The organism is Filimonas effusa, assembly GCF_004118675.1.
Taxonomy (GTDB): domain Bacteria; phylum Bacteroidota; class Bacteroidia; order Chitinophagales; family Chitinophagaceae; genus Filimonas; species Filimonas effusa.
Genome location: NZ_SDHZ01000001.1, coordinates 2,305,752 through 2,421,094 on the forward strand (window position 1 = coordinate 2,305,752; position 115,343 = coordinate 2,421,094).

87 protein-coding genes and 1 tRNA gene (2 of these 88 cut by a window edge) are annotated in these 115,343 nt (G+C 46.2%); 20 read left to right on the top strand and 68 right to left on the bottom strand.

The window, feature by feature from the left end; translation table 11 throughout:
* The 23 genes from ESB13_RS08540 to ESB13_RS08650 all read right to left on the bottom strand — a co-directional run.
* Positions 1–761, bottom strand: the 5' portion of a protein-coding gene (locus tag ESB13_RS08540; RefSeq protein WP_129002576.1) for an efflux RND transporter periplasmic adaptor subunit. 385 nt of this gene lie to the left of the window's left edge; the window shows 761 of its 1,146 coding nt (coding positions 1–761); the start codon lies at positions 759–761; its stop codon lies off the left edge, out of view.
* A gap of 36 nt (positions 762–797) precedes the next feature.
* On the bottom strand, positions 798–5,222 hold the full coding sequence (locus tag ESB13_RS08545; protein ID WP_129002577.1) for a CusA/CzcA family heavy metal efflux RND transporter: 4,425 nt from the start codon (positions 5,220–5,222) through the stop codon (positions 798–800).
* Positions 5,223–5,384: 162 nt separating this feature from the next.
* A complete protein-coding gene (locus ESB13_RS08550; RefSeq protein WP_129002578.1) occupies positions 5,385–5,765 on the bottom strand; it encodes a hypothetical protein in 381 nt (126 codons plus the stop codon).
* Positions 5,766–5,840: 75 nt separating this feature from the next.
* A complete protein-coding gene (locus ESB13_RS08555; protein WP_129002579.1) occupies positions 5,841–7,475 on the bottom strand; it encodes a glycoside hydrolase family 43 protein in 1,635 nt (544 codons plus the stop codon).
* Positions 7,476–7,569: 94 nt separating this feature from the next.
* Positions 7,570–9,501, bottom strand: coding sequence for a glycoside hydrolase family 127 protein (locus tag ESB13_RS08560; protein WP_129002580.1), 1,932 nt, complete (start codon positions 9,499–9,501; stop codon positions 7,570–7,572).
* A gap of 10 nt (positions 9,502–9,511) precedes the next feature.
* Entirely contained in the window at positions 9,512–11,806 is a 2,295-nt protein-coding gene (locus tag ESB13_RS08565) for a heparinase II/III domain-containing protein (protein WP_129002581.1), read from the bottom strand.
* Between the two features lie 4 nt (positions 11,807–11,810).
* On the bottom strand, positions 11,811–13,766 hold the full coding sequence (locus ESB13_RS08570) for an alpha/beta fold hydrolase (RefSeq protein WP_129002582.1): 1,956 nt from the start codon (positions 13,764–13,766) through the stop codon (positions 11,811–11,813).
* Positions 13,767–13,846: 80 nt separating this feature from the next.
* The gene (gene fucP, locus ESB13_RS08575; protein ID WP_129002583.1) at positions 13,847–15,073 is read right to left on the bottom strand and encodes an L-fucose:H+ symporter permease; all 1,227 of its coding nucleotides are present in this window, start codon (positions 15,071–15,073) and stop codon (positions 13,847–13,849) included.
* 5 nt (positions 15,074–15,078) lie between these two features.
* On the bottom strand, positions 15,079–17,391 hold the full coding sequence (locus tag ESB13_RS08580) for a hypothetical protein (RefSeq protein ID WP_129002584.1): 2,313 nt from the start codon (positions 17,389–17,391) through the stop codon (positions 15,079–15,081).
* Positions 17,392–17,427: 36 nt separating this feature from the next.
* Positions 17,428–19,326 carry a glycoside hydrolase family 97 protein gene (locus tag ESB13_RS08585; RefSeq protein WP_129002585.1) on the bottom strand — a complete coding sequence of 633 codons (1,899 nt, stop codon included), beginning with the start codon at positions 19,324–19,326 and terminating at the stop codon, positions 17,428–17,430.
* 49 nt (positions 19,327–19,375) lie between these two features.
* Positions 19,376–20,566, bottom strand: coding sequence for a glycoside hydrolase family 88 protein (locus ESB13_RS08590; protein WP_246022474.1), 1,191 nt, complete (start codon positions 20,564–20,566; stop codon positions 19,376–19,378).
* Between the two features lie 22 nt (positions 20,567–20,588).
* The gene (locus tag ESB13_RS08595; RefSeq protein WP_129002586.1) at positions 20,589–21,848 is read right to left on the bottom strand and encodes an alginate lyase family protein; all 1,260 of its coding nucleotides are present in this window, start codon (positions 21,846–21,848) and stop codon (positions 20,589–20,591) included.
* 27 nt (positions 21,849–21,875) lie between these two features.
* A complete protein-coding gene (locus tag ESB13_RS08600; protein ID WP_164974140.1) occupies positions 21,876–23,294 on the bottom strand; it encodes an Ig-like domain-containing protein in 1,419 nt (472 codons plus the stop codon).
* Positions 23,295–23,333: 39 nt separating this feature from the next.
* A complete protein-coding gene (locus ESB13_RS08605; protein ID WP_129002588.1) occupies positions 23,334–25,070 on the bottom strand; it encodes a RagB/SusD family nutrient uptake outer membrane protein in 1,737 nt (578 codons plus the stop codon).
* 9 nt (positions 25,071–25,079) lie between these two features.
* On the bottom strand, positions 25,080–28,313 hold the full coding sequence (locus ESB13_RS08610) for a SusC/RagA family TonB-linked outer membrane protein (RefSeq protein WP_129002589.1): 3,234 nt from the start codon (positions 28,311–28,313) through the stop codon (positions 25,080–25,082).
* A gap of 476 nt (positions 28,314–28,789) precedes the next feature.
* Positions 28,790–33,028: a two-component regulator propeller domain-containing protein gene (locus ESB13_RS08615; protein WP_129002590.1), complete on the bottom strand. Its 4,239-nt coding sequence runs from the start codon at positions 33,026–33,028 to the stop codon at positions 28,790–28,792.
* Between the two features lie 265 nt (positions 33,029–33,293).
* Positions 33,294–34,004: a hypothetical protein gene (locus tag ESB13_RS08620; RefSeq protein ID WP_129002591.1), complete on the bottom strand. Its 711-nt coding sequence runs from the start codon at positions 34,002–34,004 to the stop codon at positions 33,294–33,296.
* A gap of 45 nt (positions 34,005–34,049) precedes the next feature.
* Positions 34,050–34,754: a hypothetical protein gene (locus ESB13_RS08625; protein ID WP_129002592.1), complete on the bottom strand. Its 705-nt coding sequence runs from the start codon at positions 34,752–34,754 to the stop codon at positions 34,050–34,052.
* 165 nt (positions 34,755–34,919) lie between these two features.
* Positions 34,920–36,077, bottom strand: coding sequence for a lactaldehyde reductase (gene fucO, locus ESB13_RS08630; protein WP_129002593.1), 1,158 nt, complete (start codon positions 36,075–36,077; stop codon positions 34,920–34,922).
* Positions 36,078–36,122: 45 nt separating this feature from the next.
* Complete coding sequence (rhaD, locus tag ESB13_RS08635) at positions 36,123–36,932, bottom strand: rhamnulose-1-phosphate aldolase (protein WP_129002594.1); 810 nt, start codon at positions 36,930–36,932, stop codon at positions 36,123–36,125.
* 36 nt (positions 36,933–36,968) lie between these two features.
* Positions 36,969–38,000 (bottom strand): L-rhamnose/proton symporter RhaT, encoded by a 1,032-nt coding sequence (gene rhaT, locus ESB13_RS08640; RefSeq protein ID WP_129002595.1) that lies wholly within the window; start codon positions 37,998–38,000, stop codon positions 36,969–36,971.
* A 9-nt stretch (positions 38,001–38,009) separates the two neighbouring features.
* The gene (locus tag ESB13_RS08645) at positions 38,010–39,266 is read right to left on the bottom strand and encodes an L-rhamnose isomerase (protein WP_129002596.1); all 1,257 of its coding nucleotides are present in this window, start codon (positions 39,264–39,266) and stop codon (positions 38,010–38,012) included.
* Positions 39,267–39,299: 33 nt separating this feature from the next.
* On the bottom strand, positions 39,300–40,787 hold the full coding sequence (locus tag ESB13_RS08650; RefSeq protein WP_129002597.1) for a rhamnulokinase: 1,488 nt from the start codon (positions 40,785–40,787) through the stop codon (positions 39,300–39,302).
* Positions 40,788–40,981: 194 nt separating this feature from the next.
* On the opposite strand from ESB13_RS08650, the gene ESB13_RS08655 reads away from it, so the two are divergent.
* Positions 40,982–41,899, top strand: a complete 918-nt coding sequence (locus ESB13_RS08655; protein ID WP_129002598.1) for a helix-turn-helix transcriptional regulator — start codon at positions 40,982–40,984, stop codon at positions 41,897–41,899.
* Between the two features lie 303 nt (positions 41,900–42,202).
* On the opposite strand, the gene ESB13_RS08660 is transcribed toward ESB13_RS08655, so the two are convergent.
* On the bottom strand, positions 42,203–44,614 hold the full coding sequence (locus ESB13_RS08660; RefSeq protein WP_129002599.1) for a glycoside hydrolase family 35 protein: 2,412 nt from the start codon (positions 44,612–44,614) through the stop codon (positions 42,203–42,205).
* A 186-nt stretch (positions 44,615–44,800) separates the two neighbouring features.
* On the opposite strand from ESB13_RS08660, the gene ESB13_RS08665 reads away from it, so the two are divergent.
* Positions 44,801–45,358 carry a DNA-3-methyladenine glycosylase I gene (locus tag ESB13_RS08665; protein WP_129002600.1) on the top strand — a complete coding sequence of 186 codons (558 nt, stop codon included), beginning with the start codon at positions 44,801–44,803 and terminating at the stop codon, positions 45,356–45,358.
* Positions 45,359–45,378: 20 nt separating this feature from the next.
* Here ESB13_RS08665 and ESB13_RS08670 read toward each other — a convergent pair whose 3' ends face one another.
* From ESB13_RS08670 to ESB13_RS08725, 12 genes are all read right to left on the bottom strand, one after another.
* Positions 45,379–48,375 (bottom strand): alpha/beta fold hydrolase, encoded by a 2,997-nt coding sequence (locus tag ESB13_RS08670; protein ID WP_129002601.1) that lies wholly within the window; start codon positions 48,373–48,375, stop codon positions 45,379–45,381.
* A gap of 68 nt (positions 48,376–48,443) precedes the next feature.
* A complete protein-coding gene (locus tag ESB13_RS08675) occupies positions 48,444–49,856 on the bottom strand; it encodes a RagB/SusD family nutrient uptake outer membrane protein (RefSeq protein WP_129002602.1) in 1,413 nt (470 codons plus the stop codon).
* Between the two features lie 11 nt (positions 49,857–49,867).
* Complete coding sequence (locus ESB13_RS08680; protein ID WP_129002603.1) at positions 49,868–53,527, bottom strand: SusC/RagA family TonB-linked outer membrane protein; 3,660 nt, start codon at positions 53,525–53,527, stop codon at positions 49,868–49,870.
* 37 nt (positions 53,528–53,564) lie between these two features.
* Positions 53,565–54,578, bottom strand: coding sequence for a FecR family protein (locus ESB13_RS08685; protein ID WP_129002604.1), 1,014 nt, complete (start codon positions 54,576–54,578; stop codon positions 53,565–53,567).
* A gap of 174 nt (positions 54,579–54,752) precedes the next feature.
* Complete coding sequence (locus tag ESB13_RS08690) at positions 54,753–55,349, bottom strand: RNA polymerase sigma factor (RefSeq protein ID WP_164974141.1); 597 nt, start codon at positions 55,347–55,349, stop codon at positions 54,753–54,755.
* 165 nt (positions 55,350–55,514) lie between these two features.
* Complete coding sequence (locus ESB13_RS08695; RefSeq protein ID WP_129002606.1) at positions 55,515–55,826, bottom strand: L-rhamnose mutarotase; 312 nt, start codon at positions 55,824–55,826, stop codon at positions 55,515–55,517.
* A 12-nt stretch (positions 55,827–55,838) separates the two neighbouring features.
* Complete coding sequence (locus ESB13_RS08700) at positions 55,839–57,893, bottom strand: DUF2264 domain-containing protein (protein ID WP_220399579.1); 2,055 nt, start codon at positions 57,891–57,893, stop codon at positions 55,839–55,841.
* Between the two features lie 47 nt (positions 57,894–57,940).
* Positions 57,941–58,915: a glycoside hydrolase family 16 protein gene (locus tag ESB13_RS08705; RefSeq protein ID WP_129002607.1), complete on the bottom strand. Its 975-nt coding sequence runs from the start codon at positions 58,913–58,915 to the stop codon at positions 57,941–57,943.
* Between the two features lie 10 nt (positions 58,916–58,925).
* Entirely contained in the window at positions 58,926–60,110 is a 1,185-nt protein-coding gene (locus tag ESB13_RS08710) for a glycoside hydrolase family 88/105 protein (RefSeq protein WP_220399580.1), read from the bottom strand.
* 2 nt (positions 60,111–60,112) lie between these two features.
* Positions 60,113–61,453: a BNR repeat-containing protein gene (locus tag ESB13_RS08715; protein WP_129002608.1), complete on the bottom strand. Its 1,341-nt coding sequence runs from the start codon at positions 61,451–61,453 to the stop codon at positions 60,113–60,115.
* Between the two features lie 18 nt (positions 61,454–61,471).
* A complete protein-coding gene (locus ESB13_RS08720; RefSeq protein ID WP_129002609.1) occupies positions 61,472–65,644 on the bottom strand; it encodes a two-component regulator propeller domain-containing protein in 4,173 nt (1,390 codons plus the stop codon).
* A 40-nt stretch (positions 65,645–65,684) separates the two neighbouring features.
* On the bottom strand, positions 65,685–66,740 hold the full coding sequence (locus tag ESB13_RS08725; RefSeq protein ID WP_246022476.1) for a glycoside hydrolase family 43 protein: 1,056 nt from the start codon (positions 66,738–66,740) through the stop codon (positions 65,685–65,687).
* A gap of 464 nt (positions 66,741–67,204) precedes the next feature.
* On the opposite strand from ESB13_RS08725, the gene ESB13_RS08730 reads away from it, so the two are divergent.
* Complete coding sequence (locus ESB13_RS08730; RefSeq protein WP_129002610.1) at positions 67,205–68,239, top strand: LacI family DNA-binding transcriptional regulator; 1,035 nt, start codon at positions 67,205–67,207, stop codon at positions 68,237–68,239.
* On the opposite strand, the gene uxuA is transcribed toward ESB13_RS08730, so the two are convergent.
* Both uxuA and ESB13_RS08740 read right to left on the bottom strand, forming a co-directional pair.
* Positions 68,236–69,417, bottom strand: a complete 1,182-nt coding sequence (uxuA, locus tag ESB13_RS08735) for a mannonate dehydratase (protein ID WP_129002611.1) — start codon at positions 69,415–69,417, stop codon at positions 68,236–68,238. The genes ESB13_RS08730 and uxuA overlap by 4 nt on opposite strands.
* A 31-nt stretch (positions 69,418–69,448) precedes the next feature.
* Complete coding sequence (locus ESB13_RS08740) at positions 69,449–70,291, bottom strand: SDR family oxidoreductase (RefSeq protein WP_129002612.1); 843 nt, start codon at positions 70,289–70,291, stop codon at positions 69,449–69,451.
* A 145-nt stretch (positions 70,292–70,436) separates the two neighbouring features.
* Between ESB13_RS08740 and ESB13_RS08745 the strand changes: the two genes are divergently transcribed.
* The 7 genes from ESB13_RS08745 to ESB13_RS08775 all read left to right on the top strand — a co-directional run bounded on the left by ESB13_RS08745 (position 70,437) and on the right by ESB13_RS08775 (position 77,701).
* Entirely contained in the window at positions 70,437–70,922 is a 486-nt protein-coding gene (locus ESB13_RS08745) for a VOC family protein (RefSeq protein ID WP_220399581.1), read from the top strand.
* Between the two features lie 39 nt (positions 70,923–70,961).
* The gene (locus ESB13_RS08750) at positions 70,962–71,843 is read left to right on the top strand and encodes a helix-turn-helix domain-containing protein (protein WP_129002613.1); all 882 of its coding nucleotides are present in this window, start codon (positions 70,962–70,964) and stop codon (positions 71,841–71,843) included.
* A gap of 92 nt (positions 71,844–71,935) precedes the next feature.
* A complete protein-coding gene (locus ESB13_RS08755; protein ID WP_220399582.1) occupies positions 71,936–73,102 on the top strand; it encodes an NAD(P)-dependent alcohol dehydrogenase in 1,167 nt (388 codons plus the stop codon).
* A 14-nt stretch (positions 73,103–73,116) separates the two neighbouring features.
* Positions 73,117–73,620: a (R)-mandelonitrile lyase gene (locus ESB13_RS08760; RefSeq protein WP_220399583.1), complete on the top strand. Its 504-nt coding sequence runs from the start codon at positions 73,117–73,119 to the stop codon at positions 73,618–73,620.
* A gap of 295 nt (positions 73,621–73,915) precedes the next feature.
* Positions 73,916–73,990, top strand: a tRNA-Val gene (locus tag ESB13_RS08765).
* An 813-nt stretch (positions 73,991–74,803) separates the two neighbouring features.
* Positions 74,804–75,445: a super-infection exclusion protein B gene (locus ESB13_RS08770; protein ID WP_129002615.1), complete on the top strand. Its 642-nt coding sequence runs from the start codon at positions 74,804–74,806 to the stop codon at positions 75,443–75,445.
* A gap of 183 nt (positions 75,446–75,628) precedes the next feature.
* Positions 75,629–77,701: an ATP-binding protein gene (locus ESB13_RS08775; RefSeq protein WP_129002616.1), complete on the top strand. Its 2,073-nt coding sequence runs from the start codon at positions 75,629–75,631 to the stop codon at positions 77,699–77,701.
* A gap of 77 nt (positions 77,702–77,778) precedes the next feature.
* Here the strand turns inward: ESB13_RS08775 and ESB13_RS08780 are convergent, their stop codons facing one another.
* From ESB13_RS08780 to ESB13_RS08790, 3 genes are read right to left on the bottom strand one after another with little or no spacing between them, the layout of a single operon-like run.
* A complete protein-coding gene (locus ESB13_RS08780) occupies positions 77,779–78,156 on the bottom strand; it encodes a DUF6941 family protein (protein WP_129002617.1) in 378 nt (125 codons plus the stop codon).
* Entirely contained in the window at positions 78,153–78,581 is a 429-nt protein-coding gene (locus ESB13_RS08785) for a hypothetical protein (RefSeq protein ID WP_129002618.1), read from the bottom strand. Before ESB13_RS08785 ends, ESB13_RS08780 begins: the two co-directional genes overlap by 4 nt.
* The gene (locus tag ESB13_RS08790) at positions 78,562–78,984 is read right to left on the bottom strand and encodes a hypothetical protein (protein WP_164974142.1); all 423 of its coding nucleotides are present in this window, start codon (positions 78,982–78,984) and stop codon (positions 78,562–78,564) included. The genes ESB13_RS08785 and ESB13_RS08790 overlap by 20 nt, the downstream gene beginning before the upstream one ends.
* A gap of 418 nt (positions 78,985–79,402) precedes the next feature.
* Here ESB13_RS08790 and ESB13_RS08795 point away from each other — a divergent pair, with 418 nt between their 5' ends.
* From ESB13_RS08795 to ESB13_RS08805, 3 genes are read left to right on the top strand one after another with little or no spacing between them, the layout of a single operon-like run.
* Complete coding sequence (locus tag ESB13_RS08795) at positions 79,403–80,077, top strand: hypothetical protein (protein WP_129002620.1); 675 nt, start codon at positions 79,403–79,405, stop codon at positions 80,075–80,077.
* A 25-nt stretch (positions 80,078–80,102) separates the two neighbouring features.
* Positions 80,103–80,873 carry a hypothetical protein gene (locus tag ESB13_RS08800; protein ID WP_129002621.1) on the top strand — a complete coding sequence of 257 codons (771 nt, stop codon included), beginning with the start codon at positions 80,103–80,105 and terminating at the stop codon, positions 80,871–80,873.
* Positions 80,874–80,914: 41 nt separating this feature from the next.
* Positions 80,915–81,799 (top strand): DUF5677 domain-containing protein, encoded by an 885-nt coding sequence (locus ESB13_RS08805; RefSeq protein WP_129002622.1) that lies wholly within the window; start codon positions 80,915–80,917, stop codon positions 81,797–81,799.
* A 56-nt stretch (positions 81,800–81,855) separates the two neighbouring features.
* On the opposite strand, the gene ESB13_RS24275 is transcribed toward ESB13_RS08805, so the two are convergent.
* From ESB13_RS24275 to ESB13_RS08825, 4 genes are all read right to left on the bottom strand, one after another.
* Positions 81,856–82,074 carry a tyrosine-type recombinase/integrase gene (locus ESB13_RS24275; RefSeq protein WP_164974143.1) on the bottom strand — a complete coding sequence of 73 codons (219 nt, stop codon included), beginning with the start codon at positions 82,072–82,074 and terminating at the stop codon, positions 81,856–81,858.
* Positions 81,987–83,039, bottom strand: coding sequence for a phage integrase SAM-like domain-containing protein (locus ESB13_RS08815; RefSeq protein WP_129002623.1), 1,053 nt, complete (start codon positions 83,037–83,039; stop codon positions 81,987–81,989). Before ESB13_RS08815 ends, ESB13_RS24275 begins: the two co-directional genes overlap by 88 nt.
* Positions 83,040–83,651: 612 nt before the next feature.
* A complete protein-coding gene (locus tag ESB13_RS08820) occupies positions 83,652–85,214 on the bottom strand; it encodes a glycoside hydrolase family 43 protein (RefSeq protein ID WP_246022507.1) in 1,563 nt (520 codons plus the stop codon).
* Positions 85,215–85,275: 61 nt separating this feature from the next.
* Positions 85,276–86,745 (bottom strand): family 43 glycosylhydrolase, encoded by a 1,470-nt coding sequence (locus ESB13_RS08825; protein ID WP_220399585.1) that lies wholly within the window; start codon positions 86,743–86,745, stop codon positions 85,276–85,278.
* Positions 86,746–86,849: 104 nt separating this feature from the next.
* On the opposite strand from ESB13_RS08825, the gene ESB13_RS23755 reads away from it, so the two are divergent.
* A complete protein-coding gene (locus ESB13_RS23755) occupies positions 86,850–87,068 on the top strand; it encodes a PfkB family carbohydrate kinase (protein WP_281275052.1) in 219 nt (72 codons plus the stop codon).
* 94 nt (positions 87,069–87,162) lie between these two features.
* Here the strand turns inward: ESB13_RS23755 and ESB13_RS08835 are convergent, their stop codons facing one another.
* Positions 87,163–88,374 carry a glycoside hydrolase gene (locus ESB13_RS08835; RefSeq protein WP_129002625.1) on the bottom strand — a complete coding sequence of 404 codons (1,212 nt, stop codon included), beginning with the start codon at positions 88,372–88,374 and terminating at the stop codon, positions 87,163–87,165.
* A gap of 415 nt (positions 88,375–88,789) precedes the next feature.
* Positions 88,790–90,904 (bottom strand): trypsin-like peptidase domain-containing protein, encoded by a 2,115-nt coding sequence (locus ESB13_RS08840; protein WP_129002626.1) that lies wholly within the window; start codon positions 90,902–90,904, stop codon positions 88,790–88,792.
* Positions 90,905–91,196: 292 nt separating this feature from the next.
* Between ESB13_RS08840 and ESB13_RS08845 the strand changes: the two genes are divergently transcribed.
* Positions 91,197–92,717 (top strand): glycosyltransferase family protein, encoded by a 1,521-nt coding sequence (locus ESB13_RS08845; RefSeq protein WP_129002627.1) that lies wholly within the window; start codon positions 91,197–91,199, stop codon positions 92,715–92,717.
* Here the strand turns inward: ESB13_RS08845 and ESB13_RS08850 are convergent.
* The 3 genes from ESB13_RS08850 to ESB13_RS08860 all read right to left on the bottom strand — a co-directional run bounded on the left by ESB13_RS08850 (position 92,714) and on the right by ESB13_RS08860 (position 94,286).
* Positions 92,714–93,160 carry a hypothetical protein gene (locus tag ESB13_RS08850; RefSeq protein WP_129002628.1) on the bottom strand — a complete coding sequence of 149 codons (447 nt, stop codon included), beginning with the start codon at positions 93,158–93,160 and terminating at the stop codon, positions 92,714–92,716. The two genes, ESB13_RS08845 and ESB13_RS08850, sit on opposite strands and share 4 nt — an antisense overlap.
* A 122-nt stretch (positions 93,161–93,282) precedes the next feature.
* Complete coding sequence (locus ESB13_RS08855; RefSeq protein WP_129002629.1) at positions 93,283–93,720, bottom strand: hypothetical protein; 438 nt, start codon at positions 93,718–93,720, stop codon at positions 93,283–93,285.
* A gap of 59 nt (positions 93,721–93,779) precedes the next feature.
* Positions 93,780–94,286 (bottom strand): dihydrofolate reductase family protein, encoded by a 507-nt coding sequence (locus tag ESB13_RS08860; protein ID WP_129002630.1) that lies wholly within the window; start codon positions 94,284–94,286, stop codon positions 93,780–93,782.
* An 83-nt stretch (positions 94,287–94,369) separates the two neighbouring features.
* On the opposite strand from ESB13_RS08860, the gene ESB13_RS08865 reads away from it, so the two are divergent.
* Both ESB13_RS08865 and ESB13_RS08870 read left to right on the top strand, forming a co-directional pair.
* Complete coding sequence (locus ESB13_RS08865; protein WP_129002631.1) at positions 94,370–94,723, top strand: winged helix-turn-helix transcriptional regulator; 354 nt, start codon at positions 94,370–94,372, stop codon at positions 94,721–94,723.
* A 151-nt stretch (positions 94,724–94,874) separates the two neighbouring features.
* Complete coding sequence (locus tag ESB13_RS08870; RefSeq protein WP_129002632.1) at positions 94,875–95,372, top strand: hypothetical protein; 498 nt, start codon at positions 94,875–94,877, stop codon at positions 95,370–95,372.
* A 318-nt stretch (positions 95,373–95,690) separates the two neighbouring features.
* On the opposite strand, the gene ESB13_RS08875 is transcribed toward ESB13_RS08870, so the two are convergent.
* The 3 genes from ESB13_RS08875 to ESB13_RS08885 are packed head-to-tail and all read right to left on the bottom strand — an operon-like array spanning position 95,691 to position 98,675.
* Positions 95,691–96,446 (bottom strand): LytR/AlgR family response regulator transcription factor, encoded by a 756-nt coding sequence (locus ESB13_RS08875; RefSeq protein WP_129002633.1) that lies wholly within the window; start codon positions 96,444–96,446, stop codon positions 95,691–95,693.
* Positions 96,443–98,254 (bottom strand): tetratricopeptide repeat-containing sensor histidine kinase, encoded by a 1,812-nt coding sequence (locus tag ESB13_RS08880; protein ID WP_129002634.1) that lies wholly within the window; start codon positions 98,252–98,254, stop codon positions 96,443–96,445. The genes ESB13_RS08875 and ESB13_RS08880 overlap by 4 nt, the downstream gene beginning before the upstream one ends.
* Positions 98,255–98,261: 7 nt before the next feature.
* Positions 98,262–98,675 carry a hypothetical protein gene (locus ESB13_RS08885; protein ID WP_129002635.1) on the bottom strand — a complete coding sequence of 138 codons (414 nt, stop codon included), beginning with the start codon at positions 98,673–98,675 and terminating at the stop codon, positions 98,262–98,264.
* A 220-nt stretch (positions 98,676–98,895) separates the two neighbouring features.
* On the opposite strand from ESB13_RS08885, the gene ESB13_RS08890 reads away from it, so the two are divergent.
* The 3 genes from ESB13_RS08890 (at position 98,896) to ESB13_RS08900 (ending at position 101,535) form a co-directional block, all read left to right on the top strand.
* Entirely contained in the window at positions 98,896–99,516 is a 621-nt protein-coding gene (locus ESB13_RS08890; RefSeq protein WP_129002636.1) for a hypothetical protein, read from the top strand.
* Between the two features lie 59 nt (positions 99,517–99,575).
* Positions 99,576–100,655, top strand: coding sequence for a hypothetical protein (locus ESB13_RS08895; RefSeq protein WP_129002637.1), 1,080 nt, complete (start codon positions 99,576–99,578; stop codon positions 100,653–100,655).
* 190 nt (positions 100,656–100,845) lie between these two features.
* Entirely contained in the window at positions 100,846–101,535 is a 690-nt protein-coding gene (locus ESB13_RS08900; RefSeq protein WP_129002638.1) for a DinB family protein, read from the top strand.
* Here ESB13_RS08900 and ESB13_RS08905 read toward each other — a convergent pair.
* The 15 genes from ESB13_RS08905 to ESB13_RS08975 all read right to left on the bottom strand — a co-directional run.
* A complete protein-coding gene (locus tag ESB13_RS08905) occupies positions 101,522–101,734 on the bottom strand; it encodes a hypothetical protein (protein ID WP_129002639.1) in 213 nt (70 codons plus the stop codon). The two genes, ESB13_RS08900 and ESB13_RS08905, sit on opposite strands and share 14 nt — an antisense overlap.
* 28 nt (positions 101,735–101,762) lie before the next feature.
* Positions 101,763–102,491, bottom strand: a complete 729-nt coding sequence (locus ESB13_RS08910; protein WP_129002640.1) for a siderophore-interacting protein — start codon at positions 102,489–102,491, stop codon at positions 101,763–101,765.
* A 125-nt stretch (positions 102,492–102,616) separates the two neighbouring features.
* Positions 102,617–103,477, bottom strand: coding sequence for a helix-turn-helix domain-containing protein (locus ESB13_RS08915; protein WP_129002641.1), 861 nt, complete (start codon positions 103,475–103,477; stop codon positions 102,617–102,619).
* Positions 103,478–103,557: 80 nt separating this feature from the next.
* On the bottom strand, positions 103,558–104,100 hold the full coding sequence (locus ESB13_RS08920; RefSeq protein ID WP_129002642.1) for a cysteine hydrolase family protein: 543 nt from the start codon (positions 104,098–104,100) through the stop codon (positions 103,558–103,560).
* A 258-nt stretch (positions 104,101–104,358) separates the two neighbouring features.
* Entirely contained in the window at positions 104,359–105,036 is a 678-nt protein-coding gene (locus ESB13_RS08925; protein WP_129002643.1) for a hypothetical protein, read from the bottom strand.
* Between the two features lie 104 nt (positions 105,037–105,140).
* The gene (locus ESB13_RS08930) at positions 105,141–105,737 is read right to left on the bottom strand and encodes a hypothetical protein (protein ID WP_129002644.1); all 597 of its coding nucleotides are present in this window, start codon (positions 105,735–105,737) and stop codon (positions 105,141–105,143) included.
* Entirely contained in the window at positions 105,734–106,279 is a 546-nt protein-coding gene (locus ESB13_RS08935) for an RNA polymerase sigma factor (RefSeq protein ID WP_129002645.1), read from the bottom strand. The genes ESB13_RS08930 and ESB13_RS08935 overlap by 4 nt, the downstream gene beginning before the upstream one ends.
* On the bottom strand, positions 106,279–107,115 hold the full coding sequence (locus ESB13_RS08940) for a hypothetical protein (protein ID WP_129002646.1): 837 nt from the start codon (positions 107,113–107,115) through the stop codon (positions 106,279–106,281). Before ESB13_RS08940 ends, ESB13_RS08935 begins: the two co-directional genes overlap by 1 nt.
* A 2-nt stretch (positions 107,116–107,117) precedes the next feature.
* A complete protein-coding gene (locus tag ESB13_RS08945; protein WP_129002647.1) occupies positions 107,118–107,900 on the bottom strand; it encodes a hypothetical protein in 783 nt (260 codons plus the stop codon).
* 9 nt (positions 107,901–107,909) lie between these two features.
* Positions 107,910–108,371, bottom strand: coding sequence for a hypothetical protein (locus ESB13_RS08950; RefSeq protein WP_129002648.1), 462 nt, complete (start codon positions 108,369–108,371; stop codon positions 107,910–107,912).
* A gap of 176 nt (positions 108,372–108,547) precedes the next feature.
* A complete protein-coding gene (locus tag ESB13_RS08955; RefSeq protein ID WP_129002649.1) occupies positions 108,548–109,696 on the bottom strand; it encodes a TlpA disulfide reductase family protein in 1,149 nt (382 codons plus the stop codon).
* Between the two features lie 14 nt (positions 109,697–109,710).
* Positions 109,711–111,228 carry a PKD-like family lipoprotein gene (locus tag ESB13_RS08960; protein ID WP_129002650.1) on the bottom strand — a complete coding sequence of 506 codons (1,518 nt, stop codon included), beginning with the start codon at positions 111,226–111,228 and terminating at the stop codon, positions 109,711–109,713.
* 11 nt (positions 111,229–111,239) lie between these two features.
* On the bottom strand, positions 111,240–111,950 hold the full coding sequence (locus ESB13_RS08965) for a DUF4843 domain-containing protein (RefSeq protein WP_129002651.1): 711 nt from the start codon (positions 111,948–111,950) through the stop codon (positions 111,240–111,242).
* A gap of 11 nt (positions 111,951–111,961) precedes the next feature.
* Entirely contained in the window at positions 111,962–113,461 is a 1,500-nt protein-coding gene (locus ESB13_RS08970) for a RagB/SusD family nutrient uptake outer membrane protein (RefSeq protein WP_129002652.1), read from the bottom strand.
* 16 nt (positions 113,462–113,477) lie between these two features.
* Positions 113,478–115,343 carry the 3' portion of a SusC/RagA family TonB-linked outer membrane protein gene (locus ESB13_RS08975; RefSeq protein ID WP_164974145.1) on the bottom strand. Its footprint extends 1,764 nt past the window's final position, so 1,866 of the gene's 3,630 nt are visible here — the last part of the coding sequence; the start codon falls outside the window, past its right edge — the gene reads right to left on this strand; it ends in the stop codon at positions 113,478–113,480.

Genomic DNA, 115,343 nt, shown 5'->3' on the forward strand with positions numbered 1-115,343 from the left:
TTGGTATAGGCAGTTACCTTCTGTCCTACTGATAAGCTGTTCAGATCTTTTTCAAAGACGTTCAGCGACAAATGAATATCGCCGGGGTCAACCAGTTCGAACAACATATCGGTTGGCGCAGTGTATTTGCCGACGTTTACATTCACCTTTGAGACAAAGCCGTTAATGGGCGATTTGATATGAACCGTACGGGTAAGGCTGCCCGCGTCGAGTTTATGCGCATCTATGCCAATCATTTCGAGCTTCATACCAAGTGCATTCATGAGGATGCGCTGCTTTTCCATTTCGGCTTTGGCCTGCTGCAAGACCTTGTCGCTGCTGGCTTTGCTGGCGTTCAGATCTTTCTGGCGGCTATGTTCCAGTACTGCCAGTTCGTACAATTCCTTTGCTGTAAGATAATCCTGTTGCAGCTGGATAAACTGCATGTCTTCCATTTCGGCAAGGACCTGTCCTTTTTTAACAGGCATACCGGGCAACAAGGTTGTAGACTTCAGGTAGCCGCCCAGAGGAAAACTAAGGCTTACGGTGCTTTGCGGCGGCACGTCTATTTTACCCTGTACCCTAAGCAAACCGCTTATTTTTTCCATCAGCGGTTTACCTGTTTCGATTCCAACACTTTTCAATTGCTGCGGTGTAAAAGATACAGATGTAACATCTTCCGTACTGCCGGCTTTAGCCGTTTCCTTTTCTGCTTCTTTTTTGCCACCACCACAGGCTGTGAGCATTATCAAACCTAATAAACCTGCTATATATTGTTTCATTACTATTTTATTTTGAGTGTTATTCCGGATGTGCTATTACAGGTTATACAATTTCATCAGTTGAATGAGTGCCTGGTTAAAACTGTTCAAAGCCGATACATAATCGTTTTTGATGCTGATGGCCTGGTTTACCAGGATCACCCTTTGGAGGTAGTCTATTTCACCGCCCTGGAACTGGTCATCGGCAGTAGAGATGATGACGTTAGCGTTCTTCAATCCCTGTGTTTCGTAATAATCGAGGCTTTGGCGGAACTTTTCCAGCTGCGTGTTTGCAGTAACGATATCCGCCTGTAATTTCTGAGAGAGGTAAGCATCCTGTTTCCGGCTTTTCTCCCAGTTGATCCTGGCTGCTGCTGCGCGGGCCTGTTGTGATTTAAAGAACAATGGGATACTTATTCCTGCACTCCAATAGCCAAACCTGTCGCCACCGGAATAATTTACCTCCTGGCCATTGACCACCTGTGTACCGATAAGGCTTTGGTTATTATATCCCAGCATAAAATCGGGCAGCAGTTTTGCTTTTTCCGTTTTCCACTGGGCTTCTGCGGCCTGCTGCCTGTAGCGTGACCATTCGAGCAAGGGAAGTGTATCGACCTGGGTAGTTCCGGGCTGCATGAGCATGGCATCGAGCCTTGGCGTGGCAACCGAGGGGTGGTATAATACAGAATCCTGCAGGAACACATTCAGTTGTACGAGCGTAACATCCATATCCCTGTTTAGCATAGCCAGCTGATTGGTGATCTGCTGTCGCTGGGCTTCGGCTGCTGTTTTTTCCATGATGTTTGCCGCACCGTCTTTAAAGCGCAGCAGTGATTTGCTTTCGTACAGGCGGTAAAGGCTATCGGCATACAGGAGGAGCTTTCTTCTTTCTTCGAGGGAGATATACTCGAAGAAGAGCGACCGCACGTTGAAACGCAGTTCCTGTTCCGTTAACCTTGTTTCAGCATTTGCAGCCAGGTAGTCGGCTTTCAGCGCTTTCTGCTGGCTGGCATATACTGATGGAAAGCTAAAGGATTGGTTGATACCGAAACGCGTATCGTTGTTACTACTGTTGAACTTACCATAGTCGGCACTAAAAACCGTTTTGGGCAGATCATAGGCAGTACGCTGCATTTTTGCGGAAGCGGCTTCATTGAGACGAGCTCCCTGCAATTGCAGGTTCCTTTGTGAAGCCAGTTGTAAAGCCTGTTCCAGTGTTAACGGCCGGGCTGTGACGGGTGTATGTACGCCTGTAGCGGACGGATTGGCGGTCATAGATTGCGCCGTTAGTTCTCCTGTACTTAAAGCCATGAGGAAAGGCAGGATGATCACCGCGGCAGAGGCTGGCGTGTGCTTCTTTTTACGTGATCTTTTGCCATCGAAAAGCAGGTAAAGAGCGGGGAGTACGAACAACGTGAGTAAAGTAGCCGAGATCAATCCACCTATTACAACTGTCGCCAGCGGGCGTTGCACTTCGGCGCCAGCGCCATTGCTAAGGGCCATAGGCAGGAAGCCCAGCGATGCTACTGCTGCGGTCATGAGTACCGGCCTCAACCTGTTGCGGGTGCCCATTTTCACAAGCAGCAGCGGGTCCTCGACCCAGCCTTCTTTTTTAATCCTGTTGAATTCGGAGATCAAGACGATGCCATTGAGCACCGCTACGCCAAATAAGGCGATAAAACCAACACCTGCGGAAATACTGAAAGGCATGCCGCGCAGCGCCAGTGCAAACACACCGCCGATAGCAGAGAGCGGGATGGCGGTATAGATGAGTGCCCCTTCTTTCACGGAAGAGAATGCAAAGTATAACATGATAAAGATGAGTAATAAAGCAACAGGCACTGCGATGCTAAGTCTTGACTTGGCCTGCTGCAGGTTTTCGAAAGCGCCACCATATGTAATGGTATAACCCGGGTCCATTTTCAGTTTTGCATTCACTTTCTGCTGCAATTCTTCGACAATGGATTGAACGTCGCGGCCGCGTATATTGAAGCCTACCGTGATCCTGCGGCGTGTATTTTCGCGCTGGATCTGGTTGGGGCCTTCTACTTCGCTGATCGTTGCCACCTGGTATAAGGGGATCTGGACACCTGAAGGAGTAGAGATCTGCAGGTTTTGAACATCGTTGATGTTCTTACGGCCTTCATCACCTACCCTTACCACGAGGTCGAAGCTTTTTTCTCCTTCATAGACCTTACCGGCGGCGGCGCCTGCAAAGGCCGCGTTAATGGTACGGTTCACATCGTCGATGTTAAGGCCGTATTTCGCAATTTCATCGCGGTTAAATTCGATCACGATCTGGGGCATACCTGTCACCTTTTCGACATACCAGTCGGCAGCGCCTTCTACCGTTCGGGCGATGGCTCCGAGCTGGTTTGCGTAGGTTGCCAGTTTATCGAGGTCTTCGCCGAAGATCTTGCAGACAACATCCTGTTTGGCGCCCGTCATCAATTCATTGAAGCGCATTTGAACGGGATACTGAAAGCTGGTGGTGACACCGGGCAAAACATCTTGTGCGGTTGCCGCCATTTTATCGGCCAGTTCGGAAAAAGACTTTGCGCTGGTCCATTCCTTTTTATCTTTCAGGACAATGATCATATCACCTGCTTCGACGGGCATGGGATCGGTAGGAATTTCGGAGCTACCTATACGGCTAACGACGTTTATAACTTCGGGATAGGATGCTTTTATTTTATCGGCGATACGGTTCACCTGGTCGATGGTGGTGCTGAGGTTGGTACCTACGAGCAGCCTGGTTTCCACGGCGAAGTCACCTTCTTCGAGTTGCGGGATGAATTCACCTCCCATACGCGTGAAGAGGAAAACCGCCAGGCCAAATAAAGCAAAGGCCAATACCACCATCGTTCTTCTTATTTTCAAAGCGCGTGTAAGTATCTTCTGGTACCATTCTTCGATACGCAGCATTACCCTATCGGAGATATTGGGCTTATGCGAGATCTTTTTATTGATGAGCAGGGAGCTGATCATCGGCACATAAGTAAGCGACAAGATGAAAGCCCCCAGGATAGCAAATGCTACTGTTTGCGCCATGGGTTTGAACATTTTGCCTTCTATGCCCGATAAAGAAAGAATGGGCAGATAAACGATCAGGATAATGATTTGGCCAAAGACGGCCGCATTCATCATACGGGAAGCGGAGCCTGCCACCTCGCTGTTCATTTCCTGTTGCGTGATGAGATGTTTTTTCGCATACCGTTCGGAGTGGGCGATATGATGGAGGATGGCTTCCACGATGATCACGGCGCCATCGACAATCAAGCCGAAGTCAAGTGCGCCAAGGCTCATGAGGTTACCACTTACACCAAACGTATTCATCATTGCGATGGCGAACAGCATGGATAAAGGGATCACGGATGCCACTATAAAGCCGGCCCTGAAATTACCGAGGAACAATACCAAGACCAGTACCACGATAAGCGCGCCTTCGAGCAGGTTATGTTCTACCGTACCGATGGCGTTATTCACCATTTTCGTTCTATCGAGGAAAGGCACGATCTCAAGGCCTTCGGGAAGCGTTTTTTCAATGTCGGCGATCTTTGCTTTCACATCCTTGACGACCTGGGACGAGTTCCCCCCTTTGAGCATCATAACGATACCACCGGCCACTTCGCCTTGTCCCGCCATAGTTAAGGCACCATACCTGATAGCTGAACCCAGCCGTACATCGGCGATATGACTGATGAGAACAGGGGTACCATCGCTGTTATTCTTTACAACGATCTTCAGTATATCCGGGATAGATTTGGTAAGACCCACGCTGCGGATATATAATACAGAGGGCCCTTTTTCGATATAGGCTCCGCCTGTGTTCTGGTTATTGCGGTTCAATGCGGTAAACACATCACTGATGGTGAGGTTGAGGGCTTTGAGCCTGGCGGGGTTCACGGCGACCTCGTATTGTTTGAGGTTACCACCGAAGGTAGCTACATCGGCCACGCCGGGCGTGCCCAGCAACTGGCGGCGTACCTGCCAATCCTGTATGGTACGCAGATGGGCCAGAGAATACTTTTGCTGGTATCCTTTTTTAGGCTTTAACACATATTGATAGATCTCACCGAGGCCCGTTGTTACGGGCGCCAACTGGGGTGTATTTGCATTTTCATTGATATCGACCTGGGACAGGCGTTCCATGACCTGTTGCCGTGCCCAGTAGACATCGGCTTTATCGTCGAACACAACGGAGATAAGTGAAAGGCCGAAACGGGAAAGGCTGCGGCTTTCTTTGAGACCGGGGATATTACTGATGGCCTGTTCAATGGGAAAAGTGATTAACCTTTCCACATCCTCCGCACCGAGGGATGGCGCTGTTGTGATGATCTGCACCTGGTTATTGGTGATATCGGGAACAGCGTCGACAGGTAACTGAGCAACCTGGCAGGCACCATATATTATCCATAAAAGGATAAAGATGCCAACTACCAGTTTGTTCTTCACTGAGAATTGAATGATCTTATTCAGCATGCTATTTCATGGGGTGATACATCAGAAAAGCCTGTATGCCTGGGATGCAGTGCTGTGGATACACTATTTTATTTGCCGCATTACTGTTGACAGAACAGCGGGCATACAGGAATAACAGGGCATACCATACCTCGGGGCAGGTTGCCTTTATAACACGGTGTATTAAGCCTTGGGCGGGCGGAACAATGTTTCGAGTGTGGGATTATAGTACAACTGCGGTTTCTCGGGACCGTAGCCGAGTTTTACATGCCATTCGTGAGCGACGGCGACAAATACCTTATTAAAAGGTACGTAGAGGAAGTATGGGGGCTGAACTTCCGTTCTTTTGAAGGGCAGCTGCATATCGTGTTCATCATCGTTATCGTCGAGATCCTCGCCCCAATAATGCATAGAGAGGAAAGCTACAAAAGAAACCTGCGGGTCTCTTTGCTTATGGTCGACGTAGTGACTGAACAGGAAAGGGCTTTTCAACAACACCTGGTACATGGAGGTGGAGTCGAGCATTAAGAAAAACAATACTATGTGAAGAATAGCCCTTTTCACGGGGCAAAACTATAAAAAACCATTTTCACCAGCAAACCTGTTGATCATTTCACAATATAACCCTGGCTGGCGGTGTTATTTTTCTATCCTAAACCAATCGATATCGGCGTACCCTCCTATACGGACGGAGGGATCTGCGGTGCAGAACAGGCCTAGTTTTGCGCCGATCCATTTATCGGGTTGGGCTTTACAGGGAATGCCTATGGGCTGAAAGTGCTGTCCGTCTTCGCTGAAAGAAAACGAATATGCTGCATCGGGGGCGGTCATGGTTACGCGCAGGCAGAGTTCAGGATTGTCAATGAGTTTCTCTGCCACGATGGTTTCGGATGTGCCTTCACCTGCGTTTTTACAAAGCACCTGGCTGAGTTTATATCCTTTTTCATCTTTAGAGATAGACAGATAAGCGTAGTCGTTACCCATGACCAGCAGGCCTGCTTTTTTTGTTTGCCAGACCTCCCATTCGACTGTGAATTTCATTTTTACAGTAGCAGTGAAGGCGGGTGCGGGGAGTTTTTGCAGGAGCAGGTTGGGAACCGGCCAGAGGTTTTTAGCTGCTGCGGGTGCAGGAAATGCAAACAGGCGCAGGAAGCCGGTATTAAGCAGCATGGCGCTCCAGCGGATCTGCGGGTTGGCATGCCACTGCCATTGCAGTCCCGGGCGAGTATCGTTGAATTCATCGGATTCGGCGGGTGTTTGGATGGCAGCAGTTTTAGCGGCAGCGGGCTTTTTATGCAATAGTACAGGTTCGCCTTTTCCATCGCCATCGGGATCGTTGCCTATAACGGGCCAGTTGTCTTTCCAGGTTACGGGCTGGAGATGTACTACACGTCCGTATGCGGCTTTGTCCTGGAAGTGGATAAACCATGATTCACCGGCGGGTGTTTGTATCATAGCACCCTGATGCGGTCCGTTTATGGCAGTGCTACCCTGATCCATTACCACCTTTCTTTCATAGGGGCCATAGATATCCCGGCTCCGCAATGCCAGCTGCCAGCCGGCGGTAACGCCTCCAGCTGGAGGGAGCAGGTAATAATAACCGTTCCTTTTGAAGAATTTAGGCCCTTCTACGGTGTGATCGAGGTTGTGGCCATCGTAGACATGCCGTCCTTCATCGATGACCTTATTGCCTTCGGGGTTTAGCCGGTAAACGGTGAGCAGGCTGTTCACTCCTGCCCTGCTGCCGGCCCAGGCCACGGCGAGATAGGCTTTACCATCGTCGTCCCAGAAAGCGCTGGGGTCGATGATGCCTTTCCCGGGTAAGACCAGTTCCGGTTCAGACCATTTGCCGGCAGGGTCTTTAGCAGTGATGCGATAGATGCCGTAATCGGGATCGGGGTAGTAGATGTAAAACTCGTTGTTATGATACTGGAAAGCGGGCGCCCATACGCCGTTACCATGCTGCGGCTGATCGTAGATCGCTACGGGCAATTGCCTGGTGAGCGCATGGTTGATGAGCTTCCAGTTCACGAGGTCTTTTGAATGGAGAATGGGAAGACCGGGCATACAGTTGAAGCTGGAGGCGGTCATGTAATAGTCGTCTCCTACTCTTATTACATCGGGATCGGAATAATCGGCGTGCAGGATGGGGTTCTTATAATAGCCATTGCCCTGATCGGCTACCCAGACTTTGGAGACATACTCCTGCGCATGGGTTGCAGCAGCAGACAGGATGCATAATATTGAAAGTATGGTGATCGTTACCTTATTCATATTGTAAAACATCTTTAGTATTATCAGCCTTTTGTGCGATAACGTCACTATTGCGACTGGTCCCGGAATTAGTATCGTTGTGCATTAAAAAGGATCATTGTAAGTTCCAATACACGATATATCGTTCGCGGTGGATATCATATAAAGGACTTAGTATAACGCCTTCCTTCACTGTTTTAAATGCCAGGGGCTTACCGTGTATAGGCACAACCTGGCTATCGAGTTGTTGTTTGCTGAGTTGCAACGTGGTGGTTAAACCTGCTGGTACGTGGTAGTTATACGTGTAATAATCATTGTATAAGCCGGGGTCAGAAAAAGTACCGCGTGCGGGTAAACTATCTGTGCCCATTCTTCCTGCCAATACAATCGGTCCGTAAGCTATTGCGGCCAGGGATGTATTGTCATTTGCGGGGATGAGCTGCAATGACATGGGGAAACAGGCTTCGATACGATCGCCAGCTTTCCATTTCCTGCGCAAAGAGATATAGGTTCCTTTATCCTGTTTCAATTTTATGGGAGTGCCATTCAATTTAATCCAGGCGCCGTTTGCGGACCATTCGGGATATCTTATTCTGACAGAGAGCTCTTCTGCAGCAGCTTCAGTGATTGTAAATAAAGTGCGGCCATTTTCGGGGAAAGCGGTTTGTTGCTGGAGTTTCAGGCCTTTTTCCTTCCAGTTCAGTTCTGAAGAGATGAAGAGGTTTATGAGCACTGCATCGTTGGTATGGTAATAAATGGCTTCGTTGTATTTCACCTGGTTTTCGAAACCACTGCCTACACAGCACCAGAAGGAGCTATCGGGTGTGCTGTAGACCTTATAAGCACCGGGGAGCATAGGCAGGAAATAGGCAACCATACCTGAAGCGGGGTCCTGTTGCCCGATGATATGATTAAACAATGCTTTCTCGTAATAGGCTGCATACCTGGGATCGGCGGTATGCGTGAAGAGCCTGTTGCTTAATTTGAGCATGTTGTAAACATTACAGCCTTCACCGGTGTAGCCGGAGAGGTGTGCTGAGATGTTACCTGGTTGAAAGAACTTTTCTTTATCGCTGTTACTGCCGGTGGCAAAGGAGTGGTGATCGATCACCGTTTGCCAGAAAAATGCGGCGATGCTATCGCCCTGGCCTTTCCCTTGTATTTCATAATCACGCGTTAAACCAAGCAGTTTGGGGATATAGGTATTGGCGTGTTTTTTATCGAGCACATCTTGCTTCTCTCTTAAAGGGTCGAGGGCTTCGTTATGATAGAAGAAAGCTGCGAGCCATTGGTGATGCGGGTTAGCCGTGATGGCATAGAGGTGATAAAATGATTCGCTGATACCACCAAATTCGTTTCGTAACATCAATGTACGTTGCTCTGGTATTACGGGTTGCAGCTTATTGTAAGCCCATTGCGCCATTTTAGCAGCTATATCGAGCGCCTGTTTATTTCCCGTGTACAGGTACTGATCGATTAAGCCTGATAGCAGTTTGTGCAGCGTGTACCAGGGCGCCCAGACCTTTTTTCCCTGCAGGTTCCTGTTGATCAGTTCCTGTGGAAATGCGGAGAGGTAACCGTCCTGGTTCAATACGGACTGTACCTGTGCCAGGCCTGACACCAGGCTGTCGGCTTTCAAACGGAAGACATCATCGCCTGTGGCACCGTATGCCAATGCAAGTGCGGAGAGGATATGACCGGTGGTATGGCCGCGCAGTTCGCAATCGAGCGACTCCCAGCCTGCCAGCTTTTTTGTTTCGAAATAACCGCCTTCGTTACCTGAATAGATACCGGCATTGGTGCGGAAGCTATGGAGCAATCTTTTTGTATCGATCGACAAAAGCCAATTCACGGCGCGTTGCCTGTTTTGCAGGCAGCGGCCATCGAGCAGTTTTACCTGGTTAAGATTGAAGCAGGATACAGCGGGCGATAGTTTATCGGCAACAGCCACTAAGCCCGCATGCTGACCAGCATAGTGAGACTGGGCGTTCAGGCAAAGCGGCGCCAGTAAAGCCAGTGTGAGCTTTATTTTATTCCAAAGAATCATGACAATATGTTTATGGTGCTATACGGATATTTAGTTCATTGCCTGAGAATACCGGTTCCTGTTTTTTATGATTCAAATTAAACGTAACCGGTTTCTTGCCGAGATATAGAGATGCATTGATGAGTGGCTGTCCCTGCAGGATAAGATCCAGGTTATTTTGCTTTATTGAAGCGATCATAAACAGTTTGGACAATGTATTAAAAACTGTTCTGCCATTATTGCGCAGGAAGCTTCCGTATGCAACAAAGTAACCGGTGATATTACCCGGGGTTGGTTGTTTGATGCCTTCCGGATAAGTGATAGCGGAGAGATAGGCATCGGTTTCCCAGTTGTTAAAACTGTTGATGCTGTTGAGGTGCATGATGCGGCCATCGGCCAGCAGGTTGAGGTAAAGCTCTGTAACCATCCCGTTTTGTGTGATACGCAGGCCATTCATTGTTTCGCTGTGCAGTCTTTCGATCTGCGGCAGGTTGTTATCGTTCACCGAGTCTTTCAGGATGATGGCGGTAATGAATTTTGTTTGTTTTACCTCTTCGGGATATTCTACCTGATAGTGAATTTCCGTGGGGTTTTGCGGATCGCGGGCTTTTGGCGCCGTGATCTCTTTCAGTTTCATTTTTTCGGGGAAGTCGTGATCATAACCAGTTTGCACAAGCGTTTCCGGGAAAAGCGGCCGAACCAATATGGAAGCGTTGTTTTGAACGATGCTGATATCCCCTGCTATTTTTTTTGAGGTTCCACCGGGATGAAGCAGCCAGGAGAAGCTACTGGATTGAAGTGCTTTTACATCGTCGATGATAACGATGACCTTACCGATCCAGATGAAGTGGCGAAAGTTGCGGGTAAAGTAAGCGGCAGTAGGCCCTGTTGCGTTTGCCATCAGGTATTTGATATGCCCTCCATCCATGAGTTCCGTTAGTTCGCCACGAAGTGGTGATCCGTTGTACTGTTGTTCTTTGGGTTGTGCTTTACCATTTGCCAGCACTACGTTATGGGCTTCGCTCTGGAAAAAGTAAGCAGGATATTCCTTTGTATTGTAAGAGCTGTTGCCGGCATCTTTTATAAGCGCTTCGCCTTTGTGATAAAGAATATAAGAGTTGGCATCGGCATGGGAGTGATTCCAGGTGTAGCCGCTTTTAACAGCAAGCAGGGTTGCGTCTTTTTCCCAGGAGTTGCGCATCATAGCCCAATCCATATCGTGATAGAGGGCGCTGGTGGGCAGGGATGGCAGTGAGGGGGTGTTTACCATTTCGGGTTCATAAACCAGGCCCAGGGGCATATTGGGGAATAATCCTTCGCGGTGCTGGTTGTTGTGTACCTGGCTTATATACCATAACATATTGGGGTTCCTGTAACCTAGCGCATAGAGTAGTTTTACCGGACGTTCGGCAGAAACGGTACGATGTGTATCGCCAAAATCGAGTGACCATATTTCGCCGTTACGCGGATAGGAAGCATGCATAAACCAGTTGGCATAGTTTTCCAGCTCTTTGATGAGCGGTTGTGGTTTACCGGGCAGTGCATTGGTATATGCCAGTTTAAAAAAGAGGAATTCGGAGAAGCCGAACTGGGCATAGTTAAAGCTTTCGTACATACCGCCATCCCTGTCCATTGTTTTTGGTTTGAACTGCAGTTCATCGCCGTTAAAGCGATACCATTCTTCCATGGAGCGGGCAACCGTTGCGGCCCACTCTGCCGCCTGTTTTTCTTCGGTCATGATGGCGAGGGAGGCGATGCCTGCCATACCTACGCAGGCACTCCACCAGTTATGTCCCATAGAGTTAAGGGTATGGATGCGTGTATCGGGCCAAACCCAATCGCCCAGTGCTGGTTTGATGCCCATACGCGTTAGTCCTTCTACGATCTTTTTCTTTTCATCGGCTGAAAGTCTGTCATAGATGGCATCGTAGCCTATGGCCACCGTCCAGCAGTTCTCCGCTGTTTTGAGATCGGAGTTCCAGGCTGGCTGGCGGCGCATCATTTCTTCATTACTCCATGTTGACATGGAACATAACCTGAGCAATACCTCTTTGACCTTGGCGGCATATTTTGTTTCGTGTGTGACCAGGTAAGCGAGCGAGAGGTAATCAATTTTTGCTCTGGCATCGCCTTTTACCAGAAGCTCATTGGCTTCACTGAGAATACTATTCCAATTTGTTGCGATAAACGAATCGTTTTTTATGCGTTGCTGCAGCAGGCTCACCTTTTCTTTTGTGAAAAAGAGATAGGGATGCTGCTGCGCCTGCAATTGGAGCATTGTTATTAAGGCGATCGTTACCAGGCCGTATTTCAGTGTATGTTTCATCGCATCATTTTTTTATACCGGAAAGGAATTCGTTGAGCTTCGTGTTAAAGCCGGCGGCGTTTTCGAGGTTGCTGACGTGGCCGGAAGCGGGCACTACTCCGGAACGGGTTACTTTAATAAGCGTTTCTATTTTGCGGGGTTTTGCTTTGTTGTAATCATATTCACCTGTAAGCACCATTACGGGCACTGTTATTTTCAGTTGCTGTAATAACGGTATTACATCGTAGCCCAGCAGGTAGCGGGGTTCTATGTGTGTTGGCTGCCAGGCGTTCCATTTATAGATCATGTTCCAGACGGGTTTGCGAAGGACCGCAACGGGTGTGTCGTTATGGGTGGTAAGCCCGTTAAACCATTCTTTTTTATTCTGGAAAATACCTTTTTCCATGTAGGCATTGTTACGGGCATACTGTTCTTCGAGCTTTTCGGGAGACCAGGGAACAGAAGGCCCATCGTGGCTGTAGAGGTCGCCACTGGCCAGCGTTACAGACAACAGGCGATGCTGATAGAGGGCGAGGAAATCGGTAGCAATAAAACCGCCCATGGAGAGACCGACCAGGTGCGCCTTGGTGATATGCAGTGCATCCATTAAAGCGGCGAGATCATCGGCATGTCTGTTATCAGAGAATTCTATGGGCATGGAAGATTTGCCATAGCCGCGTACATCGTATCGTATTACGCGGTATTTTTTTGCGAACTGATAGAACTGCGGCTCCCATTCATGGAGGTCAAATGAGTGGCCGTGCACGAAGATGAGAGGTTGGCCTTTGCCGAGTTCTTCATAAAAGAGCCTGCCTTGTTTTACGGGGATGTAACCTCTTTTTACTTCGGGGTGCTGTGTTTCTGTTATTGCGTCGCGTACGAGCAGTGGCAGCACGGGGCTTGCGTAGAAGCTGTTGAAGCCATTACGCGGGTTGCTGATCCTTGCCAGGAAGAAGCCGTAGGTATTGGTTTTTCTATCAATCCAGGGGTAGGCTCCTGCCCAGGAGGGGCTGCTTATAAGCAGCGCGTTACCTTTATCGCCGGTTTCTTCGCGCCAGAGGCCAAGTCCGTAGAGATCTTTCCGGTCTTCGGCTCTTGCGTTGGAGACAAATTCGCCGGGAGAAACAAGCGCATTACCTATGGCATCGGCTTCGAGTGTGGCCACTGTTATTTCGGAGAGTATTCTTTTGCCCTGGAAGACGCCCTTGTTGCTGATGAGGCTGAGGAAGCGGGTATAATCGTCGAGCGTAGTTACGGCGCCGCCGCCGAGCATGGGGCTATGGCCGCCGTTGATAGTGTCGACGGGGGTAAAGCATGTTGCTTTCAGGCCGAGCGGGATGGCTATTTTTTCGCGGAAGATGGTTTCCCAGTCCTTACCTGTAGCCAGTTCGGCCATACGTCCTGCCACCTGCATGCTTAAGCCACCGTATTCGAATTTTGTTCCGGGGGTGGTATCGGCGGGTAAGGGAATGATATGTGATACCGATTCGGCGAGCGACTGGTAGTTGTCGACGTGTTTATCATTAGGCTGATAGGCGGGATAGCCGGCGGTATGGGAAAGCAATTGCTTTAGGGTGGCGCTGCCTTTCACCTGATCGAAGCCGGGGATCCATTTGGATACCTTATCGTCCCAATTGAGGCGGCCTTCATCGACGAGGGTGGCTATGGTTGCGGCTGCCAGCCATTTGCCTGCAGAAGCAATGTGAACGATAGTATTGGGGGTATAGGTTCCGAAGTAAGACTTATAAACAGGTTTGTTGTTGCGAACCACTACTATGGCTGCGCCGTTGTAGTAACCACTATCGACCCAACCGCGGATACGTTGCTCCAATACGGAGAAGTCGTATTTCCTGTTGTATTGCAATGGAGCAGACAGTTGGGCTGCAGACTCGCTGCAGGCTGCAGACAGCAGCAGCGGGATGCAAGCGCTATGTATGCTGCGCTTAAACCAGTTCGATAAATTATTTACTTTTTTCACCATTGTTGTTTCAATTTCCAGTTGTTTAAAGTGTGTAGCGTGTACACTACTTTACAGATACGTTTGTGAACGTACAATACCTATTATTTCACCTTGTAAAATTTTGCTGCGAAGAGGAATATTACAAAGTAACAGATGATGGGAAGATAGTAGGCTTTTGCGATATCGTGATTGGCAACAGTACCCATGATCATGGGAAAGAAAGCGCCTCCGACCACGCCCATAGAGATAAAGGAAGAGGCCTGCTGGGTGTGTTTCCCGAGGTTTTTCAGTCCCAGGCTAAAGATGGTGGGGAACATGATGCTGAAAAAGAAATTGATGGAGAAAAGGGCACCATAAGAGAACCATCCCCATGCCTGTGCTACGATGATACATGCGATGATGCTTCCCGTGGCAAAAGCGGCGAGCAGTTTATTGGGTGCAATGAAGCGCATGAGGTATGTACCGATGAACCTGCCGGCGGCCATCATAGCCATGAAGAGCACCATGAAGTTGGCAGCTTTTTCGTCGGTGAACCCCATTTTTTCGTGGCCATAGTTGATGAAGTAGCTCCAGGTGCCTGCCTGTGCGGCTACGTTGAAAAGCTGTGCCAGCACTGCCCAAACGAAGTGGCGGTGCTGGAAGAGTTTTTTACCGGGTTTGGTATCGACGTTGACTGCATCGGCGGAAGCTGTGGCTGCATGCGGATTTGTAAGGGCCGGTATTTTTACGAAGGCGAATGCCAGCGCTACGAGTGCGATACATATACCTATGGAGCAATAAAGTGATTTTACAGAATCGAGGATATCGCCGCCGGCGGCGTGTGTGCCGCTCCCGAATAAAAAGTAGGAGCCTATAGCGGGGCCAATGATGGCGCCTACCGCGTTAAAAGATTGTGCGAAGTTAACGCGTTGGTCGCTGGCGCGCTGATCGCCGAGAGAGGCGGCGAAGGGATGCGCTACTGTTTCGAGGGTAGCCATGCCGCATCCGAGAATAAACAACGCCAGCCGGAAATAGGAGAATGAGGCGGCCTGGGCTGCAGGCACAAAGAGGAAGGTGCCCAGGGCAAATAACGTAAGACCTAAAAGCACGCCCATTTTATATCCATATTTTTTCATAAACAAACCTGCGGGAATGCTCATGACGAAATAAGCTCCGAAGACGGAAAGCTGGATAAGGCCAGACTGGGATTTAGATACTTTGAGGACATTCTGAAAGTGTTTATTCAATACATCGCTCATAGAGTGGGCTATACCCCAGAACATAAAGAGCGAGGTAACGAAGATGAAAACAATTATGAAACGCTTTTCGGTGAATTTAACCTTGTCCATCTGTGTTATTTATACAGCACGAGTGTAGTGCCTGGTTTTATGATAAGGGAATTGGTTGTTATTCTTTTTTTACGATCGGACAGGTTTGCTGCATTCTTAAAGAGTGCCGGGATCTTAAGGGTATATTCTTTTTTGCTGTTATTCATGAGCACCAGATAGCGATCGTATTGGAGCTTATAGATGGAGGCTCTTCCTGCTGCGGGATGTTCCTGTCCATTCTTATAGTTGGCATCGGCAGGGATCTTTGCTACCGGGAGGACGAGGCCTTCATGGGCTGAGCGGGTGGTATCCGGGTAACGGGGGCCGCCGTTACCGAATCCGAAATTGGTATAGTTGGGGATGGTATAATAATTACCATTGGGCTCAAATTCCTGGTGTTCATATACGGTGGCTATTCTATCGAAGCCGGGCTGGATAAGGTGTACCCTTCCTAACTTATTGATGCCATGCCGTGCGCGCCAGTAGAGGGATGCATAGAAATATTCATCGCCATTCTTAACAGCCACTACCCCATCTTCTTCATCGGAGAAGACAAAATCGGGCTGGCGTTTTGCCATCGGCATTTGAATGTTTTGCTTTGCGCTGTTCAAAACCTTTTCATAATCGCCCGGAACGGTTAGTAAAGCTGCTATTACCCTAAAGTTTTTGCTATCGATATTGGACTTATAGTTTTTGAAGAACTGGTTATCCTCTAACTGCTGGCGGGCGAATGCGAGTAACGCAGGATGTTCTGTAGCTACAGCAACCTGGAAGGGATTACCATCCCATGATGGTCGCTGCAGGTAGGTGATATCACCCGGATAGTGCGTATCGCGCCAGCCTACGATTACCTGGAGGCGCATAACGCTGAAGCCATCGGCATCAGTAGCGGGGTAACGGAAGATCATACGGGCGAGCGCCATTTTTTCGACCTGTTCTTTTATCTTAAGATCGCCGGGTAGCCCGGGAGCTGGTCTTGTTGCGTCGTAGATCTCTGCTATCCAGTCGAGGACCTCGCCGTAGTTGCCTACGTATCCGAGTTCTTTAGTAAGCGCTTTAGCGGTGAGTTGCCAGTAGTTGTTGCCGGCGGAGCGCGTGGGTTTTCCGCTGGCATCGTCACTGCCGAGCCATGGCTGCATGCCCATGGATTCGTAGAGGTAACGCAGCACATCCTTTTCAGGAGCGGCCTTCGCGGCGTTCAGTTGCTGCAGGCCTTTATTCGCGTAATAGATTCCATACAGGTCATTGATCATAGATTGGTTGGTGTACATTCTTCGATGCATGGCATGCCAGTCGCGGCAGGCTACCAGCATTTGGGCGTAGGCTTCTTTGCGGGTAATTGATTGCAGACCAGGATAAGTTATTTGCTGCTGCAGTTTTGTATCAAGTGGTTTATTGAGTAACCAGATGACCTGGCCGGTGATGCCAAGGCCAAACCAGTCGGGGTTCCAGGTAGCGGGATCTTCCTGCGCCAATGCGGGGTTATGCATGTAGGCAACATAAATACTATCGAGGCCAGCGAGGATTTTATCTTCTACCAGTTTATTATGGAATGCGGATGTCCATTGAATATGCCATGCTTTTGCGAGGAACTGCATCTGCACCTGGCTGAGTGGTTTTGGCTGGCGGAGCAGGCCTGCGATGGTAGTATCTATTTTTGCTTTGACCTGGGCTATAAAGTCGCCTGCTTCCGGCGGCGCTTTTTGCGGTGCGGGCATTCTTCCCTGTTTTTCTGAAGGGTTGGGAACAAAACTACTATTGGAATGGATGTAGATATTATAGATACCCCTGGTTGGTTCGGTCATGGGGTATTGATAGCGTTCGAAGGTGCTGCCATAGCCCCAGATGCGGCCAGAGCTGCGGATCTCGAGCTGAACAGTTTGCTTACCCTGTGTAAGGTTGAAGGGCAAGGGTGAGGTTTTATAATAGAAGCATCCGTTCTTGAAAGGAGCATCTGTACTGAGGTCGAACAATTCGATATCGCCCAGGTGACGGTATCCTACCTGTTTGCCTTCACAGATGAGGTTAAGCAGATTTTGGGTAACGTCGTTGCCTGAAAGGCGGACGGTGATATAGTTCTGGTTAACGGGATCGACCTTTACTGTAAATTTTACGGAGCCGCCCTGCCAGTTGCCCGTATCGATTGGCAGCAGGATACGGGCAGGTTCATTCAATAAGCCTGCAATGATCTGTGACTTATTGCTGGTAAAGGCATGCGCTTTTTCAGAAGCATCGCTGCCGAATACAAGGTGATCGGTCAAGGGAGTTCCCTTCTGTGCGAAGCAGTTGGCTGCGAGCAGTAGCAGGCTAAGAAAACCCAGTTTTTTAATTGCAATCATTTTATCGTATTTGCATTTATGGTATGTTATTTATAATTACTGTGGTGTAATCCAGATAGCCTGTCCACCTGCGGCTTTGAGCAGGACGTCTTTTTTTGATCTGCTATCGATGGTCCATTTCCGGATACCGACCTTTGTTTTCGTGGGGGCATTCTCATCGTCTTCGAAACAGGTAGCGGTATATTTTTTTCCTGGCTGCAGGAAACCGAATGAGAGCTGGATGGTTCTTGCGGTATCGTTGTTGAGCGTACCTACGAACCAGTTGCTGCCGCTTCTGCGGGCCATGGTAATGTAAGCGCCGGGACTACCCTGCAGTGCTTTCGATTCATCCCAACTGGCGGGAATATTATCCCAGAAAGCCAGTTCGGGTTCATTTTCGCTCATAGCTGGTTTATCGTACCAGAACAACGTTTGAATGGGGCTATAGTAAACAGCGGCCATTGCCAGCTGGTGTGCGTGTGTTGTTTTGATCCTTTTATCGTAATAGCAAATGGTATAATCGGCGGCGCCGGCTATGAATCGGGTAAACGGAAGGATGGTATTATGTGTAGCCGAGGGCATTTCTTCGTTGCCTCTAATGCCTTCTGCGGTCATGAGGTTGGGCCAGGTGCGTTGTTCGCCTGTAGGGCGCCAATCGTCGTGCACGTTCACCATTATTTCGTTTTGCGCTGCCAGCTTAAATTCATTTTGGATCCAGGTAGTCCATCTGTGCGAGCCAGGTATTACGAAACCAAACTTCACACCTTTCACGCCCCAATTTTTATATACGGCAAACAAAGAATCGGACTGGGCATATAATGCCTGTAAATTAACGTAAAGCCATACACCAATGCCTTTTTCGTTTCCATATTTAATGATTGCGGGAAGATCGAAATCGGGGATAGCCACTTTAGTAGCGTCGGCGTCGAAAGAGAAGGCATTGCCGTACCATTTCCAATCGAACAGGATGTACTGCATGTTGTGTTTTGCTGCGAAATCGATATTTTCAAAAGCATCTTTGGTGGTTTGCGTCATTACCCTGATAATCTTTCCGGGTTTGATCCAACCGGTGTTTTTGATGGCGGGGGGTGCATTCAGGTTCAGCAGTACAAAGTTATTATTTACGAGGTCTGCGGCCTTTTCTGCGACCATGATAACACGCCATGGCGTTGCTATGGGGGAGATAAGATCGGCAGGTGTATAGATGGCCGTTTGGATAGTATTGGGTTTGCCAGCGGCAAGAGTGAATTTGGTGCGTGCGTAATCGATCATTGCCGCTTCTGCGAGGCAAACCTGCCAGCCGTTCTGCAATTCCATTGTAAGCGGGCGCTCGGCCTGTTGCGGCCATTGCTGCAAAGGCAGTAACTGATAAGCGCCCTGTGCCCAGCCGGTAAACCATGCCTTGGTATTTTGCGGCATTGCAAATTCGGTATTCTCCGCGGTTACGCGATAGTAGGTGCCTTTTTCATTCTCGGGGAAGAAATAGCGGAAGGCGACGGCTTCGTTAAATACTTTTACTTCGATATCGATCTTATAGATGGGGTTATCCTCTTTTACGAAGTGAACTATTAAAGCGTTGTAGTGGTCACGGATGTTTTTATTTTCGCCGTAAACGGGTTGCCATGTTGTATCTTTTGAGAAATGGCTGACGCCTGTAAATTCCAGGTTTTCGCACCATTTTGCATGGCGGTCTATTTTGAGGGCCATGGCCTGTTCACTTAATAAGTTATCCAGTTGCAAGTCTAAAGCAGACTCCAGGACGATGGGGGTATTTTTGTATGCAACGGAGTAGTACATGGCTTTGGTGCTATCGGTTAATTTCTTTTGATAGAAAGAAAAGACCAGTTGTTTATCCGGTGACACCAGCTGCTGTCTTGTATTTTCTATTACCGGCTGGGCTTTTACTTTAACAGTCTGCAGCGCCAGTATTGTAATTGCCAAGATAATTGTTTTCATATCATACCTGTTTTCGCCTTATGGCCGTTCTATTCTGTTTTATTTATTCTTAGTTGTTTCGTTTTTTCCAGCGCAGCAAGGCTTCGAGGTAATAGTAATCGGCGTAGATGATAGATGCATCTATTTCACCGCCATTGGGTTTATGGCCGGTGCTATGCAGGAGGAAAGCATTATTCCGTTCCCTGCTTTGATAAGCTGCTGCTGACAAGCTTGCCAGCATTTGCTCTGCTTTACTTTTATACATGCGGGCTTTGGGCGGGTCTTTTATATAGGAGGATAGTTCCAACAAAGCGGAGGCTGTTACTGCGGCTGCAGATGCATCGCGTGGTGCGTTGGGGATAGCGGGATCGTTAAAGTCCCAGAAAGGAATTAAATCATCCGGCAGTTGTTGCAGGTAGACATCGGTTACCTTTTGCGCAAAGTTAAGAAAGACGGGGTCTTTTGTTTCCCTATAGACCATGGTAAAGCCATAGATGGCCCAGCTTTGTCCGCGCGCCCACATGCTGTTATCGGCATATCCCTGGTGGGTAACGGCTTTCAGTTTTTTTCCGGTGAGCGTATCATAGAGTACTACATGATAAGATGTATAGTCGGGTCTGAAATGATTTTTCATGGTGGTGGTGGCGTGTGAGACAGCGATATCGTAGAGTTTTCGCTGACCACCATTTCTGGCGGCCCAGAAAAGCAATTCGAGGTTCATCATGTTATCCATGATGGTGTTGTGCCGGGGCCAATCCATACCTGGTACGGCTCTTGGCCATGACAGGATGGTACCAACTGACGGGTTAAAGAGGGTAGCCAGGGAATCGGCTGCTGCAAGCAATACGGATCTATAACTGCTGTCGCCTGTTAACCTGTAGCCATTGCCAATGCTGCAATAGAGCTGGAAGCCAAGGTCGTGATCGATCACCGGTTCCTTTGTTAACGGTATGAGTACATTGCCTGAAGCTATTGCTGCGTTTTTCCATTTTGCCTCTCCCGAGTATTCGTAGAGATACCAGCAGATACCTGTCCAGAAGCCGCTTGTCCAATCTTTGTAGTTCACCAGTTTCCATGCCTGCTGTCCGTTGGCAATACTTCTTGGGATGCTATCGGGCGCGGGCAGAGTGGCCAGTGTTTTTGTGGCCTGTTGTTTACAATAAGCGAGGGCATCGTTTTTGGCAGGCGCTGCGCATGCTGCTGCCAGGAGAACCGGCAGCAGCGTGATGAACAGCTTTTTCTTCATTATGGTCTTACTCATGAAACTTTAGTTTTTTCTATACCTACTTCGAATACATCAACGTACCGAAGCCCAGCTGATCGAAGCCACCGCTATTGGGGCCGTAGTTGCCGCCGCCGCCTTCGGGCCTTACGGCTTCTGCGAACTTCTGGCTCCAGGTGGCTTTTATGCCTTTGACCTTTGTATAATGGTTATAGATCAATTCCCATGACGGACGAATGGTACCCCGTTGTGCGGCGGAAACAGTGGTATGCTCCGGCGTGAGGGATACCGGGTCGCAGTTTTTATAGGGCGTAAACGGAACTGTTGTTGTGAGGTCGACGTTGTACTTGGCTGTGTATTCGGCAAGCGCCAGGACCTTGTTATTATCGTAGGCGAACAGGTCGACACCTATATTATAGGCCATCTGGCAAAAAGAGCCATAGAGAGAAATATTCAGCGTGGCATGTCCCTGATCGCGGCCTGATTCCTGTCCCTGCCCGAGTTTATCGCCGTTCACGTCGAAGACCTGGATCACTGCGTTATTAATGTTGCCGGTGCCAGCGCCTTTTTTGAAATAGTTGATAGCGTAGTTGATCTTAGACTGGTCGTCGCAAAGGATGCCGATCGCGAGGACGGTGTTCATGTTTGCGATATCCCAGTTGGTCCAGTAGTGTGAACTACAGGTACCACCATGCGTTTCGAGGAAGTTCAGCGCCAAGGGATAAAAGATATTGAGCATCCATTTTTTAAACTTATCGAAGTCGGCTGCGGCCCATCCGGAGTAACCTCTCAATATTTCTGCCGCGTTCGCAAACTGGTAGCCGTAGAGCCCTGATGCGAGCCAGCGATTGGAGTCGCCGTTGATGCTGGTGCAGGTTGCGGCCCAGGCGTTGAGGATGGCGATTGCTTTATTGGCGAAGGCCACATCGCCTGAGAGCTTCCACCTGAGGGCGAGCTGGTATGCCGCAGCGGCATCGCGATAGGCTGCGCCGTAGTTATCGGGATCGGGCTCTTCGCGGGAGCCGCCGCCACGGATGAGTTTTACTACGGGGGCAAAGGCATATGAGGCGTTTGCATAACTGCTGGCTGCAAGTATGGCCCAGCCTTCTTTCCAGGGGGATGCGCCAGCGTCGACCTTTGCTTTCACGAAGGTGAAGTCGGCGTTGGTATGCAGCATACAGGGGTGTTCGAGTTTGAGATTAGAAAGCGTATCTACGCTATCCTCTTCCCATGAGCCGAAGTCGAATTTATGTTTAGTGCATGCGGAGGCCAGCAAGAGCAACAGTGCACCACTGCATAGCGTTTTAAGCAAGAGATTCATTTTAAAATATTTTAACGGTAACAGATCTTATCGGTTGATGTATTCGTTGAGTGCCGCCAGTGAAGGGAATGATTTCACCCAGTATACCTGGTAGATATAGCCTCCGTTTGCGATATCGGTTGCAGACAATACAAAGTCGGCGATTTTCAACTGGAAGGTTGTTAGATTAGTAACACTTGCAGCCGACAACTTTATGGCGCTGGCGCCAAATGTGCCTGCTGAGAGATCGGCATAATGCACCTGTATGCCATCTTTACCTGTTACTGTTGTGAGCTTGTTATTACCATTGAGGAAAGAGCCGTTGTTGGTATCGAAGATAATGTTACCTGTACCTGCGGGCCTGTTGAATTTAAACGCGATGATCGGGAATTTACCGGCATGAAGGGCTGCGCCTCCTGTACGCTGGAAGTCGCCCCTGTATTTGGCTCCGGGCGCCATGGATACTACGAACTTATCATTCTGGATAATGCCGGTAGCGTTGGCGGTTGGCGTTTTCCATGGCGTTGTTGTTCCAGTAAAGACATCGTTGAGCTTTCCTTCTTCTACAGAAACATCGATAAAGTCGGTAACATTGGCAACACCTTCTGCCTTAAGCGTGATACGGGCTGAGCCGCCTGCAAGGCCGGTGATGATTCCGGCTGAAGACACGGATACTACATTGGGATTATCGCTGGACCATTTGAGCTTACCTAATGTGGCATTAGCGGGCAATACGTTGTATTCGAGTTTCAGGATCTGTCCTACTGCCATTGTTTCGGATACAACGGAAGTAATATCTACCGAGGTTGCGAGGACAACTTCTTTTACTTCGAGCGCCATTGATTTAGCAACACCGCTACCATCGATCGCCTTAACCGTGACAGTAACATTTCCTTCGGACAAGCCCGTTACCACGCCTGTGGATGAAACCTTTGCGATGGTTTCATTGCTGCTGCTCCATTGCAGCGTTTTATAGGTGGTGTTGGAAGGGTTGATGGTGGCTTTGATGGCGAGGGTATCACCTTCGTACAAGCTTGTTGCGGGTGCAGTGAGTGTTAGACCGGACATGTAGGTGATCTTGTCTATTACTTCGACTACAATAGCGGCTGTGCGCCAGCTGCCATCGGTTGTTGTTGCGGAGATGGTGGCAATACCTGTTGTCAGCGGATGTACTGTGCCCTGCTGAGAGACCTTTGCCACGGAGCTGTCGCTGGATTTCCAGAGCAGTACTGCGTTGGTAATGGAGTCGGGTAGCAGGCGCACCGTAAGGGTTGTATCTTTTCCGAGGAGCACCGGTAAGGTGTCGGTGGTAATGATGGCTATGGATGCCGCCATTGTTTTTTCTACGGCAGGCGCAGCTGTATCCTGTTTTTTACAGGCGTTGAGCGACACCAGGGTAACCAGCAGCAGGGCGGGTAATACTGCGGCTACTATTTTATGGCAGGCAAGGAATTTATTCTTTTTCATATGCATCTTTTTTAGAGATAAAGCAGTTGTTGTTAGTTACTACCAGTCGGGGTTTTGTTTGAGATTGGGATTCAACGATAACTGATCGGAGGGCAAGGGATAGAGGTAGTTTTTATTTGTCCATTTGCGGCCGGTTTCGATGATGAGGCAACCATCTGCGTTTTTAGGGAAGGTGACATTAGACCATGCTGTCTGGAATTCGGTACCCGTCCATTTGATGCCGAGCATATCCTGCGGCATTTCGGTTTCGGCTGTTTTCCAGCGTTTCAGGTCATCGATGCGGAAGCCTTCGTTGTAGAACTCAACTGTTCTTTCCCTTCTTATTTCGGTACGCATGTCGAGGCCGTTGGCGTTAACGAAAGCGTTGCTTAGTTTGGGCATGGTTGTGTTGATCCTGTTACGGACCAGGTTGAGGGAGAGATCCAGGTCCTGATCGGAGATGGCTCCATCGCGTTCGTAGACGGCTTCGGCATAGTTGAGCAGGACCTCGGCATAACGGATGATGGGGAAGTCGTAGCCTTCGTATTTAGTGGTGAGCGCTCTTTCGGTGGCCCATTTCTGGTTGTGGTAGCCGCTGTTTATCGCTGGGGTAAATGACGTTACTGCCGATGCCAGGTCGGCGGCATCGCCGAGCCAGGTAACTCTGGGACTGGACTCGCGCCAGTATGGTTTACGGCCCTGCATCAAAGTATATCGCATGCGGTTGTCGCGGTTCTGGAATTCGGAAGTCATGGTGCTGTATCCTGCGAAGACAGCCGACTTGTTAACCGGCAGGCCATCGGCGCAGAGGTACATGGTTGCGAACTTGCGTGTTACCATCTGGGCTGCGTTGGCGAAGCAGTTGTGTGTGATGTTCAAACCAATGGGATCGATCACACCATCGTGCCTTGTGGAGAAGATATATTCGGTATTGGAAGATTTCTTCAGGGATGCTGGATTTGATTTTACATCTTCGAGGATAAACAGATATTTCAGTGCGGAGTCTCCGAGTGCAGCCGGTTTAAAGAGGCTATACTGTTTGCTGTTGATAACGCCGAGGCTTGCTTTGGCTGCGATATCGAGCAGCATTGCGGCGCGCGCCGTGTTGTTCCTGAACTTCTGCCATGTACCTTCGAAGAGGGCCACTCTGGAGAGGAAAGCCTGTGCTGTGCCTTTGCTTACCCTGCCGGCATCGGCCTGTGTAATATTACCCTGGAGCGGGAGATCTGGGATGGCAGCGTTGAGATCTTTTATGATGAAGTCGCACACTTCTTCCCTCGAGTTTCTTGCCGCAGTCAACAGCGGGTCGTTGGTTTGCGGGAGGCCTTCCACAATGATGGCGTCGCCGTAGAGCTGCAGCAGTTCGAAATAGATATAGGCCCTGAAGAAACGCGCTTCGGCCGTGTAGACAGCTATTTCGGAGGGGGTGCTGTAGGAGGCTGCTTTAGCGATAAGTTCGTTTACCAGTCGTATTCTTTTATAGGCATCGGTAAAGGTGCCATCGGAGGAAGGGATGGAGTTGGTGCCGTTGCTATAGATATTGGGCGTGGTTGAAGTAAGCAGGTCGGAGCGGGTATCGCTGTGGTAGCCATCGTAGACGGCGGAGCCGAAGTCGCGTGTCCAGGCATAGAACTGGGTGGCGTAGAGTTTAAAGTCGGCAGCGGAATTCCAGTAGTTACCATCGGAGATCTGGTCCTGCGGTTTGAGGTCGAGCATTTTATTACATCCGGCCATAACAGCGGCAGCGATGCCCAAGGCTACAGTTGCGATGACCCTTATATTTTTAAACATTTTCATAATCGTCCATTAAAAGGTTACATTAATACCGCCTGTGATAACCCTGTTGAAAGGGTAACGTTGTGCGGCAGAAACGGTGCGTGTTGCTTCGGGATCCCATCCATCGTTGATATAGGAGTATTCCCATATGTCGGATGCGGCGGCATAGATCCTGAGCCTGGAGATGAACCTGATCTTGCTGAGCACTGCAGCTGGTAGCGTGTAACCCAGTACAATGTTCTTAAGCCTTATATATGCCCCGTTCTCGGCGCTCCAATCGGACGCCTGGTAGTTGTAGTTGTTCACGGCGCTGTTGGTAGAATATTTAGGGAAGAAAGCCGCCCTGTTCTCCGGTGTCCAGTGATTGCCAACGGACTGATCGGTTGTATTGAGATAAACCGAGCGGAAAGGGATACGCCAGTTAACATCGTCGCGGAAAGTGGTTCTTTGACCGGCGCCCTGGAATACGAGCGAGCAATCGAAGCCTTTCCAGTCGGCGCCGATATTAAAGGCATAAGAGATCTGGGGATCATCGGTGCCGAGGTAGACAAGGTCTTTCATGTCGAGGACACCATCGTTGTTCACGTCTTTATACATGTTATCGCCTACACGGATGGCGCTGGACAAACCTATGGCGTTGCCGATATTGTATTTATCGAGATAGTCCTGGCGTTGTTTTTCGGTTTGAATCCTGCCGTCGAGTTTAAGGCCGAAGATGGCGTTGAGCGGGCTTCCTTCCACTGCGCTGTTGAAGCCTTGTTTTACCACGTTGGCGCCGCCGAAGTTCAGGAGTTTGTTTTTAGCGCAGGTGAAGGCACCTCCTACTGTATAGTGCACTTTACCAAGATCGCCGGACCAGTTGAGGGTTGCTTCCCATCCATGTCCTTCGAACTCACCGATATTGGCTTTGGGTGCATTTGCGCCCAGGATGCCGGGATAGGTTTGTGAGAGCAGCATGTTGTTGTTCTTCTTTTTAAACCAATCGACGGAGCCGGTGAGATGATTTTTCAATAAAGCATAATCGAAACCGATGTTATAGTTGTGGATCTTTTCCCATGTACGATTATAGCTTACCATGGTACCTGTAGTGGTAACATATGTTGCCAGTCCGTCGCCGATATAAGCGCCGGTACCTGAAACCATGTTGAGGAGCTGAACACCATCGTACATATCGATACCGCTCTGGTTACCTACTATGCCGTAAGAGGCTCTTAGTTTCAACTCGTTGATAAAGCTGAGGGAGGCGTTATGGCGGAAGAAGTTTTCTTTACTGATCCGCCATCCTCCTGAGAGGCCATAGAAGAAGTTCCAGCGGTTGGCGGGTGCGAACTTGGAAGATCCGTCGTAGCGGCCGTTTGCTTCGAGGAGGTATTTCGATTTATAATCGTAGTTGAACCTGCCGAAGTAAGAGCCTACTGCGTAGTGGTTACGGGTAGTTTTGTTACTTGCATTAGCAGGGTCTACAATCTGCACTTCGCCGGAGCCATTCAACACGCCGAGAGAGCTGTTGATATTGAAGACACGCGCCCAATAGTAGTCGTACTGATTGTATTCGTACTGGGTACCGAGCGTTGCTGCGATGTGATGATCACCGGCGATCGTTTTATCGTATTGCAGGTAAGCGGAGGCGGAATAGAAATCGGTTGATGCCGTACTCCGGGAGAAGTAGGTTGCCGGTTGCGTAGGGTTGGTTTGCACCTGCAGCGTGCCGGCATAGTTATACCATTGGATGCTGTTCTGCTGTACGTTACGTTGTGCGAAGCTGTTGTTGTAACCCAGGTTTACTACGAGTTTGAGATCGGAGCGGAGGTTAAAGCGCAGGTTTTCGCTGATGTTGAGGCTGGTAACATTGAGTTTGTTATCGCCTCCCAGTTCGGCGAACCAGTTGGGCGTGTATTGTCCACCCCATGCGTATGGCTTACCATTGAGCGTTGCTGCGGGCAAGCCCGGTTGCGCGTATCCCTGTCCTAATACGCTGCCGATCATTGACGGGGACAGCTGGTGCTGTTTGTTATATGCGATCACCGATTCGATAGAAAACCAGTCGGACACTTTAAGGTTGTTGTTGAGGCGGAGGTTGTACCGTTTGTTGTTATTGTTGCCCCATTGCAGGGTTCCATCATCGCCAAAGTAGCCCAGGGAAAGGCGGTACGTGGATCTGTCGCTACCGCCGGAGAGGCTGATATCCTGCTGTGTGGCGCCTGCATTTCCCCAGAGAATATCTGTCCAGTTATTATCGAGGAAGACATAGTCTTTGATATCTCCGAAGTTGGGGATGGGGTTTGCGCTGTTGAGGAGGTTGATATAACCATCTTTATTGGCCATAGCGAGATTGGCATATCTTATCCATACATCATCGGCGCCATAGCCATCGTTTGTTCTTGCTTCGATGACGCCGTTCGCCCATTGGTCGATGTTCATGAGCCGTGGCTGCAGGCCTACAATTTTATGGGAGTAGGTGCTGTTGAACTCAACAGCAGACTTACCTGCTTTGGCCTTTTTAGTGGTAACGAGGATGACACCGCCTGCGGCCCTGGAGCCGTAGATGGCTGCTGACGCGTCTTTCAGGAAGTTGATGTTTTCGATATCGTTGGAGTTGATAAGCCGCAGTTCGCGGTAGCTATCGAGGGCAACGCCGTCGACAATTACGAGCGGTTCGGTAGCGTTGGCGGAGACGGCGCCGCGGAGTTTCACGGCCCAGGATTCATCGCCGGGGGCTGCTGACGAGCGGGTAATGATAACGCCGGGCACCTGTCCCTGCATGGCCTGGAGCGGGCTAGCCACGGTGCCTTTGTTCTGGAACATTTTGGCGCTGACGGTTGTAACCGCACCGGTGAGTGTTTCTTTTTTGCGGGTGCCATAACCTACGACGATGACTTCGTTGAGGCTATTGGCGGCTTCCTGCAATTGAATATCGGCGGCAGTGCTTTGCGGGGTGAGCGTCAATTCTTTTCCTGCAAAACCTATGTTTGAGAATTCGAGAACGATGTTCTGACCTGATGGCACATTGATACTATAAGCACCATCCTGGTTGGTAACGACGGCAACGGAAGTTCCTTTTTGGGTAACGGTAACCCCTGCGAGCGGTTTACCCGTGGCATCGGTGACCCTACCTTTTACGGTTCTTTTGGCGCGGACACCTGAGGCGGGGGCGGCAGGTTCCTGTGCGAATGCAGGAAGGGGGTTTGTTCCCAGTAATGCCAGTATCACTGATGTACCGGCAACAATACTGTACCGTTTGATACGGTGGTTAAATCTCCACATGGCTGTGATTTTGAGTTGTTATTCCAGCGACCCCGGGGATCGCCTTTGGCAGTTCAGCTAAATAATAATGAGGTAAAATGACCAGGTGATAATACGAAAACCGGGGGCGATGTGGCGCCGGTTGTTTGCAGCAAGTAATGTCGGAATGTCATAGACAAGGGAATTAATCGTTAAGTATTGGCAATAATCTGTGGTAGTGCCTGTTGCAATACCTGATGCAATATTATCCTAAGTTAACCAGGAAGGACCTTGGTAAAAAGGCCATAAAACAAGGTCAAAATGACCAAATCGAGCATAAAAAGCAAGGACATTTTAAAAAATGGTTGTTTTGTCCACTCCGGGAATTGAGAAAAACACCCCCTTGATGCGGGTTAAAAAAGTATTGGGCGGCTTTAGATCTTTGCGGGCGTCCGGCGGTGGCTATGCGCTACCGGGCAATAGTTGCCTTGTTCGACGGCTGACTTTCTGTCATTATTTTATTTACCAGACTGGAACGTATCGCGGTTGACCTTATATTTTCCTTCGAAGGGTTTCCGGTATTTTTTGATGTATTCGGATGGTTTCATTCCGAAGAGGCGGGTGAATTGTTCGCGGAAATACTGGACGTCGATGATGCCGACCATAGCGGCGGTTTCGTTGACGTTGTTGTTGGTATTGATCAATATTTCGGCTGCTTTGCGGAGACGGATGAAACGGATAAAGACATTGATGGAAAGTCCGGAGACCTCTTTTACCTTGCGGAAGAGATTGGAGCGACTCATGCCCATTTCGGAGATAAAGGTTTTGACGCTGAAGCTTTCGTCGTCGAGATGTTTTTCGACGATGGAGATACATTTTTCGAGGAAGGCTTTGTATTCTTCCGAGACATTGGTATTGTTTTTAGCCAATGTGATCTCTCCATAGAAATATTGCTGGAGGTTGTTCCTGTTTTTGAGGAGGCTGTTAACGCGGGCAACCAGGAGGTTGATATCGAAGGGTTTGGTGATATAGTCATCTGCGCCCCGTTCGACACCTTCGAGCTGGAGTTCGGGGGAAGATGTTCCGGTGAGCAGGATGACGGGGATGTGGCTGGTAGCGGGGTCTTCCTTGATGGCTTTACAGAGGTCGATGCCGGTGATACCTTCCATTTTAATATCGCTGATGACGATATCGGGTTGGTGGTCGCGGGCTGTTGTAAGGCCTGCTTCGCCACTTGCGGCTTCGAAGACTGTAAAATGCTGCCGGAAGACACTTATAAGATATTGCCTGATCTGATTGTCGTCGTCGACTATGACCATGGTTTTCCTGTCGGTGACGAGGTCGTTTAGCTGGGGGGCGAGCGGTTTGGTTGCGTTGAGCGACGCATCGTTCATACCAGGTTCCTCTATTTTTTCCGTGAGTTCGCGGAGGAAGCTGTGCGCTTGTTCTGCCGATTGCGTTCCGGACAGGAAGTGTTGCTCTCCGGCTGATATAAGCTGCCCGGGGAGCAGATGTGCTGTCCCTTTTAAAAGGGTGATAGAGAATATGGTTCCTTTTCCTACGGAGCTTTGGTACTGTACTGAGCCTTTATGCAGTTCGATAAAATATTTTACGAGGAAGAGGCCGATGCCGAAGCCAGGTTTACGAATGCCTATGCCTTCGGCCTGGTAGAATTTATTAAACAGGCGGTCGCCCACTTCGGGAGGGATGCCCTGGCCGTTGTCGGCTACGCTGATCTCTATTTCTCTATTGTTTTCGGTGACCGAGAAACGGATGGCGCCTTCGCGGGGCGTGTATTTCATGGCGTTGGAGATGAGGTTGTACAGGATGATCTCCAGTTTTTCCTTATCGGCAAAGACCTCGAGGTTTTCATTTTCACAGGAGAAGGAATAATTTATCTGCTGGATCCTGGCTTGCTGTGTGAAGGACAGATATACTTCTTTACACACCTCGCTGCAATTGAGCTTTGCGGCATGGAGTTTATCGGTTTCACTTTCGGCTTTGCGGAAAAGTAACAGTTGATCGACCAGGCTCAACATACGACGGGCATTCCTATAGATGACGCGGAGCAGGGTTGTGCCTGTATATTCCGGTGTTGCCTGGCCTATCAATTCTTTTGCGGGATTGATGATAAGGGTAAGCGGGGTGCGGAATTCGTGGGAGATATTGGTAAAAAAGGCAAGCCTCTTTTCATTGATCTCTTTTTCCTTTTCGTTCAGGACCCTTTCCTTTTCGAGTTCCGCTCTTTCCTTGTTACGTTCGGCCAGGGCTTTTGCTTCGTTGAGGTTGGCGATAGTAAGCTGGTAATGCAGGCGTGCCTGTTTAGTTTTGTATGAGAAATAGAGGTAAAGTAATGCACCGAGGGCCAGAACATAAAAGAGATAAGCCCACCAGCTACGATACCAGGGTGGCAGGATTATGATGTGCAGTTGGACCTGCTGCGGGTTCCAGACGCCATCGACATTGGTGCATTTGATGCGCAGGACGTAACTGCCTTCGGCAAGGTGCGTGTAAGCTGCGGTTCTGATATCGGATGTATAATTCCATTTACGATCCCAGCCATCGAGGTAGTAGGCGTAGGTGATCTTTTGTGGTGAAGAGTATTCAAGTGCGGTGAAGCTGAATGATAATACGGCTTTGTTATAGGGCACAGTGATGGCGTGGATGGCGGCGCTGTCTTTCCCGGAGATAAAAGAGTTGTCGTTTTCGAGCGACACAGAGTTTACGGAGATGCCTGTAAGCAGCAGCCTTGGCTGACTGGTTATGGGAACTATATTCTTTGGGTTAAAGATGTTGAAACCTTTTACCCCTCCGAACATGAGTTCACCTGAGCGAAGTTTCAGCGCTGCGTTGTACTGGAACTGGTTGCTTTGCAGGCCATCGCTTTGATCGTAGTTATGGCATGTTTTTTCAGCGACGTTGAACTTCGCGAGGCCGTGATAGGTGCTTAGCCAGAAGTAACCGTCGTTGGTATCGATGATCTTGAGGACGCTGCTGCCGGGCAGGCCGTCATCGGCGGTAAAGCGACGGATGATCTTGCCTGTTGCGGGGTTGAACTGAAAGAGGCCACCTCCTTCGGTGGCTACCCATAGGAAGCCTTGTTTATCGAGACAAACATCCCAGATAGTGTATCCTATAAAGAAGGACCGATGTTGTTTATTGCGCCTGTCGATGCTGATGAGGTGATCGAGTGTGCCTCCCCAGAAGTTACCTTTTGCATCTTCTTTGAGTGTAAACAGATCGGATATGGATGGATCGAAGATGCGGAAGCTATCGGCCGCGGGATCGTATCTATAGAGTGCACCGAGTTTATCGCCTTGCCGCAGTGTTCCTGTCCAGATAGTATGCTCTTTGTCTTCGTAGACCTGCTGAATGGCTTCGTTGAGGTTTCCGTTTATGGGGTTGTTGAAGGCATAACGTTTGAACTTAGCGGTAGCGGGATCCCATTTGTTGATGCCACCGAGGAAGGTGGCTACCCAGATATTATTATGATGATCGCCTATAATGCAGCGGACATTATCCTGCGAAAGGGAATTAGGATCGCCGGGTATGTGCCGGCAGACCTTGTACGTATTGGAGTTACGATTCCAGACGCTGACACCTTTCTCTTCAGAACCAATCCATATCAGGCCTTTTGCATCTTCGTAAAATGTCTGGATGATATTACTATTGAGGCCGGATGCATTGGCGGGGTCGTGCTGGAAGAGCTGGAAGCGGTTTTTACGGGGGTCGATGATGTTGACCCCTCCTCTGTCGGTGCCGATCCATTTCCTGTTTTCGCGGTCTTCATATACTGCGTAGACGGCGCCGTTGCTGAGCTGATCTTTTTTATCACCTGCATCGAGGAAGTTAAGTTCGTTAGCAGCGGGGTTGCATATGACGAGGCCATCTCCGTTTCTGCCCATCCAGACCTGGCCTTTGCTATCGACCGTGACGGTGACGATGGGGTTGGCGCCTTTGTTCTTCCCGTTGAGATCGAGGACCTGGCGGGCGGTTGCGGTGTTTATATCGTAGACGTTGAGTTGCAAACCTGACGTGAACCACAACTGGTTACCGGAAGCCGCCATATTCACGGAGGGGCGGGCATATGGATATTTCAGTGACAGGCATTGTTTTGCAGGATCGTATTCGCAGATGCCGGTGTTTTGAACGAAGGCCCATATTCTGCCGTCGGATGTCATTTGAACGGATCGGACGGAATAGTTTACGATGCTGCGGTTACCGAGGATCAGCGGCAATTGCTTTGCTATGGAGCTGTTTTTGGAGCAGATGAGGAGTCCTATGTTTTCGGAGCCGATGAAGGCGTCGTTATTGCGGTTTGTGGCGACGGCCCTGATGACATCGGAGATCTTTGCGATGGGATGTGCGTTGGCGGGCTGGCAGGAAATTGTTCTGAATTTGCCCAGCAGGCCGTCGTAAGCGCTTATACCCTGGCGGGTGCCTACCCAGAGGTTGCCCTGGCCATCGGCTGTAATGCAGTTGATATAGTTATAGACGATGGAGTTTGAGTCTTTGCTGTTGTTTCGGAAGACTTTAAAATTGTAGCCGTCGAAGCGGTTGAGCCCATCGAGCGTACCGAACCACATAAAGCCTTTGGCGTCCTGGCAGATATTACGGACAGAGCTGTTAGACAGTCCCTGTTCGATGCCGAGGTAACTGATGGGGGGATCGGGCCAGGCAAAGCTATTTCCCGGGAAGAGTAAGCAGTATAGAAGCGCAAGACATATTGTTTTGCGGTAAGCAGAAGGTAATTTCATATGCGCACGAGGCCAATTTGCTACGACCGGATGGAAGCTACTATTTTTTTAGCAGAAAGTGTTGCGGGATTGGGAAGAGGTGTTGATGCGGAGAGGAGGTTATTGAGGTTTAAAGCGGCTTTAAGGCGGGTATATAAAGCGTACTATTTCGCAGCGGAGGAAATGGCGGTGCCGGAGAGAGCTTAGGGGCGCGCAAAAAGCGTACCGATGACTTCAAGTCCGGCTACCTATTCAGCCGTTCGATGCTATTGTTTGGGTTATGGTTTTATTTCACAAGACGTTGCCTGTGGTATGCTTTTAAAGCAGCTAATTGTTGCTGCTGCTTTACCAGGAGTTGTAACAATTCCTGTTTCCGTTTTTGCTGTGCGATAAGATAAAGGAAGAGCTCTTCTATTTTTAGTTGCCGGAGTTTGCTTATTTCTGCCGTGTTTATGCCATTGGTATCAATAGTGACTGCGGAAGGCATTTCGGGTAAATGACCATTATGCGCAATAAAACCGGCCAGTTCACTAACGGAACGAAGGTGGTAAGATGAGTCGAAAACATGATCGGCCCAGCCGGTAAGAATAATTTTGGCCTGGGTTGCATATACGTAGCCATTTACATTCAGTGCTTCGGTGAGGGTGCTGGTATTTACGCCCACTTTACCATCTGCCTGAACTACCAGGATATTCCTGCCAGTGGCATCATAATCGCATCCTACTATAAACTTGTCTTTTGCGGAAGGGTAATCGTTGCCAACGCATACACGAACTTCGGACCGATCTCTCGCAACATTGTACCTCGTCATCCACAAGGAATCATTGTTTTCGGCAGCTCCGCCAAAATAAAGTCTCTTTCCCCATTCAGCGGTATCAGTAACGGCACCATTATACAGGCCCACTCTTACGTGTCCGTTAGTAGCTGTATCCTGAGACCATGCCGGAGCGGCAGTGATAACCAGCGATAGAAGAATTAAAGCCATGGCATGTTTCATACTGTTCTCTTTTAAAGCATATTGAAATGAACACAAAAAAATGCGCTATTTGCGGCTAAGATCTTTTAATAAAGCGTCTATTTGTAGTTGCTGCGCCTGCAGTGTTTGCGTCATTTCTTTCAATTCTGCCTCCTGGCCGATCATATAGAGAAAAAGTTCTTCTATTTTTTCCTGTTGTAACTTATTGATCACTGCCAGATCGAGCCCTTCGGCGAGCAACGATTTGCCTGAGGGCATACCTGGCAGGCATTTATTCTGTTTTATAGAGTCTTGTACCTGTGCAAGCGGGCGGAGGCGGTAGGTTGAATCGAAGACATAATCGGCCCAGCCATTTGCTTTAATTTTAATTCCTTTTGCCAAAAGGTTACCATTTACGGAGAGGGTGGCTTGTGGCTCCACCGTATTAATTCCCACCCTGCCGTTTGCGACAACCGCCATAACGGGGGTAAAAGTCAAGTTCGCGTACTTAATTGCCCCTACTATAAACTTATCGGTTTGGCCGCCATAGTTATCTCCCAGGTTCACACGTAATTCAGAAGCTTCTGGTCCTGCGTTGTAGCGGGCTATCCAAAGCGGGTCGGAATTTTCGGAAGCGCCGCTGAAATAAAGACGCTTTCCCCATTGCGCGGTATCGGTAAGGCCTGGGATGAGTTTGCCTATTCTAAGATTGCCATTGATATTCAAATCCTGTGAAAAAGTTATAACAGAGAAGAATATACCTGCGAAGAAAAGGCAGCATTTGTGTTTCATGTGTTTAGGTTTAGGGTGATACAGGGCTTTCAGCTATTGCGGGTCAAATAAACAGAAAAATATTCATAAGAATAAAAAAAGGGGTATCCGGCTTACTTAATACAAAAGAGGCCCTTTGCGGGGGCCTCTTTTCCTCTTTCATATATGCTATACGCTGACACACTTTTAGAACGCTGTATGGTAGAGCGCTTCGATCTCTGCCACTGAGGTATCCCTGGGGTTGCCGCCGGTGCAGACGTCTGCGAAAGCGGCTTTAGCCAACATGGGGATGTCTTCTTTTTTCACGCCGATGACGTTGAGGCGCTGCGGGATATCGATGCTTAGAGACAATGCTTTTACTGCATTTACGGCAGCTTCCACACATTGCTGATCGGTGAGGCCTTCTACTGCCACACCCATTGCTTTAGCGATGCCCCTGTATTTGGGAGCGGCGGCAGAAGCGGCGTTGTATTCCATTACGAAAGGCAACAGCAGTGAGCAGGCTACGCCGTGCGGGGTATCGTAGATAGCACTCAGGGGATGGGCCATAGAGTGCGCGATACCGAGGCCTACGTTAGAGAAGCCCATACCGGCAATGTATTGCGCCAGGGCCATGCCTTCGCGGTCGGCTTTGCTGGAAGGATTGTTCACTGCTTTTTCGAGGTGCGCGTGAATCAATTCAATTGCTTTGATGGAGAACATATCGGACATTTCCCATCCACCTTTGGTGATATAGGATTCGATCGCGTGCGTAAGTGCATCGAGGCCTGTAGCGGCTGTGAGGCCTTTGGGCATGGAGTACATCAACTCTGGATCGACGAAAGCTATTTCGGGAACGTCGTTAGGATCGACGCAAACCATTTTACGTTTTGCATCGGCATCAGTGATCACATAGTTGATGGTGACCTCAGCGGCGGTACCAGCAGTTGTAGGTAATGCCATGATAAGGGCAGACCTGTTTTTGGTGTTAGCAACGCCCTCCAGTGATCGTACGTCGTAGAATTCAGGGTTTTTAGCGATGATACCTACACCTTTAGCGGTGTCGATAACAGAGCCGCCGCCGAGTGCGATGATGAAGTCGGCACCTGAGCTATGGAACTTATCTACGCCAGCCTGTACGTTTTCGATCGTAGGGTTTGCTTTGATATCATCGAAAGTTTGATAAGCTATACCAGCACCGTCAAGGATCTTTTCCACTTCTTTGGCTACGCCAAATTTGATAAGATCTTTATCGGTCATGAAGAAAGCTTTGTGTAAGCCCCGGCGTTTGATCTCTGTGAGGATCTCATAACGGGCACCTGCTCCGTGATAGGAGGTTTCGTTTAAAACAATGCGGTTTGCCATAGTGGTTAAAGTTTATGGGCGTTTATATGGACGATAATCGAATGCTTATTTAGGTAAGTTGAACTGATCTCTCAATGCATTCATATCGGCCATAGAAGTACCTTCCGGTTCAAAGCCCATAGATTTTGCAGTGAGATAGATCTGAGCAGATTTAGACAGGGTATCTACCATGTCGAAAGCTTCCATGATATGTTCACCTACCGCGCAAACACCATGTTTTTCCCACATTACCACGTCGTATTCTTCGAGTTCTGCCACAGTTGCTGCTGCGAGTTCGAAAGAGCTAGGCATTTTATAAGGAATGATACCGAGACCACGAGGACAGAATGCTCTTGTTTCGGGAATCATACTCCATAAGAGGTAGGTAAGTACATCTTTTTCGAGGAATTCAGGGTTGTGCGTCATTGCCACCAGGTCGATGGGGTGTGTATGTAATACAGCCCTGTAGTTGGAACCTTTACCGATAAGGTAGTTATGCATAGACAAGTGAGAAGGCAGTTCGGAAGTAGGACGTACCGGGTTGTCGGCAATGATTACATAAGAACGTCCGTCTTCACTGATGCGGATAACGGAGCCATGTTCCATAGGCCAACGGGCCAGGTCGCGCATACGTTTGTTGGTACCTTTACAGAAGAAGTATCCTCCTTTCAGGTGTTTCATTTCTCTACCGATCTGGATAGGCTCGCTGATAGCGGGCATATTCCTGATCTCATCGGTTACATGTTCAGTTATATTGATAGTGATGTTGCCTCCGTTACGTTCCGCCCATCCCTTTTGCCAGAGGTAGCCAGCTACTTCGGCAACATCTGCGATCTGTTTAGCAATAACGGGGGAACATTCCAATATCGATTTCATTTTTTCTATTTTGATGATAATTATTACAGTACAATATTATGACTGCGCAATCGCTACAACAATGACGGAGAGGATGAGAACAATCAGTCCCGATACCAATACGGTTATTGTTTTTTTGCTGGCGCCTTTCCATTCATCGAGTAAAACACCCCAGAGGTTGCTGAATAATACGTTCAGCGACATAAGTATACTCCATGAAAAGGCAAGTAATACGGGGCTATCGGTTAAAAAGCTTTTACCCATTTCCAATCCGAAGAACTGGGAATACCAGAGGCCGCCGGCAAGGGCGCAGAACAGTACATTGTTCAGCAGCACCTGTTTGTTAACGGAACCGTATTCTTTGAGGGTATTGTTTTTGATGTTCTGCTGGATGCAGTAAACCGCGTTGGTTACCGATCCGCCTACGGTTACGAGGAAGATCACGGGGAGGCCGGCGTAGAGAGCTTTTACACCACCATCGAGGGCAGCCTGTTTAATAGGTGCGCCGACTTCGAGGCCGAGGGTAAAGCAAGCGCTCATGGCACCTGCGAGTAAAGCCACCAGCAAGCCTTTTGTAAGGGCAAAGTCTTTGATAGCGGCTTTTCTTTCTTCTTCGGACATATTTGCGGAGCGGAGGCTACCGGCATAACCGATGATGGCGATACCTGCCAGCGTGATGCAAACGCCGATAAGCAGCATGAGCCCTTCGCCATGCAGGAGGTCGGTATGACCTGTTATGGCGGGGAAGAGCGTACCGAATGCTGCGCAGGTGCCGAGTGCGATACTTTGGCCCAGGGCCACTCCCAGGAAACGCATGCTAAGACCGAAAGTAAGACCACCTATCCCCCAAAGCGCGCCAAAGCCAATGGCTTTTAGGGCACCGCCTGAAGACCACAACTGCATGAGGCTGCTGCCTTCAGGCACTGCAATAATGCTACCCAGCAATGGGAAGACCAGCCATGCGAAAACGCCCTGTACCAGCCAGAAAGATTCCCAGGACCAGTCTTTTACTTTTTTGATAGGCACGTAGGAGCTGGATTGACCCAGGCTCCCAAGTGCTATAATTAATAATCCGATAAGCGTGTTCATATGCGTGGGTTATCGTTTTGAAGTAACGTCGCGCTCGTATTTCTGAATGGCAGGGATGAAGTCTTCGCCTACTTCTACATTATTTTTCAGGCAGAAGTAATCCCATACGGCCGCCCAAGGCAAGCTTTTCGCTTCTTCGAGCAGTGCCAGTCTTTCGAAGTACTGACCATTACCTTCGTATTCACGCAGGGTAGCCAATGGTTCGAGGAACGCCTGTAAGAATGCTTTCTGTGTAGCTCTTACACCTACTACATATGCACCGATACGGTTGATAGAAGCGTCGAAGAAGTCGAGACCTACGTGAACCCTGTCTAATGCATCGGCTCTTACGATTTCTCTTGCCAGTTCTATTGTGTCTTCGTTGAGCGTTACAACGTGGTCGGAGTCCCAACGAACGGGGCGGCTAACATGCAACATGATCTCAGGCGTGAACAGCAGCAGAGAAGAGATTTTATCGGCAACACTTTCGGTAAGATGGAAGTGACCTGTATCGAGCGTAACGATCTTTTGTTTTTTGGCACCGTAGCCCAGGTAGAAGTCGTGAGAACCTACGGTGTAGCTTTCGAGTGCGATACCGAAGAGTTTGGATTCGATACAATCCTTCATGTTCTTGTACTCTGTAGCGAAGATCTCGTCGAGAGATTGTTCGAGGATCTGACGGTATTTATAACGGTTTACAGTAAGATCTTTAGAGCCATCATGTACCCAGAGGTTCATGATACAAGGATCGTTCTGGAATTTACCGATAGCTTCGGAGATGGCACGGCTGCGTTTGGTATGTTCGATCCAGAAATCACGGATACCTTTATCGGGGTTGGCGAGGGTAAGGTCGCCGCTTTTTGCGTGTCCGAAAGAGCTGGAGTTGAAGTCGATTTTCAGGCCTTTTTCTTTTGCCCATTGCATCCATCCGGTGAAGTGTTCGGGGAGGATCTGATCCCTGTCAACGGCTTTGCCGCCGAATTCACCGTAGATAGCGTGCAGGTTGAACCTGTGTGTACCGCCGAGGTGTGTGATCACTTCTTCGATATCGGCTTTTACTTCGCCGACGTTGCGTGCGCGGCCGGGGTAGTTACCTGTAGCCTGGATACCGCTACCGCCCTGGTTGCCTGCGGTTTCGAAACCCACTACGTCATCGGTTTGCCAGCAGTGAAGGGAGATAGATAATTTCTGTAAGCTGGCCAGGGCGGCATCAACATCGACACCAAGCGCAGCATAACGTTCTTTAGCTATTTCAAATGCTTTGAGAACTATATTTTCCTTACTCATACTAATTCTGTTTATGGATGTTATTGAAAGCGTTTATTTATAAGTGATGATTTCGCGAAAGCGGGTGTAAGCTTTGTTCCACTGATCGGTATCCTGTGGCTGGAACGTTTCGGGGCTTACGGAGTTGCGCACGACGCGACGGATATCGCCAAGAGAGCTTACGGCACCCACGCCTTTAGCCTGCATCATGATGTTGCCGATAGCGGTTGCTTCGGAAGGGCCTGATACTACCGGCATACCGATAGCATTGGCAGTAGACTGGTTGAGCAATTTGTTATTAGCACCACCACCTATTACATGCAAACGCTGTATAGGGAACGGCGCCAGTGACTGCAGGCTTTCGAGCACTTTGCGGTATTTAAGCGCAAGACTGTCGAAGATGCAACGGATGAAATCGGCATGCGTTACCGGTGCGGCCTGTCCTGTGTTCACGCAATATTCGCGGATGGCTTTGAGCATGCTATCGGGATTGGCGAAGGAGGCATGATCGGGGTCGATCATAAAGCGGAAACCTTCGGCTGATTCGGAGAGCTTGTCGATTTCGCTATAAGGGAGTTTATTACCGGCAGCTTCCCACTCTTTACGGCATTGCTCGATGAGCCACATGCCGGTGATATTTTTCAGGAAACGCGTGGTACCATTAACGCCGCCTTCGTTGGTGAAGTTGAGTGCGTATGATTCTTCGGTGATGATAGGATCGTTTACTTCGATACCCATGAGCGACCAGGTGCCGGAGCTGAGGTAAGCAAAGTTTTCATCGACAGTAGGCACTGCGACTACTGCAGACCCGGTATCGTGACCAGCTACTGCAATAACAGGTACCCTGCCTATGCCGCACTCTTTCTGAATGTTTTCATTGACGTAACCGATGATTTCACCGGGCATGACAATGGGTTGCATTAAAGAGGGGCTTAATGGAATGGCGTCAAATAATTTGGCTTCAAAATTCTTAGTGCGGGGATTGAGCAACTGAGAGGTTGAGGCAATTGTATATTCACAAACTTTACGCCCGGTGAGCAGGTAAGACAGTGCATCGGGCATAAAGAGAATATCGGAAGCCGCTTCGAGGGCTGAGGACTTTTCCTTTTTAGCAGCGTAGAGCTGGTATAGGGAATTAAAGTTCATGATCTGGATACCTGTGGCGTCGTATACTTCTTTCTTTGGTACAGACTTAAAGAACTCTTCGGGCATACCGTTGGTGTATGGATCGCGGTAAGCGCGGGGCTGGCTCAGCAGAGAGCCGTCTTTACCGAGATAAACAAAATCGACCCCCCAGGTATCGATGCCGATAGCATCGATGGTAAGCCCCTCTGCTGCGGCTGTTTTCAAACCACGTTTGAGCTCTTCGAACAGGTCGTAAATATTCCAGTGATATTTATCGTTTATGCGAATTATTTTATTGGGGAAACGGGTGAGCTCACGGAGTTCAATGGAATCATTTTCCATTTTCGCGATACAAGATCTTCCTGAAGTAGCGCCTAAGTCGAATGCAAAGAAATGGCAAGTTTTATTTATGGCCATGATCGTTAGGTTTAGAATGGTAAGCAAACTTAGTCCTGCTATTTGTTATGCGTGTTGATGAATCTGGCTTAAATACTTAACAAAATGGCTTTGCAAAACTTTCACAGACAGATGAGTTTCGTCATAGTTCTTACGAGCGTAAGTTGGTAATTTCGCGCTTGTTTACAGGGTGTCCCGTATTTAAGTGATCTCATATGAAGCCTGTTTTACAACCGATACATATTCAGTATTTGATGGCGAATGAATCGGATCATTTGTGGGGCAATGTCATTACTACTGTTGGGTTTCAGCATATAGGAGCACATGAGCCCTACCCTCCTGCGAACCATCCTACACGTTATTTGTTTTCGCCGCAAAAGGGGCGTTTGATAGAGGAGTTTCAGCTGGTATATCTTGTCAAGGGAGCGGGTAGCTTTCAATCGGGCAGTATGAAGGAAATGACTGTGCGTGAAGGGCATGCATTTTTATTGTTTCCGGGTGAATGGCATAACTATCATCCTGATAAAGAAACCGGATGGGAGGAGTACTGGATAGGGTTTAACGGAACCATTATGCATGAGCGGGTACGCTGCGGCTTCTTTGACCGGCAAAAGGCTGTTTATGATATTGGCATCCAGGATGAGGTGATACAATTGTATCGTAAGGCGATAGAAACGGCGCAGACTGAGGCGGCGGGTTTCCAGCAGCAGTTATCGGGGCTTGTCAGCAATTTGCTGGGGCATGTATACTCGTTGCATAAGAATGCGAGTTTTGAGCAAACAGATGTAGCCAATAAGATCAACAAGGCGAGGATGCTCTTGTCGGAGCAATACAATGTTGATATTCCGCTTGAAACGCTGGCGCAGGAGGTGCAGATGAGCTATTCGTGGTTCCGGCATTCGTTTAAGGAGTATACGGGCTTTTCACCCAACCAGTATGTGCTGGAGTTGCGGATACAAAAGAGCAAGGCTTTACTTACCAATTCGGTATTATCGATAAAAGAGATCGCTTACGAGGTGGGATTCAACAATTCGGAATACTACGCTACGCTGTTCAGGCGTAAAACGGAGATGACGCCGGGAGAATACCGGCGGTTTACACAGGGCAAGCTGGTGCCGCAGCCTGTTTTTTAGCATTAAAATAGTTAGTTTTTTCAGTATCGTGCCGGGCCGCTTCCCAGGTTAAATCCCGGGGCTTCCAGGGGCATCAAGTGCGAGGCAAGTGCGATACAAGTGCGATGCCAGTGCGAGGCATCTGCGGTTATGGTATGCTTTCGGTATACTTTCGGTATACCTTCGCGTTGCCTGCAAGTAGCTTTTTTTGCATCCGGAATTTATATGTGCTTTTGTTACACTACCTTACTCCTACCTGCTGACAAAATAAAGGGGCTGGCCATACCTGACCAGCCCCACAGACAATCCTGCTATATGAACTTGCTATTGAAAAGCCGAGATTATGAATGGCGATGATTTAAGATAGAAGCGATAGTCTTTGATCATACCTTCTTTCTTATTATCTACCCTGGGTAGTACCCTGAAGCCTTTTACTTTGATATTGGTTCCCATATCTATTACAATGCTGTGCGGGTAATTGAGTTTAGCCGCAGTTTGCCAGATCAGCGTTTCCTGCAGGTCGAAGACTTTATCGGCCGTGCTGTTGGTTTTTGCTTCTTCGCTGCTGGCGTAAACCAGTTTCCAGTTAACGGAGGAAATGGCTGAACCATCTTCACCAATGATCTCGAGTTCTGCGATAGAAGCCTGCTTATCGCCCTGCTGTTGCGGACTGAGGGCTTCGAGGCAAAAATACCTGGCATTGGTTGTAGCCGGCAGCATCACTTCTTTCCAGCCACTGCCTGCACTAAATGCACCTTTTGCTACAGGCTTTTCTGCCGCCAGCTTTAATTGCTTTTGTTTTGTAGCAACAGGTTTTTCCTGCTCACCGCCCAGCATATAAATATGATTCACGGTACTGTTCACCACCAGCGAATCGGGGCGCTGCACATCGGTTACAATGATTTCGTTACTGCCTTTTTTGAGCCAGGTACCGGGCAGGAACATGGTTTGTGTAGGACCTATATTCCAGAAGCGACCAAGACTGCGTCCATTGATCCATACCATACCTTTTGTCCAGTGCGACAGATCGAGATAGGTATCGCCGGGCTGATTTACCTGGAAGCTGGCTTTGTACCAGGCCGGTTCCGCCGCTGCCAGTGAAGTAGTTTTCGCAATTGGCGTGTAACGTGGTTTATCCTGGAAAGGACCATCTACGGGCAGGTTATATACCAGCCAGTTTTGTTGTGTTACCGTATCTTTTCCATTTACCAGTTGCACTATACCAGAAATACCTTTCCGATCGAGGATGGCTTTGCCATAGTTTACCCTGCCGGTGGTTTCTATAAGAATATCCAAACGGGCATTGGTTGATGTGGCGGGAATTGTAACTTCCCCTGTTTCCGATTTTCTTCTATCGATCTGCGCCAGGGGTTTACCGTTGACAAAGACTTTGGCCCAGTCATGTACGCCTGTTATTACCAGTTGTCTTTCTTTGGTAGCCGGCGTTAACGTGGTACGATAGAGTATACGTCCCCATCCCTGGTTGAACATTTCCATGGGCTGGATATCTTTTACCTGAACCGGCTGTGGCAGGTTCGCGAACAAAGCAGCCTGTTGTGTAAAATGGATAGGAGCTAACTGAATCAGCGGCGCCTGTTCTGCCGGTATTTCGCCGAGTGTTTCGCCTTCGCCAAGATACTTACTCAGCAGTTCTCTTATGGCAAAGAATTTAGGGGTAAGATGGCCTGATTCATCGATAGGCGCATCATAATCATAAGAAGAAATAGTTGGGGCATAGGGTGGTGCATTGGCGCCGGACCATTGTCCGAACGAAGTACCGCCATGTGCCATATAAAGGCTGAAGGAAATATTCCTGTCGAGCATATCCTTAAGGCTACCGATGAAGGTATTTACACCACGGGTTTCGTGTTGCCGTCCCCACTGATCGAACCAGCCTGTCCAGTATTCGCTGCACATGAGTGGTGCGCCGGGATTCTTTTCCCTGAACTTCTTAAACTGGTCTTCGATATTGGCACCGGCGCCGAAGTTGAGCGTACTGGCCACATCGTCGAGTTCATACCTGTCGAAATTGGAGGACCAGTCGCAACGGAATAACTGCACTTTATCGAGACCAGCATTGCGGATCATGTCGCGAACGGCTGTCATATAAGCCTGATCATTTCCCCATACACCGTATTCATTTTCTACCTGCACCATGATGATGTTACCGCCATTCTGTATTTGCAGCGGCGCCAGCATAGGACCTACTTTCCCCATATAACGTCTTACACTGCTCATGAAGAGGCTATCGTAACGGGAACGTACTTCCAGGTCTTTTTTCTTCAGCAGCCACCAGGGTAATCCACCCATATCCCATTCGGCGCAGATATAGGGCCCGGGGCGTACGATACAATACATACCATTCTGCTGAACAAGTTTAATGAAGGCAACAAAGTCGTTTTCACCGGAGAAATTATATTTCCCCTCCTGCTGCTCGTGGAGGTTCCAGAACAGGTAGATACAAATGGTATTCATGCCCATTGCCTTACACTGTTTGATGCGATGATCCCAATATTCTTTAGGAATACGCGGATAATGCAATTCAGCAGCACGTACGACAAAGGGTTTACCGTCGAGCAAAAAGCTTTGTTCTTTGCCGGCCACAAAATTATGCTGCGCTATTACAGTGCCGGAAAATGAGAAAGCCAGGAAGAACAGCACAGAAAAGAGATAGGTTTTGATAACATCAGCTTTAAAGTGAGAAATAGGTTTAATGCAGACAAACTGACATAACATTAAAGTTCACGGCAGCTATCGCCTGTTACAAATGTATTCTCCCCCACAGTGAAAAAAGAGGGGTAGATCATTCATACTACGGTGGTATTTTCATTTAGGCCGTCATTTTAACTATAGATTTTGTTAATCAGGCTACATTTTATACCCCTCTATCCCCGAATTTTGCAATAAACAGAAAACTAATACATGTCGTACTGCCGCGTTATAGAAACCATGCCTACCGACAAAAAGGCATTACACCAGGCTTATCATGATCATCATTATGGTTTTCCGATTCATGATGACAATGAGTTATTCGGGCGTTTGGTAATGGAAATTAACCAGGCGGGGCTGAGCTGGGAAACGATATTGCGTAAAGAAGCAGGCTTCCGGAAAGCGTATCACAACTTCAATATTAAGAAAGTGGCTGCCTATGATGAAACAGACAGGGAACGTCTGCTGGCAGACAGCGGCATCATCAGGAACCGGTTAAAGGTAAATGCGGCTATTGAAAATGCGCGTACGATACTGGCATTACAAAAAGAATACGGCTCGTTTGAAAAGTGGCTGGAGGCACATCATCCGCTTAGCCTGGCGGAGTGGATAAAACTATTCAAGAAGACTTTCCGGTTCACGGGCGGTGAAATCGTGAATGAGTTTTTGATGAGCATCGGTTATTTGCCAGGGGCACATGGTGCGGATTGCCCCATACAGGTAAAAATAAAAAAGGCCGGTCCCAAATGGTTAGATAAGGGCCGGCCATGACAACCTATACATGAGAAAAACTAGAGACTACCGATAAACGACACCAGGCGTTCGGATACTTCGGGCGCAAAGGTTTCTTTCAGCTTCGCGTATTCATCGGTAGTGCATGTGGTGCAATGCTGGTAAAGGTGATTGAGACCGGGCACCTTCCAGGTTTGCAATTGTTTTGCGGGTATATATTTTTTGAAGCCGGCAAGGTTTTCATCAGCAATAGAGATGATGTCTTTTTCACCATTGATTGCCAGCACCGGCACTTTAATAAGGGGTAACACTTTCGCTGGATCGTAAGTGATGAAACCACGATACCAGGGACCGGTAGCCTGCCTCACATAACCTTCAAAAGGATAGAAAAAATGATCAGTTTCTTTCGGAGGCTGTGCAGCTACGAAAATACTGTCTTCGATATGCCATTTTTTATAGGCCTCGCGAAGACGGGCCTCCAGGTCGGAAGCATCGGCATATTTAAAAGCCACAGGGAAGAAAGCACTGTTGGCAGCTTTAAACCTTATTTTATTGGTAGGCGTTGCGGGCGATTTATCGATGATCACATCATTTTGCAGGCGGAGCGCTTCCAGTCCACTGATGCCCATTGAAGAAAGGCTGACCACAAAGCGTACTTTTTCGGAAGCTGCTGCAGCCATGCAAGCGGCAATCCCTCCTTCGCTATGCCCTATGAGGCCTGTTTTACGAGGATCGACTTCTTTGCGGGATAATAAATAGTTGATACCGGCCAATGCATCTTCGGAAAACTGGCGTGTGGTGGTAGTATAATAATCGCCGGTGGTTTCACCTACGCCCCTGTCATCGACTCTTAAAACTACGATGCCTTTGCGGGACAGTTCATCGGCAATGACGGCGAACATAGGATGGCCTGCCATCACTCCATCGCGATCCTGCTGACCAGTTCCGGAAAGGATCACTGCCGCAGGACAGTTCTTTGCATTTGCGGGAATAGTGATGGTAGCGCCAAAGTGAATAGAACTATCGGCATTATAATATTGTATGCGTTCACTGGTATAAGGATATGGAGGACGTGGCGCCTGCACTTTGCTGTCGTCTTCGCCTTTTGCCATATCGATCATCATCGTGATTTCGTCGGCGAGGGCGGTGGGACTACCTTTATAACCTACGTTAGCGAAGACCAGTTTACCTTCTTTATTGATAACTACTTTAAAGGGAATACCCGAGGTATGGATCTGGCTGGCATATTTTGCATAGGTTTCTTCGCCTTTATCGAACAGGACCCTGAAATTATTGTAGCCCATTTGTTTCAGGAAGGCATTCACCTTTTCTTTATAACCGGCGTCATGTTCCTGGGTATCTACAAAGAAAAATACGACGTCAGGATCGTTGGCATATTTCTCCAGCGCCAGTTTCATACCAGCCATGCCCGCTTTACAGGGAGCACACCAGGTAGCCCAGAAGTCGAGAACTACTGTTTTACCTTTCAGGTCGGACAGTTTCACTATGCCTGCATTTCTTTCCTGCAGCGAAAAATCTTCCGCGGTATAAGAAACTATGGCATTCTTTACCTCTTCCCGCATCAGCTCTATGGTATGCGCGTCTTTCAACGATTCGAGATAGCTGTCCACTTCGCCTGCGGTAGCTTTGGGATGCGTGGCTTTGTATTGCTTTTTGGCCATGGCAATGATTGTTGCAGTAGCCTGGTTAAAGCGAATACTATTTTCCAGCACCTCACGCAATGCTTTCTCATTGCCCTTTCCCTGTAACAAGGCTGCTTGTATATCGTTAAGCCTTGCCCTTGAATACTTCAGGTAGCCCTGTGCTTTATTTGCCAGCTCCAACGCTTCCTGTGTACGGCCTGTTGCCTGCAGTATCGCTATCTGAATGATATTGGTATAACGAAACATTTCATCGCAATATGCTGCCCACTCTTCCGGCGAATAACTCCAGGAAGCTGCCGGCTTATTGGCCTTATAAAAAGCCATGCGATCAAGGATAAGCTTTGCCAAAGGATATACCTCAGCGGCAGTTTTACTCTTTTGAATATCGAAAGGAATTTCTACTGCTTTATAATACAGTTCAGGCAAACGATCAAAGGGAGCAATAGGCGCAAACTGTTTCAGAATCGTGTCGTTCTGAATACCTATCATCAGCAGGCTGCGGAAAACCCTGTTATAGTCGATGCCCATTACATTATTGATATCAGCATCCGCTTCGGATGGAGGGAATTTCGTGATGAGTGCACGGCTGGTTTGTAACTGGGCTTTTGCATCTTTTGCACCAAGGTATTCACGATAAGCCTGCCACCTCGCTAGATGTCCGCCCGGATATTTTGCAAGAATCGCTTTTGAAAGCGAATCAGCAGCCTGGGCATTCTTTAGGAAGTCGCGGTAAATAACATATACCTTCAGCAAGTCCTGCTCCGACTTATCAGGAAGAGAAGAAAGGTAAGCTGCCGCCCTGGCCGCTGCTGCCATAGTAGCTTCTTTAAATTTAAGAGAGGCCTTCAGGTAAGGAATCACCAGCTTACGCGGCGCCAGGTTGCGATGTCGCATGATTTCATTGCTCAGCCACATATAGGTAGCCGTGTCACTGATGGTAAAGTCATTAAAATAGCCGGGCACACCCAGTTCATAGGAAGGAGAGCGCAGCAAACCATATCCCGCTTCCGCACCTGCCGCAAGTCCGCCTGTGGCAGCATCTACCATATGAAAATAGCCGGTATCTCTCCTGTTGTCGGTGGCTGAATCGCCCTTGAATTTAAAAGCCAGGAAGGCAGCATCTGCCGGGAGTGTGAAATTACCTTTCCAGGCAGTATCTCCCAACCTGGTTAAAGGCAGGTCGAAGGTTTGCCAGCGGTAAGTAGTATCATACATATAGATCACTCCCTTTACCTGATTTTCATTCTGCAGGATTGCTTCCGGATAATACAGGATCGTTATTTCATTCCCGCCCACAGGTCGTACAGGTGTTACTGCAATTCGTCCATCCTGGGCTTTTACAAGGCCTGCCAGCACAAAACAACAGGCTACCAGGCTAAAGATCTTTTTCATGACAAAGAGATATTAAATAAAATAGCCACCGGCTACAGCATTGTAACCGGTGGCATGTAACCAATTGACTAAGGATTAGGTTCTATTTCAGGATTCAGTGTTCTGTTATACGCAGAAATTGGAAATACATACCTGTTGCTGTTAGGTTCCAATGTGTACGTAACACCTCCGAACCTGCGGGTAAGTGTACGCTGAAAACGAGTCTCCGATTTCAGGCGACGCATATCCCACCAGCGGAGAATACGGCAAAAGAATTCACGTTGCCTTTCCTGGATCACTTTTACCAATGCATCATTGGCATCGGATGCGGATTCGGGCGTATAGTCGGCTGCTTTGAAACGCTTTATTCTCAGCCTGTTCACCCAGGTCATAGCACTGGCGGCATCACCTTTACGTGCGTAATTTTCTGCTTTAATAAGCATCATCTCGGGCACAGTAGGACCTACATTCCTGGCTTCATACAAGAAATTATCCAGGTAGAAGTAGCGTCCTCCTGCATCTTCATAACTTGAAGAAATCATTGAAGCCGGCACTGTAAAGAGGTTATAGCGCTGGTCTTTTGTGCCCAATACATTCAGCAACGTATCGCTGAGACGCATAGAAGTAGGCGTATATCCCGACACCCCATAGTATGCCGATACTTTAGATAATAATATTTCAGGATCGCTTCTTCTTATAGGATAAGTTGCAGCTGAAATTTCAGTAAGTGGCGCCAGGTCATTCAGCGTACTTCTGTATAACAAGGCGCTATCAGCAAACACAGCAGCGCTGTCGTAGTTGTTCATATAGAAGTAACAACGCGACAGTACGCCAAAGGCAGATGGCTTGGATGGAAGCGTGTTAAAGGTCTGGGAAGCAGGCAGGTAAGGAATAGCCCACTTCAGATCGGCGATGATCTGGTTATACGTCGCCTGAACAGAAGCCCTGTTAAGCAGCTGGGTAGTAGTTTGCGTTAACACCAATGGAACACCCAGATCAGTAGCAGCCGTGGCAGCATTGTAAGGTTTACCATAAGTGTTCACCAGGCTCAGGTAAGCATCTGCCCTATGCACTCTTGCTTCGGCGATCAGCTTATTTTGAGCAGCCACACCCGAATCGCTGATATTAGGCACCTCGGAGATCACGATGTTGGAAACAGTGATGGTATTATATAAAGATGCCCAGTTGGCATCTATATAAGAAGAACTTACTTCCGGGAAAATATCCGCTGCCCACATATAGCTATTGCCAACATGAGCGTAATATTGGTTACCAAAAAGATCCAGCTGCTGCTGACTGCCGTCTACATACTGTACATCATCTGAAGAGTAGTCGCCCAGTCCGGCGCCTGATTCAAAATTGTAGGTATAGTTGAGCATGGTTCTGTAGTTCTGGTATTCACCAGGTACCAGCACTCCCTGCGTTTTTATATCCACATATTTCTGGCAGCCTGCAAAGAAAGCAGTCAGTACCAGTAAAATGCTATAGTTAAATACTTTCATGTGGAGTAACATTAAAAGTTAATACTTAATGATAAATTATAAGACTTAGCCGCCGGCAAACTATAAGAACCACCCGGATAACCGATAAAGTCAGGATCATATCCTTCTTTATTGGCAGTCCATAACAATCCAAGATTACGGACAGTTGCAGTAAGACTTGCTCCTTTTATAACATCACGGGGCAACAGTGAAGACGGCAACTGGTAGCTCAGTGAAATTTCCCTGAGACGGATGTAATCGGCCGGCAACACATTCGCATCGGAATACGCAAAACGCATCAGGTTATTATTCACCGTTGTTGCGTTTCCGGCAAGGCCGGGTACATTCGTACGCAGTTCGTCGCCGGGTTGTTTCCAACGGTCGGCAACCGCACCGCTCAAATCGTACGTCATCCTGTAATATTGCGTAAGATAGCTGCTGACAGTAGGCTTCAGGAATACATTACCAAACTGGTAAGTAAGCATGGCATAAACCGTAAAGCTCTTATACTTGAACGAGGTATTGAGACCACCAAAGAAAGGTGCACTGGTACGTCCCGCATTTTTCAGATCTGCAAAAGCAAGATAGGTACTGCTTCCCACCGTATCGCCATTGGCGTTGTAGGTTCTTGTATTACCGGCAGCATTCAGCCCTGCATTACGGAATACCATTAGTTTATCCGTTGCAAATCCTGCCAGTTGCCCGATAGAATATACATTATAAGACTTGGTATAAGCCGAAAGCGCAGAAGTATCGAAACGGCTGTCGGTTACCTTATTGGTATTATAAGAGAACGTAAGTCCAGCACTCCAGCTCCAGTCTTTTTTAGAGAACATGACACCGTTCAGGCTCATGTCAACACCTTTGCCGGATAAGGTAGCCGTATTGCGCACGAGGGTTGTACCACTGTAAACAGAACCATTCACCAATCCTGCATAAGCTGGATTTATAGGAAAACCATATACAAGGTTCCTTCCGTCTTTATTATAAAAATCAATAGCACCGCTGATCCTGTTATCCAGGAATCCGAAATCCAGCGCAATGTTGGTAACATATGTTTTCTCCCAGCTCAATTGAGGATTAGCCAGGTTGATAACGGAAGAATAAGGCAATCCCGTTACGGGGTCGGGAGAACCACCTACAGCCACATAAGTATAGGGAAACTGATCAGGAGCAATATTACCATTTACACCATAAGTAAGACGCAGTCCCAGATTGCTTATCCATGTAAGTGGCTTCATGAATTCTTCCTTCGAAATCGCCCATTTAGCACCGGTAGACCACGCCGGAGTAGCACGGTATTTCCGGTCAAGACCAAAGTTATTATAGTCGTCGTAACGTACACTCGCAGAAAGAGAATACTTATTTAGCAGCGTGTACGCCGCGTTACTGAAATAAGAAAGATAACGGCGCCTTTTATCGGTATAGGTGGGCGCTCCGCCAATACTGGTTGAATAACCTGCCGGAGAATAATACGCGTAGGAACCAAAGTTTACAGGTGTTGAGATACCGGTTTGCGGATTATAACCATAAATAGTGTTTGTTGCTCCTGTAATTTGTGTTTGCCTGATCTCGCTGCCTGCAATTACATTCAGTTGGTGAATACGGTTAATCACCTTATTATAAGAAAGCTGTCCACGCAACGCATAGTTATTCACTTTTACATCGCTCTGGGAAAGAATGCCTGTACCGTCAGGTAATATCAGCTGCTGCTCCGTTGGCGCCGAAGGATAGTAAGCACTATTAACGGTGTTTCTGAAATAGTAAGTACGCGGATCATAATAATTTTTTGCGCCACCGAAAGACCGCTCGTTCGTGTACATTACACTCGCCTCAAGCCCTTTGTAAACAGGCACTTTCAAATCGATATTGGCTACATAGTTATTATCATTACTGGTATTATCGCCATAGTTCAGCTCATCCATATAGTTATAGGTCCAGGAACGGTAACCAGAAACAGTGCGTGTCCAGTCCGGGTTCGTTCTGTCGTAATTGATACCTTTCCCGTTTTCATCTGTTATCAACTGGTAAGGCAACAAAGGCGAATTGTTGGCATTAAATAGTGAAGTAAGCGCAAGACCATTGTTATTGAGCTTAAAGAAAGATCCTTTGAAGCTCGTTGTAAGCGTTGCTATCTTAAACAGTTTCCAGTTGTTGTTAAAAGTCAGTGTAAGGCGACTACCATCCGACCTTCTTGTATTAGGTCTTTCCTTACTGTAAGAAGCAGAATAGAAATAGCTGGAATAGTTGTTGCCACCACTTACAGACAGGTTATACTGCTGCGAATTGGCGGGTTGCAGAATATACTTGTTGATCTGATCGTAGTTGTTGATACGGGACAAGGAATCGATAGAGGCGTCGTAGGCCGCCTGGGAAATTAAACCGGCCTGTCTTTTTAATGCCAGCGCAGAAGCCGGTGCAGGATAGTAAACCGCGGTATTATAGCTGGAAGCATTGATATTAGTAGCATTCAGGTAACCACGGCGAACCAGTTCCGTTTCATAATCTATCATTTCAGCGGAGTTCATCATATGCAGGTAACCGACATCCGGCTTGCCCGCAATAGAAGCGTTGGCCGAAAAAGAAATGGAAGGCACCTGGTTGGCGCGCCCTTTTTTGGTAGTAATAACCATCACCCCATTGGCAGCACGTACGCCCCAGATAGAAGCTGCTGCCGCATCTTTAAGAAAACTGATACTTTCTATATCATCGGGGTTGAGCGTAGAGATATCCATTTCGGTGATAGCGCCATCAAGCACTACCAGCGGAAAAGTCTCCGCATTGAAAGTACTGGTACCCCTGATGGCCATATCGTAGTCGTTTCTGCCCGTTGTACGCGTGGCGCTGGAGGCAGAACGCAGGTTACCGGAGCCAGCATAAACAAAACTCCTGTCCCCTCCCCTCACATTGATCTTTACACCGGGAATCATGCCCTCGATACGCTGGATAACGTTAGGCACCGGCACCTTTTCTATTTCCTTCGCACTAATAGTAGAAAAAGAGCCTGTAGCCCTTTCTTTGGGCAACTGCTGCAAACCGGTGCTAACCACCACTACTTCATCCAGTGTATTCTTGCTATCAGGCAGCATTTGTACAGTGATGCTGTTACGGCCGTTCACACCCACTGTTTCGGTAAGAAAGCCTACATAAGTAAATACCAGCGTGTCGTTAGAAGAAACGTTGGAAACAAGGAATTCCCCCCTGTCCGAAGTCTGGCTGCCATTGTTGGAACCCTTTACCCAGATATTCACAAAAGGAAGTGGGGTTCCTCTTAAATCAGTAACCAAACCACGCACCGTTTGTTTCACGGGTGCCTGTCCCATGTTAACCACTACTTCAATCTCCCTGGAAGGTGCAGGCGTATTACCCTGGAAGAAGCTGGCACTGCGGGCTACAATAGAATATGCATTATTGCTGACATACAGGAAGATCAGGTTATTAGGATAGAGCAGGCTCTTCAGTATCTCCGGAACCGTTTCGCCTTTAAGCGCCTCTTCCGTTGTAAACTTTCCTTCCAGCAGGTTATGTTCGTAAGCAAATTTTGTCCCGAACTTTTTCTCTACTGCTTCTATCGCCTGTTTTAAGGAAATACGTTTTGCTTTCTGTTGCTGGGCTTCAGCAGATTTACTTCCCACGATCACCGGAAACAGCAGCAAACAAAACCTAAGCAGATAAACAGTTGTTTGTCTCATACTTTTTTAAAAGTTTTAAATCAGCAGTATGAAAGCCTTACCTCGATTTCAGGTAAATAAGCTTCCCGTTTCGCTCTATATCGGTATTCAGAATGTTGGCCAACATGAACAGCAGATTGTCCTCTGCTCCTATTGAAATAGTACCGTCTATAGTTTTTTTGGCAAGGGCCGGATTGTCTAGTACAATCCTGTACCCATACGTATCTTCATAATTATTGATAATATCCTGAACGCTCATGCCATGTGCAATGATCTTGCTATCGATCCATGCAGCAGGCTGGTTGGTCAGTTCGTTGACATGAGTGGTAATCAACGAATCGTTTACCAGCCTTACAGCGGCACCCTGCTCCAACAATACGGGATTACCCTGCCGGCTATTGGTTACACTGATCTTTCCTTTAATCAGTGACACCGCTATTTCGTTCCGGCGTTGTTTAATATTGAATGTAGTACCCAATACCTGTACCTGTAACGGCCCGGCATAGGCTATAAAACGTTCCCCGGGCGCTATATGACTGGTATCGCGGTTGATATGAGCCACCTCGAATAAAGCCTCTCCTTTCAACCATACTTCCCTTTTGTTCCGCAACCACCAGGCATGATAATAGGTTAAGGATGAATTGGCATTCAGGGTAATGATGCTATGATCGGGCAATTCTACCCTGCGGTGTTCGCCGAGCTGCGTGCTTATGACCACTGGCGTACGGTAATACCATACCGATGCAGCCACCAACGCCAGGCAGGCCGCAGCACTTGCCGTCCAGAACCGGATACGGCGGATACGCGTTATCCTCCTTTCCTCAGCACCAATACCAGCCCTTATTCCAGCCAGCATGGTACTTTCAAATGCGTCATCGGGCCTGATACGTTCGGCGCTTAGCACGGCATAGAGATATTGCTGCGCTTCGTTAAAAGCAGGCATACTCGCAGGATTGGTTTGCAACCACTGCTCCCATTGCGCAACCACAGCCGGTTCCGCATCTCTTATATAAAGGATGAAGAAGTTGTCATCTAAAAAATCAGCAGCAGTATAGTCGTTATATTTCTCCACGCAGTATCTCTTTATATGCCTTGTAAATACAAACAACAAAACCTGCGGAATTACCCCACAGGACAAAAGATTTCTTCATATTATTTTGATTATAATATCTAAAACACTCTTTGATTTGCTATTGACTAGCAAAATCACGGCGTTATTTTTCGGGTTTTATTGGTCAGAGCGGGTTTATTTCATGAAGTATAACCTGCAAACAGCAAGTAATACGAGGATATCGTTCTTCGGAAGGTTGAGAATCTCTTTCAGGGCGTCGATCGCCCTGTAGTTGAGCTTATAAATGCCTTTTACGGAAATATCCATGAGCTGCGCTATTTGCTCATAGTCCATTTCTTCGAAATAACGTAGGTAAAGCACCTCTTTCTGGCGGCCGGTAAGCTGGTTGAGCGCTGCCATGAGACGGATGGTTTGCTCATCGGGCTGACGGGAAGGCGGGAGCTCCTGCTCCACGAAGTTCATTTTAAAGAAAGCATTTTCTTCGAGTTCTACAACCGGGGTACGGGCTTTCCTGATATCCGAGTTCAGCAGCAGATTTTTCAGGGCGGCCATGAGATAGTACTTGATATTCGTGGTGGCACTAATGGAGTTCCGTTTTGTCCAGAGCCTTACAAAAAGGTCCTGGATGCAGTCTTTTACCAGGTCCTCGTCATCGGCCTTACGCATACCATACTCATAAAGATTTTTATGATATAAGGCATAGATGGCTTCAAACGATTCCCTGTTACCGTTTAAAAACTCATTCCATAAAGTACTGTCCTCTTTTCTCAAGACAGTAAAGATAATTAAAAAAGCAGGCGGCCCCCTTGTTCCCCGCCAAAGAACCGGATCACAAAATGGGAACTAACCTGGCGTTAATCGCCGGTTCTCAAATGCTGCAGTTTATCCATCTTATCCGCAGCAAACAGAAACAAGCGGCCGCAGGCCAATATTAGGCTAATCGAGATGGAATACCCTCGTGAGCGGCGTAGTTTGTGGCGAAAAGTCGGAATTGGTTTCCATGATGTCCGACATATATGCCCACCATTCCTGCACCAGCTCGTTATCACCAAGACTTTGTGACGAAGTACCCGAGCAGTATTGCACTCCAAAGAGTGTTCCCGTAGTTTCATCACAAAAGATATCATAATCGCTGATACCCGATTTCTGTATTAAGGTTGCGAGACTTGGCCAGATAGCATCATGGCGCTTTTGATATTCGGCGAGGCAACCAGGTTTTAACTGCATTTTAAAAGCAATCCTTTTCATATGGCTTAGGTTTTAGTATTCTACTGAATGCGTAGCTCCATCTCTCATCACCAGCTTCACAGACTTTTTATCCTTGGCAATCTCTATTTTTTTAACAGGCATTAATTCTTCATCGGTCCAGCGCTGGCCTGATTTCTTCCATAGCATTAAGGTAGCATAAATAGCGGGATTTTCAGCGGCCGGAGCAGCAATTGCAGTAACATTTATGACTTTGCTGATACGGCTCACCGGGTGAATACCTTCCGCCTTCTGCACCACTGTTTTCTGCCATCCTTGCAATGGTATCATAGCAAGCTGATAAACACCGTTATCGATAATTTTTATCTCGTATTGTTTTAGCTTACGCGTCGTTTCCGTAATGTTCCCCTTTAATTGGGGGAGTGCATAATGCCCCAATACCATGTTTACACTGTCCGAACTGATATTTCTGTCGATACGCAGAATGCCATTGGGTAGCGGCAGATCAGCTAAGTTGAAACGCACTGCCGGATTGGTTTCAAGTTCCGCATCACGGTAGTAAATACCCTTATCAAATTTTTTAAAGTTATAAAGACGCCAGGGTTCCCAGAACTTATCTTTATTCAGGAAAATATAATTCATGGCAACAACACCTTCGGCACTATCCGATTGCCAGGGAAAGGCGCTGTTATAAGATAAGCGGTTATAGTTCTCGCTGGCGCGGAAAGGCTCATTCGCTTTAATCGCCTTTACATGACACCAGGCCCGGATCTCAGAAGCGCCGATATTAGGATAATCGGTAATCAGGATATTGGAACTGTCCTGGAATTTATGATATATATTCCCTTCTTTCAATTCAGTTCCCCATGCACCTTCATTTTCTTTGGCCGTCCAGAATGGACTGCTTTCCGGTACCAGCAAACCCAGGAAAAGTTTACCCATCCAATAAACACTGCCACGGCAGCTATAAGGCTGAACAGCAGGTTCGTAAGCGCCATAAAAACCAAGCGTGGGTACGTTATCTTCCAGGAACTCGGGATTTTGAAGAAACTGCAGCATAACACCCGATGCAATCCTGCGCATCCAGCCATAGTTCACACCCGTATCTTTCACAAGCCCCATTAACGGAAATGGAATGGCCGACCCGAAACGATAACTCATACTACGCCCCCACATGATCATTTCCCCATTCCTGCTGAAGAGATAGGGATAGCTGGATTTCAACTCACGAAAATTACTTTCAAAGATTTCAGCCTCACGCGGGAAATATTTCTTACCATAGAGTTCCGCCCATATAGGCCCGTACATCTGGAAAGCCCACATACTGTAATAATCGTACGCAGGTGCATCGTTATACCACCCATTGCCGCGATAATGAGCAAGTGACTTATCGATATATTCCTTTAATAATTTTTCATTAACAGGATATCCTTTGTCTTTAAAGAAACTTAGCACAAAAATATTGAAGAACTTCCAGTTGGAGCCAACAGTGGGGCCATCGCCATAACTGATCATGGTTTGGGCAAGCAGATCTTTTTGTTGTTGTGGCAAAGGCTCCCAAAGGACTTCAGGGATTACAGAGAGAGAAACAGCCAGCGCACCAAACTCTACCAGGGTTTGTGTAGGCCAGGTAATACTACCACGGGGTCTTATATAAGCGGTACTGTTGGAATCAAGTAACTGGCTAATATGATAACGATAGTAATCGGCAACTTTAATATTGTTGACGGTAAGCGAAGGATCTTCCTTTAACAGCGGCACCGCAATGAATAACGTACGGCAAAGGCCTTCCAGCAGCTCCGTTCTGTCGATACCCGGCTTACGCGGATAACTTTTACCCGGTTGTTTGGGAAACTTCATCGGATCCTCTATCGAATGGATATAACTGAATGCGCCCTGAAGTAAATATAAAGCCGCGTCTTTCCAGTGCTGACGCGTTACGCCTGTCAGCGGACTTGTATTCCAGTCAGGCTTCTCGATCCGGAAAACAGTTTTTTCTTCAGGCATGGTATGGAGAGCACTACTGGAAACAACTGTAGCCGACTGGGCAAAAACACCAGGGCCGCCACAGCAGGCAAGTAATAATATGTAACAAATAAACTTTTTCATTGCAATAAATGGTAGATGACTGAAATATTGGTATCCTTTCAAAAAGATCACTCGGTCGCTTTTTGATAAACTCTTACATAATCCACCTCATACTTCCGGGGAAAGCTGGTATGGGAAGGATCGCCGCCATTCATACCACCTATAGCCATATTGATGAGCATATAATGCGGCTGCTGAAACGGGTTAAAACCACTGTTGTCTTTATTGGCCAGCTCACTCATCTCAACCTTATTCAATAACTGATCGTCAACATAAAGCGCAACATACTCTTTGGTCCAATCCATACGCCAGATATGAAATTGTTCCGCCCAGGCTTTGCCGCCGAGCGAATCCACCTTATAAGTATTACTGAACCAATGTGCATTCCTGTTAGCTCCCAGGCAGGCGATGTTGGCGAGCAGCCTGCCCTTATAATACTCCATGATATCTATTTCCCCATTGGCAGGCCAGGGCTTGCTCACACCCAATGTCCACCAGGCAGGCCAGATGCCTTCACTGATGTCTATCCTGGCTTTAAGCTCAAAGCGGCCATAAAGCCATTCTCCTTTGCCGCGGGTTAGAATGCAGGATGAAGTGTAGTCGATATCCGGCCGGCTCTTGCGCCAGTCCCTGCTACCCTCTTTATAACCGGGATTAGGTTGTTTTGTTTTTTGGGCTTCAATAACCAGCATACCGTTGCCGCAGTTCGCATTATCAGGCTGGTACCACTGTAGTTCATTATTCCTGACAAAGCCATATTCATAGCCCCATTTGGCAGAATCCGGCTTACCATTATTATTGAATTCATCCGACCATACCAGGCGATAACCATCGTCTGGTTGTGAAGCGCCTTCTGCAACTGATGCGGCTTGCAACATGCCGGGGCGCGCAACAACTGCTTCAGCTTTGGATACCTGGTGTGCTGTGACAACCGCCGTACCACGGGGAGCATCGGCTGCAGTGGCAACTACTGCATTTTGTTGCGCGCTGCAGGCAACAAAGCTCAGCACAGCCGACGCAAGTAATAAGTTTATTTGTATCATACCAATCATTTTAATAAGCAGTTTTACCACCCAAAAAGCGATACATTTCACAGGATGCCAGCAGGAAAGCCCCTACACCGAAATTGGCTGTAGAATTCACATTCACTACCTGTCCGGGAATAGCCCTGTCTCCTATAGGCTGCACATACCCCACCTGTCCATTGGGTTGCAAGGCGGTCCGGGCAAGATAATTCCAGCCTTTCAGCGCAACAGGCAGATATTCTTTTTTATCTAGTATGCCATTGTTGATACCCCAGAGTAGTCCATAAGTAAAGAAGGCCGTCCCACTGGTTTCCGGACCTGGCGCATGCGCCGAATCAAGGATACTCCTGGACCAATAGCCATCCGGCTGCTGCGACTTGCTAATGGCAGCGGCCAACTCTTTAAACCTGCTCACATAATGCTGACGATATTTATGACTGGCCGGCAGATCTTTTATCACCTTCGCCAATCCCGCGAATACCCATCCATCCCCTCTTGCCCAGAAGTCTTTTTTACCGTTAACAGATTTATGTTTGGGATACACATACCTGGCATCGCGATAATACAGGTGCTCCGAAGCATCGTACATGATACTGTCCGACCAGTTCAGGTATTCATGTAGTTTTTCAAGATAAAGCTCATTACCAGTCACCTTATATAACTTGGTCATCACAGGCATTACCATATAAAGACCATCGACCCACCACCAGTAATCCCGGTTGGGAGTACTCATCTGGTATTCCATCACCTCGCGGGCACGGGCTATTTTGTGATCCTGTTTATCCAGATTATACAAATCGATATAGGTTTGAAAGCAGATCTGCCAATCACCGAACAACACATAATCATCCTTTTCGCCATATTGATATTTCCAGGCCGCTTTGTCGGCCGATTTCGCCCCCATCCATTTATTATGTTCTGCCCAGTCTTCGGAATACTTTTTATACTGCTCTTTCCCCGTTACAAAAAAAGCTTCCATGTTTCCCGTATGATAAGCCGCTTCATCCCAGAACGATCGTTGCTGCGGAGAATGTTGTTGCTGCCAGTGTTCGTTCACTTTTGTGATCACCTCCGTCACCTGGTCGGGAGTCCACCCCACGGAGTGGCTGCTTTTACGACTGCTGCCGCATGCCGTTATACAACAAGCTATTGTAATAACAGCTACATACCGGGCTATTGAAATCTTCGTGATAGCCATAACGTTCTTATTCATAGTTATTTTTTTAAAGGTTGCCATTGCAGTACCTGTACCATTTGAGGAGGTGTATTGGTAGCACCCTCTCCATCGGCCTGTTCTACATATTGTACAAAAGCATGAAACTGCTTTTTCTCCAGCCATAAGTTGATATCGTAAGTAGGTTCCCACGATCCTACAGCAGCAGAAGACAGATCAGTCAGCACCCATTGTTTGCCCTTATTCACAGCTTTATTAAGCGCCATAGACACCCTATTATTCCTTTCTTCATCACGAAACCACACCGCTACCGACAAGTCTTTTCCAGAGCCCCAGCAAATCACCTGCGGCCTCGATATTGGTATACGTTTGGTTCCACCACCACTAAGACTAAATGCAGTTTTCCGGAAAGCAAGATCATTGATGCACCATTTGTTATTGAAACGGTATACCAGGTGGTACTGCGGAACAACTGTCCCGGAATCACGCCAATAAGTAGCGATGAAAGGGTTGCCCTTTTCATCGGTTGTCATGGAAGTCTGGTTGATTAGTTCACTGCCCTGCGGTATCTTACAGGCATATTCCGCATTGGCTGCAGTAATAGGCAGTTGATACTGATTGCCGGAAGAAGACTCCCAACTGATGCCGCCATCACGGGATACCGCATAACACAGATCATGATTGCTGGCAACATCCGGGCTTTCACGCCACACCCATGAAATATGAATCCCGCCCTTGCCATCTACACAAGCCTGCCAGTAAGCATTACGTTTACCCTCGCCATCGATAAGATTCCGATGCAGCATCACCCATTTCTTTTCACGAACCGAGTACTTGTTGATGACCATATTGCCCTGCCCCGATCCACCGTCGCGATAAAAGAAAAGCAGATCCCCATTGGCAAGCCGGTAGAACTCAGGATAACTAAGTTTGGTTTCGGCAATACCAGTCATGGACATCGGCTCCAAAAACTGTAACGAACCCGGTGTGATACTCCTGGTATATTTCAAAGGACCGTTATGATGATCCCAGGCCAGGTGAACAAAACCTTCACCATCAGCCATGATACTAATGATGTTGTGTGCGTCGCGGGCATTGCCTTTAAAAGGCGTTTGCTGCAACTGCCATTCTTTTCCACCAATGCGCCGTTTACCCACAACCACATAAGCGTCTTTATTATAGAAAGCAACGAACTGGGTATCCCCCCGGGAAGTAAGAGAATTCTTGCGAAACACCGCTGCATTCACGGAATTACTGGCCCAGCCTTCGGCTACATCCACCCATTCCAAACTGCCTGGTGTAACAAAATTCTTCTGCGCCTGTACAGCAGTGGTGCTGTACAGCAATAATAAAATCCCCGGTAGAATAATCCTTGCGTTCATATTTTTGATCTGTTATATTTATCTCGAATCACTCTTATCAACCTGCATACTTTCACCTAACACTTTCCGGTACTTTTTAATATAGTCCGATGGGTTCATCCCAAAAAGCTTATTGAACTGTACCCGGAAATACTTGATATCACTGAACCCCACCTTATAAGCCACTTCATTCACAGTCGCCCGGGAGATGATAAGCAACTCGGCCGCCTTGCGAAGCCGCAGAAACCTGATAAAAGCATTCGCAGACTGACCAGATATCAGCTTTATCTTCTTATATAAATAAGAATGACTCATCCCTATCTCGCGGGCAAGTACCTGGATAGAAAACTGGTCATCATCAAGATGATGCTCCACGATAGTGATACACTTCTCCAGCAGTTGCTTATATTCAGGCGGCACCTTCAGATGATTTTTCCGGTGTGTTACCTGGTCATAGAAATAATGCTGCAGGTTGGTACGGTTCTTCAGCAACCCTTTCACCTTAGCAATCAACAAGTCATTATTGAAGGGTTTGGTAAGATAGTCGTCGGCCCCTTGCTCCGTTCCTTGCAACTGCACATCCTGCGATGCCATGGCAGTAAGCAGTATTACCGGTATATGGTTGAAGGTAGCATCATCTTTCAGGTGCCTGCACATCTCTATACCCGTCATACCTGGCATCATAATATCACTGATCACCAGGTCAGGCATGTACAACCTTGCCTGCTCGAGCCCCTCTATACCGTTGGCGGCCTTATAAATGGTAAACTCCTCTTCAAAAAGCTGGGTCATATAGTTCAGCATTTCAATATCGTCATCAACAAGTAACAGTATTTTCCTGGCGGAGATGACCGGGGTAGCGGGTAATACCGCATCAACTACAGCCGCTTCAGCAGCCTCCGTCATTTCTTCATAATGTAGCATATCGTTCATATTTGTGGCTGGATTATATTCTTTTATATCCTGGTTTTCAAAGTGTGCTTCTCCTTTCAGGAAACGTAGTTCAAAACTGCTGCCCTTACCGGCAACGCTGGTATAAGAAACACCTCCATGGTGTTGCATCATAAACTGCTTTACCATGAACAACCCAATACCAAAGCCGGCTTTCGCATGACCTTCGGCCTGGTAAAAACGGTCAAAGATCTTATCACCTGCTTCAGCCGGAATGCCTTTACCCGTGTCGGTTATGGCGATCAGCACCTCATCATCCGTCTCCGATACTTCAAACCGGATAACACCGTTTTCAGGAGTATATTTAAATGCGTTGGATAAAAGATTGTACAGGACTACCTCTATTTTGTTCCTGTCGCCACAGAGTTCAAATTCAAACGCTTCGCCCTCTAGTGTATAGCTGATATTCCTGGCGCGGGACTCATAGATAAAATAAAGAAACACATCCCGGCAAAGCTCCGAAAGATTGAATCGCGTAAGAGAAAGATCATCCGCATGTTTATCGGTTTTACGAAACAGCAATAGCTGGTCTATCAACCGCAACAGCCTGCGGGCATTCCTGTTGATGGTATTCAGATCCTTCAACTCTTCGGCATCATGCTGCTTGCGAAGCAAGCCCTGTAAGGGACTGATGATAAGGGTTAAAGGTGTCCTGAACTCATGCGATATATTGGTAAAGAAAGAAAGGCGCTTCTCATATATTTCCTTTTCCCTTTCGTTGATCACCTTTTCCGTTTCCCTTTCAGCTTTTTCCTGTTCATAACGGGCCATGGTCATGGCCTTTTCCGATTGAGCGCTTTCCAGTTCCGCCCTTTCTTTTTCAGCATTCACTCTCGCCAGTGCCACTTCGTACTTCAAACGGGCACGGTTGATCCTGTAACGCTGGTAAATGAATACGATAGCGCCTGCCGCCAGTATATACAACGTGTATGCCCACCAGCTCCTGTACCAGGGCGGCAGCACCTGTATCCGTAAAACCTCCTTCGGTTGCCCCCATCCCCCATTCGCGTCGGTAGCCTTTATCTTCAGTACATAATTGCCTTCACGAAGGTTGGAGTAAAGACCCGAATGCTGCGCCTCTACATCATTCCAATGCTGATCCCAGCCCTCGAGAAAATAGGCATACTTGATATTGTTCGCGCTCGGGTATTCCAGCGCAGCCATGGAAAACGCAAGATGTGCCTGGTCAAAAGGTAATTTCAACGAATAGATCCTGTCCGCATCGGCGCCACTCACCCATTTGCTGTTGGCAAAAACAGGCTGGTTATTAACTTTTATATCGGTCAGCAATACCGGGAAACTACTATACGCCTGGTGAACGCTATCCGGGTAAAAAATATTGAACCCCTTGATACCGCCAAAAGCCAGCTCTCCCGATGATAGCGCCAGCGCTGCATTATAATTGAACTGGTCACTTTGCAACCCATCCGCTCCAAGGTAATTGCGGAAACGGCCCGAAGCCTTGTCAAACCTCGATAATCCTCCAAAAGTACCCATCCATAAATGCCCCTGCATATCGTCAAGTAATGTTAGTACCGAAGGATTATTCAGCCCTTTTTCCGTAGCGTAAGTAACAAACTGGTTATTACCCGGAGTGAACTTCAGCAGGCCATAACCTTCGGTAGCCAGCCACAACACAGCACCATCATCATCGATCGAAATAGCACGTACCGGAGTGTTTACACGAAAAAAATCATACTTCTTTTTAACCGGGTCTATCCGGATAAGGCTATTGAAATTACCCGCCCAGAGTATGCCATTTTTATCTTCTGCCATGGTAAGTATGTCCGGCAACTCGGCGGCAAACAGCTCAAAACGGTTGGAAGTTCTGTTAAAGCGGTTAAGACCACTGCCTATAACACCCGCCCAGAGATTACGCGCCTTGTCTTCAAACAATACCCATATATCATTGTTGTAACCACCCCAGTTATCCGGGCAATAGAAATGATCGAAGGAGTTATTACTGCGCAGGCGGTTGATGCCACCGCCATAGGTGGCCACCCATAACTGCTGATAACTGTCGTAACAGATATTGGTAACAAAGTTATTGCTGAGCGAGCCGGCATTACCGGGTTGATGCATAAAGTTGCTGTAGCTATTCCGCTTCCTGTCCCAGCAACTGAGCCCCCCGCCATCACTGCCTATCCAGAGATTGCCCGACGGCTCTTCAGCAAAAGATAATACAAAGTCTTTTGAAGGACTGCCAGACGCTCCACGGCTAACAGTATTGAACTGCTCCTTCCGGGGATCGATGATATTGACACCACCCCTGAGCGTACCTATCCACTGAAGCCCCTGCGCATCACTATACACCGCATAAACAGCAGAACTGGCAATAGCATCGGCAGCTTTCCCCGCAGGCAGATAAGAAAATCCCCGGGTAACAGGATCAAAAATATTGACACCTCCCCCATCGGTTGCTATCCATAAACGCTTACGGGCATCACCACAGAGTTTAACGATACGGGCCGCTGATAAAGCACCAGGCTGCTCGTTGTAATGCGTTATATAATTGTTGCGACTGATATCATACTCATACAAACCATCGGATGCACCCACCCACAACCGGTTATCGCCCAACGATGCCAGGCAGTTGGCAGTATTCAAGGCAGCATTCACCACCACCAATGATTGCTTCTGGTAGTTGTAAAGCGCCAGCCCTCTTCCATTCAGTAATACCCATACTCTTTGCTCACTATCTATAACAATCGATTGAGCAGAATAACTATACAACCGCCCCTCATTGGTTTCAACAGGCAGTTGCTGTGCATCAAAAGAACCCGGAACAGCCATAAGTAACCCTTCGCCATCTGTTGCTACAAATACATTTCCGCTGTTATCGGCACAGATATCTTTTACAGGTGTAAGCAGGCGCGCCGGTTTACCACTGCCGTATGCCACAAAACGAAGTTGCTGAAAACCCGCACTGGTATTATTAGTGATACTTACGCCCCGTTTGGAACCTATCCATAAATTGTTGCGTTTGTCTTCGGCCAGGGCAACAATCCTGTTGGCCGCAAGTGAGGTACTGTCATTAAGTTTATTCCGGAACACTTTAAAGCGCTGGCCATCGTAGCGGTTCAGGCCGTCGAAACTGCCAAACCACATAAAACCGTTGTGATCCCTCATGATCGAGGTCACGGAATTATTGGATAGGCCCTGCTCTATCCCCAGGTGATCTACACGCGGAGGCTGCGCCCACAACTGAGTAATGGACAGCAGGAAGCAAAGCCAGCATATGCCGGATACATAGTATCGCATGAGCCGCTTCTTTAAAGTGAACTAAGAAATATGCCTGTTATTAGTGGGCAGCAGCAGTAGTAACTGTACCCCACTGTTTCAGCAGCCTTTTCTTTTCCTTATCAGTGATAGGCATCACGGTTCCATGACGGGGATGAAAATCCATAGTAACCTCGTGATCGATCACAGAGAAATGCTGCAGGTCATTCGTTTTGGTGAACTGATATTTTCCTTTGGTATAAACATCATACATAAGTATCCAGCCCTCGCCGTCATTGAGTTTGAAAGTGCCTGCACCTTCTACGGGATCTTTGGTCTGGTTTACATAAGCACTGTCTTGCAACTGGTAACCGCCTGTCAGCTCTTTCGACACTGCTTTCCTGATACCCGCACCCTGACCTTCATTCTTATAAAAAAGATGGAATTCACTATTGTTCACGACGATATCACCATCGATACAGGAAGAATTCGCATTCGGCGGGAAATACAGTTGTTTAGGCTCCGCTTCCAGGTCGGTAAAATCTTTATTGGCATAAGCATAATAGATCTTATCGGGATCATTACCATGCTTCATCGACCAGTAGATCATATATTTACCTGCTTTGGCATCATAAATACTCTGTGGCGCCCACACGCGCAGCAGGTTTTCATTACCGGGAAACCGGGTTTGAATATTGATGACAGAAGCAGTCCAATTAACAAGATCAGTGGATTTCATCAGCACCATGGCGCGGTTCGAATTCCATCCAAGTGAGCAAACCATATCGGTTACCACCATATAAAAAGTTTTGCCATCTGCTCCACGTAAAATATGCGGGTCGCGAACGCCGCCGGTAGAGCTGATATCTGAAGAAGCCACAACAGGCTGGTTGCCATTCAGCGCTTTAAAATTGTAACCATCATCACTTAAAGCAAAGTGAATCGATTCATCCTCCTTTTTGTTACCGGTAAAATAAGCAAACAGGTAGGCAGTATATTTCTGCTTTGCCTTTTGGGCATGTACCGGCGCCAACATGAAAAGCGACAATACAAAAGAAGCCAGAAACAGGAAAAAAGGCAACCTGGCAACAGCCGGCAACACACGAAAAGGGCGAAAACGGGAAGAAATTGAATTCATACAACAAAAATTAAGCAACGTTTTTAAAACATATTCCACTTGCAATTTACCCCCTTCGGCAGAAGCGATAGGGGGTAAAATGGTATAATTAGGTGTCATTTTCACAATTTTCACATTTTGAATGATACAATCAGGCGCACTAACAAGCCTCCATTATTGAAATCACGTTCATCGAACGCCAATAACAGGTGCAATGTACGGCCGTCGAAAGGCGGTAAAAATCAAGAATAAGGTAAACCAGCTCTACCAGCCGGGTAAGTCACGACTATAGCAAGGTTCCAGGTCAGTTTCCCGAAATCTCCTTCAATATTATCTTCTTCCCGTTTTTTTTACCCGGCTTCAGCCGCTAATAAGCCGCTATAAAGCCCTTTATCAAACTTGTGCAGTTCTTACCGGTACACCCCAACGCCCCTCACACGCCAGCCTCCCCCAACTCCGCAACTTATGATTATATTCGTGGCCAAATGGACCAGGTAAACTTAAAACGGCTTGCCAGGGAGTTGAATCTGGCTCCCTCTACAGTTTCCCGCGCGCTTAGCGATAGTTATGAAATAAGTGCGGAAACCAAAGAACGTGTGCTGGCACTGGCCCAACAGCTCAATTACCAGCCTCACCCCTATGCACGCAGCCTGCGTAAACGCAGCAGCAACACCATCGCTGTAATGGTCCCCGAAATCGCCAACAACTTTTTCACACTGGTTATCAATGGTATAGAAGAAATTGCCCAGGCAAAAGGCTACCATGTTCTCATCTATATCACCCACGAAAACCATGCAAAGGAAGCAGCCCTGGTACGCCACCTGCTAAACGGCCGCGCCGATGGCGTCATCCTTTCCCTCTCCAGCCAGACACAGGAATTAAGCCACCTCCACGAACTGCGTGAAGCCGGCATTCCATTGATCTTCTTCGACAGAGTAAGTGAAGAAATAGATACGGTGAAAGTAACGACCAACGACCAGGAAAGCGGTTACCTCGCCACCAGGCATTTAATTGAAAAAGGATGTAAGGATATCATTTACCTGGCCAGTTCAGCGCATTTATCTACCGATCAGCTACGCTGGCAAGGCTATAAAGCAGCCCTGGAAGATAACGGCATTGAAGTACGCGAAGAACGTACCTTGTTATTGGGAGAAGAAAACGGCAGCCATTTTGAAACACTGAAAAAAGCCTTTTCCGGCAAAACCCGCCCCGACGGCGTATTCGCATCTGTTGAATCCCTGGCTACACTATCCTACGAAGTATGTGAAGCCCTCGGCATTCATATCCCCGGCGAAATGAAAGTGATAGGTTTCTCGAACCTCAGAACGGCTTCCCTGTTGAAGCCCTCTCTCACCACCATCACCCAACCGGCATTTGAAATTGGAAAGGAAGCGGCAACTGCTTTATTCCAGTCGATGGGAAAAAACAAAGCCATTTCTAAAGACCGCAGAATCGTACTATCGTCTACACTCATTGAAAGAGACAGCACCGCTTCCTTTCCTTATAAGAAGAAAGATTAAAGACTTCTCAGGATACCCAGTTCCAGTCCGCGTAATTCAGCCAAACCTCTCAGGCGGCCGATAGCAGAGTAACCGGGATTCGTTTTCTTCTTCAGATCATCGAGCATCTTATGACCATGATCAGGACGGAAAGGCATCCGCAGATCCTTTCTGCCAGCCGCTTCACGTTTCTTTTGCTCCAGCACCAAAGCCTTCATCACCGCATACATATCTACATCACCATCCAGGTGATCCGCTTCATGGAAATTACCATCTGCATCACGACGTGTACTTCTCAGGTGAATGAAGTGAATACGATGCCCTAAACGCTCGATCATACCCGGTAAATCATTATCGGCACGTACACCAAAAGAACCGGTACAGTAAGTAAGACCGTTGTTAGGACTATCCACCGCAGCAAACAGTTCTTTGATATCCGCCTCTGTACTTACCACCCTGGGCAGTCCAAGAATAGCATAAGGAGGATCATCAGGATGGATACACATCAACACACCAGCCTCTTCCGCAGCAGGAATCACCTGGCTCAGGAAATAGAACAGGTTTTCCTTCAGTTCTTTGGGACCAATGTTATCATAACCGGCCAGCACCTTCAAAAACTCTTCCAGTGTATACCCTTCCTCAGATCCGGGAAGACCTGCGATGATGTTTTTCACCAGCAGCTTTTTATCCTCTTCAGACAAAGTTTCGAGGTAAGCTTTTGCTTTAGCCTTTTGCTCGTCGTTATAGTCTTTTTCAACACCTGGCCTTTTCAGGATATACAGTTCAAAAGCAGCAAAAGCAGCCGCTTCAAAACGTAAGGCTGTAGAACCATCAGGCATAGCGTAGTCGAGATTGGTACGCGTCCAGTCCAGTACAGGCATGAAGTTGTAGCAAACGATATCGATACCGCAGGCACCCAGGTTACGCAGCGATTGCGCGTAGTTGGCAATATATTGCTCGTAATTACCGGTACGTTTTTTAATATCCTCGTGAACAGGAACACTTTCCACTACAGACCAGGTAAGGCCTGCCGCTTCCACTTCCGCTTTACGTTTCAGGATCTCTTCTTTCGTCCACACTTCACCGTTCGGAACATGGTGTAATGCAGTAACAATACCGGTAGCACCGGCTTGTCTTATATCAGGCAGGGAAACAGGATCTTTCGGTCCGTACCAGCGCCAGGTTTGTTCTAATGCCATTGTTATAAGTTAAATGAGTTGATGATAAAAGTTACACACCGCTGAATGCGCTGAAACCGCCGTCGATAGGAACTACTACGCCGGTAACGAATTCAGATCCGCTGCCGCAAAGCCATAATAGTGTTCCGGTCAGATCATCAGGCGTACCAAAACGTCCCATAGGCGTATGGCTGATAATGGTATTACCACGTTCAGTCAGGCTGCCATCAGGCTGCGTAAGCAACGTACGGTTCTGATCGGTAAGGAAAAATCCCGGAGCCAGTGCATTTACACGAACACCCACTTTGGAGAAATGAACCGCCAGCCACTGCGTAAAGTTGGAGATCGCCGCTTTAGCACCGCTATAAGCAGGAATCTTCGTCAAAGGCCTGAAGGCATTCATAGAAGAAATATTGATGATGGAAGTACCTTTCTTACCCACCATATCACGCGCAAATACCTGTGTAGGCAGCAACGTACCAATGAAGTTCAGATCGAATACGAACTTGATACCTTCCGGGTCCAGGTCGAAGAAAGTCTTCAGCCCTTCTTCAGTAGACTCAAGGTCTTCTGCCAGCAGGTGATTTTTGGAAGTAGTTCCTTTGGGATGGTTACCGCCGGCGCCATTGATAAGGATATCACAGGGCCCTAATTCAGCCAGCACCTTTTCGTGTGCCGCTTTCAGGCTATCGATTTGTAATACGTTACAAGCAACGCCGATGGCTTTACCGCCTTTGGCATTGATGGCAGAAGCAACCTGGTCAGCATTTTCAGCTTTAAGGTCCAGCACGGCAACTTTAACACCCTGCGCCGCAAGCGCCTGCGCCATAGTGCTGCAAAGAACACCACCGCCGCCGGTGATAACGGCTATTTTTCCTGACAATTCTGAAGACATAGTAATACAAGTTTAAGAGCTAAGTAATACAAGTTATAAGAGCTAAAAAAACCAGGGATAAAGTTAGCAGGGACCGGGGTGCCGGAAGCGATTTTTTACGGAAACGATTTCGGCAAACAGGGAAAAAGCATAATTTACAGAAACAATGAAAAAGGCTACATTCATAATACTGGCAACGACGGCATCCTTTTGCCTGGGTTTTACAGTGAAAACCTTACTGGCAGCACAAAACAAACACACCATAAAAATGAAAAGAGTAACCGGTATCGGCGGTATTTTCTTTAAAAGCAAAGACCCCGAAAAAATGAGAGAATGGTATCAGAAACACCTTGGTTTAAACACCAACCCATACGGGGCTACATTTGAATGGTACGAAGGCGACGACAGTACCAAAAAGGCCTCTACACAATGGAGCCCCTTCAAGGAAACCAGTAAGTATTTCGACCCCTCCACCAAAGACTTCATGATCAACTACAGGGTAGAAAACCTGGTGCAGCTGGTAGAAGAACTGAAAAAAGAAGGCGTCACCATCCTCGACCAGATCGAAACATTCGAATATGGCAAATTCATTCATATCATGGACGCTGAAGGAAACAAAATCGAACTATGGGAACCCGCCGACAGTGAATAACACAAGGCGCCCATTGTTTCATTTTCTTAACTTTGCCGGATGAAAGAGAAAGTGATACGTTCGGTATCCCCCTTCAACAACGAACTGAAATTAAAGGGATTCAACGCATTCCAGATCGAATGCGATGGCAATGCCACACGTATATACAGCCGGAAGGATTTCTACAAGATCTGCCTCACCACCGGCAAAAGTATCATCCATTACGCCGATAAAAGCTTTGAAGCCGATGGCACCGTATTGTTCTTCGGCAACCCGCATATCCCCTACTCCTGGGAAACCCTTTCCACCAGTTACCAGGGCTACACCTGCCTCTTCTCCGAAGACTTCCTGAAGTTGTCCGAACGCTCCGAAAGCCTGCAACAATCGCCTTTATTTAAGATCGGTGGCACCCCCATCCTGGAAATCACTACCACACAGCGTGAATTCCTGAATACCCTCTTCATGAAAATGATCGAGGAACAGCAATCGGATTACGCCTACAAAGATGAACTGGTACGCAACTACATCAACCTTATCATTCACGAGGCGCTGAAACTGCAACCCTCGGAGAAATTCAATACACAGCAAAATGCCGCCTCCAGGCTCACCGCCGTTTTCCTGGAACTGCTGGAACGCCAGTTCCCCATTGAAACGACGGACCGTCCTTTACTTCTGAAAACAGCGCAGGACTACGCCCAAACCCTTTCCGTTCATGTAAACCACCTGAACCGCGCCGTAAAAGAAGTGACCGGCAAACCCACCACCACCCTTATCACCGAACGTATCGTCAGCGAAGCCAAAGCCCTGCTGCAGCACACCAACTGGACCGTTGCCGACATCGGCTATGCACTTGGCTTCGATTATCCCACCTATTTCAACAACTACTTCAAAAAAGCGACCGGCGTCAACCCCACCAGTTTTCGCGGCAAACAAATTGTTTGATTTTCTTAAGCATCGGTTTGATATCCTTTAACAACTGCACCAACGGCCATTCTAACTTTGTAGCCGTATAAATGCAATTGCAACGAAATACTATGGAAAGAAGAAAATTCATTGAGCAAACCGCCATAGCGGACGCAGGATTCATCATTGCCAAACCATTTAATAATTTTTCACAGGATCAACAAAAGATAAAAGATATGAGTAAGAATATACCCTCGAGAGGATATGCAGCCAAAGACGCATCAGGACGACTAAGCCCATGGACATTTGAACGCAGGCCCGTAGGCGATAACGATATACTCATCGATATCAAATACGCCAGCATCTGCCACTCCGATATCCACCAGATGCGTGGCGATTGGGGCAAACAACCCTATCCCCAGGTACCGGGCCACGAAATAGTAGGCATCGTAGCTGCCGTAGGTAAAAACGTCACCAAATTCAAAGTAGGCGACCGCGCCGGCGTAGGCTGTATGGTCGACAGTTGTATGGAATGTGAAAGCTGTAAACATGGCGAAGAACATTACTGCGATCACGGCGCCACCGTATTCACCTATGGCGCTCCCGATAAAACATCCCCTTCCGGCATCACCCAGGGCGGCTATTCCAACAACATAGTCGTGCGGGATCATTTCGCTGTACACATCCCCGATCATATTAAACTGGAAGACGCAGCGCCACTGTTATGCGCCGGCATCACCACCTATTCACCGTTAATGAATGCCCGCTTCAAAATAGGCGATAAAGTAGGCGTCGCAGGTATTGGCGGACTGGGACACCTGGCAGTAAAACTAGCCGTATCCAAAGGCGCAGAAGTATATGCTTTTACCACCTCCCCTTCCAAAGTAAAAGACATTCTTGCCTTTGGCGCAAAAGAAGTGATCGTAGTCGACGATATCTCCAAATTAAAGCCCTACCGCAAAAAACTCGACTACATGATATCTACCATCCCAGCACAATTCGATGTAGCCGCCTATGCTTCTACAGTGAAGCCCTTTGGTCATTTTACCCAGGTAGGCATGCCCGTAGGTTTTGAACTAACACTGAGCAATATCGGCCTCGCCAACACCCGCGTAAACTTCAATGCATCGCTGATAGGTGGTATCCCCGAAACACAGGAAGTAGTCCACTATTGCGCCGACAACAAAATCATACCCAGTATCCAGGTAATTAAAGCACAACAGATCAACGAAGCCTGGACGAAAGTATTGAACAAAGAAGCCCGTTACCGGTTTGTAATAGACGCCGCCAGTTTCTAAGCCAAACATCATTCATGCAAAGATTAATTGTTACCCCCGCTGTACTCCTTCTGCTCATCGCAGGAGGATGCAGCCGGAACAACCAGCAGGAACAATCAAATAAAACAACAATGGAACAAACCAATAACACCGAACCATTATTCGCCAAAGGCAACCCGCTGCCTGCAGATTGGTTTACAGGCAACGCCTTCCTGACACCCCTGTTGGCAAAAGACAAGAACAACAACTTCTCAGCCGGCAGCGTCACATTCGAGCCTGGCGCCAGAACCAACTGGCATACCCATCCAAAGGGACAGGTACTGATCGTCACCGAAGGCCTCGGCTGGTACCAGGAAAAAGGAAAAGCCGCGCAGGTAATAAAGAGAGGCGATGTCGTGAACATACCGGAGCATGTAGAGCACTGGCATGGCGCTTCAGCATCAACGAAGATGGTCCACATTGCCATCACCAACTACGAAGGCGACACGCAAGTCACCTGGCTGCGCCCCGTAAGCGACGAAGAATACAACCAGCTTTAAATCCCCCCGTTTAAAGCCATTCGCAGCATAACCAAGGCAGGCCACCTGCTGAGCTTTAAAAGCCGGCCTGCCTTGATGCAACCAGCCGTTCTTCCAGCCCGGCACTTCCGTTTACAAACTTCATCCTCCCCTCACCAGGTGTCCGAACAACAATCAGCACCTATTCATTCGCGACACAACAAGTATCTCACCAATAAAAAAACAGAATAACGATAAAAAAATTTGGACAATATAAAACAAGGCATATATTTGCACTCCCAAACGCGATAAGGGTTAACAAAAAACAACGCGAAAAGGGAGCATAGCTCAGTTGGTTTAGAGCATCTGCCTTACAAGCAGAGGGTCCGCGGTTCGAGCCCGTGTGCTCCCACAGAACAGAAGCCTTACAGAAATGTGAGGCTTTTTTATTGGGGTTAAATTGCCCGCTGCTGGCCTTATCCAATCATAAATATCTGACACTCAAAAGTTGATTAGTAAACTCTTTGGTCTTTAGTTTCAGAAATCATTTACCTAAAGCCCTTCTCTTGCTATACAAATACCGTTGCCTTTTAGGTCGAGCACGGTGATTTAAATTCCCGTTTCAGGGCTATTTGCAAACAATTTGCAAACAAACTAAAGTCAAACCTTTGTTGAAAGTCGAATGGAGCTGTAAAGAACTATCATTATAAAGATACAACCTTTCCTAAAAAGGTGGCTGCTGTTTGAGTTAAATAAGATAAGTAGCCGCCCTATTCGCTTGCTGTTGAACTCTGCCGAAAGGGCCGAAGCTAGTTGTAGCTGCCGGAGCAGCATACTGCCTCGAAACCCATACAATCAAGAAACCCGGCACTAAAGCCGACCGCCCCCCTTCCTTTCTCTGTTAGCAAACCCGGCCTTAAAACAGGCTGGCGCAATAACAAGGTTTTGAACAAAAATTTACTACCTCAAATGCCGTCCGCCGCAAGGCGGACACAAAAGCAAGAGGTGGAGAAATTTTTGTTCGAACCGAAGGCCAGCCGCAGCGATAGCGAAGGCGCAGACCTTGTTTTGCGGCAGACTGTTTAAGAAATTCGCGGAGCAGGGAAAGGAAGAGCCTAAATACAACCGCGGATAGCCCAAAAGCTAATTCGAAAGGAAAGATGTATATATAAGCAAATCCATCTCACATAAGTTTTATTTTTGACTAAATGGCGTTTGGAGGCTAATGAGTGCATTGACACCATTAAATAACAAAAAAATGGATAAACTTCTAGAGAAATTGTTTGATTTAAAACGGATCCCTTCAAAGCTTCTATTAATATTTTGCATTATTAGTGCATTCGTTTTATTTGCGCCTAAAGGATTTATTGAAAGGCTATATTTAAATGACTTCAAAAAACAATATGGGCTATATATTGGAATTACCTTTTTAGGCAGTCTTAGCTTTTTAATAGCAGCTTTGTTCACGTATTTGGGCAAAAGATATACCCAGCAAAAAAACATTGAAAAAGTAAAGAAGCGCATTCTGAATACCATCAGACATCTAGATTTTCATGAGAAGGCCTTGTTAAGAGAGTTCTACATTAATAACAAGCGAACATTACAGCTACCTATGGATAATGACACGGTTAGTGGTCTTGTAAACAATAATATAATCTATCAGGTTTCAGCGACAGGCTTTCAGTATGTCCATGGTATCTATTATTCTTTTTCCATTACTGAATACGCAAACGAACATTTAAGCTTTGATTTAATTGACTTACCGGCTAATCCAACCAAGTCCGAAAAAAGCATCATTTTAGCCCAAAGACCAACTTGGGCAATTGAAAGGAGCAGAATTGAGAACCGATTTAATTCTCGGTGGTAAATTTAACCATTACTTACGCGAAGCTAACAGATCAAATGCTAATCCACATGATTTTATTAATGATTTGGCATACATAAATGCTGCGCTCATTGCAAGAGTTCAAAATAAGGCATATCTTAGTATACTGTAACCGAATTGTTTGCCATACATAAAGCAAACTCTAGCCTACCACAATAATTAAATATGGAAGCTAAAGGACAATTAACAATTGGAGAGCTTGACCTTAAGCCTAAAAGCAATATTGCAAATAAGGTAAGAAACACATCTTTGCCTAAAACAAAGCCTCTCTTACCTCTTTACGAGACTATCAGCAATTCAATTCATTCAATTAACGAACTTTTTAAACTGCAACCAGTTATCGGTCGCATTCTTGTCAAATTAATAAGAAATGGAAATCCTGAGTTCTACAAAGAGCTTACTGACATTGACGAATTTCCAATTCACTCAATAGAAATTGAAGACAACGGATTGGGTTTTACTAATGAAAATATAACCTATTTTATTGAAGCAGATACGGACCACAAAATAGAAATTGGAGGAAAAGGAGTTGGCCGCTTTGTATGTTTAAAAGCATTCAAAAAGATTTTAGTTAGAAGCACATTCATGTCTGGAACGGAATTTATTACAAGAGAATTCGAATACAAAAACACAAAGGAAGGAATCCACAACTTTAACGAAACACACTCTATTCATAAAGATCGTTTAACAAGCGTGCTATTGAGTGAATTTAGAGATGAGTATAAAAAACATGTACCTAAAAGCATTTTTCAGATCGCAAGAGAAGCTGTGAATCATTTTTTACTTTATTTTATAGAAAACACAGCACCGCAAATAATCATAAGAGATCAAAACAATTATGAAGTAAATTGCCAAAGCATATTTAATTTAGAATTTGAGAAGAAAATCCAATCGGGAAAATTCGAAATAGGAGAAAGCGAATTCACTTTATATCTGACGAAGAGTTTTAAGTCACAAAGCCATAAAATACATTATTGTGCTCACCATAGAAGTGTTAAAGAAGAAGGATTGATAAGTAAAATCCCGGATTTGGGTCGATATCCCGTTAGTGATGGCAGTAATCAATTTTACTATCAAGCTTATGTAGTTGGCGACTTTTTAAACACTCATGTCGATACAGAAAGAATCGGTTTCAACTTCCCAATTGAAGAAGACGAAGACGAGATCAACTTAATACAAGAAATCACGCTATCAAAGATCAGGAACAAAGCAGTCGAAGAAATAGAAGATCTACTTTCCGACTATTTAGCTAACGTAAGGGAGACAAAAATCAACAACTACAGACCAACGGTTAACCAAGAACTACCTCAATATAGAGCAGTATTCAACAATAGAATAGAAGAAGTCAAGAAATTACCACCTAGCCTAACAAAACAAAAGTTAGACATAGAGTTATATAGAATTGAGGCCGACTGGAAAATTGAAATTAAAGAAGAAGCACAAAAATTATCGGAAGAAACTAAGGATATAAAAAATCTGGATGAGTATAGAAAACGCTATGAGAAATTCCTTGAGCAATACAACGAAATCGGTCAGGTTGATTTAGCCAGATATATTGTGCATCGAAAAATTGTGATAGAATTGCTTGACGAATTTTTAAGCATTAATTCTCAAGGCAAGTTCGAGGACGAAGACATGATACACAATATTTTCTTTCCAATTAGAACAACATCAGACGAAGTGCTGCATGAAAATCAGAATCTATGGCTATTGGATGAGCGCTTAACTTATCATTCGTTCTTAGCGTCTGATAAAAAATTTGACAAAATAGATGCCCTTAACATTGACAACAAGGATAGATCAGATTTGATAATCTATAACGATGCTCTAGCATTCTCGGAAGACAAACGACCTCCTCACAATTCCTTTACAATCGTTGAATTTAAAAAACCCCAAAGAAACAATTATCAAGATTTTGATGCCGAAAAAAATCCTATAGAGCAGTGTGAAAAGTATATCGAAGCGATATTAGAGGGAAAGGTAAAAGACAGGTCTGGGCGCTTTATTAAAATTGATCCAAGCACCCCCTTTTATGTCTATATAATTTGTGATATCACACCTTCATTTGAAAAAATACTAAGGAGTAGAGAATATAAGCAAACACCAGATAAACTAGGGTATTTTAACGTAAAAAGTGAGTACTATAAGGCGTACATTGAAGTGTTGCCGTTTGAAAAAGTACTGAAAGACGCTCAAAAACGCAATAGAATACTTTTTGACAAGCTCGGAATTTCCTAAGACTCATAAATTGTCAAACTTAGATTAACAGAAGTAGAACTAGTTACATTAATTCTTTTCTCCCAACTTTGATTGCGTTAGCCATTACCTTGTACGGTCAAAGAAGTCGACTTTATGACTTCACCGTTGTACACAACAGATGCGAAAAGCATACCCGGTTGGTTGATCAGCAAGCCCGCGATATTAATTGTTGCATTGTGTTTGACGGTTTGGTCCAAAAACGTCACAGCAACCGGGGTTTCGAGCAATGGATCGCCATTAAGAGTGAAACGAAATAAAATATTAAATGAAGCTGGATCTTCTACTTTTCTTTCAGTGGCAATTAGTACTGAAATTGGAATTTGAATAGGGAACAAAGATGCATTAATGTTTTCAACAATATTAATAACCGATACATTATTTGTAGCCTTATCTGTTATTATTGTCTGAGCACATAATAATGTTGAACACGTCATATAGAAAGCATTATACTATTTCCATTAGATTGGCTGTGATAATTTCGAATTGTGGGCTCCTGAGCGTTATTGTCAACGATTAAAGATTTTTTCACAACAGCATAATTTTTCAGGTAATAATTTGCAATTACAGGGAACCATTCGAACTTAACCTTGTCTTTTACCTGAAGAAAAAAATCATAATTTTCATCTAGATCCTTTAGTGAAATGGAAATAAATATCGCATATATCTCAGCAAGTTCGGATATGTCATTTATTGGGCGAGATATTCTTTCATTAAATTCTTTTATTAGCTCAGCTGTTGAATTCTGAGCAGCAATTGACTGAACAACATTAGACCTACGCATATTATCAAATAGAAAATAAGGCGTATTGGCCACTAAATATAGTTCGGTTATTGTCTTTTTATATGATCTTAAATCCATGATTTATCCTCCAATATCTTTTTAAACCTGAACTGTAGGGTGAATAATTAACGTTATGAACAACTTCTTTATGCTTTGACCATTTACTTATTACAAATATGTGTCTCAGGTCGTAATTCGCAACAGACTCCTCTATCCTACACACCGTTCCTGAATGAGTAATCTTATTGTCTTCGTAATATAATACAATATCTCCTGGCAAAACATCTTTTAATTCTCTTATCTCGACATAATTGTCATCAATTAATATTTTTAGCAATTCAGCCTCTTCATAAATCCCAGTTCTTTTTGACGCAAAAGTCATTCCATGGCAGTTATAAATAGCGGTCGGTTGGCCCTTAAATACGGCCGCAGGATAGTCTTCTTCAAAAATGTTACATTGAGCTAACTCAAAATTGGACATAAATTTGAACTGCTCATTATCTATGTCATTTCCCAAACAAGTTTGCAGTCTTAGAACTGTAGAATCGGGCTGATATTGACTTATAATTAGTGCCATTTTGACAAAACGATGGTACAATTATACACATTTGACCGCATACAGGTAGATTAAAATAGGCATTTAAACGGGAAAAAGGAAAAAAAACAAACTTTAACATAAGCAATCAAATTTACTCTCCGAATGCTATTCAAAGACTCGATTTGCTTGATTTTCTTGAGGATATAATTTCTCAGGATAGGCTGAAAATTCTAAACTCCATTTGAATGGCGTTTAGAATTTTCATAATAGGCAATTCGTGGAAGTCCCTCTAGAATGCAATAGAATACTGTCATATTTTAATGGAGCACCAAAAGATGATGTAATACTATTTTGCCTCACAATGATAGAAAGGTTACATGCTGCTTCCACCGGGTTAAGTATCTTAATAAGAGAATTTCCAAATAATTCTAGAGTTGACTTTAGCTGTGGGATTATTGTAAGAGCCATTTTCCTTGATTATCTGATAATGCTCAATGCGATTGTGATTCTTGCCAAAAACGAGAATGACTTGATTTCTTGCGAAGAAGAAATCAAGAAATATTGCCTATTGATGCTATCTGATTCAGTCAATCACACATTGAAGCATTTTAAATCACTTGAAGGCAACATACCGCAAAACATTATGTCAAACATGTATATTAACCTAGTTAATGCCAACCCCACTTGTTTTGAAGATTACACAGGCGATGGAAGTCAGCCAGTACCAAAAGCAACTGGATATAAAAAACCTCATGATTTATATTTGACACTGCTAAAAGAGCCAGGCTTTGAAAAATATGTATCCGCTTATGACGTTTATACATACTATTCCAAATATGACCATTTCGGAGGCATGAATTATTCTTTATCTAGGATGAGTAATATGAAACAGTTTGTGTTCTTGAACAAAGCGATTAAAAGCTTCCCAACACATCTACTATTTACAACAGCAATTCTGCGGACCCATTTTAAAAGTGACACTTTTTTAGAAGCAACTCAATCAAGAATAGAAGATTTCATTAGTACAATTAAGTAAATTACTTTAATCCTAAAACTTAGATATGAAACACATAGAAAAGAAGTTTATACTTAGAGTTCCACTCGGCGGGGATGCAAACGAATTGCTAAAGAACGCACCTATCCCAGACAAAACCGAACTAGAAGAAAGATTAAGGTCTGGATATTACCCTCTATTGATTGGTGAAGACAATATGTTAACTCAAGCATTCGTATATAATCTGAATAAAAAGGACTATCGTATTCCAGAGCCCAACCCTGTAACACTTTATTTCCATATCGCTCAATCACATTTAAGAGTAGTAAGAGAAAAAAGGCTTGACTTGCTGCGAGACATTGACAACAATCAATTCAGAGCAACGACCGATCAACATCTTATCTATGATTTCTTTGGTAACACGGCAGTATTTACTACGTTTTTATTCAATTCGATAGAATGTTTTATTAACTACAAAATACCTGAAACATACAAATTCACAAGAGAGGGAACTCAAAAAAGCGAGACCTTTAATGCCCAACAAATCCAGAGAAACCTTCCGTTTGATGACAAGATAAAATTAGTCATTCCTGAAATATTCGGAAAGTCATTCCACTTGGAAGAACAGGCTGATTATACCAAAATTGATAAGTTAAAACGGCTGAGAGATGAAATAATGCATACAAAGCAAACTCTCAATACCGCTAACAAGTACGAATCATTTTATATTGATTTACTCAATTTCAATTTCGACAAAACGATTCTAGCCGTCAGAAATTATATTAATTACTATGAACCAGGTACAATTACAGAGTGCAAATGCGGCAACGACTTCTAGCACTTAAGCTATCACCAATCATATTAAAATTAAACCAGTTCATGGAATTACATTCAAACAAGTCGGCAGACCTAGATTTATACAACAGCCAAAAAGAATATAAAGACAAACTGATCCAATTGGAAATCTTCCTAATGTTCGCCATTGATATTTCCGATGCTATTGGCGGCATAAAAGTAGCTCCAAAAGAATGGCACAAAGTCACTGCAAGTCAGTTATATACCCGCTTGACAATTTCCTGTACGAGTATAGTTAGACTATTGCCGTGGAATCGGCTTTTCCCTACCACGAATAATTTCTGGGATTATTTTTCAGTAATGTCGCTTTGCAGAAATCTTATAGAAAACTATCATACTTTTTTCTATTTATGTATTCAGCAAATAAACGACGAAGAAAGAGACTTTAGAAAACTAATAATTTCCTACCATGACAATTGCGAAAAGTATAAAATATATAAGGATTCCAACGCAGAACAAGCTATCCTTGAAGACTTTGAAAAAAATCTGCCTTTTGACAGAAAAGCAATAGAGGAACATTCATTTTTCATTAATCTTCCCAAAGAACACAAAAATAGAATTTCAAAAGGTGAATCGTCGATGTACCTCACAAATCAGGATATATCCAATTTAATTCCCTTTGATACGACTAATTTCAGAGCCATATACAAGCTTCTCTCGAACCAAATACACTGTACCCCAATGTCATTTGCCAGAATGGATGACGCACGAGGAAGGGGCCAATGTACAATGACAGAGCTAAGTTATATGTGTATTTGCATTAACATCTGCACTTTATACCTAGCCGCCGCAATTCTAGATATGGTTCAGTTATTTAGCGAACGAAAAACAGTAATCGATAAAGAAAAATTATCGAATGTAGAACTATATTTCTCGGGATTCCAAACAAACATGAAAGACAATAGTTAAGTATGAGATTTGAACGATCATTGGATGACCGCTCAAATCTCATTGTACGTAACATTCTAATTTGCTTTCAGCTTATAGTTTTTAAAAGAAAGTAATTTTTCAGCGAACTCTCTCACCACCGGCTTCTGAAAGCTATCCAAGTAATTCTCGGTTGTTTTAATATTCAGATGCCCCAAAGATTCCTGAATCAATTCTTTTGGTGCGCCGGAATGAAGTATGTGTGTAGAAAATGAATGCCGGGTGACAATGGTAGAACTCCTTTTGTCATATCCCAATCTGGCAAATATCTTTTCATCCAGTTATTAGTGATACGGATAAAATATTGAACAGCGGTCATTTGGCCAACCTCGTCCATACCCTCATTTAATATCGAGAAAATATAAGTTTCGTCACTTAACCTCTTATTCCCCCACCTTTTAATAATTGCCTCCAGCTCTTCGGAAAGGTACACGGTGATAGATTTAGATTCCTCTTTCGCTGTCGTTTCAATTTTAGCCCGATCGAAAACAATAAAGCCATCTACTATATTCTTGTACTTTAACAATGCCATATCCTTTGAATTCATCCCATTGCCGAAATACAGGAATAACCAGGTATCACGGGCAAAGCTCTCCCTCTCTTTTTCTGGCTCATAGTAATAAATAGCACTCAAACATGAGTTATCCAAAGCCTTTTTAATATTCCTGCCGGAAGGAATAATGTATTTGTTGCGGCCAAACGGATAATCCTTTCGGGGAAGAATACCATCGTCAATTGCGCTATTCAAAATCTTTCTCAAAGTACGCACATACATTCCAATGGTTGTCTTGCCCCTGCCATTGTTACGCATCCAAGCATCATACTCTTTGAGAAGCTGCTTATTGACTTTTGCCAGACGAATATTACCACAATAGGAAAACATGGAATAATAGGCTGATTGGTATAAATCCGCTGTTTTAACACTCTTGTATTTCAGCAATGATACAATGTTACTTACATAGGCACCCAACAGATTGTCTTTCTTTGCCCCTTCCTCTTTTAGAATGCGGTACTTCTTTTCATACTTGGACAGATCGAAACTTTGAGGTAGCTGAACAGGTGCGGCCATCTTCGCTTTCCGATGCACCAAATCCGGGTGCCGGGAAACAAACCCCATTTCAAACCGTTCAAAACTAAAATCGCTAACCTCTTTCAGATAATCTTCCAACGCTGTTTTCAGCTTGCGTAAACTATCCCTGATCCCCTTTAGTTCATCTTTCAAATTGGGGGCGGGCAATTTGGCATAATCAGATTTGCTAAGGCTGTAAATAGTGGAGTAAGAAACAGCTTTTTTTTCATAAGTAACCCAGATTTTACCGGGTAGGTCTGGTCGAGCTTCATTCTGCGCTCGTCAAGACGAATAACATAGGTAATTGACATGATTAACCAATTTTTCCATTCACAAAATCAGCCCCACTATTGGCAATCCGTTTGCAAACAAACCACCTAGTAAATCCACTTCTAACATGGTTATACCAAATCAAATGTACTATCTAAAAAATTGGTTGTCAAAACATTTATGATTCAAGTAGCTTCAAGTATGGTTAAGGCAGAAAAGGTGTTACCCCTTACTTACAAGCAGAGGGTCCGCGGTTCGAGCCCGTGTGCTCCCACAGAACAGAAGCCTTACAGAAATGTGAGGCTTTTTATTGGGGTGAAGTCGCCCGCTGCTTATCGGGGGTCATATCAAAAATCTCCCGCTGCTGACCTTGTCCAATCATAAAACTGAAGAATCAAATTGATTACCTGATTTGGAGAAAAAATAGTGCTGCCCTCTAAAAAAGATGAGAATAGTTTCAATCCTTTCGGTTCGACTACCATTTTGCAATAGTCATCATTTTTTGTAGTTATATCTAAACCAGTCAACGTCTACATATCCTTTATCGGCTTTTGTATTGAAATTGAAAATCCCGATGCGATCGCCCCGGTAAGCCCCCCATGTTAATTGATATGTATCGCCAAAAGATTGATAAGATTTCCCATCAGTACTGAATGCATAACTGCTGATACCATTGGCGTTCCATGTCGAGCGCAGCCAGATATATTGCCCATGAATCCTTATACCCAGCGTTTCCTTTCCATTATTATCATAAACCAAAGCCCTTTTTTCATTGTCCTGTTTAACCCCAAACAAACTAAAGCTGGTAGTTGAAAAATGTGTGAGACCAGCAAACTGACCGTCAGCCATATTACTGATATCGATCCTGACTGTGGCAACATTGGAAGGCGTACGCATACTTCTTTGAGTGATGGTATTCCCAGCTCTAAGAATAATATTTCTTTTACTGTCCCAATTACCGGGTGCAAATGCATACAGCCGAAGAAAGCCCCGGCGCGCTGCCAAAGACCATTTATCAGCCCTCGGCTGATAGTTCCATTCCCATTGAACACCTGGTTTCAAAGCACCGAACTCGTCATTACTTTGAATAAAGATCTTTCTTCCAGAGGATATAGGTTTTGTACCAGTCCACACCATACGCCCTATTGTGTCTGCTCCCGGCTTACCAATGATGGGCCAGCCGTCTATCCAGTGTACCGGCAAAAGACTGGCAGCACGCCCCTCCCAATCTCCACTGCCATGATGAGTGAAAAAATACCATTTGCCCGACGGCGTTTGCAATAGTCCGCCTTGATTAGGCTCCCTATCTACCCCGCCGTCAACATGATTTAATTGTTTGATTTCCCAGGGACCGTATAAACTCTTTGAACGTTCCATCATTATCACACGCCCTTCCGGTTTTACTTCACTGAAGTAATGGTAATATATTCCATTGAACTTATAAAGCTTATTGGCTTCACTTCCGCTGGATTGATGTATGATGGAATCAGACTCCATGATAAGACTCTTTCCGTCTGGCGCCATTTTAAACAGATGAATGTTGTATTTCTTCCCATTCGCAGGATCCAATGCAAAATTGGTGGCAACAAAATAAAGCTGCCCGTCATCGTCACAAAACGAACAGCAGTCATCCCATCCCGATACCTTCCATAACTGATGAACCGGCTCCCACGGCCCCGCAGGATTCGTTGCAGTGCTTACAAAAAAACCATCGTCAGGAGTGCCAAAATAAACCCAGAATTTATTCTTATAATACCTGATGGAACCGGCCCAGATACCCTTACCATAACAATCCATCCTGTCCCAGTTCAATTGCGGGCTAATGCGGGTAAGATCATCAACCACATGACCTATAATTTCCCAGTTCACCAGGTCCCGGGAATGAATCACTACCATACCGGGTGAATATTGCATGGTAGATGATATGGCATAATAATCATTCCCCACACGTATGGCATCCAGGTCGCTGTAATCGGCAGGAAGAACCGGATTTACATAGGTACCGTTTCCCTGATCTCCCCATTTACCCGTCATTTGAGCATGCAGACATAGACTCACCAATTGCAGGCAACATATTAGCGACAATAAGCTGAAACGATTCATAAAAAGTCTTGAATGTCTAATAAATATGCCACTCCCAGACACCCTTAACACCAGCTAAAATTTTTATCCTCAGATAGCGGGCCTTTATATTTAACATGTCCTGGTGTGGCGACTGTACAACAACTTGCCGATGCCCGCCGCAAGCTTTCCATACCTTACCGTCAGCAGAATATTCCAGTATATAAGCATGACCTGCAGTGGGACGAACAAAACCGATTTCGCTGCGCCTTACCTTCTGAATCCTGCCTAAATCGGCAACGAGCCAGGCCGTAGAGTCTTCGGGAGCAGCCATCCACCTCGATCCATTGGCATCATCAAAAGCAAACTGTGAAGAGAAAAATTCTGTACGTTTCAACGAAAAATCCTGGTTGGGCTTGACGATTAAAGCCGAACGAACACTTGATGCTTTGGAATCAACAACGCTGATACTTTTTCCCTGTATTACAGCACGAAAAGCACCAACACCGTCAAGCGTTAACTTAACAGGCCGGATAGTTCCATCGGCATTGAACTCAAGCTTGTTGACGTAGGTTTGACGATTGGTGCTTCTACGTCCAAATTCCAGGTAGGCAAAATAGAAATCATCAGTGCCGGGCACATTAAATACGCAACCATGACCCGGACCAAAAATCTGGCGTTCATAATTGGTGGTAGCTATAATATCCTGCTCAGGGAACTCAAACGGCCCGAGCGGTGATGTCTTGCTCATACCATATGCGTATTGATATTTTTCATCTCCCCCAAGCGTGTAGAGATAGTAGTAAACACCTTTCCGTTTAAAAAAAATCGGCCCTTCAGAATATCCTTGCCGCTTTGTAGCAATAGTTACAAAAGATGAAGTATCGATTGATGCCATATCAGGGGTCATTTTAGCAGCATGCCTTAACTGCCAGAAAACGTAAGGCTGACCATCGTCATCTATAAAAACTTCAGCATCGATCCCGCCGGGTTCCTTGGGATTCTTTGAATACAATAACGCCGATGGGGTAAAAGGTAAATAGAAGCTATCGATGCCTTTTGCCAGTTTAAAAGGTCCATCGGGCGAGTCGGCTACAGCGGGATACATGTAACCATTCACTGTAGGGTAGATATAGTATTTACCATTAGCAGCAATGGCCTTACTCGGTGCCCAGTATTTCTGTTTTACTGCAGAAGAGAAATAAGTTCCCGAAAAACTCCAGTGAATAAAATCTTTCGACTTCCATACTACCGGCGGTCCCGAAGTTTCCAACCCCTGATCATATCCATCGGTGGTTGCATAACAATAAAACGTTCCATTAATTTCCTGGATACTGGCATCGGCAATCATGTCAGGCACCAATGCCTTCCCAAAAGGATTCTTTGATTGGCACAGCGCTATCGTACTGCAACTGAAATGAATTACAGCAAGCAGGAAAAGTTTCATAAAGGCATCTGCAATGTTGGCAAGCATAAGATCAAATAGTTGCCACGAAACTAGAAAAACCTCTGCCTCAAAGAATTGCATAGATTCGACTTTATATTATACAAATCCGATCTCTGCCATTTAAGACCATCCCAGTCTTACAGTATTCATATAGAACCTCCCTTTACCAGAATAGTTTCTCCGTAATATGCCTTACCTGCGGCAGTGAAGGCGTGCATTATAAAGCAGCTTCGGGCAATTGGCAACATATGCCGGCCCAACCTGTAACCGTAAAGAATGCGACAGGCGCAGGAGATGCATTCTGGGCTGGTTTCATCAGTGCCTGGAATGTAAAGCAAACACTCGACGACTGTGTTCATCACGGTATTGAAATAGCATCGCGCAAGCTTAGCGGCGACCTTTAGACATCAACAAATGAAATAAAGATTATGCTGCTAAGGGGCGCCTTGTAACAAGACGCCCCTTCGGTATACCTGCCCGCAAGAAAGCAAAGGCCGTTTATTGGGATACTAAAGTAGTAACACTTGAAGGAGAAAGATTAATACCAAAACTACCTACCGAAACAGCTACTGTACTAGCCACCAGATTAGAGCTACTCGTAGTAACATAACGGTTAAAGCCTGTAAGAGATGTACCACTAAGTGTAAAAGACTGATAAGTAGTAGCACTGTTTTGATTAATAATCACTATTACGATCCTTGATCCACTTTTATACGCAGTAGTATACACGCCGGAAGTAGGATTGGCAGTACATGATATTTTCGTATACCCTGGTCTAACATACCGGGCCCAGTGCGCCATTACATAGCCCAACTTGGTAATGTTACTATTTTCATCGATAGGGCCATACGACCGGCGAATATACCACCACACATAGGCTGCCCATCCTGCCGCCATGCAATCATGGATTTCTTTGGCAGCTGTCATGGCATTCCCCCAGTCATTGCCACTGATGGAAGAATTGGTGTAATGTTCGGTCATCCATACCGATTTACCGATGTTACCCAGGTTATAAGGCGTTGCACCATAAATATGTCCTGCAACAAAAGCCGTGTTAGCCTTGGCAGTAGCGTTACTCAGATAAGTATTGATGTAGCTTTGTCCCATATTGAGTGGCTCCGGCGCCATAATAGGCGCGCCGCAATTGTTTCCCTGTGCCGCCACAAAATCAGCTACTTCTGAAGCCGTTGCTCCCATCCACCCCGATGCAGAATAGTTAGGTTCATTCCATGGACTAATGGCATACACCCCTCCTACTGCGCTGGCGTAAGAACTAAGATGCGCTGCGTAAGCAGCATATGAACTGGTTTTTAGTTTCAGTCCGTCCATCATAGATGCCGGTGCATTCCAGGCCGTAGCAATGACTCTTGCTCCCAAACCTTTTGCAGCATCAATAGTTGGCTTTTCAGCGGCGAACTGGCTGCTGGAAGTGGGCACCATTACTCTGAGAATACTCATGCCAATTCCACTGGAAGCAGAAAAGGCTTTGGTACGCTGGTCACTGGTAAGATCTCCAATCCAAATAGGAATACTGGCACCTCCAAAGCCCTGCACAGTTTGCTGAACAGTATTGGCGTCTACAGTAGCCGTACCTTTGGGGATATTCAATGCTGCGGTGTCTGTGTCCTGGCTTTTATGACATGATACCAGGGAAAGGCTGAGCAAAATAATCGGTGTTCCTGTAAGTTTCAGGATATTATTGATTTTCATCTTTTTATTTGTTAATCATTGGCATTAAGCAATATTTACCGGATACAAGCCTGCCGGAAATGACTCGGGCCGGCTGTAAATGTTATTATAACAGGTAATACGGGGGACTTTTATTCATATGGTGCTATTTAAAGTTAGGGATAGCCGGACCATTACCTGCTAATACAGGCATACCGGCATGGCAGCATTTTACAATACCTTGGGACTTTATTACGCGGGAGAAGTTGTCTTATGCTATTCTATTGGTGTTTATATTCTGCAGTTGATAATATGGCAAAATGCTGCAATCTTTTTCAGGCGTCTGGTCGTTTATCCGATATGTTGTCAAACCTAATAATACACATGCATCAATGATGGCTCATTTGTCAATAAGAATAGCATAAATGTTTTAAAAAAGCTTAAAAAGCCGGCTTTGCTATTTACCTACCAGCACTCTTGCCTGGAACCGGCGATCCCCGCTTCTCACGTGTAATATATATACCCCCTTGGCCAGGTTGAAGTGAACAATATTCCTTACACCCGGCGTATATTCAATATTCAGCGCTCTGCCGGCCATATCAAAACATTTAACCTCATCGGGTATAAGTTCATCGGGCAGTTCAAAATAAAAGTAGTCCCTGCATGGGTTAGGATATACCAGTAAAGCACCTGAAGCGGGCCGGGCTGTTCTTCCGTAACACTCGGTGATACCTATAGCCAGGGAAGTCGTGTAACTGTATTGCAGGCTATTAACAGCATGCCATGTATAATCGTAAACAAACATACCCGATGCACCGTCCTTTCCCCTGCTGGCAGCCCTGTATAATGTAAACGATGATCCGGCGTTTAAGCCAGTTTCATACCCCGCAAAGAAATTACCCTGTATTTTTAATACAGAATCGAAAATGATCTGGTTAATACCCTGTGTAAGCTGGTTTAAAAAGACCTTCTGCCTGTAAATCAGGCCAGACGGGCTATTATCACCAATCCATATGCAAACATTGATATAATCCGAAGCAGTAACACTGATGCCTGACACATTCAGATAAACGGACGGCAAACTTAGGGAGCCCTCCAGCAGGAATTTTTCAGCCACCCCGGTGAAACGGTCACCCGGAGCAGCCGCTCCCGGCAAGAAAGAAGGAGAACTTTCCAGTTTTTCCCCTGGCCCTATATTCCAAATCAAACTACAATCAGAAGAATCCAATCCGTAGGGATCATACCCGTCCATTTCCGTTGCACCATTGTGGACCGGATCAAGCCAAGTCATCAAATCATTACCGGCAGCGGATGGCGTTTTCCATGATGCAGACAACTTATTGAAGTAATCAGTGCCCTGCCCTCCGCAAGTGGCATTACCACCAGTCAAGGTTCCCACCAGGCGATGTTGCTTATTAAACAGCGGACTGCCCGAGGAGCCCGGCGCCGTCATACCAACTTCCCAATTCACACCCCAGAATGCATCCTGCTGGTACAACGGAGCATAAGTAGCCGAAGAAACATAACGGTATGACATCGCCAACTGTTTAGGTAATCCGCCCGGATGATGTATAGCCGCTACAGGCAGTTCGGGTAAACGAACGCCGGCATCCCAACCAGCATAATAAGGATGGCAGGATTCAGGAGGCACCTGGTGAAGTTTCAGCAACGCATAATCCAATCCGGGCGCCGTTGCCAGCAGACTGGCGCCGGAAATACGCTGGTAGTCATTTACTACAGCCCCCTCACAATCCGCATATTCATAGTTAAAAAAGAAGACAGCCTCCGCTGCGTGCTGCTGATCGAAAATGATATGATAAGCAGTAAGTAAATAAGGCTCACGACTGCGGGCAGTATTGGCAACAAGGGTACCAGTACATAGCGCTCCATCCGTAATGATTTTGCAAACCGCTCGCTTTTCCGTTTGCCAGAAAGCCCCATTTTCGCAATTGATATTTTCTTCACACGCCGACGGCGGCAGACGCCGTAGCCCATTGTAACGTCCAAAATAATTCAGCTTGTCATGATACAACTTGCTTACTACCACTTTTCCATATTCCTTTACGTTACCAGGGACATTTAATTCTATAATGATTTTATCTCCCTTTACGGGTGGCACCGAAAACGCGCCGGTATGCGGCAATACGTCTGCGGTGAACGGTCCGCAGATATCATCACCTTTTTCGTCGTAGACATAGAGACTGGCTCCTGCCGCGAGTTCAAGGGAATTAAAGGAAATATACAAAGAATAGGCTCCAGGGGAAGCGATACCGAGCCGCCATATTTTCCCTATTGCTGTATTATCCCAACAACCTGCATTTTGAGGAGTAAGCTCCGTTTCATAAAGATCGGCGAAGCGGGACACCTTCGCCGCATTGTCCCGCAAATCGGGCTGATTGTAATTTCTTTTACAGGAGGAACGATCAGCAATATCTATATAAGAAACGGGGGTATTCAAGGCCACCTGCTGACTGAATGGCTTACCTGGGTGTGCCGCCAACTGTGCCGTAACAAGTAACATGTACAACACACAAAAACACTTGTTACAGGAAGATACCGCGAGGCTGCTCATAGAACAGGACTAGAGGTGCTGTTATTCGAAACAGGATATTTATCTTTTTTCATGGTTATTGTAGTTTAAGTAAAAACTGGTCAGCCTGTTTCACAATAATAAGCCATTTCCCAATTTAGGCAATCGATTTCAAGAAATATCCCAAAACTTCACAGCCTAACGTAAGGCAACATTTATCTGCATTAGAGGCCCACGCACGTCGCTGGAATCCTGGAACGTCTTGAAAAATCTTCATCAGTGTTATGCAAAGCCACTGAAATCTGCTCTACCTTCGCGCCGGCAGCTCCTTTTTATGAAACACATAGATACCAACGCACTACTCTCTGCTATAGCAGGCTTTTGCATCATCTTATTATTTACCCATCATGGCGGTATTGGCGTATCGCCCGATTCGGTTGTATACACCAGCGTGGCCAGGAACATTTACCACCATCATCAGTTGGAAGCGTATAACCACATGCCATTGGTAGATTTCCCGGTATTCTACCCTGTCTTTCTTTCAGTAAGCATGTTTGTGTCAGGTTTAGATCCTGTGGTATCAGGTCCCGTACTAAATGGACTACTGTTCGGACTACTGATCTATCTATGCGGTGTTGCCTTCCGCAAAAGCAGCAGTTCTGTTACTGCCAGATGGGCGTTATACCTATCACTAATCATCAGCCCTGCGCTGCTGAATGTATATACCATGCTTTGGTCCGAAACCTTGTTTATTGTACTCAGCATGGTACTACTATTACTTACCCACAAGTATTGTCAGAAAACATCCCTGACCGTTCTTATCGGTATGGCAGTTTGCGCAGGACTGGCCTGCATTACACGTTATGCAGGCATTACCCTGATTGCAACAGGCGGCTTTATCATATTATTCCGGCTAAACACACCACTGCGTAAAAGAATAGGACATACCCTGTTATTCGGCTGTTTGAGCAGCGCCTTCCTCCTGGCTAATCTCCTACGCAACGCACAAATCACGGGCACTTTCACCGGCGAACGAGAAAAAGGCATAACGCCTTTCTTTACCAATATGTACTATTACGGCACGGTTTTATGCGATTGGCTATCCTTCCTGAAAGGTCATTATCAAGGGGCCACCCTGTTGGCTATAGCGTCTCTGCTCTTATCAGCGATACTACTAATCAGGCACCTATTCCGGCCCGTATCACATGGCGCTATGCACAACATCGCCCTGGCCTTCTTCTTCATTTACACCTTATTCATCGTAGTATCTTCTACCATTTCCCGCTACGAGCAGATCAATAACCGCCTGTTATCCCCGGCTTTTGCGCCATTACTGTTAGTGGTCATCTATAGCCTAAGTACGCTGCCAGAGCGCTTCTCCCATATTCGTAAAACATATCTGCTCGTACCATTGGCACTCATGTTCATATTGTTCCAGGCAAGCCAGGTGCAGATCAGCAAAAGCATGTACAATGAATACAATCACTACGGCATCCCCGGCTATACCCAGGACTCCTGGCGTCACTCACCGGTAACGCAACACATTCAAAACCATCCCAACTTGTTTAAGCCGGGTACAACTATTTACTCCAATGCACAGGAGGCCGTTTATTTCACAACCGGCCTGGCTGCCAAATCGCTGCCTCACACCATTGACACCCAGGATGTAGAAACCTTTGCAAAGACAAACGAACATTACCTCATCCGGTACAATGAAGTGAATGATACCGACCTTGTCTCCATGCCGTTTATCACCGCTCATAAAAAGCTGACGCCACTCTACACCGCTACCGACGGTGTTATATACTCATGCACACTTCAAAAAGCGAACAATTCAGAGCATGATCATCCTTAATGCCTCCTCGGAGCACTTCTAACATGAGGCCTTACATAAGTACCATTTTTTCTATAATATCCTTTTACCTGAACATCTCCACTACTACTACTACTACTTGTCCCACCAACAGCACTATTATTATAATGCCCGGAAGACTGAGCTACCCCATTAGAAACAGCCACTCCAGGAGAAACAAATTTGTAATCGGGTAACACCTTGGTCTTTGCAAAACCAAACTCTTCAGTATACCCACTAAATGACATGTAATTAACTAGTCGCCTACCCTTAACCTTCTTGCCTAAAACAAAAGCACTTCCTGCTGGTATCGTACACACCGATTTTGACAACTGCACATTATCATACACAACAACAGGGCTATCGTATTTACATTCATAATACTTGGACGAGCTACAGGAAAAAAGAAACAACGAAAGAATTAAGCAGATGTTTTTGATGTTCATAATAAAAAATTATTTAGAACAACAAAGAAATAAACCTGCCTCAGAAAATAAATACGGGTTCCCATATCCCATAAAAAACGCCGCCAGCTTAGAGGCTGGACACAGATTTGAGTGATTTTATGCTACCAAAACCTCCACCATGGCTTTTTCCCTGTCCGATTAGTGGTTTCAGGTATTGCCTGACCAGCCTTTTCAAGGAGATAGGTTTCATCATAGAATTCGCCGTCATCCCCCTGTACCCTGCCCTGAAAATATGCTGCAATAGCTATCATTTTTTTTATAGTCTCATCATCAGGATACTTCGTACTTATCATACCATGTCCGTAATCGAACCAGGGCTTATCATCCGCGACCTTTGCAGGATGCCCTTTCCAGTAACAAAAGCCGGGCACATGCTGAAATGAACTTTCAACCCCGGGGATTTTTATCTGATAACCATTAGTCAATTCCAACTCATGATCAGACTCAACATACAATAGCCATTCCGCGAGTGAAATGTTACTATCCGCTTCGGAATCATCCCAATCGTCACGCCTTACAATATGCAAATCATATCCCATAGCTACAAAAATTATCAGGTGTAAAATAGCAATTTCACCGCATACTAAATTCTCCCGAACTATTGCCTGGTCAGATAAAGCTGAAGAAACCCTTCATGAAGTTTATACTCCTCAACTTTAAACCGGGTATTCAATCTCATATCACTCCCCAAAACACCGCCACTGCCTGTAATAACCGGGCTAATATTAAAATACACATCCGTCACCAGGTCCGCATCTAAAAAAGCATTGAAAGCCCCCGTTCCGCCACCAACCGCCACTTCGTTAAAACCTTTTCCGCCCAGGTACCGGATAGCTTCATCAGGACTTCGGACAACGGCATATTTATCATCGATAAACGGCTCCATCGACAACACCACAATTTCTATCCCTTTAAACAGTTCCTTTACTTCATCCGGAAACTGCAGGAAGTTTTTAAAAGTCTTTACCCCTATAACAAGATTCCCCACCTGTTTCGCCAATTTCAAATAAAACGCCATTGCCTCCTTAGGCAACTGATGATGCGGATTATCCGAGAGTAACACCCTCCCGTTCATTGAAACATTTGCAATCAATACTATTTTCATACCTGGTCATTTTTGACTCAAAACTATACAGCACCCGGCACAAACCAGGTATTACTTACCTTTAGGAAAGTAATTTCACCAGCATGACACCGACTAACTGTGCCGACCAGGCATTTTTAAAAGAAAGGATTTTAGCAATAAGAGATGCCATTGATTTGTTAGGCGGTAAGTGGAAGATCTCCATCTTAAGGAATCTTTCTTCGGGTACTATGAGGTTTAAAGATCTGCAGGAAGCCATTGCAGGGATCTCTCCTAAAATCCTGACCCGCGAATTACAGGATCTGGAACAAAACCTTATGATAACGAGAACCGTCAACAAAACCAAACCCATCACGGTCTCATATGCAATTACCGATCATGCCTGGGAAAGCGAAGCCGTCATTAAAGCGCTGCTCGAATTCGGATTAAAACACAGGAGTAAGATTATAAAGAAATAGCACTGTATTGTTATGCCCGCCCGCTCAATCATTTCTGTTTAGTTGCGCCAACGTTTCGCCAACATCTTTTCCAAATTCAATAACCTCACTATCAAGATCGTCTGCCCGGCAATCGATATAAAATTTCTTCACACCAATTTTCAGCCTTATCATGTATAACAAAATATGGATCAGCTTTACAAACCCTACTTGGAAGATATTTTTCATAATATTCCTTATAAGCTGCAACACACAGCAACAACCAATAAAAGAAACTCATAAGACATCACCTCTTCCTCAAAACGTAAAGACTAAACTAAAACAACCATTACAAGTAGGAGATAAAATAGAACTATCAGGAGGCTACAACTCTGATCCTTTATTCTTGAAAAATCCACCAGCATCAAAACGCTGTGGAACTATTATCAAATTCATTAAAGGACAAAGCGAATCACTTGCTGCCGTTGTTAAACTTGACCAGAAATTCTCTGGAGAAAAAGTCACCGGCGACATTGTAATCCTTGAACTTCGATATACAGCGCAAACCTGGCAGGAACCAACGCCAGTTCACATTGAGTTATGCGACTTTATGCCTGACGATAACACATGGCGAAACAGGAAAAAAGGAGAATGGATAGAAGCAGCCGCATCAGTAACAATCTTACCATAAGCACGAAAACAGAACAAGTAATTTCTGCGCACGCCAAATTCTTACACTTGATCCCTAAAATGCCACCTCCCTTCGAGACTGGTATATCCCCAAAGCGAGCAACTGGCAAACCCACAACCTCAACAATCGGCAAAGCTCACAGACCGCCTGTGGTGGGATATGCAATAGTCACTATCGTTATAACAGCAAACAACGAGGCCGTATCGTACTTATGATACGGCCTCGTTTTTCTCGGGTACCTGATGGAGAAGGGTTTCCGTTTAAGCAATTCTCAGCGGCTATTTTTATTTATGAGCCACCCTCTTATTTATTAAAGCGTTATTTGAGGATATGAAAGAAATGCATCAATTCATCCAGGTATCTTCTGCTTAAAGCTAACCTGGTGCCACAATTTAAAATCACCTCGTTATCGTGGAGGTCTATTTTCTCAACGGCATGGAGGTTCACGATATAATTCCGATGGATGCGTAAAAAGATGGCAGCAGGCAACTGATCATGCAATTGCTTCATGGGCATTTGCACCACAAACTTTTCGTTTTGATCAACCACTTTGCAGTATTTGCCATCCACTTCTATATACCTGATATTCGCAACCAGCACCTTGGCCAGCATGTTACCTCTTTTTATAAAGAGGGTATCGTGCATGGGGGAGGGCGCTTTTAGTTCCTGCTGAACAACGGATGGTGCAGGTTGCTTTGCAAACTGCTCCACAGCCAGCTCCAGTGCATATTGCAATTCTATTTCATTAAAAGGTTTCAACAGATAGCTGAAAGCACCCAATGGCTTTGCGATCTCGAAAGTAGATCTGTCGGCAGCACTTGTCAGGAAAAGATAGGCATGGCTATGTACCTTACCAGTAAAAATAGCTTTTGCGTAGGAGATTCCGTCCGGTTTTCCTTCCAGGTAAATATCCACGATAGAAATATCCGGCATATGCTGTTGCAGCAATTCATAGGCCTGGCTCAACGTACTGGCAACACCACATACAGTATAACCCTGGTTTTGCAGCATCATCTGCAAACCTGCTGCTAATTCAGCATCATCTTCTACAATAAGCACTCTCACTGCTTTCATACGTCGTCATTTAAAGGAAACAGCAGGTCTACCTGAGTTCCCGCATTCTTCTTGCTGCTGATGTGCAGGCTGCCGTTGTTTTTCTGAACCATAACACGGCAAAGATTCAAGCCAAAGCCTGTGCTGGTATTACCATCCGCATCCTGTTGCACGCCCGTTTCACCTTCTGTTTGTAAACCAGCCAGCAGTTGTTCATCCATACCGATGCCGGTATCTTCTATCTGCAAGCTGCATTGCGTGCTGTTTCCGGTAGCGGTGATGGAAACCCTGCCGCCGGCAGGCGTGTATTTAATAGCGTTATCAAGCAGATTACGCAAAACGATCTTCATTGAATTAAGATCCGCCTTTATAAAATAACCAGGCGGGACCGACTGTTGTAACTCTATTTGCTTGTTAGCAGCAATAGGCTGGTAGTCGAAATACACCTGCTGTACAATAGCCTGCAATTGCAGCCGCTGTGGATGGAAAAGGAGCTGATTGGTTTGGCTAAGCGTCCAGTTAAGCAGGTTATCGAGCAGGGCATAAGTATTTCCGGCAATATGCTGCGCGTTTGCAAGCACCTCATTGGTTTCACTCATCACTCCCTTTGACAGGGCTGTTTTAATTTTGGCGAGGTTTGTTTTCAATGAATAAATCGGTGAGCGGAGGTCATGGGCCACAATACTGTAAAGCCTGTCCTTCGTTTTGTTTAACAGATCCAGCGCATCTTTCTGCTCTACAATAATTTTGTTTTTGCGCCGGGTTATGGTATAGGCAACCAGCGAAAACCCTGCTATCGCTAAAAAGCCAATGGCAACTGCTAATAAGGTGTTTCGTTGCCACCGCTGCGTTTTCAACTGTGCATTACTTACAAGTGCCTGCTGTTCCAACAGGTGAATTTTGTTCTCTTTGATCTGTGCGGTGAATTTCTTTTCCTGGCTGGCCAGTTTCCAGATATTATCCCGGTTCCAGGCACTATCGTGCAGGGTTTCGTATTGTTTTCGGTACTGCAAAGCCTCTTTAAACCTGTTCCTGTTCTCTTCCACTACGGCCATATTCAGGTAGGCGCTTTTAAGCGCTTCAAGATCGCCTGCCCGTTTTGCAAACAGCAGTGATTTCTCAAAACAGGGAATGGCCTTACTGTCCAGGTATTGGTTGTAGTAAAGATTCGCGAGGTTCATGTAGTTCATAGCCAGGCCAAACGTATCGCGCAACTGCTCATTTACCGTTAACGTTTGTTTGAAATCGTTCTCTGCCTCCGCGTATCGCTCCATATGAAACAGGCAGAGACCGCTATTCTGGTATACGGCACTCGCGCTATAGAGATCGTTATACTTCTGAAATGTTTGTTTCCAGCTATCAAAATAGTGTAATGCCTGTTTAAAATCACTTAACTCAAGATAACATTCCCCCAGGTTAGTGTAAATATTAGATCGTATGATAGTATCCAGCTGTGCATTACCCAGCAACTGCTTATATTCTGCTATGGCCTGGGTGTACAGCTTTTTATAGTATAAGACCTTTGCCTTTATAAAATAAGCGTATTGGCGACCGGAGCCATCGCTGCCGGTGTCGGTTTGGGTAATTGCGTATAAAGCATGCGTATAAGCGCTATCGAGCTCACCGCTCAATAGCGCTTCAATACTGTGATGAAGCCCCTGCCGGTAACCTGTATTGCTGCCAGGTTTATGCTGGCAAACATCACAAACAGCAATTAATCGCTGTTTTAGATTAACAGGCAGGCGAACTGTTTGCTGCGCGTGCGCAAAGGCGGTTCCAATAAAAATAACTGAAACAATAGCTACAGCAAGCTTACATAAGTATTTCATAACCGTATCAGGTTCTTACCACACCAGTAACAGTACCGCGGGAAGTCTGGGGATCGCCGATCACAAACTGCGCCAATGTAGTTTGTGCTTCAACGCCATCATTAATGGCATAAGTAATATCCAGTGCCCATAATGAATAGGTATCCACTTCAGCAGAGGGCTCATCATAGTCAATGGCGATAAGCCGGGCTGAAACGTTTCCTGCTTCGGTAGCGATCTCCGTTATATTCCCGAAATCCTTATTCAGGCTAGGTTCAACACCATCGGGGATATAAACGTGAATAAGCAAACGATACTGCTTTTCCATTTGTGGTTCCGGGAAAAGTGCGACGAGTGGTTCCAGTGCGTTTGGGTTAACAAGCCCTGAGGCAAAAAGATTCTGTTTGTAGCTGATGATTGCTGTTGGGTTAGAGGTGCTCATGTTTTTTTTTGGGGTGTTCGTTTGGTCAAAGAATATTGATGAAAACAAACATACCCAAATAAGTTTAATAATCAAAAAACTACCGCTTATTCCTCTAAAACGGCAACCCGTGCCATTTACAGGGGAAACCATGACCTGGTAAACTAGCTTTATGACACACTTACCAACAATACATCGGGACGAGCCATAACTAATTTATCCTACGAATAACCATATCCTTATGCCTGACATTAAACTAAATTTCGTTAACGACTCAAACGATAAAAATAATTCACAGATTGTTATTTTCCAGAATAATGAAAGCTTTCCTTTTGGCGACGCTGTGGTTGCCTGGACAGTAATTCAGAATTGCGGAGCGGGATGGAACCATCCTTTCAGCTACCCTATGAAAAACACTATTGCTGCCGGTGACTCCTGGGGCAACTTCAGCCCGCAACTGACGGCAGACAATGGTCAACGGTTCAGCATAATAGAAGACACTTCCGGCGATATACTAAAGTTAACAGGGGAATCGACCGACCTGAAAGAGATAGAGGTATTAAACGCATTGGAACGCGGTGCGGTTAGCGCCAACATTTATAAAGACGGCAAGCTGCTGGCTATTAAAACAGATATTGCTCCAGGTCAGAAAGCGGTATTTCAATTCAAACCTACTATCTGGATTGGCGTTGCTTCGCAGGTACAAGAGGGTGAAATAGTTAATTCGGCTGTTGTATCGCAGATAAATACCGAGATATCACTTTTGGGCCTTAAAAGCGCTGATATCGTGATGAGAGGCGGCGGACCGGGGCACGAAGCTGCTCCATATACTTTTTCGCTGGAGAACATAGTGTACGCCTGATAATACCACGTACCCTTACCTTATAACCACCCGGCTCCTAACCAGTTTAACTGTATGTTATGGCTGAGTTCATTATCGATAACGCTATCAGAATTACAACCCGATTTTACTATAACGGGCATGATGCAGGAGAAACACAGCTTTCAGTTTCTTATAGCATTTACGCACCTGTTAAAAGCAATATACCTGCCATGACGGGGCAGCTTACCGGAAACGCCCTGCAGCAGGTAGACATTAAAACTTCAAACGGCATGTTTATAAAGGGACAGTTGAATACTACACTTGCAGAAGCGGAAATGATGTTAAATGCCAACCTGTTTTACAGCTTTGCAGCAAGCCGGGCCTCACAGTATCATTTTGAGGGCACTGTAGCTACAGGAGCGGGCAAAATCCCCCCGGGCCCGCCTCCTTACCCGCTCGTGCTGCCTCCTCAGTCTATAGAAGCTGCCGGCCCCATCAGCACAGATCTTATTGTAACCGCATTGCTATTCCCTTATATCAACATAGGCCGGGAGGTAACAAAAACAACCCAGGACGCCTGGCTTTATTTTATAGAATATAACACTGCCGAAGCTCCGGCGGATTCGTTATATCACCAGCTGATAGCGCCTGCACAAACAAAAGACCGCAATGCTATGGAACAACTGGCCATGGCCTTTCTGCAAGACCAGGATGCCGCTACCAGCCAGTATTTTGAACATATTGTAAACATCCCTGTACCTTTCCGCCGCTTCCCTCTTTTATACGATGCAATAGCGTATGGACACAGGGGCGACACCTATGAAAACACCTTACTAAAACACCTGAACCTTACCGATACTGAAGAACTGAAAGCCTGGGTATCTGCTATCGATATTGCGGTAGCAGACCAGGTTTGGCAGAATTACTTTGCACTTACCATTATCGCCGGATACAACGCTGAGCTTTTTATACAGCTTAATAAAATAATCCTGCTGCATCATCTTTTGCAAAAGTTGTATGTAAAACCTCTGCCCTCTTTTGTAAAAGATATCGAGGCCTTATACCCGGCCCTCTTAAAAGCAACGATCCTATTGCCTGGTATCCCGACTAATGGGAGGCAGCCCGTTTTTCCGCTTCCACCCTATGCAAACTCGTATTCGAATATTGTTAGCAATTGAAGGTTAACACAACTTTGGGCGTAAAGGAATATAAGCGGCGGCGACAACAATGTAAACATTGTATGTATCCGCCGCTAATTCCTGATTATGCAGGTTGATGGTCAATATGTACATTCCGGCCACATAATTCTTCATAAATGATATACAGGATGCTTAACTTTAGCATCTGTTTTTACCAATATCCTTTCCAATGAATAAGAAAGATTGGAGTAGCCGCCTGCAACAACTAAAAGTTGTTATTCGCAACCCGGAACATATTGAAGAAGCCAGGCAAGTTATATTGAATTTACATAGTATGCTGTTTGTTTCCCAAATGTCGGGGTGCAGTTCACCAACCTTTGAAGACGAATTATGGGAAGGTTTAACAGAACCTGTTCTAAGAAAAGCCACCAACAGCAAAGGAAGAACCATCCTTTACGGGCTTTGGCACTCTTCCAGAATAGAGGACATCACCATGAGTTTACTCGTAGCCGGTAAAAACCAGTTATTTGAAGAAGGCAACTGGCGGAAACGAATAAACAGCCCTGTTTCACATACCGGCAATTCCCTTGATACCAGAGAAATACTGCGCTTGTCTCAAAAGATAGATATCGGGGCGCTGCAACATTACCGGGCTGCAGTAGGACGCCAGTCGAGAGCGATCATCAATGGTTTACAGCAGGGTGAGTTAAAGCGTAAAATATACAAGCAAAACCTGCAGCGGATTATAGACGAACAGGCTGTTGACAATGTGCCGTCGGCCAACTGGCTGATAGACTTCTGGGGGAGAAAAGATGTTGCCGGCATCATTCTCATGCCCTGCCTCCGGCACCAGCTGATCCATATTAATGAATCGATGCAGGCAAAGAGCAAGGGATCAAGAATGATCACCAGTCCATAACCTGGCAATGGTAGCCTAGAGCCTTCACTTTCTCAACTATGAGGTCCGGGTAAATGACAATGCCTTCTAAACGCAATACCTTGTCACAATCCTCCAGATCTATATTAATGGCGAGCTCCTTAAAGTCGTTTAGCAGGCTTTCTTTTACCCGTTGTGCCTGCTCCTTTTCCATAATATTGGTTTTGAATACACCTATCATTTTTGTAACTGTTGTTAAGTTGGGAATTTTATAAACCTACGCTGCCTTCTGCCCAATACCCCTGCAGCTTTATTTTCTTAGCGCTTATACCGTATTTTTTAAGCATTGTTCTGAAACGCTGTATAGCAGGTATATTGCCTGTAAGATAAAAGACAGAGCGATTGAACAGATCAGGCTCAGCCTGCATACGGGCCTCCAACCAGGCTATAGCATTTGCACCGTGTGTTGCCGGCGTTTTAAGAACAGTGTCCACTTCGTAGCCCAATGCAGCAGGAATATGCCTATTGCATTCATTCAGTTCAAACAGGGCTCTGACCGTTCCCTGCTGTTTTTCAAGTTCAGCCAGCAGTATACTGTAAAAACTCAGGCTGGTTTCATCGCCAAAGAAAAAATGATGCTGTTCATCTTCTTCATACAACCTGCGACCACCCGGTAACGACACCTTCAGGCGGTCGGTTAGTTTTAGCCGGCTTACCAGGTCGCTGCCGGGTCCGCCGCCATGTATATGAAAGATAATTTCAAACTCCCCTTCATCGCAGTTAAATGTAGCGGGTGTATAGTGTCGCAGCTCTTTATCGCCCACCCGGAAAACCATGGAGGCGCCCGGGTGGATAGCGATCTTCTCCAGTTCAGCGGCAAATGTTATGATCCTGATCTCAGGCCCCAGGTTTTCTATTCTTTTCACCTCAACATCGAGGTATTTGGATGCCAGCAGGTTCTCCATCTGGTCGGCGATCCATTTAGGTACGTTAGGCATATGCGTTTATTAAGATTGAAATGATGAGAGCTCTTTTAAGCCTATGATCCATCCCTTGTTCTGATAGTGCAAAGGACGTATAACAATAAGCCTCAAACAATAAACAAATCAGAGATATAGTTGGACTATTTACGGTATCCACTCCTGAACTTCAGTGGAGACATACCTGCAGTTTTGGTAAAGAGGCGTATGAAGTAAGTGACGTCATTAAAGCCGAGCAGATGGGCAATTTCCTTTACTGTTACATTGGTATAGAAAAGCATTCTTTTGGCTTCAAGAATGATTTCCTGGTGAATCCAGTAACTTACCGGGCGTCCCGTGGTTTCCTTCACCATCTCGTTCAAATAAGAGGGAGAAATGTTTAGTGCTGCCGCATATTCAGATGGCTTTTTCATATCCCGGAAGCTTACCAAAAGCAGGCTCTTAAACTGACGGGTGATTGTTGCAGGACGCAGCATAGTTTCTTCCGGTGGGCTTTCATTTCCGCAGGTATCGGCAAACAGGCTGATACACACTTCGAGCATGGCTTCCAATGCTTTCCCGCTTATATCGTTACCGGTGCTTTTTTCAAGGTTTTTAAGCAGTTGAAAGCTCTCGCGAAAAAGGATGCTTTTTGAAGCATCAAGACGTATTGGCGCATTGCGCATGGCGAAGCCGGAGAGCAGCGCACGAAACGTTTCATTAATATAGGAGGCATCTACTGCAAGTGTCCATGCGCTTGCATCATCTGCAAGAACGCCATTATGCACCTGTCCGGGAAGCACACAAAAGATGGAACAGCCTGAAAGTGTGATTTCCCGGAAATCAACATTCACCTTTGTCCAACCTGACACCTGGAAGAAGAAGATATAACTATCATCTCTATGTGCCTGGTCGCCGTAAGTATTGATATGATAATGCGTGAGCTTTATCAGCATAAAGCGCTTCGCTGCTATGTCGTGCAGGTGATAAAATGGTATGACGGGCTTCTTCTGCTTTGCGGGCATAATTGGCGCAAGCTAACATAACAGGTGTTCACAAAACAGGATTATTTACGGTAAGAGATGGACAAATCGCGGTTTACGATTTACTTCAAATAATCATTGGTATTGATCACGGATGCATAGAAATAATTCAGTGCGGCAAGGAATGCAGTTTGTACGTCGCCGGCCTTTACAGCGGTTTCGTTTATATCCAGATCTTTGGTAGCACAGGCATCGCCGATAACAGTACAATTGAAGCCGTAATCTTTAGCGGCGCGCGTAGTAGCATCTATGCACATGTGTGTCATCATCCCGCAAATAACCAGGTCGGTTATCTGCTGCGAATGGAGGTATTGCAATAAGCCGGTTTCCCTGAAACTGTTGGGATAGTGTTTTGTGAATAGCTTTTCTCCTGCTAACGGCATTACGGCCTGATGAATTTCTGCACCTGCTGTTCCTGGCACGAAAAACGTTGCACCCGGGCGGTTGGCAATGTGTTGAATATGGATGCACAGTTGCTGTTGTTTCCTGGAATATTCCAGGATGCGTGCGGCATTGGCTGCGGCTTTATCGGGGTTGATAAGCGGCGCTGCACCATTGGCGAAATAGTCGTTTTGAATGTCGATAACAAGGAGGGCTGTGTTCATTTTTATGATGGGCATTGGAGAACAACAAAGATATAGCGCGAAAAGCACTAAATTTTTCTTATTTCATTTTTGATACGCCGCAAAGGTTTTTACCGTATCAGGCAATAGCTGCCGTTCGCTTTGAGTATATTGATCGTTCTAATATAAAGCGTAGTCTTTCGTAGATGGCTTAAGGGTACGTTTTTGTGAAGCAAATTGGAAGCGAAACGGGAAAAACATAAGTTGCCCGTTTCCCTGGGCGCCCCCAGGGTATTGTTTTTAACGATTAAAGGTCCCAAAATGGCAGACAGGGACATGAAGAGGCCCTCCCATTAGGGACGGCTGGTCATGTGTGGCTACTAAAGGATCACATTCTTCTACAAGGGCTGCCTTATAGGGCCTTCCACGCGCAGATATGGCTAGGCAGGACAATACTGTTGCTGTATGATGATATTCTGTAGCAGACGGCTGCAGACCACAGGACTTTACTTGTGAAAAATGGGAAGGACCAGTAACTGTTTGAGTGGTTGCAGCAAAAGATATTTCTTTTAAAGAACGACTGGCTGAAAAGGAAGATCGCAGGGGTATGCCAGCAGCTCTGGCTTCGGCCACCTCCGTATTTCTCAAATACCTGTGAACGGCGAAGTCCAATACCTTTTTCACTTGTTCTGTGGAGAAACCTGCTGTCATCATCTGGTGGCCGACGCCTACCAGCTGACGATAAACGGGGTAACTGCGTTTCAACTGTGGAATGAGCTGATAATACCAGGCGGCCAGAACAGAAGCCTGGGCCAGGTTGGCGGCACTTTTCCTGCTGCCTGCGAAGGCGGGATCGGCTAACCAGCGTTCGCGGGTGAGATTGCTTTTCATACGAACACAGCCTATTCCGCATCTCTTGTAAAAAGAGATGCCCTGAATGGTTATTTCCCATAGAAAGGGGCCGTTTTGTTTGGCCATGACTGTGTTTTTGGGAGACGATTATAAGAATTTAAAAAGAACAAAACAATGACATTTGTCATATTCAGCAAATTCCCTCTACCTGTATGCAGCCTTGTATGTAGTTAAGGTTGCATTTTAGGAACAATTTTATAATCGCTATCATTGATGCCCTGCACGCCCCGCGGTTTTTTCTTTGCGGGAACCGTATCCTTCCGGACCGGATTAACGGGAGGCAAAAGCTGTGTGGGCTGTGGCAACGGCGGTGTTGGCGCAGTGGTATCGGGCTGTGTTGACTGCTGCTGCAATACGGGAGAAGTGGTATCTACCGGCCTCTTTGGCATTACAAGAGGAGAAGCTACAGGATTACTCCGGCGCGGCTGACCAGGTGGATCAACTGGCTGTACGGGCGTTAGCGGTGTGCTGTCTGTTTGCGTTTGTACTGGTGTGGAAGGAAGTACCTTATCTTGTTTTTGGGGTTTGATAAAATAAATAAGAACAATAGTGGCTACGATGAAACCAAGTAGTCCCAGTTTACCACCCTTCGTGTTACGGGGGCGTGTTGGTGGGGGAAGCGGCGGTGTTTGGGCACTACCATCTGAGGGCATATCGGCATCGAGCTGGTCCTTTATACGCAACCAGATAGCATCGGCCATATCGGGCACGGGAAGCTGCTCCAGTTTGGAGGCTATCTGCCGTTCGTATAAAGGTTGTTCATTCATGCGTGTGATCCGCTCAGTTTCTTTTGCAATGTTTTGCGGGCTTCGCTCAGGTGCCATTTGCTGGTTCCATCACTGATACCCAGCCTTTCGGCTATTTCGCGATGATTGTAGCCATCGATAGCATAGAGCACAAATACAGCGTGCGTAGCCGGCGGCAGTTGCTGGATCATGGTCATTATTTCGGTGGCGTTAAGTTTATCTATGGCGTTGTTATCGACCTGGGCCTCTTCGGCGGCGGCTTCGAGCTGTTCCTGTGATATGAAGCGATGCCTTGCTTTGATGTGATCCAGGGCCTCGTTGATGACTATCTTTTTTATCCAGGCGTGGAGTGTACCTTTTTCACTATTGAAGCTATGAATGCTCTTAAACAGCTTTACAAAGGCAAGGCTCATAATGTCGGCAGCATCGGCTTCATCGCGGGAATAACGCATGGCTATGGCCATGGCAAACGCATAGAACTGCCGGTACAGCAATTCCTGCGCTTTCCTGTCGTTAGCCCTACAGCCTTCTATCAGCTCCGGTATCGTAAGCGTTGCCTGCATTAATGCATAGTGTCCTGTATCTTCCGCAGCATCAGTGCCGCAGATACGGACGCGAGTAATAATTTAGTATCTGAATCCAATTCGTTATACATCCATACGTTATTCCCAAAGGTATCGATGATACCCACCACGCCATCATCGATACGCAGTTCATACCCCGACATCATTCTTACCGGGAACTTCGCTTCATTTCCGTCTTTTTTGGTGAACTTCTGAATACGCAATGGCTTTATACGGATGGTCTCGGTTCCGTTGGTTACATAACCTTCTTCTTCCAGGTAAGGCAGATCGAAGATGTGATGAGCGGTGTCTTTGCTTTTATCGTAATTGTTGTACAACACCAGTTGCCAGGGGGCATCGTCTTTTACTTTCATGGGAAGAATGGCAGCAGAAAAGGAATACTGGTAATTCTTTGTATCATACCAGTCGCCCAGCCAGCGGTTGTTGGTTTTTATGACCAACTCTTCCCTGGTTAATTTTTCCAGGCAAAAGATCTCTGCTACCTGGTTACCATCATATACAGAGAACTGGTATTTGTTTTTCTGATTTACGGTTATATTACTTTTGTCTACGTTAAAGACTTTCAGCAGCCTGTCTTCTGTATTTACAGAAGACGGCCGGTCGGGGCCTGAAGCGATCGTATTCCAACCGCGCTTTACAGGAGAAGTTTGATAATTTCCGAAGCTGAGTTTCTGTTTCAGCATCCAACCATTCAATCCTTTTACGTGCATGGAGGTTGCCTGCGCACTGAATTGCTCCGGCACAGCCAATTTAACGGTAGTGCAGGAAGATACGGCAGCAAAACAAACGATGTATAGTAGTAATATTCTTTTCATGTTTATTGATATAGTTGTCGTCTCAGGGTTAATACCATGGCAGCATGGGCAATAACCTGCGCCAGTTTAGGATCGGCTTTTTCATGCAGCCAGAAGCGTTTTTCGCTGTCTTTGAAACTCAATGCTGCTATTACCTGGTTGTTACAGGTAAAACTATAGACCATATTGAGGGTAGCAAGCAAGCTGTTGACATCGGTTCTGTCCAGTGCTTTCTCGCGCAGCAGCATCGTTGTTTTTTCAAATTTGATGGTGACGGTATCGTGGCGGAGCAATCCTTTCTGCGGTTCGTTCATACTACCGTTTAGGTTGGAGGCCAGCATCTGCCATACCTGTGCCGTGTCGTTGTTCAACATGATGACGGCCTGCAGGAAATCGACATTGTTTACGCTAAAAAAGGCGGAGTCTGATGGCACCAGCAGCCTTACCCTTTCGTTCTGATGGAGGATGGCGCGGCATTTTGTGGTGCCGGCAGTTTCTTCCTCTTTCGTAAGGTTGAAGCTGAATACGTCCTTTGCGCGCTGGCGTTGTTCCTGAAGATAAGGAGGCAGGCCCGCCATATCGACAAGGATGTTTCTCAAAGAGATATCACCAAAATTGAAGATAGAGCCAAGCGACCGCCGGATACGCGTGGCTTTATAGGGACCAAAGGTGATATTGAACTTAAACGGGTTGATGTGTCCTTTCACCTCATATGGCTGAAGTGCCAGGTAGGCATTATCCGGTGTTTGGGCGGGTAATGCACTACCTAATACGAGCAGGGAGATCAAAAAGTAAATTTGCTTCATACAGCAGGATTATAACGCGGGTTCAAAAATAAACAACACGTAGCCATCTTCTGTATCCAGCCGGTACGAAAATTCGCCGTCTGTCACTTTTACGGCATAAACCACCACGGAAATACCAAATTCAGGCATACCTAATTTCAGAACCGTTCCGTTTTCGAGTAATTCGTAGCGGCCGCCGGTACCGGTTTCTCCATCCTGGTCGGTGTACACCACAGTGCCATCGTCCTTGAATAACTGGCGTACGGCTGCATAATCGTCTTCATTATTGGCAGCACCCCGTTTGTACACTACTGTTTTGGCACCACTTTCCCATTCGGTCACTTCTTTTACCTGCCATGTTTTGGCTGTAAGGCGCTTTTTTACGTCGCTCTGAGGGGTGGTTACCTCTTTATCTTTTGAATTACAACTCGTTAATGCAGCGATAAGGCTTGCGATTACAACTGAGGCCAGGAGTTTGAATAACTGTGTCATATTGCTTGTTTTCATATAGTACCCCTGGCAGGTACAAAAGGGTTGGGTAGATCTGGAAAAAAAGTTGATTTTTTTCAGAGGCACCGGCAAACTGGGTGAACCCTGGATTTAAAGCGGTTTAATAAAAAAGCCTGCATCATACCGATGCAGGCTTTTAAATATACTCATTATTTTATTTAGCTGTTTTTGCGGGCAAACTCTATCATGGTGGCTATGTGTTCCACTGCCTGAACATCCGTTTCGGTATATTTTGTTCCGCCTACGGATGTAAACCGCAAATTGCCCTGCGGATCTATTATACACTTTGTAGGAATTCCGCGAACGTTGAACGATTTTGCCACCGGAGACTCTTTAGTAGCCGTATCGCGAAGGTCGAACAATACCCGGAAATCAAAGTTATGCCCTTTCATATAGGTTACTGCTTCAGGCAAGGGGTCTGCCTCCCGTTCGAAACAATGAATGAATAAGAACACGACACCCGGATCTTTCCTGTAGCGTTCCTGCGCCATTTTCATAACGGGGAAGGATGCTTTGCAAGGCTGGCACCAATTAGCCCAGAAATCAAGGACTACTGTTTTACCTTTCAAGGAAGCAAGGGACACCAGTTTTCCATCGGCATCTTTTAGCTCAAAGCCTGGCGCGGGCGTTTGCATTGCTTCAGCACTCACTTTTGTCCATATATCTGATTTCCATGCCTTGTTAACAGAATCCTTCAACATGGAAAAACCATGCGCATTTCCTTTCCAATGCGTGTAAGCCTGTTCAAAAGCTGTATCTGAGACAAAAGGCGAGGCCTTTCCATCCATAATCAGTTCTTTGACTTTGTTCAGCGCATCGTGATACCGGCCAAGCCCCATCAATGCCTTCACATATGTTTCATGTACTGTATAATGAACAGTTTCATTTGCTGCCAGCAAAGGATTCAGGATTGCATATGCTTCTTCATAGCGTTTGTACCTTACCAGCGTTGTAGCATATGGCAGCGCCAGATTACTGTATGCATATTTCATATCAGGCTGCAACCGCAGGGCTTTCAGCGAATCCAGCTGTTTAGCAGCAAATGCCATGGCCGCTTTTTCATCACCAGCACTAAATAGTCCACTTATGTAGTCCGACATGGCCGAATTGCGTGTATTCACGTTGCTGATTTTATACATTGCCGCCAGGGCTTCCGTTTTCTTGCCTTCACCGGCTAATTTGCCTACTGTTTCTTTAAGGGCTTTGTCTTCGGCAGAGGCGAACTGAGCTTGTGCAGTTTTACTTACCAGTAAAGCTACTATTGCCAGGTAAGCTATTTTCGAGATCCTATTTACGATTCTTATCATACTATTGTGTTTTATTAATTTGCTTTGAGAGACATATCAGCGATTTTACCAAAGCCTCCGAACTTTTTAAAGGAAGCTGTATTCATCTGGCCACTTACTTCGTTCACGGTGATTACATAAACAAACCCCTGCTTTGAGGCCTGGTTCCAGGTGCTGACAAACATAAGCTGACTGTTACGCGTGGTAGCCGATGTATAGCCGCTGCCGACTGCCTTAAACAATTTCATGGAAGTGATAACTTCGCCTGCACCAAAACGATCGAATGCCAGTTCTGCCGAGTTGGTTAACGTAGATGTTTTATAAACAGCACCGGCATTTGCATAAAATGCCACCGGCCCCCTATCGCTTACGGCAAAGAAGCCTGCATCCTGGATACCGGGAGCAGCCGTAAGGTCTATTTTGGCTATGGAAGGATTCCTGGGGTTACTGTTCTGCCCGGCGAAACTAATCGTATAAAGGTAACGTCCGTTGCCTGACGGATCTTTAAAGAACGCATACCGATAACTATTGTAGCCGTTTTGCTGGAACTGCAATACCTTACCGATATTGCTGAGATCGAACAAGGCCGCCGGAGCGTTAGCCGGCTGGAATTCGGTCAGGAAGGGATCTGAGCCAGACATGATGAGAAAACGCATATTTTTCTGATCATAGACATTATAGTCTGTCGCGACAAAAGAGGTAGCATCTACTTCATATCCCTTATTCGGCTCCAGCGCAGGTCCGGTGAAGTAAGGGGATATCAGGTAGGTGCTGTAAATTTTCCTATCGTTGGCAATCATACCTATAGCGCCTTCGATACCACCTGGTTTTATGACAGCTGGCTTGGAGAGAAACATACCATTATAATCGGTCAGATAATCAAAACTTACATAATCCATCATAGCCCCACCCGAGGCAGTAATAGCATAAATCACATAGTTGTTACTGAAACCCGCCGTGTTATTTGTAAACCACATTCTGCCAGACTGCTGGATAAAAAGAGGCAAACCAGTGAGTTTGTGCTTGTTGATTGTTTCAAAAGCATCGAGCAGCACGGTATCTTTAGATAGCCCTGAGATAATATCGCTGGTACGCAACAAGCCAATTTCGCTGTTGCCCTCTTTTTCGTACAGCACCATCCAACCATAGGGATAGGGAGAAGTAACCGTGACAGCATATTGCATTACTGCTTTGATGCTGGTTACGGTATCGGTAACCTGAAGCTCCAACCAGTAGTTACCCGGTGTTTTCTCTACAGGTTGCGAGAACTGCCTGTTACGCGACAAAGTATCGGCCACCGTATTGATAGTACTGGTACCGTAAATACGCCAGAGATATTTGAGGCGGGCAGGATCTTCTTCAAAAACCACCTTAGGATCGATGGAGAGCACCGTTACGCTTTTCTGAACACTAAAAGTATTGGTTTTGCCGGCAGTATCTACTGCCAACGGCATCTGCTGCTTATAGGAATAATTTCCCTTGTCTTTGTAACAGGACGCCAGGAACAGGATCATTGCCAGGCCGGGAAGTATGATAGCATATATCTTTTTCATTGTTGACGGTATTAAGGGAAACTAACTAAGGCACCATTTTCATCTCTCAGTTTATTATCGGGATGCGCATTATTATAATTGTAAACGTACTGCTGCACCACAACCAGGATATTGTACAAGATGGAAGTATGGAGGTTGGCAAAGTCGGTATAACCTGTTTGATCAATAATAATCTGGAATTTTTTATCGCTATAAGTGCCGAACACAGAACTCCAACTGGCGGGTTTCACGAGACGATCGTTCCAGATCACTTTAAAATCGGGTGAGAAACGGCCATGTACGGGGCCGCGAACGAAATTGACATCTTCCTTTACGGAAAGCGTGAGTCGCACAGAAGTTGACTTCAGCCTTGCGCTGCGTTTAATGATCAGAGGGAAAGACGTTTCGATTTGTCCGGCCGGCACAACGAATGTAGCAGGCAATACATATTCATCCGGTGTTGCTGTGGTAGCCGAATCGACCTTCACCAATGTAAAGGTTCTATCACCGGGAGCGATATCGCCGGTGATTCTCACTGCAACTTTTAAAGCGGAATCCAGTTTTGCTGCGGGTATAACGCCGAAGGAAATAACGGCAGAATCGCCTGCTGCATTGGGAATGAGTGTACCTGCCAGCCCTACGGCAGGTTTACCCTGGTAACCTGCATCGAGGTTGGTTTTAGTGCATCCTGCTGTGGTTATAACACAAAGCAGGATCAAGAGATTTTTAAATAATGTAATCATGAGTTTTTATTTTAGGCACCGAATTCCAGTTCTTTTACCGGGAGCGGCACTATATAATTTTGCTTGTTAAATGGCTGAACAGCACCTGGCACTGCAGATTTGTCGAGCCTTTTGTAATAAAAGAACATCTGTCCTTCGGCAGGAAATTCTTTACGGTATTCTTTATATATTTCGTTATCCAGTTGTTCTTTTGTGATAGCATTGCCAAAGGATGCGAGGTTCCTGTTGATACGCACCTGATTGACGTAATTGATTGCTGCCGGCAAATTGGTTTCTGCAAGGCATTCTGCCGCTATGTAATACATTTCGGAAACCCTGAGTATCGGCTGCCGGCGTGCGGCATCGGAGGGCATAGATGTATATTGGTAAAGCTTACCATAAAAGCTGGCATTGACAGCAGTAGTAGACGTAGTATACTTACGAACGAGGTAAAGCCACCTGAGATCGTTACCACCAACACCACCATTAGTAGCATTCGTTTCGTATTGATCATAGATACGAGTATAATCGACAATGGCAATAGATGTGGAGCGCCCGCCACCGATGGATGCAGCAGTTGTGTCGAGCTGAAAAGCAGCCGATTTAATATTAGCAGCCGTATTCGTTACCTGCAAGTTAAAGATGAGTTCAGTAGAAAATATCCGGTCTCTTGACTCTTCTGTTGAGGTAGCAACGGCACCTCTTGTAATCCAGGGGAAAGTTTTAGTGGAAGCGGTGATTACCTGTTCTGCATATTTCAAAGCGTTGGCTTTGTCACCCATCCAGAGGTACACCCTGGCAAGGGTTGCTTTTACCGCATACCTGTTCATTTTTTGTTTACGATCGGTAAGGGTGGCGGCAGTTACCACAGAAGAGCCTATAGGGTCGTTCACCAGCAAGGTATCTGCCTTCAGCAAATCGGCCAGGACCTTTTGCATGACCACTTCCACAGAGGATTTAGGAACTACTTTAGGGCGAAATTCCGTTACATAAGGAATAGCAGGTGCATTTTTAGCCGACAGGTAAGAGGGGGCGTACAACCTGGCAAGGTCGAAATGCAGGAATGCCCGTAAGGCATAGGCCTCCCCCTTCAGCAACGCATAGTTTCCCGGTGAAAAGATAGCCGTATCGGCCTTATCGAAGTTTTCGATCACACTGTTCAGATTAGCGATAGCGTTATATGTATTTTGCCAGATAGGATCTGTCAAGGCCTGCACATTTGCCTGGCTATACAGATAATTCTGGGCATCGATATATACCTGCGCCCCAAAAGTGGAGCGGAGCGTGTACATCTGCCCTATTACATCTACCACACCGAAGGTCATTTCCCTGCCATACATAGAGGGATCGCCCATTGCCAGGTATACGCCATTGATGGCATTAACAAAACCACTTTGCTTAGAGAAGAAGAGATCGTCACGAACCTGCGTCTGCGGCGTAACGTCTATCCATTTCTTACAGGAAAGCAAAGCAGCAGAAGCGATTGCAACTGCCAGCACCCTGGGGATATATTGTTTCCAATTAGTACTCATAAAACGGTTTTAAAAGTTAGAACATTGCCTGAAGGGAAAAAGAGAAGCGTCTTGCGAACGGATAAGCAGTTCCTCTTTCGACCTGGACGGAAGACCATGTAAAGAGATCATTCGCGGCGGCTCCTATCCTCAGTCGGCGGAAACCCAGCTGCCTGACTGCCGGGAATTTATCCAGATCGTATGAGAGGTTAAGGGAGGAGAATGTAAGCATATTCCAATCCATCACAAATCTTGTAGAAGGCTGGGTAAGGCCATAATCGGCTACGTTTTTAAAGAAGCTGATATCACCCGGCTTTCTCCAGCGGCTGGTAAGTACGCGTTTATCTACGTTCTGGTAGATATTGGCATTTTCTACTTTGTCGACCAGGGTTTGATTATACATCTGCCCTCCTAACCTGTACATAAAAGAACTGCTCAGTTGCCATCCATTTAAGATGAAATTGAAACCAAAATTGCCGTTGAATTTAGGCAGGTTGTCTCCGGCCACTACCTGATCTGCAGGGTCCCATTTAGTAGTGAGAGATCCATCGCGTTTTTTATACACTTCAGCACCGGTAGCGGGATCGATGCCCATGGACGGCACAGCCCATATCGCATTCATAGACTGATTTACAACATAACGTACCTTTGGCCTGTTGGTCAAAACATTCCTGCTGGAAGAGTCGACATAGCTGACAGTCCCTGTTACAGAAGATTCAGCGTCCCTTTTATCATTCCATGTATCAAGCGAGTTAGAGATTTCTTTCAGTGTATTTTTATTATGTGCAAGCGTTGCAAAAACACTTAGAGAGTTCCGTTTTTTAGGATTGGAGAATACCTTATAGTTCAGGCGCAATTCGATTCCTTCATTCTGTGTTTTACCAAGATTGGCTTTGTAGGTAGCAAAGCCAGCCGATGGAGGCAGCGTGATATCGGTGATCAGGCCATCGGTATAACCGATATAATAATCCGCTCTTACATCAACTTTATTGAATAAGGATAAATCGATCCCGATATTATTATCACGTTTTTGCTGCCAACGTAATTCCGGGTTGGCTAAAGAAATTAATTTGGCCCCATTACCGTTCGCATATACATCACCAAAGATGTAGCTATAGGTGGCATAGCTCATATAAGAGCTAAAGCCCTGTGAGCCGGTATAACCTGTGGAGCCGCGGATTCTTAGCTGTTGAATAAAGCCGAGTTGCGAAAACAGCTTTTCGTTATGCAGGTTCCAGCCTGCACCTGCAGACCAGAAGCTGCCCCACCGGTTGTTCGCACCGAACTGGGATGATTCACTTGCACGATAGGACAAGTCGGCCAGGAAGCGATCATTCCAGGAATAGTTTACGGCTCCAAAAAGGCCGAGATCCCTTACTACTGACGGGGAGCCTACCGGCCGTTTATTATCTTGTGAGAACTGGAAGCCGGCGGATAAATAATCGATGTCTTCGGAAGGGAAACCTTCGACTATATAAGTCTGGTTATCACCCTTTCTTTCGCTGATATCATAGCCACCGTTTGCGAACACCTGATGTTTACCGAAAGTTCTCGTGTAGTTAAGGCTCAGGTTTCCGTTAATATAAGAAGACTCGCCATTTGATTTCGTATAGCGGCCGCGCCTGTATTTAAGCGCTTCGGAAGTCCAGGTGTAAAAGGTTGTATGATTAGCCGGCAGGAACTGATCGGCAGACGTCAGTTGTTTATTATAGCCCAACCTACCCCTGACGATGAATCCTTTTTTCAGGCTCCATTCGACATTAAAGTTGTTGGTAATATCGGTGTAATTACTAAAATCCTTTGTGCCAATAGTAGCATTATAGAGCGGGTTCAACACTTGATCGGTAGTGGTAAGAAACTGCAAAGGCGTTAATACCGTAGTATTGAATCCAAGCGGCAACCG

Bases quoted from the DNA above. Each gene is read 5' to 3' on its own strand.
- ESB13_RS08545 (WP_129002577.1), bottom strand. From the start codon at position 5,222: ATGCTGAATAAGATCATTCAATTCTCAGTGAAGAACAAACTGGTAGTT.
- ESB13_RS08555 (WP_129002579.1), bottom strand. From the start codon at position 7,475: ATGAATAAGGTAACGATCACCATACTTTCAATATTATGCATCCTGTCT.
- ESB13_RS08560 (WP_129002580.1), bottom strand. From the start codon at position 9,501: ATGATTCTTTGGAATAAAATAAAGCTCACACTGGCTTTACTGGCGCCG.
- ESB13_RS08565 (WP_129002581.1), bottom strand. From the start codon at position 11,806: ATGAAACATACACTGAAATACGGCCTGGTAACGATCGCCTTAATAACA.
- ESB13_RS08570 (WP_129002582.1), bottom strand. From the start codon at position 13,766: ATGGTGAAAAAAGTAAATAATTTATCGAACTGGTTTAAGCGCAGCATA.
- fucP (WP_129002583.1), bottom strand. From the start codon at position 15,073: ATGGACAAGGTTAAATTCACCGAAAAGCGTTTCATAATTGTTTTCATC.
- ESB13_RS08580 (WP_129002584.1), bottom strand. From the start codon at position 17,391: ATGATTGCAATTAAAAAACTGGGTTTTCTTAGCCTGCTACTGCTCGCA.
- ESB13_RS08585 (WP_129002585.1), bottom strand. From the start codon at position 19,326: ATGAAAACAATTATCTTGGCAATTACAATACTGGCGCTGCAGACTGTT.
- ESB13_RS08590 (WP_246022474.1), bottom strand. From the start codon at position 20,566: ATGAGTAAGACCATAATGAAGAAAAAGCTGTTCATCACGCTGCTGCCG.
- ESB13_RS08595 (WP_129002586.1), bottom strand. From the start codon at position 21,848: ATGAATCTCTTGCTTAAAACGCTATGCAGTGGTGCACTGTTGCTCTTG.
- ESB13_RS08600 (WP_164974140.1), bottom strand. From the start codon at position 23,294: ATGAAAAAGAATAAATTCCTTGCCTGCCATAAAATAGTAGCCGCAGTA.
- ESB13_RS08605 (WP_129002588.1), bottom strand. From the start codon at position 25,070: ATGAAAATGTTTAAAAATATAAGGGTCATCGCAACTGTAGCCTTGGGC.
- ESB13_RS08610 (WP_129002589.1), bottom strand. From the start codon at position 28,313: ATGTGGAGATTTAACCACCGTATCAAACGGTACAGTATTGTTGCCGGT.
- ESB13_RS08615 (WP_129002590.1), bottom strand. From the start codon at position 33,028: ATGAAATTACCTTCTGCTTACCGCAAAACAATATGTCTTGCGCTTCTA.
- ESB13_RS08620 (WP_129002591.1), bottom strand. From the start codon at position 34,004: ATGAAACATGCCATGGCTTTAATTCTTCTATCGCTGGTTATCACTGCC.
- ESB13_RS08625 (WP_129002592.1), bottom strand. From the start codon at position 34,754: ATGAAACACAAATGCTGCCTTTTCTTCGCAGGTATATTCTTCTCTGTT.
- fucO (WP_129002593.1), bottom strand. From the start codon at position 36,077: ATGGCAAACCGCATTGTTTTAAACGAAACCTCCTATCACGGAGCAGGT.
- rhaD (WP_129002594.1), bottom strand. From the start codon at position 36,932: ATGAAATCGATATTGGAATGTTCCCCCGTTATTGCTAAACAGATCGCA.
- rhaT (WP_129002595.1), bottom strand. From the start codon at position 38,000: ATGAACACGCTTATCGGATTATTAATTATAGCACTTGGGAGCCTGGGT.
- ESB13_RS08645 (WP_129002596.1), bottom strand. From the start codon at position 39,266: ATGAGTAAGGAAAATATAGTTCTCAAAGCATTTGAAATAGCTAAAGAA.
- ESB13_RS08650 (WP_129002597.1), bottom strand. From the start codon at position 40,787: ATGGCCATAAATAAAACTTGCCATTTCTTTGCATTCGACTTAGGCGCT.
- ESB13_RS08655 (WP_129002598.1), top strand. From the start codon at position 40,982: ATGAAGCCTGTTTTACAACCGATACATATTCAGTATTTGATGGCGAAT.
- ESB13_RS08660 (WP_129002599.1), bottom strand. From the start codon at position 44,614: ATGTTATGTCAGTTTGTCTGCATTAAACCTATTTCTCACTTTAAAGCT.
- ESB13_RS08665 (WP_129002600.1), top strand. From the start codon at position 44,801: ATGTCGTACTGCCGCGTTATAGAAACCATGCCTACCGACAAAAAGGCA.
- ESB13_RS08670 (WP_129002601.1), bottom strand. From the start codon at position 48,375: ATGAAAAAGATCTTTAGCCTGGTAGCCTGTTGTTTTGTGCTGGCAGGC.
- ESB13_RS08675 (WP_129002602.1), bottom strand. From the start codon at position 49,856: ATGAAAGTATTTAACTATAGCATTTTACTGGTACTGACTGCTTTCTTT.
- ESB13_RS08680 (WP_129002603.1), bottom strand. From the start codon at position 53,527: ATGAGACAAACAACTGTTTATCTGCTTAGGTTTTGTTTGCTGCTGTTT.
- ESB13_RS08695 (WP_129002606.1), bottom strand. From the start codon at position 55,826: ATGAAAAGGATTGCTTTTAAAATGCAGTTAAAACCTGGTTGCCTCGCC.
- ESB13_RS08700 (WP_220399579.1), bottom strand. From the start codon at position 57,893: ATGAAAAAGTTTATTTGTTACATATTATTACTTGCCTGCTGTGGCGGC.
- ESB13_RS08705 (WP_129002607.1), bottom strand. From the start codon at position 58,915: ATGATACAAATAAACTTATTACTTGCGTCGGCTGTGCTGAGCTTTGTT.
- ESB13_RS08710 (WP_220399580.1), bottom strand. From the start codon at position 60,110: ATGAATAAGAACGTTATGGCTATCACGAAGATTTCAATAGCCCGGTAT.
- ESB13_RS08715 (WP_129002608.1), bottom strand. From the start codon at position 61,453: ATGAACGCAAGGATTATTCTACCGGGGATTTTATTATTGCTGTACAGC.
- ESB13_RS08720 (WP_129002609.1), bottom strand. From the start codon at position 65,644: ATGCGATACTATGTATCCGGCATATGCTGGCTTTGCTTCCTGCTGTCC.
- ESB13_RS08725 (WP_246022476.1), bottom strand. From the start codon at position 66,740: ATGAATTCAATTTCTTCCCGTTTTCGCCCTTTTCGTGTGTTGCCGGCT.
- ESB13_RS08730 (WP_129002610.1), top strand. From the start codon at position 67,205: ATGGACCAGGTAAACTTAAAACGGCTTGCCAGGGAGTTGAATCTGGCT.
- uxuA (WP_129002611.1), bottom strand. From the start codon at position 69,417: ATGGCATTAGAACAAACCTGGCGCTGGTACGGACCGAAAGATCCTGTT.
- ESB13_RS08740 (WP_129002612.1), bottom strand. From the start codon at position 70,291: ATGTCTTCAGAATTGTCAGGAAAAATAGCCGTTATCACCGGCGGCGGT.
- ESB13_RS08745 (WP_220399581.1), top strand. From the start codon at position 70,437: ATGAAAAAGGCTACATTCATAATACTGGCAACGACGGCATCCTTTTGC.
- ESB13_RS08750 (WP_129002613.1), top strand. From the start codon at position 70,962: ATGAAAGAGAAAGTGATACGTTCGGTATCCCCCTTCAACAACGAACTG.
- ESB13_RS08755 (WP_220399582.1), top strand. From the start codon at position 71,936: ATGGAAAGAAGAAAATTCATTGAGCAAACCGCCATAGCGGACGCAGGA.
- ESB13_RS08760 (WP_220399583.1), top strand. From the start codon at position 73,117: ATGCAAAGATTAATTGTTACCCCCGCTGTACTCCTTCTGCTCATCGCA.
- ESB13_RS08770 (WP_129002615.1), top strand. From the start codon at position 74,804: ATGAGTGCATTGACACCATTAAATAACAAAAAAATGGATAAACTTCTA.
- ESB13_RS08775 (WP_129002616.1), top strand. From the start codon at position 75,629: ATGGAAGCTAAAGGACAATTAACAATTGGAGAGCTTGACCTTAAGCCT.
- ESB13_RS08780 (WP_129002617.1), bottom strand. From the start codon at position 78,156: ATGACGTGTTCAACATTATTATGTGCTCAGACAATAATAACAGATAAG.
- ESB13_RS08785 (WP_129002618.1), bottom strand. From the start codon at position 78,581: ATGGATTTAAGATCATATAAAAAGACAATAACCGAACTATATTTAGTG.
- ESB13_RS08790 (WP_164974142.1), bottom strand. From the start codon at position 78,984: ATGTCCAATTTTGAGTTAGCTCAATGTAACATTTTTGAAGAAGACTAT.
- ESB13_RS08795 (WP_129002620.1), top strand. From the start codon at position 79,403: ATGATAGAAAGGTTACATGCTGCTTCCACCGGGTTAAGTATCTTAATA.
- ESB13_RS08800 (WP_129002621.1), top strand. From the start codon at position 80,103: ATGAAACACATAGAAAAGAAGTTTATACTTAGAGTTCCACTCGGCGGG.
- ESB13_RS08805 (WP_129002622.1), top strand. From the start codon at position 80,915: ATGGAATTACATTCAAACAAGTCGGCAGACCTAGATTTATACAACAGC.
- ESB13_RS08825 (WP_220399585.1), bottom strand. From the start codon at position 86,745: ATGCAATTCTTTGAGGCAGAGGTTTTTCTAGTTTCGTGGCAACTATTT.
- ESB13_RS08835 (WP_129002625.1), bottom strand. From the start codon at position 88,374: ATGAAAATCAATAATATCCTGAAACTTACAGGAACACCGATTATTTTG.
- ESB13_RS08840 (WP_129002626.1), bottom strand. From the start codon at position 90,904: ATGAGCAGCCTCGCGGTATCTTCCTGTAACAAGTGTTTTTGTGTGTTG.
- ESB13_RS08845 (WP_129002627.1), top strand. From the start codon at position 91,197: ATGAAACACATAGATACCAACGCACTACTCTCTGCTATAGCAGGCTTT.
- ESB13_RS08850 (WP_129002628.1), bottom strand. From the start codon at position 93,160: ATGAACATCAAAAACATCTGCTTAATTCTTTCGTTGTTTCTTTTTTCC.
- ESB13_RS08855 (WP_129002629.1), bottom strand. From the start codon at position 93,720: ATGGGATATGATTTGCATATTGTAAGGCGTGACGATTGGGATGATTCC.
- ESB13_RS08860 (WP_129002630.1), bottom strand. From the start codon at position 94,286: ATGAAAATAGTATTGATTGCAAATGTTTCAATGAACGGGAGGGTGTTA.
- ESB13_RS08865 (WP_129002631.1), top strand. From the start codon at position 94,370: ATGACACCGACTAACTGTGCCGACCAGGCATTTTTAAAAGAAAGGATT.
- ESB13_RS08870 (WP_129002632.1), top strand. From the start codon at position 94,875: ATGTATAACAAAATATGGATCAGCTTTACAAACCCTACTTGGAAGATA.
- ESB13_RS08875 (WP_129002633.1), bottom strand. From the start codon at position 96,446: ATGAAAGCAGTGAGAGTGCTTATTGTAGAAGATGATGCTGAATTAGCA.
- ESB13_RS08880 (WP_129002634.1), bottom strand. From the start codon at position 98,254: ATGAAATACTTATGTAAGCTTGCTGTAGCTATTGTTTCAGTTATTTTT.
- ESB13_RS08885 (WP_129002635.1), bottom strand. From the start codon at position 98,675: ATGAGCACCTCTAACCCAACAGCAATCATCAGCTACAAACAGAATCTT.
- ESB13_RS08890 (WP_129002636.1), top strand. From the start codon at position 98,896: ATGCCTGACATTAAACTAAATTTCGTTAACGACTCAAACGATAAAAAT.
- ESB13_RS08895 (WP_129002637.1), top strand. From the start codon at position 99,576: ATGGCTGAGTTCATTATCGATAACGCTATCAGAATTACAACCCGATTT.
- ESB13_RS08900 (WP_129002638.1), top strand. From the start codon at position 100,846: ATGAATAAGAAAGATTGGAGTAGCCGCCTGCAACAACTAAAAGTTGTT.
- ESB13_RS08905 (WP_129002639.1), bottom strand. From the start codon at position 101,734: ATGATAGGTGTATTCAAAACCAATATTATGGAAAAGGAGCAGGCACAA.
- ESB13_RS08910 (WP_129002640.1), bottom strand. From the start codon at position 102,491: ATGCCTAACGTACCTAAATGGATCGCCGACCAGATGGAGAACCTGCTG.
- ESB13_RS08915 (WP_129002641.1), bottom strand. From the start codon at position 103,477: ATGCCCGCAAAGCAGAAGAAGCCCGTCATACCATTTTATCACCTGCAC.
- ESB13_RS08920 (WP_129002642.1), bottom strand. From the start codon at position 104,100: ATGAACACAGCCCTCCTTGTTATCGACATTCAAAACGACTATTTCGCC.
- ESB13_RS08925 (WP_129002643.1), bottom strand. From the start codon at position 105,036: ATGGCCAAACAAAACGGCCCCTTTCTATGGGAAATAACCATTCAGGGC.
- ESB13_RS08930 (WP_129002644.1), bottom strand. From the start codon at position 105,737: ATGAATGAACAACCTTTATACGAACGGCAGATAGCCTCCAAACTGGAG.
- ESB13_RS08935 (WP_129002645.1), bottom strand. From the start codon at position 106,279: ATGCAGGCAACGCTTACGATACCGGAGCTGATAGAAGGCTGTAGGGCT.
- ESB13_RS08940 (WP_129002646.1), bottom strand. From the start codon at position 107,115: ATGAAAAGAATATTACTACTATACATCGTTTGTTTTGCTGCCGTATCT.
- ESB13_RS08945 (WP_129002647.1), bottom strand. From the start codon at position 107,900: ATGAAGCAAATTTACTTTTTGATCTCCCTGCTCGTATTAGGTAGTGCA.
- ESB13_RS08950 (WP_129002648.1), bottom strand. From the start codon at position 108,371: ATGACACAGTTATTCAAACTCCTGGCCTCAGTTGTAATCGCAAGCCTT.
- ESB13_RS08955 (WP_129002649.1), bottom strand. From the start codon at position 109,696: ATGATAAGAATCGTAAATAGGATCTCGAAAATAGCTTACCTGGCAATA.
- ESB13_RS08960 (WP_129002650.1), bottom strand. From the start codon at position 111,228: ATGAAAAAGATATATGCTATCATACTTCCCGGCCTGGCAATGATCCTG.
- ESB13_RS08965 (WP_129002651.1), bottom strand. From the start codon at position 111,950: ATGATTACATTATTTAAAAATCTCTTGATCCTGCTTTGTGTTATAACC.
- ESB13_RS08970 (WP_129002652.1), bottom strand. From the start codon at position 113,461: ATGAGTACTAATTGGAAACAATATATCCCCAGGGTGCTGGCAGTTGCA.